Source organism: Pseudomonas sp. Larv2_ips (assembly GCF_963879675.1).
Lineage (GTDB): Bacteria > Pseudomonadota > Gammaproteobacteria > Pseudomonadales > Pseudomonadaceae > Aquipseudomonas.
Genome location: NZ_CAWOAW010000027.1, coordinates 605,947 through 716,213 on the forward strand (window position 1 = coordinate 605,947; position 110,267 = coordinate 716,213).

At 60.8% G+C, this 110,267-nt stretch carries 115 protein-coding genes and 2 pseudogenes (1 of these 117 running past the window's edge); 61 read left to right on the forward strand and 56 right to left on the reverse strand.

Annotated elements, in window-relative coordinates:
- Positions 1-74 precede the first annotated feature (74 nt).
- From AACV02_RS19805 to AACV02_RS19820, 4 genes are all read right to left on the reverse strand, one after another.
- On the reverse strand, positions 75-752 hold the full coding sequence (locus AACV02_RS19805; RefSeq protein WP_119741452.1) for a response regulator transcription factor: 678 nt from the start codon (positions 750-752) through the stop codon (positions 75-77).
- 7 nt (positions 753-759) lie between these two features.
- On the reverse strand, positions 760-1,167 hold the full coding sequence (locus AACV02_RS19810; RefSeq protein WP_119741454.1) for a translation initiation factor 2: 408 nt from the start codon (positions 1,165-1,167) through the stop codon (positions 760-762).
- Positions 1,168-1,286: 119 nt separating this feature from the next.
- Positions 1,287-1,586 carry a YciI family protein gene (locus AACV02_RS19815; RefSeq protein ID WP_015885584.1) on the reverse strand — a complete coding sequence of 100 codons (300 nt, stop codon included), beginning with the start codon at positions 1,584-1,586 and terminating at the stop codon, positions 1,287-1,289.
- A 1-nt stretch (position 1,587) separates the two neighbouring features.
- Positions 1,588-2,184, reverse strand: a complete 597-nt coding sequence (locus AACV02_RS19820; protein WP_106578415.1) for a septation protein A — start codon at positions 2,182-2,184, stop codon at positions 1,588-1,590.
- Between the two features lie 87 nt (positions 2,185-2,271).
- On the opposite strand from AACV02_RS19820, the gene AACV02_RS19825 reads away from it, so the two are divergent.
- From AACV02_RS19825 to rluB, 6 genes are all read left to right on the forward strand, one after another.
- On the forward strand, positions 2,272-3,135 hold the full coding sequence (locus AACV02_RS19825) for a PHP domain-containing protein (protein WP_119741456.1): 864 nt from the start codon (positions 2,272-2,274) through the stop codon (positions 3,133-3,135).
- A gap of 13 nt (positions 3,136-3,148) precedes the next feature.
- The gene (locus tag AACV02_RS19830; protein WP_017139161.1) at positions 3,149-3,778 is read left to right on the forward strand and encodes an L-threonylcarbamoyladenylate synthase; all 630 of its coding nucleotides are present in this window, start codon (positions 3,149-3,151) and stop codon (positions 3,776-3,778) included.
- Positions 3,779-3,898: 120 nt separating this feature from the next.
- Complete coding sequence (locus AACV02_RS19835) at positions 3,899-4,597, forward strand: segregation and condensation protein A (protein WP_177410104.1); 699 nt, start codon at positions 3,899-3,901, stop codon at positions 4,595-4,597.
- A gap of 12 nt (positions 4,598-4,609) precedes the next feature.
- Positions 4,610-5,590 carry an SMC-Scp complex subunit ScpB gene (gene scpB / locus AACV02_RS19840; RefSeq protein WP_119741458.1) on the forward strand — a complete coding sequence of 327 codons (981 nt, stop codon included), beginning with the start codon at positions 4,610-4,612 and terminating at the stop codon, positions 5,588-5,590.
- 135 nt (positions 5,591-5,725) lie between these two features.
- A complete protein-coding gene (locus tag AACV02_RS19845) occupies positions 5,726-5,917 on the forward strand; it encodes a DUF1289 domain-containing protein (RefSeq protein ID WP_005790815.1) in 192 nt (63 codons plus the stop codon).
- A 144-nt stretch (positions 5,918-6,061) separates the two neighbouring features.
- Positions 6,062-7,306 carry a 23S rRNA pseudouridine(2605) synthase RluB gene (gene rluB, locus AACV02_RS19850; protein WP_106578420.1) on the forward strand — a complete coding sequence of 415 codons (1,245 nt, stop codon included), beginning with the start codon at positions 6,062-6,064 and terminating at the stop codon, positions 7,304-7,306.
- A 192-nt stretch (positions 7,307-7,498) separates the two neighbouring features.
- Here the strand turns inward: rluB and AACV02_RS19855 are convergent, their stop codons facing one another.
- Together AACV02_RS19855 and AACV02_RS19860 are read right to left on the reverse strand one after the other, a co-directional pair.
- Entirely contained in the window at positions 7,499-8,458 is a 960-nt protein-coding gene (locus AACV02_RS19855) for a leucyl aminopeptidase (protein WP_106578421.1), read from the reverse strand.
- A 73-nt stretch (positions 8,459-8,531) separates the two neighbouring features.
- The gene (locus tag AACV02_RS19860) at positions 8,532-8,669 is read right to left on the reverse strand and encodes a hypothetical protein (RefSeq protein ID WP_003175756.1); all 138 of its coding nucleotides are present in this window, start codon (positions 8,667-8,669) and stop codon (positions 8,532-8,534) included.
- A gap of 647 nt (positions 8,670-9,316) precedes the next feature.
- On the opposite strand from AACV02_RS19860, the gene AACV02_RS19865 reads away from it, so the two are divergent.
- From AACV02_RS19865 to arfB, 3 genes are all read left to right on the forward strand, one after another.
- Positions 9,317-10,738, forward strand: coding sequence for an amino acid permease (locus AACV02_RS19865; RefSeq protein ID WP_106578423.1), 1,422 nt, complete (start codon positions 9,317-9,319; stop codon positions 10,736-10,738).
- A 105-nt stretch (positions 10,739-10,843) separates the two neighbouring features.
- A complete protein-coding gene (locus tag AACV02_RS19870; RefSeq protein WP_106578424.1) occupies positions 10,844-11,527 on the forward strand; it encodes a pentapeptide repeat-containing protein in 684 nt (227 codons plus the stop codon).
- 12 nt (positions 11,528-11,539) lie between these two features.
- Positions 11,540-11,953 carry an alternative ribosome rescue aminoacyl-tRNA hydrolase ArfB gene (gene arfB / locus AACV02_RS19875; protein ID WP_034109044.1) on the forward strand — a complete coding sequence of 138 codons (414 nt, stop codon included), beginning with the start codon at positions 11,540-11,542 and terminating at the stop codon, positions 11,951-11,953.
- On the opposite strand, the gene AACV02_RS19880 is transcribed toward arfB, so the two are convergent.
- The 3 genes from AACV02_RS19880 to AACV02_RS19890 form a co-directional block, all read right to left on the reverse strand.
- Positions 11,950-13,146 carry an MFS transporter gene (locus tag AACV02_RS19880; protein ID WP_106578425.1) on the reverse strand — a complete coding sequence of 399 codons (1,197 nt, stop codon included), beginning with the start codon at positions 13,144-13,146 and terminating at the stop codon, positions 11,950-11,952. The two genes, arfB and AACV02_RS19880, sit on opposite strands and share 4 nt — an antisense overlap.
- A gap of 103 nt (positions 13,147-13,249) precedes the next feature.
- On the reverse strand, positions 13,250-13,432 hold the full coding sequence (locus tag AACV02_RS19885) for a hypothetical protein (protein WP_119742787.1): 183 nt from the start codon (positions 13,430-13,432) through the stop codon (positions 13,250-13,252).
- A 391-nt stretch (positions 13,433-13,823) separates the two neighbouring features.
- The gene (locus tag AACV02_RS19890; RefSeq protein WP_106578427.1) at positions 13,824-14,135 is read right to left on the reverse strand and encodes a DUF962 domain-containing protein; all 312 of its coding nucleotides are present in this window, start codon (positions 14,133-14,135) and stop codon (positions 13,824-13,826) included.
- Positions 14,136-14,294: 159 nt separating this feature from the next.
- On the opposite strand from AACV02_RS19890, the gene AACV02_RS19895 reads away from it, so the two are divergent.
- Positions 14,295-15,353: an AraC family transcriptional regulator gene (locus AACV02_RS19895; protein WP_106578428.1), complete on the forward strand. Its 1,059-nt coding sequence runs from the start codon at positions 14,295-14,297 to the stop codon at positions 15,351-15,353.
- Here the strand turns inward: AACV02_RS19895 and AACV02_RS19900 are convergent.
- The 7 genes from AACV02_RS19900 to AACV02_RS19930 all read right to left on the reverse strand — a co-directional run bounded on the left by AACV02_RS19900 (position 15,310) and on the right by AACV02_RS19930 (position 22,833).
- Entirely contained in the window at positions 15,310-16,764 is a 1,455-nt protein-coding gene (locus AACV02_RS19900) for a TrkH family potassium uptake protein (RefSeq protein WP_106578429.1), read from the reverse strand. The two genes, AACV02_RS19895 and AACV02_RS19900, sit on opposite strands and share 44 nt — an antisense overlap.
- 175 nt (positions 16,765-16,939) lie before the next feature.
- Positions 16,940-18,283: an imelysin family protein gene (locus tag AACV02_RS19905; RefSeq protein ID WP_106578430.1), complete on the reverse strand. Its 1,344-nt coding sequence runs from the start codon at positions 18,281-18,283 to the stop codon at positions 16,940-16,942.
- 127 nt (positions 18,284-18,410) lie between these two features.
- Entirely contained in the window at positions 18,411-20,462 is a 2,052-nt protein-coding gene (locus tag AACV02_RS19910; protein WP_119741462.1) for a putative bifunctional diguanylate cyclase/phosphodiesterase, read from the reverse strand.
- A 200-nt stretch (positions 20,463-20,662) separates the two neighbouring features.
- Positions 20,663-20,902, reverse strand: a complete 240-nt coding sequence (locus AACV02_RS19915; RefSeq protein ID WP_124418340.1) for a hypothetical protein — start codon at positions 20,900-20,902, stop codon at positions 20,663-20,665.
- Between the two features lie 149 nt (positions 20,903-21,051).
- Positions 21,052-21,648 (reverse strand): superoxide dismutase, encoded by a 597-nt coding sequence (locus AACV02_RS19920; RefSeq protein WP_003212997.1) that lies wholly within the window; start codon positions 21,646-21,648, stop codon positions 21,052-21,054.
- A gap of 178 nt (positions 21,649-21,826) precedes the next feature.
- On the reverse strand, positions 21,827-22,426 hold the full coding sequence (locus AACV02_RS19925; RefSeq protein ID WP_119741464.1) for a LysE/ArgO family amino acid transporter: 600 nt from the start codon (positions 22,424-22,426) through the stop codon (positions 21,827-21,829).
- Between the two features lie 5 nt (positions 22,427-22,431).
- Complete coding sequence (locus tag AACV02_RS19930) at positions 22,432-22,833, reverse strand: ACT domain-containing protein (protein WP_119741466.1); 402 nt, start codon at positions 22,831-22,833, stop codon at positions 22,432-22,434.
- 98 nt (positions 22,834-22,931) lie between these two features.
- Between AACV02_RS19930 and AACV02_RS19935 the strand changes: the two genes are divergently transcribed.
- The 10 genes from AACV02_RS19935 (at position 22,932) to AACV02_RS19980 (ending at position 34,298) form a co-directional block, all read left to right on the forward strand.
- Positions 22,932-23,828, forward strand: a complete 897-nt coding sequence (locus AACV02_RS19935; RefSeq protein WP_119741468.1) for a LysR family transcriptional regulator ArgP — start codon at positions 22,932-22,934, stop codon at positions 23,826-23,828.
- Between the two features lie 98 nt (positions 23,829-23,926).
- On the forward strand, positions 23,927-24,925 hold the full coding sequence (locus AACV02_RS19940; protein ID WP_119741470.1) for an NAD-dependent epimerase/dehydratase family protein: 999 nt from the start codon (positions 23,927-23,929) through the stop codon (positions 24,923-24,925).
- A gap of 127 nt (positions 24,926-25,052) precedes the next feature.
- The gene (locus AACV02_RS19945; protein ID WP_106578437.1) at positions 25,053-25,880 is read left to right on the forward strand and encodes an ATPase; all 828 of its coding nucleotides are present in this window, start codon (positions 25,053-25,055) and stop codon (positions 25,878-25,880) included.
- 256 nt (positions 25,881-26,136) lie between these two features.
- Positions 26,137-27,396: a D-mannose isomerase gene (locus AACV02_RS19950; RefSeq protein ID WP_119741472.1), complete on the forward strand. Its 1,260-nt coding sequence runs from the start codon at positions 26,137-26,139 to the stop codon at positions 27,394-27,396.
- Positions 27,397-27,500: 104 nt separating this feature from the next.
- Positions 27,501-28,787 (forward strand): ABC transporter substrate-binding protein, encoded by a 1,287-nt coding sequence (locus tag AACV02_RS19955; protein ID WP_106578439.1) that lies wholly within the window; start codon positions 27,501-27,503, stop codon positions 28,785-28,787.
- Positions 28,788-28,879: 92 nt separating this feature from the next.
- Complete coding sequence (locus AACV02_RS19960) at positions 28,880-29,788, forward strand: carbohydrate ABC transporter permease (protein ID WP_017253695.1); 909 nt, start codon at positions 28,880-28,882, stop codon at positions 29,786-29,788.
- Complete coding sequence (locus AACV02_RS19965; RefSeq protein ID WP_106578440.1) at positions 29,781-30,626, forward strand: carbohydrate ABC transporter permease; 846 nt, start codon at positions 29,781-29,783, stop codon at positions 30,624-30,626. Before AACV02_RS19960 ends, AACV02_RS19965 begins: the two co-directional genes overlap by 8 nt.
- Positions 30,627-30,628: 2 nt before the next feature.
- The gene (locus AACV02_RS19970; protein WP_119741474.1) at positions 30,629-31,789 is read left to right on the forward strand and encodes an ABC transporter ATP-binding protein; all 1,161 of its coding nucleotides are present in this window, start codon (positions 30,629-30,631) and stop codon (positions 31,787-31,789) included.
- 97 nt (positions 31,790-31,886) lie between these two features.
- Positions 31,887-33,233 carry a carbohydrate porin gene (locus AACV02_RS19975; protein ID WP_106578442.1) on the forward strand — a complete coding sequence of 449 codons (1,347 nt, stop codon included), beginning with the start codon at positions 31,887-31,889 and terminating at the stop codon, positions 33,231-33,233.
- Between the two features lie 219 nt (positions 33,234-33,452).
- On the forward strand, positions 33,453-34,298 hold the full coding sequence (locus AACV02_RS19980; protein ID WP_119741476.1) for a D-hexose-6-phosphate mutarotase: 846 nt from the start codon (positions 33,453-33,455) through the stop codon (positions 34,296-34,298).
- A 130-nt stretch (positions 34,299-34,428) separates the two neighbouring features.
- Here the strand turns inward: AACV02_RS19980 and AACV02_RS19985 are convergent, their stop codons facing one another.
- Positions 34,429-35,289, reverse strand: a complete 861-nt coding sequence (locus AACV02_RS19985; RefSeq protein ID WP_170039859.1) for a MurR/RpiR family transcriptional regulator — start codon at positions 35,287-35,289, stop codon at positions 34,429-34,431.
- 219 nt (positions 35,290-35,508) lie between these two features.
- Between AACV02_RS19985 and zwf the strand changes: the two genes are divergently transcribed.
- Genes zwf through AACV02_RS20000 form a run of 3 tightly spaced genes read left to right on the forward strand, consistent with a single transcriptional unit; the run spans position 35,509 to position 38,358 of the window.
- The gene (gene zwf / locus AACV02_RS19990; RefSeq protein WP_106578444.1) at positions 35,509-36,975 is read left to right on the forward strand and encodes a glucose-6-phosphate dehydrogenase; all 1,467 of its coding nucleotides are present in this window, start codon (positions 35,509-35,511) and stop codon (positions 36,973-36,975) included.
- Positions 36,962-37,675, forward strand: coding sequence for a 6-phosphogluconolactonase (pgl, locus tag AACV02_RS19995; protein ID WP_119741478.1), 714 nt, complete (start codon positions 36,962-36,964; stop codon positions 37,673-37,675). Before zwf ends, pgl begins: the two co-directional genes overlap by 14 nt.
- 17 nt (positions 37,676-37,692) lie before the next feature.
- The gene (locus tag AACV02_RS20000; RefSeq protein WP_106578446.1) at positions 37,693-38,358 is read left to right on the forward strand and encodes a bifunctional 4-hydroxy-2-oxoglutarate aldolase/2-dehydro-3-deoxy-phosphogluconate aldolase; all 666 of its coding nucleotides are present in this window, start codon (positions 37,693-37,695) and stop codon (positions 38,356-38,358) included.
- 202 nt (positions 38,359-38,560) lie between these two features.
- Here the strand turns inward: AACV02_RS20000 and AACV02_RS20005 are convergent, their stop codons facing one another.
- Positions 38,561-39,736, reverse strand: coding sequence for an aminotransferase class V-fold PLP-dependent enzyme (locus tag AACV02_RS20005; protein WP_119741480.1), 1,176 nt, complete (start codon positions 39,734-39,736; stop codon positions 38,561-38,563).
- A 10-nt stretch (positions 39,737-39,746) separates the two neighbouring features.
- A complete protein-coding gene (locus tag AACV02_RS20010) occupies positions 39,747-39,983 on the reverse strand; it encodes a DUF3820 family protein (protein WP_017139191.1) in 237 nt (78 codons plus the stop codon).
- 204 nt (positions 39,984-40,187) lie between these two features.
- On the opposite strand from AACV02_RS20010, the gene AACV02_RS20015 reads away from it, so the two are divergent.
- On the forward strand, positions 40,188-40,655 hold the full coding sequence (locus AACV02_RS20015; protein WP_119741482.1) for a ferritin-like domain-containing protein: 468 nt from the start codon (positions 40,188-40,190) through the stop codon (positions 40,653-40,655).
- 69 nt (positions 40,656-40,724) lie between these two features.
- On the opposite strand, the gene AACV02_RS20020 is transcribed toward AACV02_RS20015, so the two are convergent.
- The gene (locus tag AACV02_RS20020; RefSeq protein ID WP_003175719.1) at positions 40,725-41,195 is read right to left on the reverse strand and encodes a MaoC family dehydratase; all 471 of its coding nucleotides are present in this window, start codon (positions 41,193-41,195) and stop codon (positions 40,725-40,727) included.
- Positions 41,196-41,266: 71 nt separating this feature from the next.
- Positions 41,267-42,211, reverse strand: coding sequence for an alpha/beta hydrolase (locus tag AACV02_RS20025; protein ID WP_119741484.1), 945 nt, complete (start codon positions 42,209-42,211; stop codon positions 41,267-41,269).
- A gap of 221 nt (positions 42,212-42,432) precedes the next feature.
- Between AACV02_RS20025 and fadD2 the strand changes: the two genes are divergently transcribed.
- Positions 42,433-44,121 (forward strand): long-chain-fatty-acid--CoA ligase FadD2, encoded by a 1,689-nt coding sequence (gene fadD2 / locus AACV02_RS20030; protein WP_119741486.1) that lies wholly within the window; start codon positions 42,433-42,435, stop codon positions 44,119-44,121.
- A gap of 389 nt (positions 44,122-44,510) precedes the next feature.
- Positions 44,511-46,202, forward strand: coding sequence for a long-chain-fatty-acid--CoA ligase FadD1 (gene fadD1, locus AACV02_RS20035; protein ID WP_106578451.1), 1,692 nt, complete (start codon positions 44,511-44,513; stop codon positions 46,200-46,202).
- A 166-nt stretch (positions 46,203-46,368) separates the two neighbouring features.
- Here fadD1 and AACV02_RS20040 read toward each other — a convergent pair whose 3' ends face one another.
- Positions 46,369-46,746: a hypothetical protein gene (locus tag AACV02_RS20040; protein WP_106578452.1), complete on the reverse strand. Its 378-nt coding sequence runs from the start codon at positions 46,744-46,746 to the stop codon at positions 46,369-46,371.
- 198 nt (positions 46,747-46,944) lie between these two features.
- Here AACV02_RS20040 and AACV02_RS20045 point away from each other — a divergent pair, with 198 nt between their 5' ends.
- The 3 genes from AACV02_RS20045 to def all read left to right on the forward strand — a co-directional run bounded on the left by AACV02_RS20045 (position 46,945) and on the right by def (position 48,816).
- Positions 46,945-47,130, forward strand: coding sequence for a CsbD family protein (locus AACV02_RS20045; RefSeq protein WP_076015848.1), 186 nt, complete (start codon positions 46,945-46,947; stop codon positions 47,128-47,130).
- 181 nt (positions 47,131-47,311) lie between these two features.
- Positions 47,312-48,280 carry a YihY/virulence factor BrkB family protein gene (locus tag AACV02_RS20050; protein ID WP_119741488.1) on the forward strand — a complete coding sequence of 323 codons (969 nt, stop codon included), beginning with the start codon at positions 47,312-47,314 and terminating at the stop codon, positions 48,278-48,280.
- On the forward strand, positions 48,277-48,816 hold the full coding sequence (gene def / locus AACV02_RS20055; protein ID WP_106578454.1) for a peptide deformylase: 540 nt from the start codon (positions 48,277-48,279) through the stop codon (positions 48,814-48,816). Before AACV02_RS20050 ends, def begins: the two co-directional genes overlap by 4 nt.
- 136 nt (positions 48,817-48,952) lie before the next feature.
- Here the strand turns inward: def and AACV02_RS20060 are convergent, their stop codons facing one another.
- Entirely contained in the window at positions 48,953-49,771 is an 819-nt protein-coding gene (locus tag AACV02_RS20060) for a class I SAM-dependent methyltransferase (protein WP_119741490.1), read from the reverse strand.
- 66 nt (positions 49,772-49,837) lie between these two features.
- Positions 49,838-50,269 (reverse strand): GNAT family N-acetyltransferase, encoded by a 432-nt coding sequence (locus AACV02_RS20065; protein WP_106578456.1) that lies wholly within the window; start codon positions 50,267-50,269, stop codon positions 49,838-49,840.
- Positions 50,270-50,570: 301 nt separating this feature from the next.
- Here AACV02_RS20065 and AACV02_RS20070 point away from each other — a divergent pair, with 301 nt between their 5' ends.
- From AACV02_RS20070 to AACV02_RS20110, 9 genes are all read left to right on the forward strand, one after another.
- On the forward strand, positions 50,571-51,500 hold the full coding sequence (locus AACV02_RS20070) for a fatty acid desaturase (RefSeq protein ID WP_106578457.1): 930 nt from the start codon (positions 50,571-50,573) through the stop codon (positions 51,498-51,500).
- Between the two features lie 9 nt (positions 51,501-51,509).
- Complete coding sequence (locus tag AACV02_RS20075) at positions 51,510-52,301, forward strand: phosphate/phosphite/phosphonate ABC transporter substrate-binding protein (RefSeq protein ID WP_119741492.1); 792 nt, start codon at positions 51,510-51,512, stop codon at positions 52,299-52,301.
- A 108-nt stretch (positions 52,302-52,409) separates the two neighbouring features.
- On the forward strand, positions 52,410-52,919 hold the full coding sequence (locus tag AACV02_RS20080) for a sigma-70 family RNA polymerase sigma factor (RefSeq protein ID WP_106578459.1): 510 nt from the start codon (positions 52,410-52,412) through the stop codon (positions 52,917-52,919).
- Complete coding sequence (locus AACV02_RS20085) at positions 52,916-53,854, forward strand: FecR domain-containing protein (protein WP_119741494.1); 939 nt, start codon at positions 52,916-52,918, stop codon at positions 53,852-53,854. The genes AACV02_RS20080 and AACV02_RS20085 overlap by 4 nt, the downstream gene beginning before the upstream one ends.
- A gap of 241 nt (positions 53,855-54,095) precedes the next feature.
- Positions 54,096-56,732 carry a TonB-dependent receptor plug domain-containing protein gene (locus tag AACV02_RS20090; protein ID WP_119741497.1) on the forward strand — a complete coding sequence of 879 codons (2,637 nt, stop codon included), beginning with the start codon at positions 54,096-54,098 and terminating at the stop codon, positions 56,730-56,732.
- A gap of 151 nt (positions 56,733-56,883) precedes the next feature.
- Positions 56,884-57,897, forward strand: coding sequence for an ABC transporter substrate-binding protein (locus AACV02_RS20095; RefSeq protein WP_119741499.1), 1,014 nt, complete (start codon positions 56,884-56,886; stop codon positions 57,895-57,897).
- Entirely contained in the window at positions 57,897-58,823 is a 927-nt protein-coding gene (locus AACV02_RS20100; RefSeq protein ID WP_119741501.1) for an aliphatic sulfonate ABC transporter substrate-binding protein, read from the forward strand. Before AACV02_RS20095 ends, AACV02_RS20100 begins: the two co-directional genes overlap by 1 nt.
- Positions 58,824-59,139: 316 nt before the next feature.
- On the forward strand, positions 59,140-60,144 hold the full coding sequence (locus AACV02_RS20105) for an ornithine cyclodeaminase family protein (RefSeq protein WP_119741505.1): 1,005 nt from the start codon (positions 59,140-59,142) through the stop codon (positions 60,142-60,144).
- Complete coding sequence (locus AACV02_RS20110; protein WP_119741507.1) at positions 60,141-61,535, forward strand: aromatic amino acid lyase; 1,395 nt, start codon at positions 60,141-60,143, stop codon at positions 61,533-61,535. Before AACV02_RS20105 ends, AACV02_RS20110 begins: the two co-directional genes overlap by 4 nt.
- Positions 61,536-61,660: 125 nt before the next feature.
- Here the strand turns inward: AACV02_RS20110 and gstA are convergent, their stop codons facing one another.
- Positions 61,661-62,263 (reverse strand): glutathione transferase GstA, encoded by a 603-nt coding sequence (gene gstA / locus AACV02_RS20115; protein WP_119741509.1) that lies wholly within the window; start codon positions 62,261-62,263, stop codon positions 61,661-61,663.
- 96 nt (positions 62,264-62,359) lie between these two features.
- Between gstA and AACV02_RS20120 the strand changes: the two genes are divergently transcribed.
- From AACV02_RS20120 to AACV02_RS30990, 3 genes and pseudogenes are all read left to right on the forward strand, one after another.
- Positions 62,360-63,229, forward strand: coding sequence for a LysR family transcriptional regulator (locus AACV02_RS20120; protein WP_106578468.1), 870 nt, complete (start codon positions 62,360-62,362; stop codon positions 63,227-63,229).
- Positions 63,230-63,502: 273 nt separating this feature from the next.
- Positions 63,503-64,126 (forward strand): annotated as a pseudogene (locus tag AACV02_RS30985) (PAS domain-containing protein); the annotation flags it as partial.
- Positions 64,127-64,303: 177 nt separating this feature from the next.
- A pseudogene (locus AACV02_RS30990) lies at positions 64,304-64,717 on the forward strand (methyl-accepting chemotaxis protein); the annotation flags it as partial.
- A 115-nt stretch (positions 64,718-64,832) separates the two neighbouring features.
- Here AACV02_RS30990 and AACV02_RS20130 read toward each other — a convergent pair.
- The 5 genes from AACV02_RS20130 to AACV02_RS20150 all read right to left on the reverse strand — a co-directional run bounded on the left by AACV02_RS20130 (position 64,833) and on the right by AACV02_RS20150 (position 68,938).
- Positions 64,833-65,369, reverse strand: coding sequence for a hypothetical protein (locus tag AACV02_RS20130; protein ID WP_119741514.1), 537 nt, complete (start codon positions 65,367-65,369; stop codon positions 64,833-64,835).
- A gap of 133 nt (positions 65,370-65,502) precedes the next feature.
- A complete protein-coding gene (locus tag AACV02_RS20135) occupies positions 65,503-66,918 on the reverse strand; it encodes an MFS transporter (RefSeq protein WP_119741516.1) in 1,416 nt (471 codons plus the stop codon).
- Positions 66,919-67,058: 140 nt separating this feature from the next.
- On the reverse strand, positions 67,059-67,796 hold the full coding sequence (locus AACV02_RS20140; RefSeq protein ID WP_119741518.1) for an NAD-dependent epimerase/dehydratase family protein: 738 nt from the start codon (positions 67,794-67,796) through the stop codon (positions 67,059-67,061).
- Between the two features lie 15 nt (positions 67,797-67,811).
- Complete coding sequence (locus tag AACV02_RS20145) at positions 67,812-68,444, reverse strand: glutathione S-transferase family protein (protein ID WP_119741520.1); 633 nt, start codon at positions 68,442-68,444, stop codon at positions 67,812-67,814.
- A 59-nt stretch (positions 68,445-68,503) separates the two neighbouring features.
- Entirely contained in the window at positions 68,504-68,938 is a 435-nt protein-coding gene (locus AACV02_RS20150; protein ID WP_119741522.1) for a PACE efflux transporter, read from the reverse strand.
- Positions 68,939-69,047: 109 nt separating this feature from the next.
- On the opposite strand from AACV02_RS20150, the gene AACV02_RS20155 reads away from it, so the two are divergent.
- On the forward strand, positions 69,048-69,923 hold the full coding sequence (locus AACV02_RS20155; RefSeq protein WP_119741524.1) for a LysR family transcriptional regulator: 876 nt from the start codon (positions 69,048-69,050) through the stop codon (positions 69,921-69,923).
- A 135-nt stretch (positions 69,924-70,058) separates the two neighbouring features.
- On the opposite strand, the gene AACV02_RS20160 is transcribed toward AACV02_RS20155, so the two are convergent.
- Together AACV02_RS20160 and AACV02_RS20165 are read right to left on the reverse strand one after the other, a co-directional pair.
- A complete protein-coding gene (locus AACV02_RS20160) occupies positions 70,059-70,298 on the reverse strand; it encodes a DUF6124 family protein (RefSeq protein WP_119741526.1) in 240 nt (79 codons plus the stop codon).
- Between the two features lie 460 nt (positions 70,299-70,758).
- Complete coding sequence (locus AACV02_RS20165; RefSeq protein ID WP_164487999.1) at positions 70,759-71,790, reverse strand: LacI family DNA-binding transcriptional regulator; 1,032 nt, start codon at positions 71,788-71,790, stop codon at positions 70,759-70,761.
- 212 nt (positions 71,791-72,002) lie between these two features.
- Here AACV02_RS20165 and AACV02_RS20170 point away from each other — a divergent pair, with 212 nt between their 5' ends.
- Both AACV02_RS20170 and AACV02_RS20175 read left to right on the forward strand, forming a co-directional pair.
- Entirely contained in the window at positions 72,003-72,536 is a 534-nt protein-coding gene (locus AACV02_RS20170) for a gluconokinase (protein WP_017139216.1), read from the forward strand.
- 84 nt (positions 72,537-72,620) lie between these two features.
- Positions 72,621-73,973 carry a GntP family permease gene (locus tag AACV02_RS20175; protein WP_106578477.1) on the forward strand — a complete coding sequence of 451 codons (1,353 nt, stop codon included), beginning with the start codon at positions 72,621-72,623 and terminating at the stop codon, positions 73,971-73,973.
- A gap of 122 nt (positions 73,974-74,095) precedes the next feature.
- On the opposite strand, the gene alaC is transcribed toward AACV02_RS20175, so the two are convergent.
- A complete protein-coding gene (gene alaC / locus AACV02_RS20180; protein ID WP_106578478.1) occupies positions 74,096-75,313 on the reverse strand; it encodes an alanine transaminase in 1,218 nt (405 codons plus the stop codon).
- A 197-nt stretch (positions 75,314-75,510) separates the two neighbouring features.
- Here alaC and AACV02_RS20185 point away from each other — a divergent pair, with 197 nt between their 5' ends.
- A complete protein-coding gene (locus tag AACV02_RS20185) occupies positions 75,511-75,993 on the forward strand; it encodes a GyrI-like domain-containing protein (RefSeq protein ID WP_106578479.1) in 483 nt (160 codons plus the stop codon).
- Positions 75,994-76,031: 38 nt separating this feature from the next.
- Here the strand turns inward: AACV02_RS20185 and AACV02_RS20190 are convergent, their stop codons facing one another.
- Both AACV02_RS20190 and AACV02_RS20195 read right to left on the reverse strand, forming a co-directional pair.
- Positions 76,032-76,637: a pyridoxamine 5'-phosphate oxidase family protein gene (locus AACV02_RS20190; protein ID WP_119741528.1), complete on the reverse strand. Its 606-nt coding sequence runs from the start codon at positions 76,635-76,637 to the stop codon at positions 76,032-76,034.
- Between the two features lie 21 nt (positions 76,638-76,658).
- Positions 76,659-77,147: a GNAT family N-acetyltransferase gene (locus AACV02_RS20195; protein WP_106578481.1), complete on the reverse strand. Its 489-nt coding sequence runs from the start codon at positions 77,145-77,147 to the stop codon at positions 76,659-76,661.
- Between the two features lie 147 nt (positions 77,148-77,294).
- Here AACV02_RS20195 and AACV02_RS20200 point away from each other — a divergent pair, with 147 nt between their 5' ends.
- Genes AACV02_RS20200 through AACV02_RS20215 form a run of 4 tightly spaced genes read left to right on the forward strand, consistent with a single transcriptional unit; the run spans position 77,295 to position 79,825 of the window.
- A complete protein-coding gene (locus AACV02_RS20200; protein WP_119741530.1) occupies positions 77,295-77,714 on the forward strand; it encodes a YybH family protein in 420 nt (139 codons plus the stop codon).
- A 42-nt stretch (positions 77,715-77,756) separates the two neighbouring features.
- Positions 77,757-78,101 (forward strand): YciI family protein, encoded by a 345-nt coding sequence (locus AACV02_RS20205; RefSeq protein ID WP_106578483.1) that lies wholly within the window; start codon positions 77,757-77,759, stop codon positions 78,099-78,101.
- A 27-nt stretch (positions 78,102-78,128) separates the two neighbouring features.
- Entirely contained in the window at positions 78,129-78,605 is a 477-nt protein-coding gene (locus tag AACV02_RS20210) for an SRPBCC family protein (protein WP_106578484.1), read from the forward strand.
- Entirely contained in the window at positions 78,602-79,825 is a 1,224-nt protein-coding gene (locus tag AACV02_RS20215; RefSeq protein ID WP_119741532.1) for an RNA polymerase sigma factor, read from the forward strand. Before AACV02_RS20210 ends, AACV02_RS20215 begins: the two co-directional genes overlap by 4 nt.
- A 129-nt stretch (positions 79,826-79,954) precedes the next feature.
- Here AACV02_RS20215 and AACV02_RS20220 read toward each other — a convergent pair whose 3' ends face one another.
- The gene (locus tag AACV02_RS20220) at positions 79,955-80,680 is read right to left on the reverse strand and encodes an SDR family oxidoreductase (protein ID WP_106578486.1); all 726 of its coding nucleotides are present in this window, start codon (positions 80,678-80,680) and stop codon (positions 79,955-79,957) included.
- 111 nt (positions 80,681-80,791) lie between these two features.
- Here AACV02_RS20220 and AACV02_RS20225 point away from each other — a divergent pair, with 111 nt between their 5' ends.
- A complete protein-coding gene (locus AACV02_RS20225; protein ID WP_119741534.1) occupies positions 80,792-81,634 on the forward strand; it encodes a LysR family transcriptional regulator in 843 nt (280 codons plus the stop codon).
- A 144-nt stretch (positions 81,635-81,778) separates the two neighbouring features.
- Here the strand turns inward: AACV02_RS20225 and AACV02_RS20230 are convergent, their stop codons facing one another.
- Positions 81,779-82,633, reverse strand: coding sequence for a LysR family transcriptional regulator (locus AACV02_RS20230; RefSeq protein WP_119741536.1), 855 nt, complete (start codon positions 82,631-82,633; stop codon positions 81,779-81,781).
- An 88-nt stretch (positions 82,634-82,721) separates the two neighbouring features.
- Between AACV02_RS20230 and AACV02_RS20235 the strand changes: the two genes are divergently transcribed.
- Positions 82,722-83,162: a multidrug/biocide efflux PACE transporter gene (locus tag AACV02_RS20235; protein WP_106578489.1), complete on the forward strand. Its 441-nt coding sequence runs from the start codon at positions 82,722-82,724 to the stop codon at positions 83,160-83,162.
- Here the strand turns inward: AACV02_RS20235 and AACV02_RS20240 are convergent.
- Both AACV02_RS20240 and AACV02_RS20245 read right to left on the reverse strand, forming a co-directional pair.
- Complete coding sequence (locus AACV02_RS20240) at positions 83,149-84,054, reverse strand: LysR family transcriptional regulator (protein ID WP_106578490.1); 906 nt, start codon at positions 84,052-84,054, stop codon at positions 83,149-83,151. The genes AACV02_RS20235 and AACV02_RS20240 overlap by 14 nt on opposite strands.
- Before the next feature lie 50 nt (positions 84,055-84,104).
- Positions 84,105-84,863, reverse strand: coding sequence for an SDR family NAD(P)-dependent oxidoreductase (locus AACV02_RS20245; protein ID WP_106578491.1), 759 nt, complete (start codon positions 84,861-84,863; stop codon positions 84,105-84,107).
- 106 nt (positions 84,864-84,969) lie between these two features.
- On the opposite strand from AACV02_RS20245, the gene AACV02_RS20250 reads away from it, so the two are divergent.
- Entirely contained in the window at positions 84,970-85,866 is an 897-nt protein-coding gene (locus AACV02_RS20250) for a LysR family transcriptional regulator (RefSeq protein WP_119741538.1), read from the forward strand.
- On the opposite strand, the gene AACV02_RS20255 is transcribed toward AACV02_RS20250, so the two are convergent.
- Positions 85,863-86,780, reverse strand: a complete 918-nt coding sequence (locus AACV02_RS20255; protein ID WP_119741540.1) for a LysR family transcriptional regulator — start codon at positions 86,778-86,780, stop codon at positions 85,863-85,865. The two genes, AACV02_RS20250 and AACV02_RS20255, sit on opposite strands and share 4 nt — an antisense overlap.
- A gap of 104 nt (positions 86,781-86,884) precedes the next feature.
- Between AACV02_RS20255 and AACV02_RS20260 the strand changes: the two genes are divergently transcribed.
- The 3 genes from AACV02_RS20260 to AACV02_RS20270 all read left to right on the forward strand — a co-directional run bounded on the left by AACV02_RS20260 (position 86,885) and on the right by AACV02_RS20270 (position 89,862).
- Complete coding sequence (locus AACV02_RS20260; RefSeq protein WP_119741542.1) at positions 86,885-87,688, forward strand: 5-oxoprolinase subunit PxpA; 804 nt, start codon at positions 86,885-86,887, stop codon at positions 87,686-87,688.
- A 324-nt stretch (positions 87,689-88,012) separates the two neighbouring features.
- Positions 88,013-88,891: a 5-oxoprolinase subunit B family protein gene (locus tag AACV02_RS20265; RefSeq protein ID WP_119741544.1), complete on the forward strand. Its 879-nt coding sequence runs from the start codon at positions 88,013-88,015 to the stop codon at positions 88,889-88,891.
- Complete coding sequence (locus AACV02_RS20270) at positions 88,888-89,862, forward strand: 5-oxoprolinase subunit C family protein (RefSeq protein ID WP_119741546.1); 975 nt, start codon at positions 88,888-88,890, stop codon at positions 89,860-89,862. Before AACV02_RS20265 ends, AACV02_RS20270 begins: the two co-directional genes overlap by 4 nt.
- 123 nt (positions 89,863-89,985) lie before the next feature.
- Here AACV02_RS20270 and AACV02_RS20275 read toward each other — a convergent pair whose 3' ends face one another.
- From AACV02_RS20275 to AACV02_RS20295, 5 genes are all read right to left on the reverse strand, one after another.
- Positions 89,986-91,602: an inorganic phosphate transporter gene (locus AACV02_RS20275; protein ID WP_119741548.1), complete on the reverse strand. Its 1,617-nt coding sequence runs from the start codon at positions 91,600-91,602 to the stop codon at positions 89,986-89,988.
- A 261-nt stretch (positions 91,603-91,863) separates the two neighbouring features.
- Positions 91,864-92,886, reverse strand: a complete 1,023-nt coding sequence (locus AACV02_RS20280) for a transporter (RefSeq protein ID WP_106576083.1) — start codon at positions 92,884-92,886, stop codon at positions 91,864-91,866.
- A 100-nt stretch (positions 92,887-92,986) separates the two neighbouring features.
- The gene (locus AACV02_RS20285) at positions 92,987-94,159 is read right to left on the reverse strand and encodes a GAF domain-containing sensor histidine kinase (RefSeq protein ID WP_106576084.1); all 1,173 of its coding nucleotides are present in this window, start codon (positions 94,157-94,159) and stop codon (positions 92,987-92,989) included.
- Between the two features lie 184 nt (positions 94,160-94,343).
- Positions 94,344-94,649 (reverse strand): PepSY domain-containing protein, encoded by a 306-nt coding sequence (locus AACV02_RS20290; RefSeq protein ID WP_106576085.1) that lies wholly within the window; start codon positions 94,647-94,649, stop codon positions 94,344-94,346.
- 99 nt (positions 94,650-94,748) lie between these two features.
- Positions 94,749-95,876, reverse strand: coding sequence for a glycerophosphodiester phosphodiesterase (locus tag AACV02_RS20295; RefSeq protein ID WP_106576086.1), 1,128 nt, complete (start codon positions 95,874-95,876; stop codon positions 94,749-94,751).
- A 232-nt stretch (positions 95,877-96,108) separates the two neighbouring features.
- Here AACV02_RS20295 and AACV02_RS20300 point away from each other — a divergent pair, with 232 nt between their 5' ends.
- Positions 96,109-96,432: a DUF2025 family protein gene (locus AACV02_RS20300; RefSeq protein WP_119741550.1), complete on the forward strand. Its 324-nt coding sequence runs from the start codon at positions 96,109-96,111 to the stop codon at positions 96,430-96,432.
- 132 nt (positions 96,433-96,564) lie between these two features.
- Here AACV02_RS20300 and AACV02_RS20305 read toward each other — a convergent pair whose 3' ends face one another.
- On the reverse strand, positions 96,565-96,885 hold the full coding sequence (locus AACV02_RS20305) for an antibiotic biosynthesis monooxygenase family protein (protein ID WP_119741552.1): 321 nt from the start codon (positions 96,883-96,885) through the stop codon (positions 96,565-96,567).
- Positions 96,882-97,589, reverse strand: coding sequence for a CTP synthase C-terminal region-related (seleno)protein (locus AACV02_RS20310; protein WP_119741554.1), 708 nt, complete (start codon positions 97,587-97,589; stop codon positions 96,882-96,884). Before AACV02_RS20310 ends, AACV02_RS20305 begins: the two co-directional genes overlap by 4 nt.
- A gap of 80 nt (positions 97,590-97,669) precedes the next feature.
- Here AACV02_RS20310 and AACV02_RS20315 point away from each other — a divergent pair, with 80 nt between their 5' ends.
- A complete protein-coding gene (locus AACV02_RS20315; protein ID WP_119741556.1) occupies positions 97,670-98,548 on the forward strand; it encodes a LysR family transcriptional regulator in 879 nt (292 codons plus the stop codon).
- Between the two features lie 279 nt (positions 98,549-98,827).
- Here the strand turns inward: AACV02_RS20315 and AACV02_RS20320 are convergent, their stop codons facing one another.
- The 4 genes from AACV02_RS20320 to AACV02_RS20335 all read right to left on the reverse strand — a co-directional run bounded on the left by AACV02_RS20320 (position 98,828) and on the right by AACV02_RS20335 (position 102,884).
- The gene (locus AACV02_RS20320; protein WP_119741558.1) at positions 98,828-99,346 is read right to left on the reverse strand and encodes a DUF1003 domain-containing protein; all 519 of its coding nucleotides are present in this window, start codon (positions 99,344-99,346) and stop codon (positions 98,828-98,830) included.
- A 76-nt stretch (positions 99,347-99,422) separates the two neighbouring features.
- Positions 99,423-100,742 carry a methyl-accepting chemotaxis protein gene (locus tag AACV02_RS20325; RefSeq protein WP_119741560.1) on the reverse strand — a complete coding sequence of 440 codons (1,320 nt, stop codon included), beginning with the start codon at positions 100,740-100,742 and terminating at the stop codon, positions 99,423-99,425.
- Positions 100,743-101,006: 264 nt separating this feature from the next.
- Entirely contained in the window at positions 101,007-102,065 is a 1,059-nt protein-coding gene (locus AACV02_RS20330; RefSeq protein ID WP_119741562.1) for a diguanylate cyclase, read from the reverse strand.
- 195 nt (positions 102,066-102,260) lie between these two features.
- The gene (locus AACV02_RS20335; protein ID WP_106576094.1) at positions 102,261-102,884 is read right to left on the reverse strand and encodes a TetR/AcrR family transcriptional regulator; all 624 of its coding nucleotides are present in this window, start codon (positions 102,882-102,884) and stop codon (positions 102,261-102,263) included.
- Positions 102,885-103,006: 122 nt separating this feature from the next.
- On the opposite strand from AACV02_RS20335, the gene AACV02_RS20340 reads away from it, so the two are divergent.
- A complete protein-coding gene (locus AACV02_RS20340; protein WP_119741564.1) occupies positions 103,007-104,065 on the forward strand; it encodes an MBL fold metallo-hydrolase in 1,059 nt (352 codons plus the stop codon).
- A gap of 107 nt (positions 104,066-104,172) precedes the next feature.
- The gene (locus AACV02_RS20345; RefSeq protein ID WP_177413705.1) at positions 104,173-104,907 is read left to right on the forward strand and encodes a hypothetical protein; all 735 of its coding nucleotides are present in this window, start codon (positions 104,173-104,175) and stop codon (positions 104,905-104,907) included.
- A 24-nt stretch (positions 104,908-104,931) separates the two neighbouring features.
- On the opposite strand, the gene AACV02_RS20350 is transcribed toward AACV02_RS20345, so the two are convergent.
- On the reverse strand, positions 104,932-105,723 hold the full coding sequence (locus AACV02_RS20350; protein ID WP_119741567.1) for an SDR family NAD(P)-dependent oxidoreductase: 792 nt from the start codon (positions 105,721-105,723) through the stop codon (positions 104,932-104,934).
- Positions 105,724-105,837: 114 nt separating this feature from the next.
- On the opposite strand from AACV02_RS20350, the gene AACV02_RS20355 reads away from it, so the two are divergent.
- Entirely contained in the window at positions 105,838-106,770 is a 933-nt protein-coding gene (locus AACV02_RS20355; RefSeq protein WP_119741569.1) for a GlxA family transcriptional regulator, read from the forward strand.
- 38 nt (positions 106,771-106,808) lie between these two features.
- Entirely contained in the window at positions 106,809-107,366 is a 558-nt protein-coding gene (locus tag AACV02_RS20360) for an AAA family ATPase (protein ID WP_119741571.1), read from the forward strand.
- On the opposite strand, the gene AACV02_RS20365 is transcribed toward AACV02_RS20360, so the two are convergent.
- From AACV02_RS20365 to AACV02_RS20380, 4 genes are all read right to left on the reverse strand, one after another.
- Positions 107,296-107,676: a helix-turn-helix domain-containing protein gene (locus AACV02_RS20365; protein ID WP_119741573.1), complete on the reverse strand. Its 381-nt coding sequence runs from the start codon at positions 107,674-107,676 to the stop codon at positions 107,296-107,298. The two genes, AACV02_RS20360 and AACV02_RS20365, sit on opposite strands and share 71 nt — an antisense overlap.
- A gap of 106 nt (positions 107,677-107,782) precedes the next feature.
- Positions 107,783-108,730, reverse strand: coding sequence for a hypothetical protein (locus tag AACV02_RS20370; RefSeq protein WP_119741575.1), 948 nt, complete (start codon positions 108,728-108,730; stop codon positions 107,783-107,785).
- Between the two features lie 173 nt (positions 108,731-108,903).
- Positions 108,904-110,079, reverse strand: a complete 1,176-nt coding sequence (locus AACV02_RS20375; protein ID WP_119741577.1) for an MFS transporter — start codon at positions 110,077-110,079, stop codon at positions 108,904-108,906.
- 147 nt (positions 110,080-110,226) lie between these two features.
- A protein-coding gene (locus AACV02_RS20380; RefSeq protein WP_106576101.1) for an ABC transporter substrate-binding protein crosses the window boundary here: on the reverse strand, positions 110,227-110,267 show its 3' end. 781 nt of this gene lie beyond the right edge of the window; the window shows 41 of its 822 coding nt (coding positions 782-822); the start codon falls outside the window, past its right edge — the gene reads right to left on this strand; the stop codon is at positions 110,227-110,229.

Genomic DNA, 110,267 nt, shown 5'->3' on the forward strand with positions numbered 1-110,267 from the left:
AAGCGGCCATCACCCAAATAACGGATATACCCCCACCCCAAAAGCTCGCCCCAAGGCCCAACCCCCCGCAATCCTCAGAGGCTGTAATAATACCCGCGACTACGCAACGCCACGATCCGTGGTCGGCCATCCGGGTGTGGGCCGATCTTTTTACGCAGGTTGCTCACGTGCATATCCAAGCTGCGATCGTAGAGGGTCAACTTACGCCCCAGGGCAATCTGCGCCAGTTCCTGCTTATCCAGCGGTTCACCCGGCTGGCGCAGCAAGGCTTCAAGCAGGCGACTCTCCGAAACGGTGAGGGCAAATTCCTGCTCATCGATGGTCACCACCCCACGCACCGGGCTGAAGCACAGGTCGCCCAGTTCCAGCTGAGTAGACACCGCCGCCGGATGACTGCGGCGCAATACGGCGCGCAAGCGGGCAGTCAGTTCGCGCGGGTCGCAGGGCTTGGCCAGGTAATCGTCGGCGCCCAGCTCCAGGCCGAGGATGCGATCCAGCGGCTCGCCCCGTGCCGAAAGCATCAGCACCGGCAATTCCGGATGGTCGTTGCGCAATTGCTTGAGCAGCTCCAGGCCGCTGCCGTCGGGCAGCATCACATCAAGCACCACTGCTGCAGGGGCGCTGTCGGCCAGGGCTTTGCGCGCGCTCAAGCCGTCGTGGCAGGCGCGCACCTGGAAACCTTCCTGGCTCAGCCAACTGGTCAGCAGCTCACAGAGCTCCTGGTCATCATCTATCAGTAACAGCTCGCTCATGACTCACTCAATTTAGCCATTGTCGACGGCGACGGTGCCCACCGCTGGCGAAGATACCGCACAGCAGGGCGATCAGGGCGACGGCCCCTCCGGTGACAAACCACTGTTGTTGCTCGGTCAGCCAGCGGGTCAAGGCGCCGCCTTGTGATGCTTTGAGTTGCTGGGCCAGGCGTTGGTTCTCTTGGCGCAAGCGACTCAGTTGGGCACTTTCGCGGGCAGTGTCTGCGCTTTGCAATTGCTTGCTCAGCTCTTCACGCAGCCGTTCACTTTCTTTCAAACGTTGCTGCAACTCGGTGATCTGGCTGCCGGCACTCAGGGACAGGGGCGTGGAAATGCCGGTGTTCGAGGTTTCTTCAGCGTGGGCGGTAGCCCCGATCGTTAACACGGCCAACAGACACAACTGACGTAAGCGCATCGGAACTCCTGATTCCACACGAATATTCAGAACGTTGTCGGCAGGTTACCGAGAATAATGAGCAATTAGGAGCGCGCCGAACCGAATAGGTTCGGCCCGGCTTTATTAAAGAAAGCGGTTCAAGGCAGGACTTGCTTGAACGGCTTGATCACCACATCAGCGTAGACGCCTGCTGCTACATACGGGTCGGCCTTGGCCCAGGCTTGGGCGTCGGCCAACGACGCAAACTCGGCGACGATCAGGCTGCCGGTGAAGCCGGCGTCGCCCGGGTCGTTGCTGTCCACGGCCGGGTGTGGGCCGGCCAGCACGATGCGGCCTTCGGCTTGCAGCTGTTTGAGGCGTTCAACGTGGGCCGGGCGCACGGACAGGCGTTTTTCCAGCGAGTTGGCAACGTCGGTAGCAATGATGGCGTAGAGCATGTCAGTCCTCGGTTTTCGGCGTGGTAGGGGCGGTGTCATGCAGATGGCGCGACAGGTAGATACCCTGGCCGATCAGGAACAATACGGTCATGCCCAGGCTGCCGAAGACCTTGAAGTCGACCCAGTAGGCCTGGAAGGTAAAGGCCACGAACAGGTTGGCGGCGCCGCAGAACAGGAAAAACACGATCCAGGCGACGTTCAAGCGTGTCCACACCGGGTCCGGCAGGGTCAGTGCATGGCCCATGATGCGCTTGATCAGCAAGCGATCACCGATGAAGTGGCTGCCGATGAAGACCAGGGCGAACAGCCAGTTCACCACGGGGGCTTTCCATTTAAGGAAGGTTTCGCTGTGGAAGGCCAGGGTCAGGCCACCGAATACCAGGCAGGCAATCAGGGTCAGCCATTGGCTTTTTTCCAGCTTGCGCTGGGAGATGAAGATGGCGCCGTAGACCACGATCGAGCTGATGATCAGCACGGCGGTGGCGCTGTAGATGCCCCCGAATGTCAGCTCGTGACCGGCGATATCAATGACCCTGGGGTCGAGTTTGGTAACGATGAAAAACAGCAACAGCGGGATGAAGTCGATGAATTGTTTCACAGTAAGAGCCAGAAGCTGGATGTGGCGGCATAATAACAAACATCCTTGGTTGCGATAGCGCCAGCTGACTTGAGGTTACACACCCCCGTGAATGTTGATTTGCACTGCCACAGCACGGCCTCCGACGGCGCCCTGGCGCCCGCAGTACTGGTTGCGCGTGCGTTTGAAAAAGGCGTGCGAGTCCTGTCTTTGACCGACCACGACACCCTCGAAGGCCTCGATGAAGCCCGTACGGCCGCGCATGCGTTGGGCATGCAGCTGGTCAACGGCGTGGAATTGTCCTGTACCTGGGGCGGCGCCACCATTCATGTGCTCGGTTACGGTTTTGATCAGAACGCCGCGCCGTTGGTCGAGGCCACTGCCCAATTGCACGATGGTCGCTGGCTGCGGTCCGAAGAAATAAGCCGCAAGCTCAGCCTTAAAGGCATGCCCAATGCCCTGGAGGGCGCCCGCGCCATCCAGCAGGAACTGGGCGACAGCGGCAACGCCCCAGCCCGTCCGCACTTTGCCGACTGGATGGTGCGTGAAGGTTTTGTAAAGGATCGCGCCGAGGCCTTTCGCAAATGGCTGGGCGCCGGCAAGTTAGGTGACGTCAAGCAACACTGGCCGACCCTGGAAGACACCGTCGCCACTCTGCGGGCCGCTGGGGCCTGGGTCAGCCTGGCGCATCCGTGGCATTACGATTTCACCCGCAGCAAGCGCCGCAAGCTGATTGCCGACTATATTGGAGCGGGCGGCCACGCTATCGAAGTGGTCAACGGGCACCAACCCGCCGATCAGGTGGGTAGCCTGGCGATACTTGCTCGCGAATTTGGTCTGCTGGTCAGCGCCGGCAGTGACTTTCATGGCCCAGGCGGCTGGTCCGAGATTGGCGAGTATCGCCAGGTACCGGAAGATCTGCCGCTGTTGTGGGGGCGATTCAAGCATGACCCCATTATTGCCACCGTCTGAACAGGTAGAACACGTGAGTCAATTCTTCCAGATTCATCCGGAAAACCCTCAAGCGCGCCTGATTAAACAGGCCGTGGAGATCATCCGCGCCGGCGGCGTGGTGATCTACCCAACCGACTCGTCCTACGCCATTGGTTGCCAGATCGGCGACAAGAGCGCGGTTGAACGGGTCAGACGCCTGCGTGACCTGGACAAGAATCACAACTTCGCACTGATTTGCAGCGACCTGTCCCAACTTGGGCTCTTTGCGAAGGTCGACACCGGCACCTTCCGCCTGCTCAAGGCCCATACGCCGGGGCCCTACACCTTTATCCTCAACGCCACCCGCGAAGTACCGCGTTTGTTGCTGCACCCCAAAAAGCGCACCATCGGCCTGCGTGTGCCGGAGCATCCGATTGCCCTGGCGTTGCTGGCTGAACTGGGCGAGCCGCTGATGAGTGTGTCGTTGATCCTGCCCGGTGAAGAAGAGCCGCTGTACGACCCGTACGAAATGCGCCGCCTGCTGGAAAAACACGTCGACTTGATCATCGACGGCGGCTACGGCGGCAACAAGGCCTCCACCGTGATCAACCTGGCCGACGGCGAGCCGGAAGTGGTGCGTGTGGGTTGCGGCGATCCGACGCCGTTCATGGTCGAGGCCTGAATGTCGGTCGTCGAAACCGTCGACAGCCAGGCCGGCGCCCAGCAGGAACTGCCGTTTGCCATGGTCTATGGCCAGGCGGTCCTGGAAATGCCGCTGGACCTGTACATCCCGCCGGACGCCCTGGAAGTGTTCCTTGAAGCCTTCGAAGGCCCGCTGGACTTGCTGCTGTACCTGATCCGCAAGCAGAACATCAATATCCTCGACATCCCGGTGGCGGAAATCACCCGCCAGTACATGGGGTATGTCGAGCTGATGCAGACCGTGCGCCTGGAGCTGGCCGCCGAGTACCTGGTGATGGCCGCGATGCTCGCCGAGATCAAGTCACGCATGCTGTTGCCGCGCTCGGAGACCATCGAAGCCGAAGAGGACGACCCGCGCGCCGAACTGATCCGTCGCCTGCAAGAGTACGAACGTTTCAAGGCCGCCGCCGAAGGCATCGACGGTCTGAGCCGCGTTGGCCGTGACGTGGTGGTGCCCAAGCTCGACGCCCCGGAAGCCCGGGCGCGCAAGCTGTTGCCGGATGTGAGCCTGGAAGAATTGCTGATGTCCATGGCCGAAGTGCTGCGCCGGGGCGACATGTTTGAAAGCCACCAGGTCAGTCGCGAGGCGCTGTCGACCCGCGAGCGCATGAGCGATGTGCTCGAACGCCTCAAGGGCGGCGGGTTTGTACCCTTTGTCGAGTTGTTCACCAAAGAAGAAGGGCGCCTGGGGGTGGTGGTGACCTTTATGGCGATCCTTGAGCTGGTCAAGGAATCCTTGGTCGAGCTGGTCCAGAATGAGCCTTTTGCGGCTATCCACGTGCGGGCGCGAGCCGAATAACGAGCTGAATCGATGAATTTGACTGAACCCCGCGAACTGGCGCCGCTGCTGGAAGCCTTTCTCCTGGCCTCGGGTAAACCGCAATCCCTTGAGCGCCTGTTCGAACTCTTTGAAGAGGCCGAGCGCCCTGAGCCACCGGTGTTCAAGAAGGCATTGGAGATCCTGCGCAAGTCCTGCGATGGTCGCGCCTTTGAGCTGCGCGAAGTGGCGTCGGGTTATCGCCTGCAGATCCGTGAGAAGTTTTCCCCCTGGGTCGGCCGTCTGTGGGAAGAGCGCCCACAGCGTTATTCGCGGGCGATGCTGGAGACCATGGCGCTGATCGCCTATCGCCAGCCAATCACCCGGGGCGAAATCGAGGACGTGCGCGGTGTGGCGGTCAACAGCCATATCGTCAAGACATTGCTGGAGCGTGAGTGGATCCGCATCGTCGGCTACCGCGATGTGCCCGGCAAACCGGCGATGTTTGCCACCACCAAGGTGTTCCTCGACCACTTCAACCTGAAAAACCTGGATGACCTGCCGCCGCTCGCCGAACTGCGCGAGATGGAGGCCGAACCGGTATTGGATTTCGACGACGCACCGGTTCCTGCCAGCCTGCAGGAACTCGCCGACGCCACGGCCGAGCCGGAGGAGCCGAAGGACGAGACCAGCTTCCATACCTTGTTGCTCGAATTGGACGACATGGAGCAGGGGATCAAGACCGACTTCGACGACTTGCTGCGTGACGGTGCGAGTGAACCGCAAACTCAGGTGAACGGTGAAACCGCGCCCGAGGTCGAAGTTGAACCGGAACCGGAACCGGAACCGGAACCGGAACCGGAAGCCGAGCCAGAACCGGAGCCCGAGGAAGACATCCTTGGCGTGGCTGAGGCCCGCGAGAAACTCCTGGCTGCCGTCGCCGCCCTCGAACAACCGCCGTTGAGCGACGAGGAAGACGAAGCCCGGGCGCTGGCCGAGGCCATCGAAAACGAACGCCGCCAACTCGAAGACTGACGCACTTCGATGTGGGAGGGGGCTTGCCCCCGATAGCAGTGCCCCAGTGACAAAAATGCAGGCTCACACACTGCATCGGGTGCAAGCCCCCTTGCCACATTGGATCTCCATTGTCTGGATTGTCTGGGAGAAAACATGAGTTCCACCAAAGACCCGTGCATCAGCATCTGCAAATTCAGCGACGATATCTGCGTCGGCTGTGGCCGCAGCAAGCGCGAAATCCGCGCCTGGAAGAAGCTCGACAAGGTCGACAAGCGCACGGTATTGGCCGAAGCCGAGCTGCGCCTGTTGGCGTTGGGCGCCACCGGTCGGCGGAAAAGCAAATGACTGCGCCTTAATCGACTAGTCTGTGATGCGCAACGCGCGCCATGCGCGTATGATTCGCGACCCTTTGGCGACGTATTCGCCCAAAGCCCCGCTTTCAACACTCCTCAGGCCACGCCTGAATCGACCCACCGGGAGGTGCTTAAGATGAACGACCAAGACCAGAACGACAGCCAGGAAATCGGCCCAGCAGGCGAAAAACTGCAAAAGGTGCTGGCGCGTATCGGCGTGGGCTCGCGCCGCGACGTCGAAGCCTGGATCACCCAGAAGCGCATCAAGGTCAACGGCGTTGAAGCCACCCTTGGCCAGCGCGTCGACCTGCACGATGCAATCACCATTGATGGCAAGGTCATCAAGCGTGAAGAGGCCGCCGAATCGGTGCGCCGCGTCATCATGTACAACAAGCCTGACGGCGAGATCTGCACCCGTGACGACCCGGAAGGCCGTCCGACCGTGTTCGACAAAATGCCCAAGCCGAAAGAAGGCCGCTGGATCAACATCGGCCGTCTGGACATCAACACCACCGGTTTGCTGATGTTCACCACCGACGGCGAGCTGGCCAACCGCCTGATGCACCCGTCCTACGAGATGGACCGTGAATACGCCGTGCGTGTACGCGGTGAAGTCGATGACGAGATGATCGAGCGCTTGAAAGCGGGCGTCGTCCTTGAAGACGGCCCGGCCAAGTTCACCGACATCAAGCAGGCGCCAGGCGGCGAAGGTTTCAACCATTGGTACCACTGCGTGGTGATGGAAGGCCGTAACCGTGAAGTGCGTCGCCTGTGGGAATCCCAGGGCCTGGTGGTCAGCCGCCTGAAACGCGTGCGTTTCGGCCCGGTGTTCTTGAACTCCGACCTGCCGATGGGCCGCTGGCGCGAAATGAGCCAGTACGAGGTCGATATCCTCAGCGCTGAAGTCGGCCTGACGCCGGTTGCCATGCCGCAGATGAACGCCAAGAGCAAAGACAAGCTTGAGCGTATGCAGCGTAAATCGTCGCGTCCTGTGGCCCGTACCGAACGTGTTGCCCGCACCCTGCGCCCTGCGCTGAACGCGCCGGCCACCGGCGGTCGCATCTCGCGTGAGCCGCACATCGAAGGCGAGCGTCGCCCAACCGCTCCGTCCCGCCAGGAAGGCGAGCGTGGCCCTCGCACCCCGCGTCCTGCGCGTGGCGGCGAAGCACCAAGCGGCGGCCGCGGCAACCGTGGTGAAGGCCGTGGTGCTCCGGCATCCGACCGCCCAGCCGACAGCGCCAGCACCAAGCGTCCAGCCAAGCCGGCAGCGAACAAGCGTCCTGGGCCGAAACTGGTCGCGGACGAGCCGTCGGGCAAGCGCCGTGGCGCCCCGGCCGGTTCCGGCCAGCGTCCTGGTTTTGGTCGCAAGAAGCCGCAGTGATGTAAGTGCTGCACAAAAAAACGCCAACCTTCGGGTTGGCGTTTTTTTTTGCCATGAAATACGGTCAAAAATGTGGGAGCGGGCTTGCTCGCGAATGCGGTGGATCAGTCAGTACATTGGGTGACTGACACTGCGCATTCGCGAGCAAGCCCGCTCCCACATTTGTATCTCCGGTGTTTCTGAATTTTGTGCTCAGAACGCAAACGTTCCATCAAACACCGGCTTGTCATCCAGCGCCAACACGCCGCTGGCAAAGATCAAATCCAGGTGATGACTGCCTTTCTGCCCGCCGCCCAAGCCCAGGTGCAAGCCGCAATGGCGCTCCTCGAACCCGGCATTGCGCGCGTACAAATCCTTGACCCCTTCATTGGTGCCAATCCCCAGCTCTTCTACGCGACGGTTGGACGGGTTGGCATTCAAGTACTTGTTGAAATCGTCCGCCAAGCCCGGCACATCGCTGGCCACGCTGCAAATCGTCGAGTTCTCGATCCACAGCTCCAGCGGTGATTGCAGTACGCCGTATTTGCGCGCAAACGGGATGGTGCTCAGAAACGTGCCGACAAACCGCACCTGGCCGTTGATGGCCTCGCTGTGCGTGGCGATCTCGCCCGGCGCCAGGTCATGGTTGCCGACGCCATTGATATTGGTCCACTTCTTGATGCTGCTCATCGGCGCTTCCAGGCGCGAGCCGTGTTTGTCGGTAAAGCTCAGCACGTTGGCCTGGGACATGCGTCGGATCAGCGTGGCGTTGAGGTCGGCAATGCGTTGCGGCTCGACGCTGAAAGTGTCGTAGAAATAGTCGCCGTAATCCTTGAACAGCAGGGATTTCTTCCAGTGCTCGGCCATCACCTCCTGCAGGGCGCGGATAAAGTCCGGGCCTTCGGCGCGTGGGTTGGGCAGGGTCGATGAATCGTAGAGAAACAGGTACAGGTCACAGGTTTCGATGGCCTGGGCCAGGGTGTCGCTGGCGGCCAGGTCCAGGCGCTGCAACTGGAAATTGAATCGGGCGGCGCTGCCGTGGGTGATCGCCTGGGCAATGGCGTCATAGCGCTCGGTGTGGCCCAGCAGCACGGTTGGGCGGCTCAGGCCATTGAGGGCCGGGTGATGCGCAAGGTAGTAGAGAAAGTGTTCGACGGCGCGGGCCTTGTCCATGACGTGTGTCCTTCTGTGCCTGGGGTAAGGGGGCAGGTGCCGTGCACAACACCTGCCGGTTGCCTGCCGGGTGTTAGAAAGGCCACATCGCGGTGCCAAAGGGCACAACGGCATCAGCTTGCATCATTTCAACGGCGGCCTCATGGGTCGGCGCTTCAAACCAATCGTCGAGTTGCAGTTCGGTTTCCAGGTCGTTTTCCAGTGCTTGCATGGTGTATCTCCTAGAGGACGTTGTTTGAGAACGGCTTGCCAACGGGCTTCGCTGGCAAGTGAAAGAACCTAGGAGAGTGTGTTTCAGAATGCAAAATATTTATTGACACGGTCTCATTTGGATTTTTTCTTCTGTTTTTTAGCGGCGGTTTTTTATTCAGAAAAAACAACGCACTGGCGAAGCTAATTTGTAGGATTTTTCATACTGACATTTTTCCGTTTTCTGACGGATCAAGCGCGGCTGTAACGCTTATTTTCCGGGCTGTAACGATTAATTTACGATAAACACGCGCGCTCATTGAGCACCCCGGCGCTGTAAGGAATGCCTGACAGATTGTCACAGGCACGCCCCGAGGGCGGCCCGAAGCTGTCGAGCGGTGTACAATGCGCCGCGTTTTACTGTGACTCCCTTGCGTACCTACGCAAAAGGCCAAGACCTCAGGGTTTATCCACCCTGATCACTCCGCCTGGCCACGAGCCGGACGGGTTCGATTTCGTCACAGATAAAAACAAACAGGTGACGCATGACCGTTAGAAAGACGCTGTACTCCTGGTGCCTGCGCTGGGGTTTGAGCGGCGCTGCTTGAGTCGAGATTCAAGGCAGCAACGTGCATTCAACATCATCAAACCTTGCGTGAGACCCTTTTCATGAGTGGACCCCATTCCTCTTCAGGCGAGCTGAAACGCGGCCTGAAAAATCGGCATATCCAGTTGATCGCCCTCGGTGGCGCCATCGGCACCGGCCTGTTCCTGGGCTCGGCCGGGGTGCTTAAATCAGCCGGGCCGTCGATGATCCTGGGCTACGCCATCTGCGGCTTTATCGCCTTCATGATCATGCGCCAGCTCGGCGAGATGATCGTCGAAGAGCCGGTCGCCGGTTCCTTCAGCCACTTTGCCCATAAGTACTGGGGCGGTTTCGCCGGCTTCCTGTCGGGCTGGAACTGCTGGATTCTGTACATTCTGGTGGGCATGTCGGAGCTGACGGCGGTCGGCAAATACGTGCACTACTGGTGGCCGGAGATCCCGACCTGGGTCTCGGCGGCAGCGTTCTTCGTGCTGATCAATATGATCAACCTGGCCAACGTCAAAGTCTTCGGCGAGGCCGAGTTCTGGTTTGCCATCATCAAGGTAGTGGCCATCGTCGGCATGATCGCCCTGGGCAGCTACTTGCTGGTCAGCGGCAGTGGCGGGCCGCAAGCCTCGGTGAGCAACCTGTGGGACCACGGCGGTTTCTTCCCGCATGGCGTCAGCGGTTTGGTGATGGCCATGGCGATCATCATGTTCTCGTTCGGCGGTCTGGAGATGCTCGGTTTTACCGCAGCCGAAGCTGACCAGCCGCGAACCGTGATCCCAAAAGCGATCAATCAGGTGATCTACCGCATCCTGATTTTCTACATCGGCGCGCTGGTGGTGCTGTTATCGCTGACACCGTGGGACAGCCTGCTGGCAACCCTCAATGCGTCCGGCGATGCCTACAGCGGCAGCCCGTTCGTGCAGGTGTTTTCGATGCTGGGCAGCAACACTGCCGCGCACATCCTCAACTTTGTGGTGCTGACCGCAGCGCTGTCGGTGTACAACAGCGGCACCTACTGCAACAGCCGCATGCTGCTGGGCATGGCCGAGCAGGGCGATGCGCCCAAAGCCCTGGCGAAGATCGACAAGCGTGGCGTACCGGTGCGTTCGATCCTCGCGTCGGCGGCGGTCACCCTGGTGGCGGTGCTGATGAATTACCTGATCCCGCAACACGCGCTCGAGCTGCTGATGTCGCTGGTCGTGGCCACGCTGGTGATCAACTGGGCGATGATCAGCTTCTCGCACGTAAAATTCCGCCAGCACATGGACCGCACCGGCCAGGTGCCGCTGTTCAAAGCGCTGTGGTACCCGTACGGCAACTACGTTTGCCTGGCGTTCGTGGCGTTTATCCTGGTGATCATGCTGATGATTCCGGGCATTCAGGTCTCGGTGTACGCGATTCCGGTATGGGTGGCGTTCATGGGGCTGTGCTACTGGATCAAGAACAAGCGCAGCGCTGAAGCGGCGTTGACCACGGCGAGTGCGGCGTTGAAGTAAGCCGTGTTGCCTCAACAGAAAACCCGGCGCCGTGCCGGGTTTTTTGTCGGCGCCGACAGGGTAGACTCGCGCCTTCTTTTTCATCGACCCTTGCCCGGAGGCTTCATGCAGCACATCGATATCGACGGCGGCAGCTTGCAGCGCGATGAGGTGCAAGACCTGATCGACCAGCACCGCGGGCCGTTGCGCTTGATGGGCGTCGATTTGAGCGGGGCAGACCTGTCGCGGATGGTGCTGGAGCATTGGGTGTTCGAGCGCTGCACACTGGCGCAAACCTCCTTTCTCGGTGCGCGCCTGGAAGGCACGCAGTGGAAAAGTTGCCGGGCCGGGCACGCCGTGTTCGAGGCGGCCAACCTGCTCGAGGCGCAATTGATCAGCTGCGACCTGAACAACACCCGTTGGCAGCGCAGCAAGTTGTCCCAAGCCAATTTCACGCAGTGCAAACTGACGGGCGCCAACTTCACCCATTGCGCGTCCCTGGGCCTGAGCTTCAGCGAAACCTTGCTCAACAGCGCGTTCTTGTCCGGCCTGTCGTTTGCCCGAACCGTGCTCAATAATCTGGATTTTTCCGACAGCGACTTGTCGGATGCAGACTTTCGCAAGGCCGAACTGATCGACTGCAGCCTCGCCCACGCCCGCATCAACGGTGCCAATTTTGCCGGCGCTGATTTGCGGGGCGCGGATTTGAGCGGCTTTCGCCTCAATGATGCCAAACTGTTCAAAGGCGCCGTGATTTCCAAAGCCCAGGCGTCGATGTTGTTATCCGAATTGGGCTTGTCCGTTGCCTAAGGTTTGTGAGTGATGCTGGTAATTTCCAACAACGTGCACCTGCCCGATGCCGAGATCGAGCTGACCGCCATTCGCGCCCAGGGCGCCGGTGGGCAGAACGTCAACAAGGTATCGAGCGCGGTGCACCTGCGGTTTGATATTCCGGCGTCGTCGTTGCCGGACTTTTACAAGGAACGGCTGCTGGCGCTGCGCGACAGCCGTATCACCAGTGAAGGCGTGCTGGTGCTCAAGGCCCAGCAATACCGGACCCAGGAACAGAATCGCGCGGATGCGCTGGAGCGCCTGGTGGAGTTGATCCTCAGCGCCACCAAGGTCGAGAAGAAGCGCCGCCCGACCAAGCCCACCCTGGGCTCTAAAAAGCGCCGCCTGGAATCCAAGACCAAGCGCGGTAGCATCAAGGCCGGGCGCGGCAAGGTCGACTTTTAAGCGTCGCGCGCTTCGCGGGCCTTGGGCGCTTGTCGGTACAGGTACAGGCTCAGCAGCAAGCCACCTGCGGCGGCGAGCGCGGCGAACAGGAAGATTGAGGCAAAGCCGAAACCCGCCGCCACCGCACCCGCCAACGGGCCGGTGATGCCCAACGACAAGTCGATAAACAGCGAATAAGCCCCCACCGCCGAGCCCCGGCTGGAGGCTGGCACCAGGTTGACCGCCTCCACCCCCAACGCCGGAAACACCAGGGAAAAGCCGAACCCGCTCAACGCCGCACCGGCCAGGGCGAGGTGGGCGTCAGGCGCCAGCCACAGTAACAGCAACCCGAGGATTTCCACGGACAGGCAAGCAATCGCCACGCGAAAGCCGCCGATCCGGTTGATCAAATTGCCGAACAGCAGGCGCGCGCCGATGAAGCTGGCGCCGAACAGGCTCAGTGCCCACACGGCGTTGTCCCAGTGCTGGGTGGTGTAATACAGGGTGATAAAGGTGGCGATGGTGCCAAAGCCGATCGAGCCCAGGGCCAACGCGCAGCCGTGGGGCAGCACGCGGCCCAGCACGTTCATGAACGGCAGCCGCACACCGGCCACAATCGGCGCTGCGACTTTATTCCAGGCCAGAAACACGCCGAGCACCGCCAGCAGAATGATGCTGACGCCCATGCTCCACAATCCGAAATGGCTGACCAGCACCACCCCAAGCGGTGCGCCGACGGCCAGTGCGCCGTAACTGGCGATGCCGTTCCATGAAATGACTTTGGCGGTATTGGCCGCGCCGACCCGGCCAATGCCCCAGCCGATGGCGCCCGAACCCACCAGGCTTTCGGCGCTGCCGAGCACCAGTCGGCCGATGAGCAGGCTGATCAGGCTGACAGCCGGCAGGCTCGAAAACCACGCGGCAAGCAACATGAACACGCCACTCAGGCCGCAGCCCACCAGGCCGATCAACACCGCGCGCTTGCTGCCCAGGTTGTCGATGATTTTGCCGGCATACGGGCGGCTCAGCAGCGTGGCCAGGTACTGCACGCTGATCACCAGGCCGGCAATCACCGCGCCGTAGCCCAGTTCACTGTGGACATAGCCCGGCAACACGGCCAGGGGAATGCCGATATTGAGGTAACCGATAAAGGTAAACAGCACGATGGAAACGACTTGCAGCGTGACCGCCATGGGGCGCTGGGTATCTGGCATGGGAGAGGTCCACTGTCGCAGCAGGTAAAGATAGGCTGCTAATGATACCGGCGCTTACGCCTCGCGGGGCGGCAAAACGCAAAAACTTCAGATTACCGACAGATCAGGGTTTGGCAGGCGTCAGCATTTGCGTGGTCACCAGGGCGGCCAGGGCGTTTTCCTGGGTGCCGAAGCGCTCGAGCAGTAGCGCCTGTTTTTCAGGGCTGAGGCGGTGCCACACGTCGATCATTTGCAGCGCTGCGTCGAGTACAGCGGTGTCGGGGGCGTCGGGGAGGGTATCAGTCATGGCGGGCATCTCGGGTGATTCAGGCAGTGTGGAAAGCGCTCAAAGGTGCGCTTTCCACACGGTCTGGTACGGCGTCAGTCCTGGCTTTTGCTGTCGACTGGTTGTGCTTCTTTGGTCTCAGGCTGTTTGTCGCTGGCCTGCTGCGGTGTTGGCTGCTCTGTTGGGTGCAGGCTTGGGAAGGGGAGATTAGGTATCTCGTGCATCGTCGTCGCTCCTCGCAAGGTCTGTTTAATCAATCGCAGTGTGATTGCGCGCTCTCAAAAAGCCTTGGCAGGATACAGCACTGAAAATGACAAAAAGAATTTTATGTCGACGTATGTACGAATTTTCATTTTTTAGGCAAGTGACAAGAGGTCACACCTCTAAGGACGCCCCTTAAAAGGCGCGCTGTTCAAAAAGGGACTTTGCCCAAGATCATGTCGCGGTACATCACAAAGTCGCCCAAGAGGCTGTAGAGCGGGTGTTGGAAGGTCGCCGGGCGGTTCTTTTCGAAGAAGAAGTGGCCGATCCAGGCGAAGCTGTAACCGGCGATGGGCAACGCCAGCAGCAGCCCCATCGAACCTTTGCCGATGGCGTACGCCAGGATGCCAATCACCAGCGTGGTGCCGATGAAGTGCAAGCGCCGGCATGTGCTGTTGCCGTGTTCACTCAGGTAGTACGGATAGAACTCGGCGAAGCTATTGAATTGTTTGACGTTTTCCACGTTGGCCGGCCCTTGGGTGGTTGTACCGCCTTACAGATGTTCGGCGGGGAGCTTATTTGAGTCTAGAGTGATCAGTGGTAACAGCCAGTGACAATAGATGCCACTTTAGTATCCTTGGCTTCCTGGCTGCCGTTAAGCCTGCTTTTTTAAGAAGACGCCATGAGCGAACGAACAACTTCTGCAAGCTGGGCGATGGGGATAGTCAAGGCGTTGGAAATGGACGGCCTGGACTGCCGTGTGCTGTTCAAGCAATTGGGCCTGGACTACGCCGCCCTCAGTGACCCTGACGCGCGCTTCCCCCAGGATTCGATGACGCGGCTGTGGCAGCGGGCAGTTGAGCTGTCGGGCAACCCGGCGATCGGCCTGAACATGGGCAAGGTTGTTCGCCCGGCGTCGTTTCATGTGGCCGGTTATGCGCTGATGTCCAGCAACACGTTGGCCGAGGGCTTTATGCGCCTGGTGCGCTATCAGCGCATCATCGCCGAAAGTGCCGACTTGAGCTTCCGACTCTTACCTGAAGGCTATGCGCTGATTCTGACGGTGCACGGCGACCACTTGCCACCGACTCGCCAGAGCGCCGAAGCCTCGCTGGCCAGTGCTTTGGCATTGTGCGGCTGGCTGACCGGCCGCACCTTGCAACCGCGCAAAGTGCTGCTGCAAGGCGATCAGCCGGCGGACCTGACGCCTTACAAACAAGCCTTCCATGCACCCCTGGAATTCAACGCACCCTATGACGCGCTGATTTTTGAGCAGGCCGACATGGATGCGCCGTTGCCCACGGCGAACGAAGCCATGGCGTTGCTGCATGATCGGTTTGCCGGTGAATACCTCGCGCGTTTTTCCGAGAGCCGCGTGACCCACAAGGCGCGGCAAGTGCTGTGCCGTCTGCTGCCCCAGGGCGAACCCAAACGCGAAGTGGTCGCCCAGACCTTGCACCTGTCCCAGCGTACCTTGCAGCGGCGCTTGCAGGAGGAGGGCACCAGTTTCCAGACATTGCTCGACGACACCCGCCGCGAACTCGCCGAGCAGTACCTGGCGCAGCCCAGCATGACCCTGCTGGAAATTGCCTACCTGTTGGGGTTTGCCGACCCGAGCAATTTTTTCCGCGCGTTCCGCCGTTGGTTCGATGCCACGCCCGGCGAATACCGGGCGCGGTTGCTCGAGGCGTCGACGGTCAGTGCCGCCAAAACGCCGGAATGCACAGAACAAAGACTGTAATGATCTCCAGTCGGCCCAGCAGCATGCCGAACGACAGGATCCACTTGGCCGCATCCGGCAGGCTGGCGAAGTTACCGGCCGGGCCGATGGTTTCGCCCAGGCCTGGGCCCACGCCGGAAACGGTGCTGGCCGCGCCAGTCAATGCGGTCATCCAGTCCAGCCCCAGCAGCGACAATGCCAGGGCAATGGCGCAGATGGTGATGGCGAAGAAGAACGAAAAGGTCAGAATCGAACGCACGATCTCTTCGTCGAGGCGGTGGCCGTTGTACTTCTGCTTTATCACCGCGCGCGGGTGAATCAGCTGGTTCAAGTTGGCCTTGAGCAGGATATAGGCAACCTGGAAGCGGAAGATCTTGATCCCGCCCGCCGTGGAGCCCGAGCAGCCGCCAACAAAGCCCAGGTAGAAGAACAGCATCAGTGAGAAGTTGCCCCAGATGCTGTAGTCCCCGAGTGCAAAACCGGTCGTCGTCACCACCGACGTGACGTTCACCGCCACGTGGCGCAGCGCATCGAACCACGGCAGGTCGGTGGTCCACCAGTACCAGGTGCCCAGTACCAGCCAGGTCACCAGCAGCAACCCGAGCAAGCCTTGCACCTGTTGATCCTTGATCAGCGCCCGACGGTTGCCGCGCAAGGTGGCGACATACAGGGTGAAGGGCAAGCTGCCGAGGATCATCACCACCACGGCGACCCAGTGCACCGCCGGTTGTTTCCAGTGGGCCAGGGACTCATCGGAGGTGGAAAACCCGCCGGTGGAAATAGCCGACATCGCGTGGTTGATCGCATCGAACAAGCCCATCCCGGCCCACCAGAACGCCAGGCTGCCGAGGATGGTGATGCCCACATACGCGGCCACAATCAGGCGCGCCACCATGTGCGAGCGCGGCATGACTTTTTCCGAGCGATCCGAGGATTCCGTCTGGAACAGGCGCATGCCACCAATGCGCAGCAGTGGCAGGATCGCCACCGCCATGCCGATAAAGCCGATGCCGCCGAGCCAGTGCAGCAGCGAGCGCCACATCAGGATGCCCGGTGACATGCTGTCCAGCCCGCTCAAGACGGTGGAGCCGGTGGCGGTAATGCCCGACATGCTTTCGAAAAAGGAGTCGGTGTAGCTGATGTGCTGGGTCAGTAAAAACGGCAGCGCGGCGAACACGCAGACCACCAGCCAACTGCTGACGGTCAGCAGGTACATGTCTCGGGGGCGCAGGTGTACGTGTTCGGGGCGGCCAGGAATGACCAGCGCCAGACCTGCGAGAAAGGTGATCAGGCTGGCCCACAGGAACGAGGGCAGGTCGCTGGTGCGTTCGAAAATCACCAGGGTGGCCATCGGAATGACCATGGCGATCGCGAGGGTGATCAGGAAGATGCCGATGATGAAACCGATGATGCGTAGGGTCGGCAACGCCATGAAGAAAGCTCGGGTGTTGGGATAGTGGCGCCATTCTACCCGCGGTGCAGGGCTTGTAAACCGGGGCTTGGGGGCGACGTCGATCAAATGTGGGGTTTGTGGTGGTCATCGGGCTCCATATAGGCGGGCATAAAAAAAGGCGACCCGAAGGTCGCCTCATTCAACGCGGCACGGATCAGAACTCGTGGTCAGCGTTATCCGGGTTCAAGTCGCTGATACCCAGCTTGCCCGCAGCCGCTTCAATCGAACCGGTCTGCTTGACCAGCGCGGCGATGGCGTCACGCACGATCTGGTTGCCTGCGTCGTTACCCGCGGCGATCAGTTGGTCGTAGTGCTCGCCCTTGTTGGCGTGGTCAACCATGACCTGGATCTTCGCTTCGGTCGACGCCAGGTCAGCCTTCAGCGTGGTGTCGGCGGCCGGATCAGCTTTGGCCACCAGGGACGACAAGCTCGGCCCCGTCATCTTGGTGCCGTCAGTGCGGGTGTACTCGCCCAGGTAAACGTTACGAATACCCTTGGCATCGTAGAAGTGCGAGTTGTGGGTGTTGTCGCTGAAGCAGTCCTGCTCGTCTTCCGGCGAGTTGGCTTCCAGAGACACCTTCATGCGCTCACCGGCCAGCTCGCCGAGGGACAGGCTGCCCATGCCGAACAACATTTTGCGCAGGCCGTCGGTGGCCGGTTCGGCCTCCAGGGTGGCGCGGTAGTTGTCTTCGACGTTGGGTTTCCAGTTGCCGACCATTTCTTCCAGGTCGCTGACCAGCAGCTGAGTCACCGCGCGCAGGTAGGTGCGACGACGCTCGTTGTTGCCGCCGGTGGCACCGTCACCGGTCATGTAGTCCGACGCAGGGCGGTTGCCCGCGCCTGGGCCGGTGCCGTTGAGGTCCTGGCCCCACAGCAGGAACTCGATGGCGTGGTAGCCGGTGGCGACGTTGGCCTCGGAACCGCCCAGCTCATTGAGGCTGGCGAGTTTTTCCGGGGTGATTTCTTTCACGTCGACCTTGTCTTCGCCCACTTGGATCTCGGTGTTGGCGATGATGTTGGCGTTGGCGCCTGGGTTACCCAGGGCGTGTTCGTAGGATTTGTCGACATAGTCGATCAGGCCTTCGTCCAGCGGCCAGGCGTTAACTTGGCCTTCCCAGTCGTCGATGATGGTGTTGCCGAAGCGGAACACTTCGCTCTGCAGGTACGGCACGCGCGAGGCGATCCAGGCGGTACGGGCCGCTTTGAGGGTGTCGTCGTTCGGGTTGGCGAGGAAGGTGTCGATTGCGGTTTGCAGGGTTTTTGCGGTGGATTCGGCATCGCTGTACACCGCGAACACCATGTCAGCGTAATGCGCGACCACGGCCTTGGCGGCCGCTTCGTCGACCTGGCCTGCTGGGGTGGCAGCCGCTGGAGCGGTGGTGCTGGCAGCCGGGGTCGGCGCTTGGGGCGCGGCGGCCTTGTCTTTACCTTCGCCGCAACCGGCGAGAGAAATGGCAATGGCCAGCAGACTGGCGGTGGCCAGGGGCATACGAATCATGGCGAACATCCTGCTTCGGTTGTTGATAGGGCGCGCGGGGGAGCGCAAAAACTGCGACATAATGCGAAAGATTTGCATTTTGTGTAAAGGTTTATACGAGGGAAATATTTAGTATTGTTTTGAGCGATCAGAGAATCGCCGCGTTGTTGCGCTCGGACTGTTTCAGATACGCCGCCAACTCCCGCGCTGGCAGCGGTTTGCTGTAGTGATAGCCCTGGCCCTCGTGGCAGCCCTCGGAAATGATGTAGGCCTCTTGCTCGGCGGTTTCCACGCCTTCGGCGATCACCTGCATGCCCAGGCTTTTGCCCAGTTGGATAATGGCGCGCACGATGGTTGCGTCGTCGTCGTCATCGAGCAGGTCCTGGACGAAGCTCTTGTCGATCTTGATCTTGTCCAGCGGCAGGCTTTTCAGGTAGCTGAGGGACGAATAGCCGGTGCCGAAGTCATCAATCGCAATCAGCGCCCCGGAACGGCGCAGGCTCAGCAAGTGCTGGGCGGCGGTGCTGATGTCTTCCATCAGGCCGGTCTCGGTCACTTCCAGTTCAAGGCTGCGCGGCGGCAGGCGGTAAATCTGCATCAGGTTGTTGACCACCCGCGGCAGCTCGGTGTGGTGCAACTGCACGGTGGACAGGTTGACCGCCATGCGCAGGGCGGTGAAGCCCAGGTCATGCCATTCGCGCAATTGCCGGCAAGCCTGGTCGAGTACCCATTCGCCAATCGGAATAATGGTGCCGTTCTGTTCGGCCAACGGGATGAACAAATCGGGCGGCACCAGGCCGTGTTCCGGATGCTGCCAGCGGATCAAGGCTTCCACGCCCACCACGCGGTGGTCGCGGTAGCTGATCTGCGGTTGGTAGACCAGGTGAAACTGGTCGCGGCTGAGGGCGTCGCGCAGGTCTTTTTCCAGCTCGCGGCGTCGGCGCATTTCACTGTCGACGCTGGCGATATAGAACTGATAGCGGTTGCGCGAGCGGCTCTTGGCCAGGGTCATGGTCTGTTCGGCTTTTTGCAGCAGCTTCTCGGTGCTGTCGCCGTCTTCCGGGAACAACGTGATGCCGATGGTCGCACGCAGGCGAATCTGCTCATGCTCGAGGGCAAATTCGGCTTCCAGGTCATCCAGGATGCTTTGTGCCAGTTCCGCGGCTTCGTAAGGTTGGTCGATATCGGCCTGCACCAGCGCGAACTGATCGCCGCCCAGCCGGGCCAGGGCGCCGAGGCGGCCGCTGTGGGCGCGCAAGCGATCGGCCAGGGCCAGCAGCAGTTTGTCGCCGGCCTGATAAGTGAACTGTTCGTTGACGCTTTTGAAGTCATCCAGGCCTACGCACAACACCGCAACGCGGCGCTGTCGGCGGCCGGCGTCGATCAGGATTTTGTCCAGTTGCTCCTGCAATTTCTGGCGATTGGGCAGGCCGGTGAGGAAGTCGTACTGGGCCATGCGCAGCAGGCTCGATTCTGCCTCGTGCCGCAGGTGGGTATTGCGTTCGATGGATTCGAGCAACTGGTTGGCGGTGTTGATCCACAGCCCCAGTTCGTTGCGTTCATGGCCTTTGATTTGGGGGATCTTGTGTTCGCTGGGCCGGTCCGGGTTGATCGACGTCAGGTGCTCGATAATCCGTGACAACGGCTTGGTCAGCAGCCAGTGATAGACCAGGTACAGCACCAGCCCCATGGCGAGGGCGCGCAGTACGCCGGAAATAAAGATGATCACCGAGCTGACCAGAAAACCTTTGCCATAGGTGGCCGTGTCCAGGGTGATGCTCAGGTCACCGTAATACTCGCTGTAGGGGCCTTTGCCGACCAATGATGTGGTAAAGGTGCGCTCCTGGCCAAGAATCAGGTCGGTCAGCCAGCGGGTGGGCGATTGCTGTAATGCGCGGCTTTTTTCGGCGAGCATGGTTTCGTTGGGATGACCGATGGAGGCCATGCGCACGGCATCGTCCTGAAACAGGCCTTCGATCACCTGCATGCCCATCTCGCGGTCCAGGCTGTAGACCGCCTGCGTCGAGGGGTCGCGAAACATGTCGAGGATGCGCTGAGCATCGCCGGCCACGGCCTGGCGCGTCTTGTAGGCATCGAAAACGATCTGCGCCACGCTCAGCGCAACGCCCACGATCAATGCCGACAGCAGCACCACCCGTAGCAACTTCACCGACAAGCTGTTTTTGAGTTCCAGCTTCAAAGGGGCATTCCTTGTTCCATGCGGGTGGCCTCAATATGCCATGAGTATTGGCAATCTCGTGATGGCAGTCAAAGGAACATTAGGGCATCGGCAGGTTTGACAAGGAACTTGAGAGGGGCGCTGGGGCGAGGCGGACATGGATCCGCCTGCCTTGAGCAATTCCCGTGGGCGCAGCGGATGCGCTGGGAACTGACGCTTTTTTACGCGACGTTGATGTTGACGGTGCTGTTGGTGGATTCGCTGTTCGAAAAATTCACACGTTCCTTGTTATGCATGGCTTCATGCGCAATCTTGTTTTGATCACCTTCACCTTGCTTGTTGCCAGATTGCGACTGAGCCATTTGACCGGCCGCTTTAGCGAGCTCGGTCACAGCCTTGAGACCCTCTTGGGCCAAACCGGCAACCATAGGGAGCATGGATGTTATTGCGCCGATGGTCATAGTAATTTCTCCGACAGGTACGAGAGGCGAATTCCTCACACTGTCTACGTGGCAAGATCCGCGCACCGAGTTCCAGCCACCAGAGCACAATTCGCTGCCCATAAAAAAGCCCGGCACTATGGCCGGGCTCTCTTTACCGCAAGCGTTGCTTAGGCAGTGAAGGTCTTGCCTTCGAACTGCTCAGCCACGAACTTCCAGTTGACCAGGTTCCAGAACGCTTCCACATACTTTGGACGCACGTTGCGGTAGTCGATGTAGTAAGCGTGTTCCCAGACGTCGCAGGTCAGCAGCGGGGTGTCGCCGCTGGTCAGCGGGTTGCCGGCGCCGATGGTGCTGGCCAGAGCCAGGGAACCGTCAGCCTTTTTCACCAGCCAGCCCCAACCGGAACCGAAGGTGCCGACGGACGTCTTGGTGAACTCTTCTTTGAACTTGTCGAACGAACCGAAAGCGGCGTTGATAGCCTCAGCCAGTGCGCCGGTAGGTTGGCCGCCGGCGTTTGGCGCCAGGCAGTTCCAGTAGAAAGTGTGGTTCCAGACCTGAGCGGCGTTGTTGAAGATGCCGCCCGAAGAAGACTTGACGATTTCTTCCAGAGTCTTGCCTTCGAACTCGGTGCCTGGCACCAGGTTGTTCAGGTTCACGACATAGGTGTTGTGGTGCTTGTCGTGGTGGTATTCCAAGGTTTCCTTGGAAATGTGCGGCTGCAGGGCATCGTGTGCGTAGGGCAGCGGCGGCAATTCGAAAGCCATGATGATTCTCCTAATCAGGTCAGTTGCGGTGAGCGCAAGGCCGATCACGGGCGGCCAAACAAGCGCCGGGGAGTTTGTACTCTTTGCGGCGCAGGGTCCGGATCATAGCACCGGGGGTGCGGCAAAACCACGCAACAACTGTGTGGGATAGAGGTTCCAGAGCGTTTTGGAATATTCATCAAGCACTGATCAGTTGATACGCCACGCTGAACATCATCGCTGCCACCAGAAAGTCCAACAGCCGCCACGTAGCGGGGCGCGCGAGCCAGGGTGCCAGCCACGCAGCGCCCAATGCCAGTGTGGCAAACCACAGGAATGACGCGCTCGCGGCACCGGCTACGTAGGCGCCGGGTTCAGTTTGTTGAGCGCCCAATGAGCCAATCAACAGCACGGTGTCCAGGTACACATGCGGGTTGAGCAGGGTCACCGCCAGGGCGCTGAGCAACACCGCGCGCAGCGAACGCACCTTGAGGTTTTCGCCCTGTTGCAGGCTTTGCCTGGAACAGGCCCGACGCAACGCCAGGGTGCCGTACCACAGCAGGAACGCTGCACCACCCCAGCGGGCGATTGCCAGCAGCAGCGGGTTCTGCGCCAGCACCGTGGCCAGGCCGAATACCCCGGCAGCTACAAGTATCGCGTCGCACACGATGCACAGCGCGGCTACTGGCAAGTGGTGTTCACGGCGCAGGCTTTGCGCCAGCACAAACGCATTCTGGGTGCCGATCGCCATGATCAGGCCGAGGGCCACAAGCAGCCCGTTCACATAGCTTTGCCACATAAGGGTTACTCCGCGTTTGCTGCCAAGTGGCGCAATACATCCATGGCCCGCTCAGCATCGCTGCGGCCGACAAACAGGTGGTCGTGGTAGTAACCGGCGATCACGTTGCAACTGATGCCGGCTTTGCCCAGCGCGCTGGCGAAGGCTGCGGTTAAACCCACGGCTTCCAGGGCGGAGTGCACGTTCAAGGTGATCCACGCAGCGACATAGTCAAACGCCAACCCGGCGTGCTCTGCCTGTTGGCGCTCCAGGATCAGTGTCAGGCCTTCCTGTTCGCGAAAGCTGCCGATCACGTCGCATCCTTGAGGCACGCGCTGATCGGGCAGGGTGCAGAGCACATAATCGCCGTCATTGAGGTGCGGGCTCATGCTGCGCAGCAGGGTTGCCAGGGCGGTTTCACCAGCCATGTGAGAATTCCTTGATAGAGAGAAGCAATGCTGGTCATTCTCGCGGGCTACGCTGTATAAGAAAAACCAATATTGCTGATCGCTCATTAGAGAAACTGATGTTCGACTATAAATTGCTGTCTGCATTGGCCGCGGTGGTGGAACAGGCCGGCTTTGAACGTGGCGCCCAGGTGTTGGGGTTGTCGCAGTCGGCGATCTCTCAACGCATCAAGTTGCTTGAGGCGCGTATCGGTCAGCCGGTGTTGGTGCGGGCCTCGCCGCCGACGCCCACCGACATCGGCCGGCGCCTGCTCAACCACGTGCAACAGGTGCGCTTGCTGGAGCGTGACCTGCAAAGCCAGGTGCCGGCGCTGGACGAGGAGGGCATGCCCGAGCGTTTGCGCATCGCGCTGAATGCCGACAGCCTCGCCACCTGGTGGGCCGAGGCGGTCAGCGACTTTTGCGCCGAGCAGCATTTGCTGCTGGACCTGGTGGTAGAAGACCAGACTGTTGGCCTCAAGCGCATGCGCGCCGGTGAAGTGGCGGCCTGTATTTGCGCCAGCGAGCGCCCCGTGGCTGGGGCGCGCAGCCTGTTGCTCGGCGCCATGCGTTATCGCGCGTTGGCCAGCCCTGCGTTTATTGCGCGGCATTTCCCTGAAGGCGTGCGTGCCGACCAGTTGGCGCGAACACCGGCGCTGGTGTTCGGCCCGGATGATTTCCTGCAGCACCGTTACCTGGCTTCTCTGGGAGTCGATGGCGGTTTCGAGCACCATTTATGCCCTTCGTCCGAAGGCTTTATCCGTTTGACCGAAGCCGGCCTGGGCTGGGGGCTGGTGCCCGAATTACAGGTGCGCGACCAGCTGCAAACCGGCGTATTGGTCGAGTTGTTGCCAGATAAGCCCATCGACGTGCCGTTGTACTGGCATCATTGGCGCAGTGGCGGGCAACTGTTGGGCTTGTTGACCGACCATTTGGCCCAGGCATGTGGCCAATGGTTGGTGCCCTATCAGCAGTAACAAGCGTCAAGCTGCAAGCTGCAAGAGAAAAGCTTGCGGATCGTTTTTAACTTGTGGCTTGAAGCTTGACGCTGGCAGCTGCATCCGTAGGAGGCTACATGAAGATTCTGGTCACCGGCGCAAGCGGCTTCATCGGCGGGCGCTTCGCGCGGTTCGCTCTGGAGCAAGGCCTGGACGTACGGGTCAACGGGCGGCGCGCCGAAGGTGTGGAACACCTGGTACGGCGCGGTGCCGAGTTTATCCAGGGTGATTTGAATGATGCCGACCTGGTGCGCGATCTGTGCCGAGACGTCGAAGCCGTGGTGCATTGCGCCGGCGCCGTCGGGCTGTGGGGCAAGTATCAGGACTTCCATCAAGGCAATGTGCTGGTCACTGAAAACGTCGTCGAAGCCTGTCTCAAGCAGCGCGTCGGCCGGCTGGTGCACCTGTCGTCGCCGTCGATCTACTTTGACGGGCGTGATCACCTGGGACTGACCGAAGAGCAAGTGCCGAAGCGCTTCAAGCACCCGTATGCCGCTACCAAATACCTGGCGGAACAGAAGGTGTTCGGTGCCCAGGAGTTCGGCCTGGAAGTGCTGGCCTTGCGCCCGCGCTTTGTCACGGGCGCCGGTGACATGAGCATTTTTCCGCGCCTGTTGAACATGCAGCGCAAGAACCGCCTGGCCATCGTCGGCGATGGCCTGAACAAGGTCGATTTCACCAGCGTGCACAACCTCAACGAAGCGTTGCTCAGCAGTTTGCTGGCGACCGGCTCGGCGCTGGGCAAGGCCTACAACATCAGCAATGGCGCGCCCGTGCCGGTGTGGGACGTGGTCAACTACGTGATGCGCCAGATGGACATGCCCCAGGTCACGCGTTATCGGTCTTACGGCTTGTCCTACAGCGTGGCCGCGTTGAACGAGGCATTCTGCGCGATGTGGCCGGGGCGTCCGGAGCCAGCGTTGTCGCGCTTGGGCATGCAGGTGATGAACAAAGATTTCACCCTCGACATCAGCCGCGCGAGGCATTATCTCGACTACGAGCCCAAGGTCAGCCTGTGGACCGCCCTCGACGAATTCTGCAGCTGGTGGAAAGCTCAAGATCCGGGGCTCAGGTAAGTTCACAACCGGCAATACATCGGGAACCGAATGTGCGGTTCCGAGTCGATCAGTGCGGCGCGAACGCGGTTTATACTGCCGTCGCTCGGCTTTTCAGGTAGCCATCTCACCGATTCAGGGTTGATTCATGCGTAACGATGCTAAAGACGATTTCGACAACGTTCCCAGCCTGCGGGCTGACATCGGGGACGATGATGATTTCGAGCCGACACCCGCTACCTCCGTGCGCTCGCGCAATACGCCGGTGGTCAAGGTCAAGAGCGCCACGACCGGCCCGTTGTGGGCACTGGTGGGCGCGCTGCTGATCGCCTTTGCGGGCCTTGCCTGGTGGAGCTTTCAGCAGATCTCCCTGATGGGCCAGCAATTGGTTGCCACGCAAGAAAGCTTTGCGCGCATCAGTGAAGAAGCGGCGGGGCGTTTGCAGGACATTTCCGGCAAGGTGGTCGCCAGCGAAGCCAACGTGAACAACGGCAGCGAAGCGCTCAAGTTGCAAATCAAGCAGTTGGAAGCGCAGTTGCAGGAGCAAGGCAAGCAACAGGTCGGCGTTGCCGGCCAGGCGAGCGAGCTGGACCAGCGCCTGGCGCAAATGACCGCCAGCACGACCGACCTGGCTAACGCGAATGCCAAATTGCAGGGCCAGGTGCAGGCGTTGACCGACGCGGTGGCAACGCTCAAGGCGGCGCAAGGCGAAATCAAAGACCTGTCTGCCGACGTGGCCGCCCTGAAGAAACAGGGCAACCCAAGCGCGGCGATTGCGCGCCTGGAGCAGGACCTGGTGGTACTCAAAAGCGCTCAGGACAACCAGCCCGCCAACAGCGATGCACCGACCAATAAAGAGTTCGACGTGTTCCGTATCCAGACCACGCGCAACATCACCACGTTGCAGAGCCAGGTGCAGAACCTGCAGCAGCAGCTCAACGAACCGGCGAAAGTCAGGCCTCTAGGGGGGCAGTGATAGTCGGTGTGAGCCGGTTTCAAACGGTGGGGGCTGGCTTGCCTGCGATAGCGGTCTGTCAGCTCATGCTTTTGTAACGGGCTCAGTGTTCTCGCAGGCAAGCCATCCCCCACGATTAAAGGGGGTTCAGCGCTAGATCAAGGCGCTCGTCTGAATTGTCACCGCTTGGTGACACTTCCAATCCCCTTCGTTACTTGCCCTCATGGCACCCTTGTTTAGACTCCAGTCATCCCATAAAAAATAATAAGGGCTACCCATGACCATGCAACCACTGCCTGCCAGTAGTTGGCTGAACGCACCTGCCCATCACAGCTGGCTCGCCACCGAAGGGCAGCGCCTGCTGGCATTCGCCAAAGCCTCGCGCCTGCCTGACGGTTTTGGCAACCTCGACGATCAAGGCCAATTGCCGGCCGATGCCCGCGCCGAAACCATGAACACCGCCCGCATGACCCACAGCTTTGCCATGGCCCACGCCATGGGCCTGCCCGGTTATGCCGAGCTGGTGGCGCACGGCGTCGCGGCCCTGAGTGGCCCATTGCGTGATAGCGAGCACGGCGGTTGGTTCGCCGCGCCCCAGGCCGTCGATGGCAACCGTGGCAAGGCCGCTTACCTGCATGCTTTCGTTGCCCTCGCGGCGAGTTCGGCGGTGGCAGTGGGCGCCCCCGGTGCGCAGAATCTGTTGAACGACGCCGTGCACATCATCGACCAGTTCTTCTGGAGCGAGGAGGAGGGCGCCATGCTCGAATCCTTTGCTCAGGACTGGACCGGTGTGGAGGCTTATCGCGGCGCGAACAGCAACATGCACGCTACCGAAGCGTTTCTGGCGCTGGCCGATGTCACCGCAGACACGCGCTGGCTGGACCGCGCACTGCGCATTGTCGAGCGCGTTATTCACACCTGCGCCGCCGGCAACCAGTTCATGGTCATCGAGCATTTCGATGCCCAGTGGAAACCGCTGCTGGGCTATAACGAAGACAATCCCGCCGACGGCTTCCGCCCTTATGGCATCACCCCCGGCCACGGTTTTGAGTGGGCGCGGCTGGTGCTGCACCTAGAGGCCGCCCGCCTGCAAGCCGGGCTGACGACCCCGGACTGGCTGGTCGGCGATGCCAAGGGCTTGTTCGCCAGTGCCTGCGAATACGCCTGGGCCGTGGACGGTGCTCCCGGCATTGTCTACACGCTCGATTGGAACCACCGCCCGGTGGTGCGCGAGCGCCTGCACTGGACCCATGCCGAAGCCAGCGCCGCGGCCCAAGCGCTGCTCAAACGCACCGCAGAGCTGCATTACGAAACCTGGTATCGGCGGTTCTGGGAGTTTTGCGAAAACCACTTTATCGACCGTGTCCAGGGCAGTTGGCACCACGAGCTGAACCCGCACAACCAGCCCAGCAGCAAAATCTGGGGCGGCAAGCCGGATCTTTATCACGCCTGGCAAGCGGTGGTGCTGCCTGCGCTACCCTTGTCACCCAGCATGACCAGCGCTTTGGCACAGGGTTGCTATGTCACCAAGTGGTGACATTTGTACGTCCCTTTGTTACCTGCGCCTTGAAAATCCCTGTTTAAACTCCGTGCAGCGCAAGCTCTAGACTTGCATGCATAACAACAAGAAAAGGTACTCAGATGAACGCGATTAATCGCCTCGCCGTAGCTATTTCCATTGCCTCGTTGTTTCCCCTCAGTGCATTTGCCGCCGACTCGAAAGGGACGGTTGAAGTTGTGCATTGGTGGACCTCGGGCGGTGAAAAAGCGGCTGTAGATGTCCTGAAGGCCCAAGTTGAGAAAGACGGCTTCACCTGGAAAGACGGTGCTGTCGCAGGCGGCGGCGGTGCCACGGCCATGACCGTGCTGAAAAGCCGCGCAGTTGCCGGCAACCCGCCTGGCGTTGCCCAGATCAAAGGCCCTGACATCCAGGAATGGGCGTCCACTGGCTTGCTCGACACCGACGTGCTCAAAGACGTCGCCAAAGAAGAAAAGTGGGACTCCCTGCTCGACAAGAAAGTCTCCGATACCGTGAAGTACGAAGGTAACTACGTTGCCGTGCCGGTCAACATCCATCGCGTCAACTGGCTGTGGATCAACCCGGAAGTCTTCAAGAAAGCCGGTATCACCAAGAACCCGACCACCCTCGAAGAGTTCTACGCAGCCGGCGACAAGCTCAAAGCCGCGGGCTTCATTCCGCTTGCTCACGGTGGCCAGCCTTGGCAGGACAGCACCGTGTTCGAAGCGGTCGTACTGTCGGTGATGGGTGCCGATGGTTACAAAAAAGCCCTGGTCGACCTGGACAACGGCGCGCTCACCGGTCCTGAAATGGTCAAGGCCCTGACTGAGCTGAAGAAAGTCGCGACCTACATGGACGTCGACGGCAAAGGCCAGGACTGGAACCTGGAAGCAGGCAAGGTCATCAACGGCAAGGCCGGCATGCAGATCATGGGTGACTGGGCCAAGTCCGAGTGGACCGCCGCCAAGAAAGTCGCCGGCAAGGACTACGAGTGCGTAGCCTTCCCGGGCACCGACAAAGCCTTCACCTACAACATCGACTCCCTGGCGGTGTTCAAGCAGAAAGACAAGGGCACTGCTGCCGGTCAGCAGGACATTGCCAAAGTCGTGCTGGGTGAAAACTTCCAGAAAGTCTTCAGCATCAACAAAGGCTCGATCCCTGTGCGGACCGACATGCTCAACGAAATGGACAAGCTCGGTTTCGATTCCTGCGCCCAGACCGCTGCCAAGGACTTCCTGGCTGACGCCAAGACCGGTGGCCTGCAGCCAAGCATGGCGCACAACATGGCCACCACCCTGGCCGTGCAAGGTGCGTTCTTTGATGTCGTGACCAACTACATCAACGACCCGAAAGCCGACCCGGCCGACACCGCCAAAAAACTCGGCGCTGCGATCAAGTCTGCCAAGTAACGGTTAGCAAGGCTGATCCTTGTGAGGGGAAACCCCCTGACCCCTCACAAGGCTTGTTCCTGTAGTCCTTTTTCCCTGTACTGGATTTTCCCATGAGTTCTGTTGCTGTGTTCAGCAAGGCCTCGCCGTTCGATGCACTGCAGCGCTGGCTCCCTAAACTGGTGCTGGCGCCCAGCATGTTCATCGTGCTGGTGGGCTTTTATGGCTACATCCTGTGGACGTTCGTGCTGTCGTTCACCAATTCCACGTTCCTGCCAAGCTACAAATGGGCGGGTCTTGCGCAATACGCGCGGTTGTTCGACAACGACCGCTGGTGGGTAGCGAGCAAGAACCTGGCGGTTTTTGGCGGGATGTTTATCGGCATCACCCTGGTGATTGGCGTGACCCTGGCGATCTTCCTCGACCAGAAAATCCGCCGCGAAGGCTTTATCCGCACCATTTACCTGTACCCGATGGCGCTCTCGATGATCGTCACCGGTACCGCCTGGAAATGGCTGCTCAACCCGGGCATGGGCCTGGACAAACTTCTGCGTGACTGGGGCTGGGAAGGCTTCCGTCTCGACTGGCTGATCGACCCCGACCGCGTCGTGTACTGCCTGGTGATTGCCGCCGTGTGGCAAGCCTCGGGTTTCATCATGGCGATGTTCCTCGCCGGCCTGCGTGGGGTTGATCAGTCGATCATCCGTGCCGCCCAGATCGACGGCGCCAGCCTGCCGCGCATCTACTGGAGCGTGGTGCTGCCCAGCCTGCGTCCGGTGTTCTTCAGTGCGGTGATGATCCTGGCGCACATCGCGATCAAGAGCTTCGACCTGGTCGCAGCCATGACCGCCGGCGGCCCGGGCTATTCGTCCGACTTGCCTGCGATGTTCATGTACTCGTTTACCTTCAGTCGTGGCCAGATGGGCATGGGCTCGGCCAGTGCAATCCTGATGCTCGGCGCGATCCTCGCGATCATCGTGCCTTACCTGTACTCCGAGCTGAGGACCAAGCGTAATGACTAGTCTTGCTTCCAAACCGACCATCAGCCTGAGTCGCGTCGCGATCTACGCGGTGCTGATCCTCGCCGTGCTGCTGTACCTGGTGCCGCTGGTGGTGATGTTGCTGACCAGCTTTAAAACCCCGGAAGACATCAGCACCGGCAACCTGCTGAGCTGGCCGACCGTGGTCACCGGCATCGGCTGGGTCAAGGCCTGGGCCACTGTGGATGGCTACTTCTGGAACTCGATCAAGATCACCGTTCCGGCCGTACTCATCTCCACCGCCATCGGCGCGTTGAACGGCTACGTGCTGTCGTTCTGGCGCTTCAAAGGCTCGCAGTTGTTCTTCGGCCTGCTGTTGTTCGGCTGCTTCCTGCCGTTCCAGACCGTGCTGCTGCCGGCCTCGTTCACCCTCGGCAAAATGGGCCTGGCCAGCACCACCACCGGCCTGGTGTTTGTGCACGTGGTCTACGGGTTGGCGTTTACTACACTGTTCTTCCGTAACTACTACGTGAGCATTCCGGATGCGCTGATCAAGGCGGCACGACTGGACGGTGCGGGTTTTTTCACCATCTTCCGTCAGATCATTCTGCCAATGTCGACCCCGATCATCATGGTCTGCCTGATCTGGCAGTTCACCCAGATCTGGAACGACTTCCTGTTCGGTGTGGTGTTCTCCAGCGGCGACTCGCAGCCCATCACGGTGGCGCTGAACAACCTGGTCAACACCAGCACCGGGGCCAAGGAATATAACGTGGATATGGCGGCGGCGATGATCGCCGGGCTGCCGACCCTGCTGGTCTATGTGATCGCAGGCAAGTATTTCGTGCGCGGCCTCACGGCCGGCGCGGTCAAGGGGTAATCATGGCTACGCTTGAACTTCGCAATGTAAACAAGACTTATGGCGCCGGCCTGCCCGACACCTTGAAGAACATCGAACTGTCGATCAAGGAAGGCGAGTTCCTGATCCTGGTCGGCCCTTCGGGTTGCGGCAAATCCACGCTGATGAACTGCATCGCCGGTCTGGAGACCATCACCGGCGGCGCGATCATGATCGGTGATAAAGACGTCAGCGGCATGAGCCCCAAGGATCGCGACATCGCCATGGTGTTCCAGTCCTACGCGCTGTACCCGACCATGAGCGTGCGCGAGAACATCGAGTTCGGCCTGAAGATTCGCAAAATGAGCCAGGCTGACATCGACACCGAAGTGGCGCGCGTGGCCAAGCTGCTGCAGATCGAACACTTGCTCAACCGTAAACCGGGACAACTCTCCGGTGGCCAGCAACAGCGTGTGGCCATGGGCCGTGCGTTGGCGCGTCGACCAAAGATTTACCTGTTCGATGAACCGCTGTCGAACCTCGACGCCAAGTTGCGCGTCGAGATGCGCACCGAAATGAAACTGATGCACCAGCGTCTGAAAACCACCACCGTCTACGTCACCCACGATCAGATCGAAGCGATGACCCTGGGCGACAAAGTCGCGGTGATGAAGGACGGCATCATCCAGCAGTTCGGCACGCCAAAAGAGATCTACAACAACCCCGCCAACCAATTTGTGGCGAGCTTCATCGGTTCGCCACCCATGAACTTCGTGCCGCTGCGCCTGCAACGCAAGGACGGTCGTCTGGTGGCGCTGCTCGACAGCGGCCAGGCGCGCTGCGAGCTGGCGCTTAACATGACGGACGCCGGCCTCGAAGACCGTGACGTGATCCTGGGCCTGCGCCCGGAGCAGATCATGCTGGCGGCAGGCGAGGGCGACAGTGCATCGAGCATTCGTGCCGAAGTCCAGGTCACCGAGCCGACCGGCCCGGACACTCTGGTGTTCGTGCAACTGAACGACACCAAGGTCTGCTGCCGCCTGGCGCCCGACGTGGCGCCGCAGGTGGGCGAGACCCTGACCCTGCAATTCGATCCTGCCAAGGTGCTGCTGTTTGACGCCAACACCGGCGAGCGCCTGGGCACTGCCGCTTCATTGCCAGCACAGGACCGTGCGGACAATGTGGCCCAATTCAAGGGACGCTGAGTGTTGCGCCTGAATGGATAACTTGTTGTTTTGGTTAAAAAAAGTAACCCGCGTTAGATAAAAACAGTTTAATAACAATAAAGACGAGGATGTAGGGATGAAAAAGCAACACAACAACACCCGGCTGATCTGCCAATTGTCAGCGGCAGCAGCCCTGGTATTGTCCGCCAATGCGATGGCGGACGATGCTTTCAGTGCCGATTCCAAGTGGATGACCGGCGATTGGGGCGGCGAGCGTACCAAGCTGATCGAGCAAGGTATCGACATCAAGGCTGACTACGTTGGGGAAGTTGGCGCCAACCTGAGCGGTGGCTACAACAACGACAAAACTGCCCGTTACGCTGACCAGTTCGGTCTCGGCGTAGCATTGGATCTGCAAAAGCTGTGGGGCTGGGATAACACCCAGGCCAAGATCCAACTGACCAACCGTAATGGTGCGAACATCTCCAATGACCGTATTGGTGACCCGCGTGCCGGCACCTTGAGTTCGTCTCAAGAAGTTGATGGCCGTGGCCACATGGTGCGTCTGACCCAATTCTGGATTCAGCACCAGATGTTCGACAACAAGCTGGACGTGAAACTCGGTTACTTCGGTGAAGGCGAAGACTTCAACACCTTCCCGTGCGACTTCCAGAACCTGTCGTTCTGCGGCTCGCAAGTGGGTAACTATGTAAACACCTGGTACAACTGGCCTGTCAGCCAAGCGGCGATCCGCGTGAAGTACAACATCACGCCTGAGCTGTATGCGCAAATCGGTGCGTACAACCAGAACCCATCGCAGCTGGAGCACGGCAACGGCTTCAAACTCAGCGGCAGCGGCACCAAGGGCACCGTATTGCCGGTGGAATTGGTCTGGTCGCCGAAGGTCAATGGCCTGCCGGGCGAATACCGTGTGGGTTACTACAAGAGCACCGCCGATGCCACCGACGTACGTGAAGACGTCAACGGCGGTGATGCTGGCAGCTCCGGCGCGGCTTTCCGCGTTCGTAGCAGCAAAAGCGGCTACTGGGGCGTTCTGCAGCAACAACTCACCACGCACAATGGCGACGCTTCCCGTGGTCTGAACATCGCGGCCAACGTGACCTTTCACGACAAAGACACCAACCTGGTCGACAACTACCAGTCGTTGATGCTTGTGTACAAAGGGCCATTTGACGCGCGTACCAAGGATGACGTCGGTATCGGTGTGTCGCGTATCCACGCTAACAGTGACGTGAAGAAAACCGCTGAGTTGCTCAATGCGGCCGGCGGCTTCACTGATTACGATCAAGCGGGCTACGCACCGCTGCGTAACACTGAGTACAACGTCGAACTCAACTACGGCATCCACGTCACCAACTGGCTGACCGTGCGTCCTAACCTGCAGTACATCGCCAACCCAGGTGGTGTGAAACAAGTCGACAACGCGGTAGTTGCGGGCCTGAAAATTCAGACTACGTTCTAACGCTGTTGCGATAAGCTCCTTCTCTCTGTGCGCATTTTGCGGATAGCCATGGCTATCCGCTTTTTTTTGGGCAGCCGTGCACACCTCATGTGGGCGCTGGCTTGCCAGCGATGCAGGCGCCTCGGTTTGTCTGAATGACCGAGGCGGTGCTATCGCAGGCAGCCAGCGCCCCAGGGTTACCCAAGGTTTGAGCAACAATGAATTTCAGGACCGTGGCACATGCATGAGCATCCGCTGCAACGCTTTTTCAAATCCCTGCGCGAGCGTCCGGTATTCGCCTGGGAACGCTTTCAGATGCGCGACGTGTTGGTCATCGACCATCCGTTGTGCCAGGCAGTGTTCAGCCGTCAGGGCGCGCAATTGCTGCACTTTCAACCACGTGGCCAGAAACCCTGGCTGTGGTGCGCGGCCAAGTGGCCGCAAGTCGGCGCCATCCGGGGCGGCGTGCCGGTGTGCTGGCCGTGGTATGGGCGCCATCCGAGCGAAAACGCCTGGCCTTCCCATGGGTGGGCGCGGCTGATCGACTGGAAACTGCTCGACAGCAGCACCGACGACGACGGCGTGCGCCTGCACTGGCAATTGCAGCTGTGCGATTGGCAGGTCGACCTGCATGCCCACTTGGGCGAAACCCTGGAGCTGCGCCTGTGCACTGAGCATCAGGACGAGTTGCCGTGCCAATTGAGCCATGCTTTGCACGCCTATTGGCGTATTGGTCACGTGGATGAGATAGCGCTGTCTGGGCTGGATGGCGCGCAAGGTTATGACCAGCTCAATCGCCAGGCTTGCCAGCAGGAAGGTGAGCTTCGCGTGGATGGCGGGTGCCAACGGGTGTTCCAGCACGAGGGCGAATTGCACCTCAAGGACCACGCCTGGCAGCGCGAATTGTGCATCGACACCGGCGACAGCTCCGACACCGTGGTGTGGCATCCGGGCAGCCGGCCGTTGTTGGGCGTGAGCTTTAACGAGGCGTCAGGGTTTGTGTGCGTGGAGTCGGCGATGGCCGGTGCGAGTCTGGCGCCAGGGGAGAGGGCGCATTTGAGTTTGCAGGCCAGGGCTGGGGCTTAGCGGTGGAGCTTATGCTGCCATCGCAGGCAAGCCAGCTCCCACCGGGGAATGCATTCCAAATGTGCAACTCGGCCCAATGTGGGAGCTGGCTTGCCTGTGATAGGGCCGGTACTGCTGGGGGAGATTGCTGCTAGTTAAACTCATCCCCCACCGGATACCGGCTGTCATTCAGGCTCTCTTTGATCTTGCGCAAATGCGGCTGGAAATCCACCCCGCGGCGCAAGGTCATGCCGGTCGCCAGCACATCCAGCACGGTGAGCTGGATGATCCGCGAGGTCATCGGCATGTAGATGTCCGTGTCTTCGGGCAGCGGAATGTTCAGGCTCACCGTACTGGCCTTGGCCAGTGGGGAGTTCTCGGCGGTCACGCCCAGTACTGACGCACCGTTTTCCCGTGCGATGCGCGCCACTTCCACCAACTCGCGGGTACGCCCGGTGTAGGAAATAATCACGAACAGCTCGCCTGTATGCGCCACCGAGGCGATCATGCGTTGCATCAGCACGTCGGCATGCGCGGTCACGGCCAGGTTGAAGCGGAAAAACTTGTGCAGCGCATCCATGGCCACCGGGGCCGAAGCGCCCAGGCCAAAGAAGTGGATCTGCCGCGCCTGGATCAACAGGTCCACGGCCTTGCTGATCAGGGCCGGGTCCAGGGCCTGGCAGGCGCTGTCCAGAGATGCGATGGCGCTGCCAAAGATCTTCTGCGTGTAGGCCTCAGGGTTATCATCGGCTTCCACGGCGCGGCTGACATACGCTGCGCCACTGGCCAAACTTTGCGCCAGCTGCAATTTAAGTTCAGGGTAACCGCTGACGCCGAACGAACGGCAGAAACGGTTGACCGTCGGTTCGCTGACCGAGGCGGCTTGGGCGAGGGCGGCGATAGAGAAGCGGGTCGCCTGCTGCGGGTTGAGCAGGATGACCTCGGCGACTTTTTTCTCGGCCTTGTTCAATTCTTCGAGGCGGTTCCGGATCTGTTCCAGAAGATTTCGCACGCGGTCCATTCAGTCTTTCCTTCGGGCGACGATGCAAATTAAGGGCGATAACCAATCGACGAGTGGTTCTTTGCGGTGGCCTATCCTACTGAGGGTAGCTGAACACCACCACTCGGAATGCGTATTTCGGGAAAATGTTGTGGTTATTACTACATTTTTCCTTGAGTGATGCCTTGAAAAAAGGTATTTGTAGCTTAACTTGATAAAAGAACAAACATCATGCCTTCGATAACCGTGGAACCCTGCACCTTTGCCCTGTTTGGCGCGTTGGGTGATCTGGCGCTGCGCAAGTTATTTCCTGCTCTCTATCAACTCGATGGCGCAGGCCTCCTGCACGACGACACGCGCATTCTGGCCCTGGCCCGTGAGGCCGGCTCCGAACAGCAGCACATGGCCCACATCGAGAAAGAACTGCGTAAGTACGTCGGCAAGGAACTCGATGAAGCCGTGGCCACACGCTTCCTCGCGCGCCTGGCCTATGTGCATGTCGATTTCATGAAAGCCGACGATTACGTCGGCCTGGCCGAGAAGGTCGGCAGTGACCAACGCCTGATCGCCTATTTCGCTACTCCGGCGGCTGTTTACGGGGCGATCTGCGAGAACCTGGCCAAGGTCGGCCTGGCGGAAAACACCCGCGTCGTGCTGGAAAAACCCATCGGTTCGGACCTGGAGTCCTCGCGCAAGGTCAACGACGCCGTGGCGCAGTTTTTTCCGGAAAACCGCACCTACCGTATCGACCACTACTTGGGCAAAGAGACGGTCCAGAACCTGATCGCGTTGCGTTTTGCCAACAGCCTGTTCGAAACCCAGTGGAACCAGCACTACATTTCCCACGTGGAAATCACCGTTGCCGAGCAGGTCGGTATCGAAGGCCGCTGGGGTTACTTCGACAAGGCCGGCCAGCTGCGCGACATGATCCAGAACCACCTGCTGCAACTGCTTTGCCTGATCGCCATGGACCCGCCGGCCGACCTGTCCGCCGACAGCATCCGTGACGAGAAGGTCAAGGTGCTCAAGGCGCTGGCGCCGATCAGTCCGGAAGGCCTGACCACCCAAGTGGTGCGCGGCCAGTACATCGCCGGCTATAGTGCCGGCAAGCCAGTGCCGGGTTATCTGGAAGAAGAGAATTCCAACACCCAGAGCGACACCGAAACCTTCGTCGCCCTGCGTGCCGATATTCGTAACTGGCGTTGGGCCGGGGTGCCGTTCTACCTGCGTACCGGCAAGCGCATGCCGCAAAAGCTGTCGCAGATCGTCATCCACTTCAAGGAACCGTCCCACTACATCTTCGCCCCCGAGCAGCGCCTGCAGATCAGCAACAAACTGATCATCCGCCTGCAGCCGGATGAAGGTATTTCCTTGCGTGTGATGACCAAGGAGCAAGGCCTGGACAAGGGCATGCAACTGCGCAGTGGCCCGCTGCAACTGAATTTTTCCGACACCTATCGCAGCACCCGTATTCCGGATGCCTACGAGCGGTTGTTGCTGGAAGTGATGCGCGGCAATCAGAACCTGTTTGTTCGCAAAGATGAAATCGAAGCCGCGTGGAAGTGGTGTGACCAGTTGATCGCCGGGTGGAAAAAATCCGGTGATGCGCCCAAGCCGTACGCGGCGGGTTCCTGGGGGCCGATGAGCTCAATTGCACTGATCACGCGGGATGGGAGGTCATGGTATGGCGATATCTGAATTGAAACTGCCTCAGGGCGTAAATGCTCATGAGTACCGCACGCCCGTATTGCTGGCCGATGGCCTGGCCAATGACGTGGCCGAGCAACTGCGCGCGGCCATCAGTGCCCGTGGCGAGGCGACCCTGGTGGTGTCCGGTGGCCGCAGTCCCGTGGCGTTTTTCCAGAACCTGGCCAAACAGGGCCTCGACTGGTCCAAGGTCACCATCACGTTGGCCGACGAACGTTGGGTGCCGGTGGAACACGCCGACAGCAACGCCGGCCTGCTGAAGAAATACTTGCTGCAAGGTCCGGCGGCCAAGGCCAAGTTCCTCAGCCTGTATCACGTTGCGGCCACGCTTGAAGACGCCGCCGAACTGGCCGATCGCCAGTTGGCAGAGTTGCCCGCCATCGATGTGCTGGTACTCGGCATGGGCGACGACGGCCACACCGCGTCGCTGTTCCCCAACAGCCCGAACCTGGCTGAAGCACTGAAGCCCGACGGTACCCGCCGTTGCTGGCCGATGCTCGCGCCGACCGTGCCGCACCAGCGCCTGACCATGAGTCGCGCGTTGCTGGCCACGGCCCACTGCACCGTGCTGTCGATTTCCGGCAGCGCGAAATTGACCACCTTGAGCGCCGCGCTGGCCAGTGACGACGTTGCTGCCATGCCGATTCGCGCGTTTTTGCAACCTACTTTAGAGATTTACTGGTGCCCATGAGCCAAGGATCAGCCGCTATGAAAAGCCCTCAACCGACCGTGTCCATGGCGGATAAAGTTGCCTTGATCGACAGCCTCTGCGCCAAGGCGCGGATCCTGCCGGTGATCACCATCGCCCGCGAACAGGACATCCTGCCGCTGGCCGATGCCCTGGCAGCCGGCGGTTTGACCGCATTGGAAGTGACCTTGCGTTCCGAGTTCGGCCTCAAGGCAATTCAAGTGCTGCGCGAGCAACGCCCTGAATTGTGCACCGGTGCCGGCACCGTGCTCGACCGCCACATGCTTGAAGCCGCCGAAGTGGCGGGCTCGCAGTTTATCGTCACGCCAGGCATTACGCGTGACCTGCTGGAAGCCTCGGTGCACAGCCCGATCCCGTTGCTGCCAGGCATCAGCAACGCCTCCGGCATCATGGAAGGCTATGGCCTGGGTTACCGTCGCTTCAAACTGTTCCCGGCTGAAGTGAGCGGCGGCGTTGCTGCGATCAAGGCGCTGGGTGGGCCGTTCGGCGAAGTGAAGTTCTGCCCTACCGGCGGCGTTGGCCCGGCCAACATCAAAAACTACATGGCGTTGAAAAACGTGATGTGCGTGGGCGGTAGCTGGATGCTTGATCCGGAATGGATCAAGAACGGCGACTGGGCCCGCATCCAGGAAGTCACCGCACAGGCGCTGGCGCTGCTGGATTGAGCTGATTTACCGAATCGTTGTTGCTGTGCTTAACGGCATTTTTGCGGCGCACTTGGTCGGTGTGCCGCTTTTTTTTGCCTGTAGAAAACCTCAAATTCAACGCCGATCAATGTGAGAGCGGGCTTGCGCGCGAATGCGCTGGTTCAGTTGGCCTATTCGTCGACTGACACAGCATATTCGCGCGCAAGCCCGCTCCCACATTTCAGTCCGCGCTCAGCTCGGTTATTGCTTTGACCAAGACATCGATGTCCGCCGCCGAGGTCACCAACCCCGGCGTCACCCGAATGCAGCTACCAAAGGCCGCGCCGACACGGGTGGTGGTAAACAGGTCGTAGTCCTTGAGCAACCGATCCGCCATCACCTGCTGATCACGCCCGGTGAACTTGAACGCCGTGATCCCGCAATACAGCCGTGGGTCATCCGGCGTCAGCACCTCGATGCCCGGCAACTGACGCACCTGGTTCACCCACAGATTCCGCAGATAATTGACCCGTGCGCCCTTGGCTGCCGAGCCACCCAATGCACGGTGCTCTTCCAGCACCAGCGGCAAGGTCATCAGTGCCGGGAAATTCGGTGTGCTGTAGGGCGTACGCGCGCGAACATCGGTGGCCGGGTAATGAAACTCGCCCATGTCCGGGTCGATAGCGGCCAGGCGCTCCGGGGCGATGTACAGAAAACCCAGGGTCAGCGGCGCGCCGATCCATTTGTGCAGATTGAAGCCCGCAAACTGGATGCCCAGTTGGGCGAGGTTGAATTCGATCTGGCCCAGGGCATGGGCGCCATCAAGGATCACATCCACGCCGTGCTCACGTGCGGCGTTGGCAATCGCCTCGACGGGCATTACCAGGCCGGTGCGGTGGGTCACATGGGTCAGGGCCATCAACTTGAGGCGCGGGTGCTGCACAAACGCGGTGCGATAAGTCTGTACCAGGCTGTCGAAACTAGCCGGGTGGGCGTGGGATAACTCGATCACCTCCACACCGCGATAGCCCGCCAGCCAGCGCATCGCGCCTTTGACCGTGTCGTACTCCAGGTCGCTGATCAGCACTTGGTCGCCCGGTTGCAGGTTGTTGTAGTTGCGGATCAGTGACTGCAACGCCTCTGTGGCATTGCGGGTGAAGGCAATCGACTCCGGGTCGGCGTCGATCAGCCCGGCCAGTTGGCGGCGCACCTCGACGTTTTCACCCTGCTCAAAGCGCTGGCGCACATACAGCGAGTTGCTGCGGTTGATAAACGCGACGTGCTCCAGGTACTGCGCTCGTACCGCGCGGCTCATACGCCCGAAGTAGCCGTTTTCCAGATTGATCGGGCCAGGTTCCAGCTCATAGCGCTGGGCGATGGCCTGCCAATGACGTTCGTTATCTGCATTCCTTGGCATGGCGAGACTCTCAGTGGCGGGGGGCAGGTTTGCCGTGCTTTACGCGCAGCGGTTCCAATAGTTCGGACAGGCCGTTGTGGTCAATTTCCTGCATCAATGCCAGCAAGCCGCCCAACTCGCCGTGAGGAAATCCCTCGCGGGCAAACCAGTTCAGGTAGGGGCCGGGCAAGTCGGCGATGATCCGCCCCTTGTATTTGCCGAAGGGCATTTCGCGGGTGATCAGCAATTCAAGTTTTTCGGGGTTCATGGCATCAGGCGTTTAAGTCGAGACCTTGGAAAATACAGGCATTCTGCATGAAGGCCAAATGACAGATCATGCAAATAACTCGCATACAGATGGTTCAATAATTTTTATCTCGTTGAAAAATAAGGGAAAAGTTGTTTTTAAAAACTTGGCACGGGCGCTGCAATCATTAATACACGTTTCTTAACCCGCACAAGGAATTGAAAAATGACTGACATCAACAAAGAATCGATCTCTGTACTCAACGACCTGATCGAGACCAGCAAAGACGGCCAGAAAGGCTTCGCAACTTGTGCTGAAGACATCAAGCACCCAGAGCTCAAAGCGCTCTTCCAGAAGCGTGCCGCCGACTGCGCCAGCGCTGCCGCCGAGCTGCAAACCGCAGTGAAAGCCCTGGGTGGCGATCCCGAAAAATCCGGTTCGGTTGCTGGCGCACTGCACCGTGGTTGGGTCGACGTGAAATCGATGGTCACCGGCAAAGATGAAGAAGCCGTGTTGAACGAAGCCGAGCGCGGTGAAGACCATGCACTGAAGGCTTACAAAGAAGCGATCGAGAAGATCAACAAGCACAACCTGCTGGGTATTCGTGACCTGGTTGAGCGTCAGTTCCATGGCGCCCAACGTAACCACGACCAGGTGAAAGCCCTGCGTAACCAGGCTCGCGCTCAGTCTTGAGTCGCTCCTGATTAGAAAAAGCCCCGCTGATGCGGGGCTTTTTTTATGGGCGATTTTTACACCCAGGCATCAGCCGATGCTGATCGGCGGCAGTTCGGTCAACGTCACCACCTGCTGCTTGCGGGGCGCCAGGATTTCCGCCTCACCGTCCACTACCAGCTCATCGCGCTGGTTGAACACGCGAGTGGCGATGCGCACGCGAAACTTGGGCAGCTTCTCGAGGATTTCCAGACGCACGGTCAAGGTGTCGCCGATTTTCACTGGCTTCTGGAAGCTCATCTGCTGGCCGATGTAGATAGTGCCCGGCCCGGGCAGTTCGCAGGCAACGGCCGCGCTGATCAGGGCGCCGCTGAACATGCCGTGGGCGATACGCTCCTTGAACATGGTCGCCTTGGCGTACTCGGCATCCAGGTGCACCGGGTTGTGGTCGCCGGACATCGCGGCAAACAACTGGATATCGCGCTCTTCGACAGTCTTGCTGTAGCTGGCGGTCTGGCCGACTTCGAGGGCTTCGTACGGGGTGTTGGTAACCTGAGTCATCTCGGGGTGCATCCTGTGGCTAATCGGTAATTAAACAGTATGATTTTAAGCGTTTGATTTTAAACGAAAATTTATTCGCGGCGAGTCGGCCTGCGCAAGGTCAGAGCCTGTTGCAACCACGCCAGTACATCCGCTGTGACTTCATCACGGTTGGTTTCATTGAACACTTCATGACGCGCCTGCGGGTAGATATTCAATTGCAGGTGCTGGCAGCCGGCCTCACGCAACGCATGGGCCAGGCTTTTGAGACGCTTGCCTTCACTCACCGGATCACATTCGCCGCCCATCACCAGGATCGGCAGGCCCGGGTCGATCTGCGCGAGATTGGACGCTTTGCTGATTTGCTGCAAGCCGCCCAGCAGGTCGATCCACAACTGGTTGGTGCAGCGAAAACCGCACAGCGGGTCGGTGATGTACTGGTCGACCTCGACCGGGTCGCGACTGAGCCAATCAAACGCCGTTCGGTTGGGCTTGAAGGCTTTATTGAACGAGCCGAACGACAGGAACTCGATCAACGCACTGCGCCCGCGCAAGCCCTGGCGTGCCCGTTCGATACGAGCAATCACCGCCGCCGCGCGGTACAGCGCAATCGGTTGGAAATTCGACCCGCTGAGAATCGCGCCAGTCAGGCTGGCGCTGTGGTGCAGCAGGTAGGCCTGGGCGATGTAGCTGCCCATGCTGTGGCCCAGCAGGATAATGGGCAGCCCCGGCTGCTGCTGGCCGATGTGCTGGTTGAGGCTGGCCAGGTCGCCCACCACTTTGTTCCAGCCGTCCTTTTCGGCGTACAACCCCAGCGTGCCTTCATCGGCGGTGCGGCCATGACCGCGCTGGTCCAGCGCATACAGACCGTAACCGGCACCGCACAGGGCTTGGGCCAGGCGTGCATATCGACCACTGTGCTCGGCCATGCCGTGGGACAGCATGACGACTGCCCGGGTCTCGCCTTCCGGCAGCCATTGATTGACGTACAGGCGGCTGCGGTCATTCGCGGTCAGCCAGAAGGTGCTGTGGTTCATGGCGCTTCCTTTGCTCAGGGTCGTTGCAGTGTATAGCTCATCCTCGGGCTTGCGTCTGATCAGTGCAGGCCCTTGTAGGAAGATTCACGCAATTAATGACGCTCTTTCCTGTATTTGCCTGTTTGGCCATAGCTGCTAACGTCCCCAAAGCTCCGCTTTTTATAGCAGCACGTTTTTATCGCTGCAGCGGTCGGACACACTCAGGTAAGAGGACAAGAATAATGCAACCTGATTTCTGGAATGACAAACGCGCCGCGGGCGTTCCCAATGACATCGACCTCACCACGTACAAGTCGGTGATCGAAGTCTTCGAACGTTCCTGCAAGGCCTTTGCCGACCGTCCGGCGTTCAGCAACATGGGCATCACCCTGACCTACGCCGAGCTTGAGCGCCAGAGTGCTGCGTTCGCCGGTTACCTGCAGCAACACACCGACCTCAAGCCGGGCGAGCGTATCGCGGTGCAGTTGCCCAACGTGCTGCATTACCCGATTGCCGTATTCGGCGCACTGCGTGCCGGGCTGATCGTGGTCAACACCAACCCGTTGTACACCCCGCGCGAGATGCGTCACCAGTTCAAGGATGCCGGCGTGCGTGCGCTGGTGTACCTCAACCTGTTCGGTGCGAGGGTGCAGGAGGTGTGCGCCGACACCGAGATCGACTACCTGATCGAAGCCAAAATGGGCGACTTCATGCCCGCCGCCAAGGGCTGGTTGATCAATACCGTGGTCGACAAAGTCAAGAAAATGGTCCCGGCCTACCACCTGCCTCGGGCGGTGTCGTTCAAACGCGCGTTGCGCATGGGCGCGGGGCAGGGGTTGATCCGGCATCCGGTCACGCTGGACGACATCGCCGTGCTGCAATACACCGGCGGCACCACTGGCCTGGCCAAGGGCGCGATGCTCACCCACGGCAACCTGGTGGCGAATATGCAGCAGGCCCGGGCGTGCATGTCCCAGGTCACCGACGATGGCCAGCCGCTGGTAAAGGAAGGGCAGGAGGTGATGATCGCGCCGCTGCCGCTGTACCACATCTATGCCTTCACGGCGAACTGCATGTGCATGATGGTGACCGGCAACCACAACGTGCTGATCACCAACCCGCGCGACATCGGCGGGTTCATCAAGGAGCTGAAAAAGTGGCGGTTCTCCTGCCTGCTGGGGCTCAACACCCTGTTTGTGGCACTGATGGACCACCCCGACTTCAAGACCCTGGATTTCTCCCACCTCAAGATCACCAACTCCGGCGGCACCGCCCTGATCAAGGCCACGGCCGAGCGCTGGAAGGCGGTCACCGGGTGTTCCATCGGCGAAGGCTACGGCCTGACTGAAACCTCACCCGTGGCCAGCACCAACCCGTACGGCAGCCAATCGCGCCTGGGCACAGTGGGGATTCCGGTGCCGGGTACGGCGATGAAGGTGATCGACGATGACGGGCACGAGCTGCCATTGGGTGAGCGCGGCGAGCTGTGCATCAAGGGCCCGCAGGTGATGAAGGGGTACTGGCAGCAGCCGGCCGCTACCGCCGAGGCGCTGGACGCCGACGGTTGGCTCAAGACGGGTGACATTGCGGTGATCGACAACGATGGCTTCGTAAGCATTGTTGATCGCAAGAAAGACCTGATCATCGTTTCGGGCTTCAACGTTTACCCCAACGAGATCGAAGACGTGGTGATGGCCCACCCGGCGGTGGCCAACTGCGCGGTCATCGGCGTGCCGGATGACCGCACCGGGGAGGCGGTGAAGCTGTTTGTGGTGGCGCGTACCCAAGGCGTAAGCCTTGAAGAGCTGAAGGCGTACTGCAAGACCAATTTCACCGGGTACAAAGTGCCCAAGCATATTGTGTTGCGCGACTCGCTGCCGATGACGCCGGTGGGCAAAATTTTGCGCAGGGAGCTTCGCGACATCGCCTGACCATCATTGAAAGCCACTCAAAATGTGGGAGGGGGCTTGCCCCCGATGGCGGTGTATCAGTCAGCAGATGTGTTGGCTGAAACACCGCTGTCGGGGGCAAGCCCCCTTACACATAGATTCTTTATTGCCCTGAAAACCCTATTCCAGAGCCTTTTGCTGGGATATTTGATCGCTGCTTAAAGTGTGACCAAATATTGTAGGACAGTCATGTTTATGACCGTAGGGGCCCCTTTTGGCTCTAGGCGGCCCTTGGCAAAGCTGCTACTCTCGGCGCGCTTTGTGACTTCTCGGCCTGCTTGAAAGCGCCAGACTCACCTTAAAAAAACATACACCAATAATAATCGCATCAAATGCGATGATGAATTCGCGTCGCTGAGGAGTGGGCTTCCATGAACGAAGACTTTTGGAAGGATAAGTACCCCGCCGGGATTGCTGCAGACATCAATCCAGACGAGTATCCAAATATTCAGGCGGTACTGAAGCAGTCCTGCCAGCGCTTCGCCGACAAGCCGGCTTTCAGCAACCTGGGCAAAACAATCACCTACGGTGAACTGTACGAATTGTCCGGTGCTTTCGCCGCTTACCTGCAACAACATACCGACTTGAAGCCTGGCGATCGCATCGCCGTGCAACTGCCCAACGTCCTGCAATACCCGGTTGCCGTGTTCGGCGCCATCCGTGCCGGCCTGATCGTGGTCAACACCAACCCGCTGTATACCGCGCGGGAAATGGAACACCAATTTAATGACTCCGGGGCCAAGGCCCTGGTCTGCCTGGCGAACATGGCGCACCTGGCTGAAAAAGTCGTGCCCAAGACCGCCGTCAAACACGTGATCGTCACTGAAGTCGCCGACCTGTTGTCGCCGTTCAAGCGCCTGCTGATCAACAGCGTCATCAAGTACGTGAAGAAAATGGTCCCGGCCTATCACTTGCCCAAGGCGATCAAGTTCAACGACGTGCTGGCCAAGGGGCACGGCCAGGCGGTCAATGATGCCAGCCCGGCTAGCAGCGATGTTGCCGTGCTGCAATACACCGGCGGCACCACCGGCGTGGCCAAGGGCGCGATGCTCAGCCACCGCAACCTGGTCGCCAACATGCTGCAGTGCAAGGCGCTGATGGGCTCCAACCTCAATGAAGGTTGCGAAATCCTGATCACGCCGCTGCCGCTGTACCACATCTATGCCTTCACCTTTCATTGCATGGCGATGATGCTGATCGGCAACCACAACATCCTGATCAGCAACCCGCGCGACTTGCCGGCGATGGTCAAGGAACTGTCGAAGTGGAAGTTCAGCGGCTTTGTCGGCCTCAACACGTTGTTCGTGGCGCTGTGCAACAACGAAGGCTTTCGCAAGCTGGACTTCTCTGCGCTGAAAGTCACCCTGTCCGGCGGCATGGCCCTGCAACTGGCCGCGGCCGAGCGTTGGAAAGACGTGACCGGTTGCAACATCTGCGAAGGCTACGGCATGACCGAAACCAGCCCGGTGGCCACGGTCAATCCGATCCAGAACATCCAGATCGGCACCATCGGCATTCCGGTGCCTTCGACTGTGTGCAAAGTCATCACCGATGACGGCGTCGAGCTGGCCCTCGGTGAAATCGGCGAACTGTGCGTCAAGGGCCCGCAAGTGATGAAGGGCTACTGGCAGCGCGAAGATGCCACCGCCGAAATCCTCGACAGCGAAGGCTGGTTGAAGACCGGTGACATCGCGATCATCCAGCCTGACGGCTACATGCGCATCGTCGACCGCAAGAAAGACATGATTCTGGTCTCCGGCTTCAACGTCTACCCCAACGAATTGGAAGACGTGCTGGCAACCCTGCCCGGCGTGCTGCAGTGCGCGGCCATCGGCGTGCCGGATGAAAAATCCGGGGAGCACATCAAGATCTTCATCGTGGTCAAGCCCGGTGCCACCCTGACCAAAGATCAGGTGATGGAGCACATGCGCGCCAACGTCACCGGCTACAAGGTGCCCAAGGCCGTTGAGTTCCGTGATGCGTTGCCGACCACCAACGTGGGCAAAATCCTGCGGCGTGAATTGCGTGATGAAGAACTGAAGAAGCTGGGCCTGAAAAAGTAACCCAATAAAAAACCCCGCAATTGCGGGGTTTTTTTATGCCTGGATTGGAATGCAATCCAGATGCGGGAGCGGGCTTGCTCGCGAACGTGGCGGGTCAGTAACACATCCGGCGACTGACACACCGTGTTCGCGAGCAAGCCCGCTGCCACATGTTTGATCTGCGTCTTTACACCGCAAACTGCGCGAAGCTCACACCCGCACCTGCCGGGCGCACATCGGTGAGGAACGAATCCTTGTCCGCGCTCAGCTCCAGCGTGATCTCCGGGCTGCGCTTGCCTGCATTGCGCACTACCAGCCCTTCAAGTTTTTCACGCAAAAATGCTGTCGGCACCTTCAGGTGCAGCAACTGGTCGGACTCGGCGTTGTGCATCAACAAGTGAATCCACTCGTACTGGCCCACGGCAATACGGCCCACCGGCAGGTCGAACCACCAGATGTTGCGTTTGCGGTCCAGGTCGGTGAAGTGGCAGTTGTTGAGGCCGAGTACGGCACCGCCCAGTTCCTGGTTTCTGCGGGCGATAGCCTGTGCTTTATTGAGTTTCATAACCTTCCTACGGGATCTGTTATTCAGCGTTATAGCCTGAATGTGCGGGGCATTCTCGTGGGTTGGCTGCAAAACATAAAGCCAAACCTGCAAGCGGCGATGAAATGCCCGTCGAAAAATAATTGAAACTCTGCCGAACAGCCTCGGGTCAATCTCTACGTAATGACCAAAAACCTCGATTGTTCCAGGAGAAATACCATGAGCAGCACATCGGATAAGGCAAAAGGTTTGGCTAACGAAGCCGTCGGCAACGTCAAGCAAGGTGTTGGCAAAGTGACTGGCAACGACAAGCTGCGCGCCGAAGGCGTGGTTCAGGAAAAGAAAGGCGAAGTGCAGAAAGCGGTGGGCGATACCAAAGACGCGGTAAAAAAAGCTACCAAGTAAGTCTGAATCGTTGGCTGTATGCGTGCAGCCCGACGGCCATCCACGGATGGCCGTTTTTATGTCAGATGCTGCAACTAAAATCTGGTAATTGTTTCAAAGTCGCCAAGTAGGCTACTTTTGATGTAGAAAACGGCCCCTGAGTCGCCCACGACCTCACCCTTTTGCGGCGAAAGGAGACGCTATGATTTTTCCGGTATTACAAGGTTTACCCCTGCATAAGGTGCTGGTGCGCACCGTCAAGGAATTCGTCGATGACGAAATGCCCACCTATGCCTCGGCACTGGCCTACCAGATGCTGTTCTCATTGTTTCCCTTCCTGCTGTTCCTCATCGCCCTGATTGGTTTCCTGCACCTGCCGGACTTCTTCACCTGGCTGCGCATGCAATCGGAACTGGTGCTGCCGCCCCAGGCGCTGGAGCAGGTCAACCCGGTGATCGACCAGTTGCAGCAGTCCAAAGGTGGCTTGCTCTCCGTTGGTATCGTGATCGCCCTGTGGACTGCCTCCGCCGGTGTACGGCTGATGATGAGCGCGATGAACGCTGCCTACGATGTGGTCGAAGGCCGTCCGATCTGGAAGCGCTTCCCGCTCTCGGTGTTCTACACCGTCGGCATCGCCGGCATGCTGCTTGCCGCCGCCGCCTTGATGGTGCTTGGCCCGCAGGTGATGGAGTGGCTCGCCGGGCAGATCGGCATGCAGGAATTCGTGGTGACTTTGTGGACTATCCTGCGCTGGCCGCTGATCGTGATTCTGCTGATGTTTGCCGTGGCCCTCATGTATTACGTGATGCCCGATGTGGAGCAGAAATTCCGCTTCATCACGCCCGGCTCGGTGCTCGCCGTAGTGGTGTGGATCGTTGCTTCCCTGGGCTTTGGCTATTACGTCAAAACCTTCGCCGACTACAACGCCATGTATGGCAGTATCGGTGCGATCATCGTCCTGCTTCTGTACTTCTATATTTCCGCCGCGGTGCTGCTGCTGGGCGCGGAGATGAATGCCGTGATCGAACACATGTCGGCTGAAGGCAAGGACCCGGGAGAAAAGGAGTTCGATGAACCCGCCGAAGAAGTTTCTGACACGGATGAAAAACAGCACGTCTCAGGCCTAGGCCGGGACCACTCCAAGCCCACACCCATTGAGCCTGATCGATGATCCGTGAAATCCTGAAAATGGGCGATGAGCGCCTGCTGCGTATTGCACCGCCGGTTCCGCCGGAAATGTTCGACAGCCCCGAGCTTTGGCAGTTGATTGACGACATGTTCCAGACCATGGAACACGTCGGCGGCGTTGGCCTGGCCGCACCGCAGATCGGCGTCGATCTGCAACTGGTGATCTTTGGTTTTGAAGCCAGCGAGCGATACCCGGATGCGCCGCCGGTGCCGCAGACCATCCTGATCAACCCGTTGATCACACCGCTCAGCCCGGTGGTGGAAGAGGGCTATGAAGGTTGCCTGTCCGTGCCCGGCCTGCGTGGCGCGGTAGACCGTTATCAGCAGATTCGCTACGAGGGTTTCGACCCCAAAGGCGAGCCGATCACGCGCATCGCCGAGGGTTTCCATGCGCGCGTGGTGCAGCATGAATGCGATCACCTGATCGGCCGGTTGTACCCCTCGCGGATTACCGACTTCAGCAAGTTCGGGTTTATCGAAGTGATGTTTCCAGACATGGATCCGAACGCTGACGAATAGCTTTCAGGCCCAATGAGATCCAAATGTGGGAGCGGGCTTGCTCGCGAAAGCGGTGTATCAGTGACTTGTCCTGTGACTGATACTCCACATTCGCGAGCAAGCCCGCTCCCACATGTGCATTGCATTTCAAAGCGGGTTATTTGGCCAGTTTCACAAACCGCAACGTCATCCGATCCGACTCACCAATCGCCACATACCTGGCCTTGTCCTGCTCACCCAACTTCAATGCCGGCGGCAAGGTCCATACGCCACCGGGGTAATCCTTGGTGTCCTTCGGGTTGGCATTCACCTCACTCTGTCCCGCCAGCTTGAACCCGGCGTCCGTTGCCAGCTTCACCACCTGCGCGGTGGTCAGGTAACCACTGTCCTTGATCGCTTCCAGATCCGCCCCATCCTTGGCCCGATGATCTTCCACGCCCAGCACCCCACCGGGCTTGAGCACCGTGTAGAACGCGCTGAAGGTGGCCGGCGCGGTGCCCGCGTCAACCCAGTTATGCACATTGCGAAAGGTCAGTACGGCATCGGCCGACGCAGGCTTGCCGAACACCGGCGCCTTGGGGTCGAATTCGACAACCTCGGCCTTGGCATAACGCGCAGGGTCGGCGGCGAATTTCTTTTTCAGGTTCTGTTCGGACGTCGCGGCGTAAGCACTGCTGCTCGCAGCCTGCACGGCGGCGACGTAATGCCCATGGTCCTTGAGCAACGGTGCCAGCACCTCGCTGTACCAGCCGCCGCCCGGGGTGATTTCGATCACCGTCTGCTTGGCGCCCAGGCCGAAGAATTCCAACGTTTGCTGCGGATGGCGATAAACATCGCGCGCGCTGTTGGCCGGGTCGCGCCAGCTGCCGGCAAGCACGCTGGCGTACTGCGCGGCGGTAATCGGTGCGTCGGCTGCCTGGCTGAGCGTTGGAACGAGGAGGGCGGTGAGGGACAGAGCTGCAAGCGTCGTTTTCATGATCATCCTGTAAGGGGCCACTGTGCCGTCGAGGCTAGCATGGGCCCTCTACCGGGCGATCACACATTATCCGAGGTGCACCTCACCCTTGGTTATAAGCCCCATGGCGATCATTGGTTTATTGCGTTTGTAGCGCACCAGACGCTCGCTGAGCGATTGTGGCAGCACCGTGTCCTGAGTGAAGCCCATACGCCGGTACAGACCTTCCAGATCCGGATGGCACAGCAGCCACACTGTGCCTTCCACTTCGGCCACAGCCTGCAGAATCAGCCGCGCCGCCAACCCGTTGCCGCGATACGCGGGGTCCACAAACACCCCCGTCAGCCACTGCCCACCCAGCACCGGGCTCAGGCACAACCCGGCCACGATCTCGCTGTCGCGCGCCACCCATAAACGCCCGCCTTTGATGGCTTTCATCGACGAGTCGTGGCTACGGTAAAACTTGTTGAGCAGCGGCCACAGCGGCGCTGCCAGCGGTTCGAGGTGCAGTTCGGGCATGGTCTTCAAGCGAGCAATATCAAGGGTCGGGGATTATAAGCGCCTTCTGCCCGGCAATAGGTGGTATACCCACTGTTACATCCCCTTCAGTTGAGCATGCATCATGGCCAAAGGTATGGATTCAAAGAAAGCCGCGAAGAAGAAACCGGCAAAAACCGCCGATGAAAAACGCGCCGACAAGAAAGCCAAGAAGTCCGACACAGGCCTGTTCGGTCACTGAGTTACAAGCTTAGAACCAAACGGTCTGCAAGATTTTCAAGCCTCAATGCACAGAGCAGGAAACACCTGCTCTGAGCTGCCGATGGCCAACTACCTTGATCTGACCCAGCGCCGGGAAATCGAAGCCCTGGTGCACCGTTTTACCGCCCGAACCGAATGGCCGACCTGGCTGTTGCTGATCGGCGTGTACACCGGCTGGTTCGCCGTGATGCTCGCCAGTCAATGGCTGGGCCTGTGGCTGAGCACCTTGCTGCTGATTCCGTTGGTGACGCTGTGGCTGTCGGTGCAGCACGAATTGCTCCACGGCCATCCCACCCGCTCGCTTCTTGTGAACAAACTGCTCGGCTATGCGCCTTTTGCCGTGTGGTATCCCTATACGCTGTACCGCGAAAGCCATTTGTTGCACCACAACGATGAAGACCTGACGCTGCCGGGCATCGACCCGGAAAGCCGCTACCTCAACCAATCCCAATGGGACAACAGCTCGTTGTTCAAACGCAGCGTGCATTGGCTGACCAAAACCGTGCTCGGCCGTTTCCTGCTCGCGGCGCCGTTGGCAATTGGCCGACTGGCGCGTCATGAGTTTCAACGCTTGCCCCACGTGTGGCCGATGTGGCTGGCCCACGGCGCCGTGACCCTATTGATGCTGAGCTTCATTGCCCACTGCAGCGCACTGCCGGTGTGGCACTACCTGCTGCTGGTCAGCGTGCCGGCCTTGTCCCTGGCGTCGATCCGTTCCTACTATGAGCACCGTCCACACCTGCAGCCGGAACAGCGCACCGTCCTCAACGAAGCGGCCTGGCCCTGGACCTGGCTGTTCCTCAACAACAACCTGCACCTGGTGCACCATGACTTGCCGAAACTGCCCTGGTACTTGCTGCCCACCGTCTACCACGCCCGCCGCGAACAATGGGTGGCGCGCAGCGGCGGGTTTGTGGTGCAGGGCTACGGCCAATTGATCAGCCGCCACGGCCTCAAGGCCATCGACAGCCCCCGGCACCCTTTTGCCTGAGAGACGCCCATGAGTGATCACTACGCCGAACTGCTGATGTACGTCGCCCCCGAAGCGGTGCAGCGCGCCAACCAGCAGTGGTTGGCGCGGATAGTCGAGCGTCTGAACCTGAGCCGCCGCAACGCCGACCACCTCGACCTGCACGGCCTGTGGCTGGCGCCCGAACTGCTCGTCACGCAAACCTGCGGCTATCCGCTGATGACCCAACTGCGCGGCCAGGTGCGCGTGATCGGTCGCCCACGCTACGAGTTGGCCCACAGCAGCCAGGGCGAACATTGCAGCCTGCTGCTGGCCCGCGACGACGACACGCGCACCGCACTGGCGGACTTCTACCTCAGCCGTGGCGTGATCAATGGCCATGACTCCAACAGCGGCATGAACCTGCTGCGCGAACGCCTCGCGCCGTTGCAGCGCGGCGGTCGTTTCTTTGCCAGCGTCGGCATCAGCGGCGCCCACCGTGAAAGCCTGCGCTGGCTGCGCGAAAACCTTGCCGACCTCGCCGCCATCGACAGCGTCACCTACGACTACCTGGCGCGTTTCGCCCCGCAGGAAGTGGCGGGGCTGCGCATCGTCACCCACAGCGCGCCGAGCCCGACCTTGCCTTACATCGGGCCGCTTAGGCTGAGCGATGAGCACGTGGCGCAGATCCGCGAGGCAATGAACCTGGCGTTGCAGGATTTGCCGCAGGTGGTCGACACGCTGGGTATCCAGCAAGTGCTGCCCGCGCGCGAAGACGACTACCGCGTGCTGTTGGATTACCAGCAACAGGCGGTCAACGCGGGTTATGCGAAGCTTCAATAAGGTTATATAAAAATACCTTTTAAATATTATTAAAGAATAAGCCGCCTTGCTAGGATCGCTCCACCGGAACACCGGACATAACGCGCAACCTACTCAGATGGAGCCACTATGTCCGGCGCCGACACTTCTCACAGCGATTACGTGGGCGGATTGTTCCGCAGTCATTACGACTGGCTGTGCAGCCGTTTGCACCGCCATCTCGACTCGCGTGCCCACGCCGAAGACATCGCCGCCGACACCTTCGTCCAACTGCTGAGTTCGCCAGGCGTGGTGCCGATACGCCAGCCCCGCGCCTTGCTCACCACCATTGCCCAGCGCCTGATGTACCAGCTGTGGCGCCGGCGGGATCTGGAGCGCGCTTATCTCGATGCCCTGGACAACGACGAAACCTGCACCGCACCTTCTCCCGAAGACCTGGCGCACATGCTCGAAGCCTTGCAGGCCATCGACCAGTTGCTCGACGGCTTGCCGGCCAAGGTCAAGGCGACCTTCCTGCTGTCGCAACTCAATGGCCTGACCTACCCCGAGATTGCCGCTGAACTGGGGATTTCCCAACGCTCGGTCAGCGACTACATGGCCCGCGCGCTCAACCGTTGCCTGCGGCTGTGCCTGGAATGAACGACGCCTTGATCGACAGCGCCACGCGCTGGTACGTGCTGCTGCGTTCGGGCGAGGCCACGGCGGCGGACTGGCAACGCTATCACCACTGGCGCGCAGCCGACCCGCGGCATGACGCGTTGTGCCGGCAACTGGAAACGCGCCTTGGCGTGTTTCAGGTTGCGCAAGCGCAGGGCGTAAGCGGCAAGGTTCTGCAGCAAGCGCTGGATGCGCCTTCCAGCCGCCGCCATGTCTTGCAGGTCGCATTGGCGGGTGCAGGCGTGGCCATGGGCGCTGCGCTGTTGAGCAAACCCATGGGGTTAGCGGACCTGACTGCGGACATCCGCACCGGCACCGGTGAACGTCGCACCGTCACCCTGGCCGATGGCAGCGAGTTGTTGCTCAACGCGCAAAGCGCGGCGGATATCCAGTTCGACCCGCAGCGGCGCCTGGTGCGCCTGCGCGAAGGCGAGTTGCTGGCCAGGGTCGCCAGCGACCGCAACCGCCCGTTTCTGATTCAGACCGAGCAGGCGCAGGTGCGCGCCTACGGCAATCGCTTTGTGTTGCGCGAGCGGCAAGGGCAGGGCCAGGTCGTGGCGCTCGATGGCGCGCTGGAAATCGACCGCCAGAGCGGCGAACGCCTGCAACTCGCCGCCGGCCATGAAGTGCATTTCGACCGCGCCGGCTTCGGCCCGGTGCAGGTCAGTTCGGCCGGCGCCACGGCGTGGATCGACGGCTTCCTGCAAGTGCGTGACCGTCCGCTGGCCGAAGTCATCGACGCGTTGCGGCCCTACCACACTGGCGTGTTGCGCCTGGACCCGTCAGTCGCCGGCTTGCGCGTCAGTGGCCTTTATCGGCTGGACAACCCGCAGCAAATCCTCGACACCCTGGCGCGCACCTTGCCGATCCACATCACCCGCCGCACCGGGTTGTGGGTGACCGTCAATGCGGCCTGACGGACTTGCTCGGCCAATGTGGGAGCTGGCTTGCCAGCGATGGCATCACCTGGTTGTGGCTGATGGACCCAGTCGCCTGCATCGCAGGCAAGCCAGCTCCCACAGGGGTGAGGTTTTCACTTCGCGGGTGGGTTCTATCGACATAACCAAACGATCTGCAAGTTTTGCCCCCGCCATCCCACATCACTCCCGTAAGCGCTGCGGAGAGCAGCGTTCTCGAGTTTCCTTGGGGGGAGCCAAAGTGAGTCAGTTCAACCGTGTGCCGCTTCGAACCTTTGCCCTGGTGCCGTTGGCCAGCCTGTTTCTGTCATTTGCCGCCAGTGCCGAAGAGGCGCGTCAGGTCTACCACATCGCCCCCGGCCCGCTGGATGAAGTGCTGTTGAACATCAGTCGCCAGAGCGGCCAGGTGATTTCCTTCACGCCACAACTGGGCAATTATTCCTCGGCCACGGTCGACGGTTCGCTGTCAGCGCACCAGGCGGTGGACGCCGCGCTCAAGGGCACCGGCCTGCAAGTGCAGGTGAGCCCGGACGGTGCGTTCATCATCAAGGAAGGCGCAGCCAAAAACGCGACCAGCAGCGTCAAGGCGCAGACCAGCGCCGCGCAGGCGCCGACCCTCGACCGCGTGGTCGCCATCGGCACGCGGCGCAGCAATGCCACCGCCCTGACCAGCAGCGCGCCGGTGGATGTGATCAACGCCGAAGAACTCAAGCAGACCGGCGCCACCAGCCTTAACCAAGCGCTGTTCCAACTGCTGCCGTCGTTCAACTTTCCGCAGAACAACAGCGCCACCCGCGGGCAAGACCCCAAGGGCGCTTCCTTGCGTGGCCTGTCGCCTGACCAGACCTTGGTGCTGATCAACGGCAAGCGCCGGCACACCTCGGCAGTGGTGAATATTTCCGGCGGCGTGCCGTTCATTGGCGCCCAGCCGGTGGACCTGGACATGATCCCCATCAGCGCCATCGACCACGTCGAAGTGCTGCGTGATGGCGCTTCGGCGCAGTACGGTTCCGACGCGGTGGCCGGGGTGGTCAACATCGTGCTCAAGGAGCGCGACAGCGGTGGCGGCATCAACACGCAACTGGGCAAATACGCCCAGGGCGATGGCTTCAGCAAAACCACCGACGGCTGGTACGGCATCGGCCTGCCGGGCGATGGCTTCCTGACCCTGAGCTTCAACACGCTGAACAACAAGCCCGACGACATTGGCGACAAGTACATCGCCGACGGTCAGGTGCAAGACCCACGCTGGGGCGGCGCCGGGCGTGACAAATACAACCTGGCGGCCAACGCCGAGATCGGCCTGAACGACCAATGGCGCGTCTACAGCTTCGCCACCTTCGGCCAGGACACCTCGGTGAACAACACGCCGCCGCTGTTGGCCAGCAGCCCGAACAACGTTGCCTCGATCTACCCCGGCGGCACGATTCCCAAGTACCGCTATCGCTACGAAGACGGCGCCATCACCGTGGGCACGCGTTATGAAGACGACAGCATCGGCCGCTTCGACCTGAGCGCCACCTATGGCCGCGACGAGCACGACGAGTTGGCCTTCAACACGGTCAACCCGAGCTACGGCGCCAACAGCCCGACCAAGTTCAACGTCGCCACGCTGGTCAACGACCAGACCAACATCACCCTGGACTACGCCAAGGACCTGGACGTGAACTGGTCCAGCCACCCGCTGACTGTCTCCGGCGGAGTGGCGTATCGGCATGAGCAATATCGCCTCGAAGCCGGCGACTACGATTCCTATTCCTACGGCGGCATCGATGGCGTACAGGTTGGCGCGGTACAAGCCTCGGGCCTGACCCCGGAAGACGCCGGCACGTTTAAACGGGACGTAGGCGGCGTGTATTTCGGCCTCGAAAACCAGGTTACCGACAAGCTGCAAGTCGGTGTCGCCGGGCGCACCGAGCACTACTCAGACTTCGGCTCGGCCACCACCGGCAAGCTCTCGGCGCGTTATGACTTCACCCCGCAAGTGGGCGTGCGCGCCACGGTCAACAATGCTTACCACGCGCCGAGCCTGGGGCAGATCGGCACCTCGTGGACCACCACCACCAACCTGGACGCCAACGGCAACCCGGTGCTGACGCGCATGCTGCCGGCCGACAACCCGGCGGCCCGTGCCCTTGGCGCGCAACCGCTCAAACCTGAGAAATCGACCAACTACTCGTTGGGCCTGGTGCTGCGACCGGCAGAAAATGCCTCGCTCACCATCGACGCCTATCAAATCTCGATTCGCGACCGCTTGCTGTTCAGCGGCGGCATCTCCGGGCCACTGGCCGAGCAGATCCTCACCAATGCCGGTTACGGCCAGTACTCTTGGGCGCAGTTCATGACCAACGCTGCCGACACCCGCACGCGCGGCGTCGACATCGTCGGCAAGTACAACCTGGACCTCGCGCAGTTCGGCAACCTGGCCCTGTCCGCCGGCTACACCAAGGCGCGCACCACCATCGAGAAAGTCCACGAAAACCCCAACGGCTTTGAAGTGCTGACCCGCGAAGCCCGTGGCTTTATCGAACACGGCTACCCCGAAGACAAACTGGTGTTCGGCGCGGTGCACACGCTCAACCAATGGACCATCGCCCTCAACCAAACCCGCTACGGCAAATACCGCAAATACGCGGCCAGCGAGACCAACGCGCAGTACGACCAGGTTTTCAGTGCGCAATGGAGCACCGACCTCGACGTCAACTACGCGTTCACCAAGCAACTGCGCGTGTCGGTGGGCGTGAACAACCTGTTCGACAGCAAGCCCGATGACTTCAACAGCCGCCTGCGCCAGACGCCGGGCCAGCAATACAGCTACCTGTCACCGACCGCGCCGGAAGGAGCGTTTTACTACACCCGGCTCAGTTATGACTTTTAACCCACTGCACTAGCACACCGATCAAGTGTGGGAGCTGGCTTGCCCGCGATAGCGATGTTGAAGCCACCACCGCCTTCGCAGGCAAGCCAGCTCCCACATTGACCATGCCCACTGTGAATACGTTGTGAATCGAATCTCCAAGAGGCTACTCATGAGAACACTAAAAAACCTGCTCGGTGGCTCGCTATTGGCACTGACCGTCCTGGCCCAGCCGGCCCACGCTGCCGATGCCGTCAAACCGATTCACTTCGGTGACATCACCTGGGAAAGCGGCAGCCTGATCACCGAAGTGCTGCGCCTGATCGTCGAGAAAGGCTACGGCCTGCCGACCGACACCTTGCCCGGCAGCACCGTGAGCCTGGAAGCCGCGCTGGCCAAGGACGACATCCAAGTGATCGGCGAAGAATGGGCAGGGCGCAGTCCGGCGTGGGTCAAGGCTGAAGGCGAAGGCAAAGTGTTCGGCCTGGGCGACACGGTCAAAGGCGCCACCGAAGGCTGGTGGGTGCCGGAATACGTGATCAAGGGTGACGCCGAGCGCGGCATCAAACCCCTGGCCCCGGACCTCAAGTCGGTGGCCGACCTGTCGCGCTACAAGGACGTGTTCCGCGACCCCGAAGACCCCAGCAAAGGCCGCTTTCTCAACAGCCCCACCGGCTGGACCTCGGAAATCGTCAACAGCCAGAAGCTCAAGGCGTATGGCCTGACCGACACCTTCGTCAACTTCCGTACCGGCTCCGGCGCGGCGCTGGATGCCGAAGTGGCGTCGTCGATCCGCCGTGGCAAACCGGTGTTGTTCTACTACTGGTCGCCAACCCCGCTGCTCGGCCGCTTCAAGCTGATCAAACTGGAAGAACCGCCGTTCAACGCCGAGGCCTGGAAAACCCTGGCCGACGCCAACAACCCGCACCCCATTGGCACCCGTTCAATGCCGGCGCATCTGGCGATTGGCGTGTCGGCGCCGTTCAAGGCGCAGTACCCGCAACTGGTCACGTTCTTTGAAAAAGTCGACCTGCCGATTGACCTGCTCAACGGCATTCTTGCGCAGATGAGCGAGAAACGTGAACAGCCACGCCAGGTCGCGCTGGCATTCCTCAAAGCGCAGCCGAACGTCTGGCAGCAATGGGTGCCGGCGGATGTCGCGGCCAAGGTCAAGGGAGCCCTCTGATGCTCAAAGCCCTCGCTGTTGTTGTGCTTTCGCTGGTGGCCAGCCATGTGCTCGCCGCCGAACCTTCCACATTGCGCATCGGCTACCAGAAAAGCTCGGTGAGCATGGTGCTGGCCCGCGAGCACAAGTTGTTTGAAGACGCGCTGCCCGGCACCCAGGTGCAATGGATCGAATTCCTTGGCGGCCCGCCGCTGATCGAGGCACTGAACGGCGGCAGCCTGGACATCGGCAACATCGGCGACATCCCGCCGATCTTCGCCCAGGCCGCCGGCATTGATCTGCAGTACTTCGCCGTCGAGCCGAATGAGGGCAAGACCGAAGCAGTGTTGGTGCCCAAAGCCAGCCCGATCCAGCACGTGGCCGAACTCAAGGGCAAGCGCGTGGCGCTGCTCAAGGGTTCCAGCGCACACAACCTGTTCCTCAAGAGCCTGCTGCGCGCCGGTTTGCAGTGGAAGGATGTAGACGTGGTGTACCTGTCGCCGTCCGATGGCCGTGCCGCGTTTGAACAAGGCAAGGTCGACGCCTGGGTAGTGTGGGACCCGTACTACTCCGCGGCCGTGGTCGACGGCTCCGCGCGCGTGCTCGGCGATGGCCAAGGCCTCAACCCGGCGGGCAGTTTCTTTGTGGTCAGCAGCCCGTTTGCCAAACAGCACCCGCAAGCGGTCGGCACGATTATCAACACCCTGGCCAAGGCCCAGCGCCTGTCCCTGGACCAACCCGAGCAAAGCATTGCGCTGATGGCCAAGACCCTGGGCCTGCCACCGGCGGTGGTTAAAAGCTACTTCGAACACCGCTCACCCGCGCCGATTCGTCCGCTGGAAGCCGTCGACATCGCCAACCAGCAACGCACTGCCGACCTGTTCTTTGCCAACGGCCTGATCCCGAAGAAGGTCGATGTGCAGCAGATCGTGTTCAAGGCGCCTTGAATCCTGCGGCCAGCAAGGCTCCTGTGGTGAGCGGGCTTGGTGTGGGGGGCGGGCTTGGTATGGCGAGCAGGCTTGTTGTGGCGAGCGGGCTTGCCCCGCGTTGGGCTGCGCAGCAGCCCCAAAACCATTCACCGCAGTGTGTCAGGGGACGCGCGCAGGTTTGAAATGGGGCCGCTTCGCAGCCCAACGCGGGGCAAGCCCGCCCGCCACGAGAAGCCCACTTGCTACAACAAGCCCACTTGCCACAGGAATCCCCTCGGCACACCAAGCCCGTACGCCACAACAAGTTCTAAAACCTCCCATCAGTGAGCAGACCATGCAACCGATCTACATCGACTTTCTCAACGGCCTGGACATCGACGCGCTCAACCTTTCCAACGAGGAAATCCTCACCGCCATCCAAGCCAGCCTGGCGATTCAGGGCCGTGGCGAGGCGGTGATCGAGCCGCGCACTCACCTGATTCCTGGCGGCGGCATCAACGGCCACTTCAACGTGTTGCGCGGCGTGCTCGGCGGCGACATCGGTTACGCCGGGGTCAAGGTAGTGGGCGACTTTGTCGATAATTACCGCAAGGGCCTGCCGTCGGAGTTGGCGATCCTCAACCTGCTGGACCCGGCCACCGGCATTCCCAGGGCCATCCTCGACGCCTCGGCAATCACCGACATGCGCACCGGCGCCGTCACCGCCATCGGCGCCAAATACCTCGCCCGGCCCGACAGCAAAGTGCTGGCGCATATCGGCGCGCGCGGCACCGCGTATTGGAATGTGCGCCTGCTGGACCATCTGTTCGACTTTGAGGAAATCCGCGTGCATTCGCGCCGCAGCGAAAGCCGCGAAGCCTTCGCCCAACGCCTGCGCCAGGACTTGGGCAAGCCGGTGATTGTCACCGACGACTGGGAGTCCGCCGTGCGTGGCGCCGACATCGTGGTCGAGGCCTCGCGGCTGGATCAGCCCGAGCCGTTGTTGCACACCGACTGGATCAAACCCGGCGCCTTCGTTGTGCCCTACGGCACCATGAGCGCGGTGCAATTGTCGCTGACCGACATCATGAGCAAATTGGTGGTGGACGATTGGGGCCAGTGCAAAGGCGGGATGTTTGGCGCACTGCGCGCGCATGTCGATGCCGGCAAGCTCAGTGCCGACACCCTGCACGCCGAGCTTGGGCAGATTGTCGCCGGCTTGAAAACCGGCCGCGAAAACCCGGAAGAAACCATTCTGTTCTGGCACCGTGGCCTGAGCCTCAGCGACATCGCCCTGGGCCATGCACTGCTGGAAAAAGCCCAGCGATTGGGCATCGGCCAGCGGCTGCGCTGGGCATGATCAGCTTCGATCCCCAAGGTTTGGCGTTGGCAGATCTGCTCGCCATTGCCCGGCACGACACACCGGCGCAGTTCAGCGCGCAAGCGCGCCAACGGATCGACGAAGGCCACCGCCTGCTGCTGAAACGGGCGGCCGAAGGCACGCCGATTTATGGCGTGACCACCGGGCTCGGTGCCGCGGTGGACACGCCGGTGGCACCGTTGCAGGCCACTATTCCTCTGGGCCGAGCGGTGGGCGTGGGGCGTCTGGCCAATCGCCAGGAATTACGCGCAATCACCGCCGCCCGTTTGGCCGGGTTGGCCCAGGGCCGTTCGGGCATTTCACCGGCGGCGGCCGAGGCGCTGTTGGCGTTGCTTAATTCCGGTGCCGAGCCCGAGGTGCCGTTGCTCGGCTCGCTGGGCGAGAGTGACCTGGCGCCGTTGGCTCACTTGAGCTTGGCGCTTACGGTGCCGTTGACCGGCAAGGATGGCCTGGCGCTGGTGTCGGCGAATGCGGCAAGTGTCGGGCTGGGGGCGTTACTGGTGGCCGAGGCGCAGCAGGTGTTACAGGCCGTGTTGGCGGCGCTGGCGTTGTCGTGTGAAGGCTACCGGGCCAACCTCAGCCCGTTCCAGCCGTGGGCCTCACGCTTGCGCCCGGCGCCTGGGCAAACCGAGCAGTCGGCGGCGTTGTTGCACCTGCTTGAAGGCGGCGATTTGGCGTACAGCCCGCGCCGCTTGCAAGATCCGTTGAGCTTTCGTTGTGCCACGGTTGTGCAAGGCGCTGCGCAACAGGCGTTACAGCAACTGCATGAACTGATCGAGTTGGAACTGCGCAGCGGCGCGGATAATCCGGCGCTGATCAGCGAGGAATCTTTGGTGTTGGCCACGGCCAATTTCGACAGCACGCACCTGGCCCTCGCCGCTGAAGGTTTGGGCCTGGCGCTGAGTCGAGTCGCCGCGTGCAGCGCCGAGCGCATTGCCAAGTTGCTGTCGCCCGCGTCCAGTGATTTGCCGCGCTTTCTGATCACGCAGCCGGGGCATGTCGGCATGGCGGCCTTGCAGCGCACCAGCGCGGCGCTGGTCGCAGAGATCGGGCACCTGGCCAACCCGCTGCCCGCCGTCAGCGTGCCGGTGGCCGATCGGGTGGAAGACTACGCCGGGCAGGCGCTGGCGGTGGTCGACAAGACCCGCCGGTTGACCGAGCGGGTGGTGTGGTTGGCCAGCATTGAACTGATCGTCGCGGCGCAGGCGGTAGACCTGCGGGGTGTATCGCGATTGGGGCAGGGCACGCGGCGGGTCCATGATGCGGTGCGCAGCCAAGTGGCGCATCTGGATCAGGACCGGGCGGGTTCGGTGGATGTACTGGCGTTGAGTGCGTTCATCACCGATGGCAGCTTGAAACCCTTTCTTTGAAACGAAGCAGATCAACGGTGGGAGCGGGCTTGCTCGCGACTGCGGTGTATCAGTGAATGCATGTGCTGACTGACCCACCGCATTGGCGAGCAAGCGCGCTCCCACATTTTTAGTTGCATTTCAGGTCATGCGGCCTCGGCGGCCAATGCGGCGATAGCAGCGGGCCGTGATCCTACGCGTAGTTGAAACGCCGCCAACGCCGGCCACTGTTGCAAATCAATAGCGTGGACACCCGCCCAGCGCAGCACCACAAACAAATACGCGTCCGCCACCGAATACTGCTCGCCCAGCAGGTAATCCTGACGCTCCAGTGTCTGCACCAGAATCGCAAAGCGCTTGAACAGCGTGGCCAAAAACATCGCCCGCACTTCGCCTTGAATGGCCGGGTTGAAGAAAATCGCCAAGCCGCCATGAATCTCGCTGGCGATAAAGTTCAGCCATTCCTGCAACCGCACGCGCTGCCAACTGCCATTGGCCGGGACGAGCAGGGCGGCGGGTTTGAGGTCGGCCAGGTATTGCAGGATGGCGCTGGCTTCGGTCAGCACAGCGCCGTTGTCCAGTTGCAGCGCCGCCAAGTAGCCCTTGGGGTTGATCTGCAGGAAATCTTCGCCGTTGCCGAAGGTTTTAGCCTGGTTGTTCACCTGCACCAGCTCGAACGGCAGCGCCAATTCACGCAGCACGATATGCGGGGCGAGCGAACAGGCGTTGGGGAAAAAATACAGTTTCATCAAAGGCGACTCCGTTGGGTTTGCGCCAGTCTCGCGGGCGTGGCACCGTGCGTAAAATTAAACCTGCAGACCCCATCCATAAGGACAGCTACTGCCATGATGAACCTGATGCACTGGCGCCTGCTGGTGGCCGTCGCCGACCACGGCAGCATCACGGCGGCTGCCGAGCAGGTGGGCATGACGCAGTCCGCCGCCAGCCAGGCCATGGCGTCCATGGAGGCGACGCTGGGCGCGCAACTGTTTACCCGTGAACCGCGCAAGACGTTGCCCACAGCGCTTGGGCTCGACGTGATCGCGCAGGCGCGGGTGATGATGGGCGCGCTGCAGGCCATTCGTACCACGGTGGATGAAGCGCGCCCGCTGCTGCGTGGGAACATTCGCATCGCCAGTTTTCCGAAAGTGTTGGCGACTTTTCTCACGCCGTTGCTGCAGCGTTTCCGTCAGTTGAACCCGGGTATCGAGGTCACCACCCTGGAAGTGACTGACAGCGAAGTGCACACCTTGCTCGACGCGGGCCTGATCGATTTGGGCGTGGTGCTCAACCCCAAACCCGAGCGCAACGCCACGGTATTGGGTCGCGACCTGTGGATGGCAGTGCTGCCGGCCCACCATCCATTGGCGCAGTGCCCGCAGGATGCCAGCGTGGCGCTCGAAGCCTTACTCGAACAACCCTTCGTACTGGCCACCGGCGGCTGTACCGCGAATGCCCGCAGCCTGGCGGCCGACGCCGGCCTGCGCCTGCACGATATCCGCGTGGAAGTGCGTGAATGGAGCAGCGCCTACAGCCTGGTGCGCGAGGGCGTCGGTGTCACGCTGGTGCCGGAAATGGCCTTGCCGGCCCAGCGCAATGGCCTGCGCGTGATGCCGTTGACGGTGCCGTTGTACCGTGAGTTTGCCTTGGTCGGTTCGCAGACCCTTCCACCCTCGGCGGCGGCCGGTGCATTGTTAAAAATGCTGGCTGACTAGTGGCCTTGCATAGCGCCATGCCCTGTCTATGCTCACCCAGAACCGTTGATGACGCTTGGCATGTAAAGCGATTCGGATGGTTTTTTCCCCATGAAGGTGTGCCAGCAATAGCCAACTGAAGAATGGAATGCGCCGTTTCAGGCGCCGGGAATCTAGGGTGATCTGACCATGTTCAACCGCCATCACAAATCCGACCTGCAAGAAATCGAACGTTTTTCCTGTGCTCTCACCGAAGCCAACGCCAAGCTTGCTGCCATCAGCCGCTCCATGGCGATGATCGAGTTCGACCGCAACGGCGTGATCCTCGACGCCAATCCCAACTTCTGTAAAACCATGGGCTACAGCGTGGAGGAGATTCGCGGCAAACATCACCGCATCTTTTGCGAAGAGGCGTACACCCACACCGAGACCTACGCCAAGCTGTGGCGCGACCTGGCGCGGGGTGAAGCGCTCAGTGGCACGTTCATGCGCCTGAACAAGCGCGGTGAGGAAGTGTGGCTCGAAGCCAGCTACATGCCGGTGCTGGACAGCAGCAATCAGGTGCAGAGCGTGATCAAAGTGGCGTCGGACATTTCTGCGCGGGTCCACCATGAACACGAGAACCAAAGCCTGATCGATGCGATCAGCCGGTCCATGGCCGTGATCGAGTTCACGCCACAAGGCCAGATCATCAATGCCAACGACAACTTTTTGCGCACCGTGCAGTATGCCCGCGAAGAAATCATTGGCCAGCACCACAGCATGTTTTGCCACCGCGGTGAAGTGGAATCCCCGGCGTACAAGGCCTTTTGGGCCTCGCTCAACCGCGGCGAATACCATTCCCACCGCTTTGAACGCAAAAACAAATACGGCAAAACCCTGTTTCTGGAGGCGTCCTACAACCCGATCTTCGATGCCAATGGGCGCCTGTACAAAGTGGTGAAGTTCGCCAGTGACATCACCGATCAGGTCACCACCCTGCGTACCGCCGCCGATTCGGCCCATGCCACCTCAGTACAAAACGACGCGTGCGCACGCAAGGGCTCGGAGGTGGTGCAGCAAACCGTGCAGATCATCGAAGAGATTTCCCACGACTTGAACCAGGCGGCCCAGAGCATCGATGCGGTGAGCAAGCAGTCGGACATCATCGGTTCCATCGTGCAGACCATTCGCAGCATCGCCGAGCAGACCAATATGCTCGCGCTCAACGCGGCCATAGAAGCTGCGCGGGCCGGCGAGCATGGGCGCGGGTTTGCGGTGGTGGCCGACGAAGTGCGCAGCCTTGCGGCGCGTACCAGCCAGGCGACGGTGGAGATTGTGGATGTGGTGCGCAAGAACCACGACCTGTCGCTGAGCGCGGTTTCGAGCATGCAGTCGAGCCTGAGCCGCACCGGGCTTGGGGTGGAGCTGGCGAATGAAGCGGGGCAGGTGATCCTGGAGATTCAGGAAGGGTCACGGCATGTGGTGGATGCGATCAGCCAGTTCAACTCGACCCTGCAGCTGCAGTAGGCACGGTGTCTGTGGGAGCAGGCTTGCCCGCGATAGCGTCACCTGGGTGTACTTGATACACCGGGTGTCTGCATCGCAGGCACGCCAACTCCCACATTTTGATTGGCCGTGTCGGTTAAATCGCAGCCAGGGTCTCTTTCACCGACTGCGCCGGGTCCGTGGCTTTCGCCGCTACTTGCTGTTCTTGCTGCTGTTTCACACGATCAGCCACTTGCTTGGCAATCGCGTCCTGTTTTTCCTGCGGCATGGCCTGCACCTGCGCTTCGGTCAAACCCTGCTCCTTGAGCAGCTGCTCGCGAATGCGTTCGGCCGGGGATTTGTTCATGTAGTCGGTGAAGTCGGCCCGCGCGCTGCTGGTGGTCGAGCCGGCGGCAGGCACATCGGTGCTTGTTGCCGTCGTGGTGGAGGCCGTCGTGGCGGTCGTTGCCGCCGTGGTGGCTTGCAACTGCACACGGGTCTTGGCAAAGGCTTCGTCGATACGGTCGTTGGCCTTGTCCAGGTCCTTCTGCGCGGCCGGCACGGTCACGCTTTGCTGCGCCGCTTGCAGGGCACCGCTGTACAGCGTGCTGGCGGCGGCATTGGCCGGGTCCATGTCGGGTCGCTTGAGCTGTTGGACGGTCGACACCGCTTGGGCGTTGTTGTTAACCAGCATGATCGGTCACCTGAGGATGTGTTCGGTGTTTGGGGTGGAGCAAATAGCATGCCGAGGGCGATGTGCCTGGTTTTATTGGGGATGACACCGCCGCCGCGGCAACCTTTGGCCCGCCGGCGGCCAAGGCTTGCCGTCAGTGCGCAATATTTTCCAGTGCCAGGTTACGCGTACGCGGCCCGAACCAGCTGATGGTGATCATCACGATCAACATGCTGCTGGCGATAAACGCCAGCACGCCCGGCGTGCCCAGGTGTTCGAGGATAAAACCGATCAACAGGCTGCTGAACACCGTGGACAAACGGCTGAACGAATAGCAGAAGCCCACCGCCCGCGCGCGGATATTGGTGGGGAACAGTTCGCTTTGGTACGAGTGATAACTGAAGCTCAGCCAGGCGTTGCAAAAGGTGATCATCACCCCGCAGATCACCAGCCCCACGGCCGTGGTTTGCAGGGCGAACAGGCTGCCGAAGATCATCGCGCCCATGGCCGAGCCGACGATCTGCCATTTGTTTTCGAAGCGGTTGGCCACCTTCACAAACAGCAACGGGCCCAGCGGGTAGGCGAGGGTGATGATAAAGGCGTACAGCAAGCTGTGGGTCACGCTCACGCCCTGGCCCGAGAGCAACGCCGGCAGCCAATTGCCGAAGCCGAAAAAGCCGATGGCCTGGAACACATGAAACACAATCAGCATCAACGCGCGGCGGCGGTAAGGCGGTTGCCAGATATCGGCAAAACGGCCGTTGCCCTGCACGCTGACGGCTTCGGGTTCGGGTTCATCCAGCGCTTTGCCGTGGTCTTTCTGGCAGCGTGCTTCCAGGCTGTCCATGATCTGACCGGCCTGGTCGAAACGGCCTTTCTGCGCCAGCCAGCGCGGTGACTCCGGCAGACGCTTGCGCAGTTGCCAGATAAACAGCGCAAACACTGCACTGCTGAGCACCACCCAGCGCCAGCCCGACACCCCGAACGGCGCCTGGGGCACCAGCCACCATGACATCAACGCCACCGCCGGCACTGACAAAAACTGGATGAAAAACGCAAAGGCAAAGGCCGAACTGCGCATGCGCTTGGGCACCAGTTCCGAAAGGTAGGCGTCAATGGTCACCAGTTCGATGCCCAGGCCAATGCCCACCAGAAAGCGCATGCAGATGATGCCCAGGGCGGAGGTCTGGATGCCCATCAACACCGTCGCGACGGTGTACCAGATCAACGCGAAGGTGAAGATCGCCCGACGCCCGAAGCGGTCGGCAATGGGACTGAGCAGGCTGGCGCCGAGGAACAGGCCGAGGAAGGTTGCCGAGGCGAAAGCGGCCTGGTCGGAGAACCCGAACACGCCCTCGCTGCCAGTGTGGAAAATCCCGTCACTGATCAGGCCGGGGCTGATATAGGCGGTCTGGAACAAGTCATACAGCTCGAAAAAACCGCCGATCGACAGCAACGCCACCAGGCGCCAGAGCGTGGCGACGGCGGGCAAGCGGTCAATGCGCGCGCTGATGTGGGCGGCACGGATCGGGTCAATGCCGTCCGTGGCTGAGGCGGTGAGTGTCGACATGGGCGGATTCCAGGGGCAGTGACCTGGAATCTTAGCGGGCTAACGTAAACCGGCGCTTGTGAAATTGCGTGCGCCACGGCACGCAATTGCCGATTTATTGCGCCAAGCCTTCCGGTTTGAAGGTTTTATGGCGCAGGGGGTCAGTAGGTGATGGGCATCTCGAAGGTCTGGAATGCATCATCCACCGGCTGATAGCCCAGCACCCGTGTGGTTTCGCTCAAGTCCAGGCGCTTGAAGCGGTTATTGGAAATGCCGTGGGCGATCAGGTGTTTGACCCCTTCGACGTCAACCGAACGTTGCAGCAATTGCACGGCGTCACGCGGGCTGAGCCAGGCGCTGAGGTCGCGGGCGTTGTTCAGGTCGGGGGCTTGGCGCGATTCGAAGGCGCCGATGCGCAGGGCAATGGTCGACAGCGCGGTTTTTGCCGCGTAGTAGCTGCACAGCGCCTCGCCGTAGCATTTGCTCACGCCGTAGAGGTTGCCGGGCATGACCTGCATGCCGGGCGTGATCTGCCGGTCAACCGGATAGCCCTCGATGGCTTGCGCGCTGCTGGCGTACACCAGGCGTGTTACGCCCGCGGCCACGGCGGCTTCGAACAGGTAGGTGGTGGCGAGGATGTTGTTGGGCAGCAGGTCCTCGAACGCGGCGCTGGCGTCGGGGATACCTGACAGGTGCACGATCACGTCGATGCCGCTGAGCAGGCCGGCCAGGCTGGCTTTGTCGCTGAGGTCGGCTTTTATGTAACGGTGCTCGCCCAGGTCGAAGTCCGGTGCGATGCGGTCAGTAAGGGTGAAGCGGTAGCGGTCTTTCGAGGCTTCGAAAAACACCTTGCCGATTCTGCCGCAGGCGCCGGTGAGCAATACGTTGAGTCCTTTCACGGTGGTGTCCTTGTTTCAGTTATGACCGCCGAGGGCGAAGGTCTGAAAGCCCGGGCGTTGGCTGAGGCGCTGGTAGTAGGCCGCCACTGCGGGGTAGGGCGGGCGCTCCATGGGGGTGTTCTGCCAGCGATGCACCGAGAGGCCGATGAGGATATCGGCGAGGGTGAATTCGTCGCCAGCCACGTAGGCGCCGGTCTTGGCCAGCTGTTGCTCCAGCAGGCCCATCTTGTCGTTCCATACCCGCACGGCGGCGACAATCTGCGCCGAGTCGAGACCGTCCGGGTTGTTGCGCACCAGGGCGGTGAACGCATCGCCCCAGGCGCGGTTGAGTTCGGTGGCTTGCCAGTCCATCCACTGCTCGACCCGAGCGCGTGGCGCCGGTTCGGCGGGCAACAGGTCGTGGCGTTGGTAAAGGCCTATCAGGTAGCGGCAGATGGTGTTGGATTCCCACAGCACGCCGTGGTCGTCGATCAGCACCGGCACCTGGGCGTTGGGGTTCAGGGCGAGGAATTCGGCCGACTGGGTGGGTTTGAAACCGATGCCCCAGTCTTCGCGCACGTAGTCGATGCCCAGTTCCTGGCAGGTCCAGAGCACTTTGCGCACGTTGATGGAGGACGTGCGGCCGAGGATTTTCAGTGAGTGTCCCATGGTACTTCCCTGACGATGGAGATGACCCATGGGAATCTATCAGGGGTAAACCTTCGACGCTACGCGGTTGTGGCCGGCAACGCCGACGCGGGCAAACCGAAGGTGCGGTCGAACAGCCAGTTAAAGGCAAACGTGTAGCAGGGAATGAACAGGATCAACGCCAGGTCCAGCACAAACGCCTGGACCAGGCTGACCTTCATCCACCAGGCGATCAGCGGAATCAGGAAGACGATCAGCGTCAGTTGAAACCCGACCGCGTGGGCAATCCGCCGTTTGACGGTGCGCGTGCGGTCGGCTTGACGGCTTTCCCAGCGCTCGAACAGCGAGGTGTAGATGAAATTCCAGGTGACCGCGATGGTCGTGATGACCACAGCCAACGGCCCTGTGCTGGACGGGTGAGTGCCCGACAGCAGCGCCAGCCCGAGCGCCGAGAAGGTCATGCCGATCAGCTCATAGAGCGACACATACACCAGTTTGCGTTTCACGCCTTGCATAGCACTTCCTCTTTTTTACGTGACAGGAACGTCAGAGGGCGCAGACGATAGCGTCAGTTTGGCTGATACTAAAAGTCAGAAGATTTCAGTTTTATTGATAGGTGGCGCGATGAGTTTTACCAGTGACAGTGTCCAGTTGTTCTTGGCAGTGGTGGAGCGTGGCTCGTTTTCGGCGGCGGCGCGGGCGTTGGGCAAGGTGCCTTCAGCCGTGAGCATGGGCATTGCCAACCTTGAAGCCGAGCTGGGCTACCCGTTGTTCGATCGCAGCCACCGCGAGCCGGTGCCCACCGACCTGGCGCTGGCGTTGATTCCCCATGCACGGCTGATGGCCGAGCAACTTAAGCAATTGCAGGTGCATGCGTTGCAGCTGTCCCAAGGGCTGGAGAGCAAGCTGTCGATTGGCGTGGGCGCCGACATCAATACGCGCCGCCTGCTGGCCGCCATTGGCGAGCTCAGTGAGCAATTCCCGTTGCTTGATATCGAAGTGCTGACCGCCCCGCAAGATGACGCTTTGCAGCTGCTGCACAGCGGCCGGGTACAGCTGTGCCTGGCGTATGCGGGCTTGAGCGTGAATGTGCTGGAGCGGTTTCAGTTTGTCGGCAGCGAGCAACTGATGGCCTGTATCAGCCCGCGCCACCCCCAGGCGGGCGGTGAGCCGTTTTTGGAAGACTTGGTGCGGGTGCGACAGATTCTGGTGGCCGGCCGGGACTTGCCTCTCAGCGATTGTCGACCACTGGTGGGGCAATCCTATTGGCGGACCGACACCCTGGGCATGGCGCTGGAAATGGTGGAAGCCGGGCTGGGTTGGGGCAACTTCCCGCAGTCGGTGGTGGCGCCGTTGTTGGCGGCGGGGCGCTTGCGGCGCTTGAACTTCAAGAACATCGAGAACGGGCTGGCCATGGTGGTGAATGCGGTGTGGTTGAAAAATCAGCCGTTGCATAAGGGGGCGTCGGCATTGGTGAACATGCTGGCTTCAGCGGATTAACCCCGCCCTCAAGTGGGCACGGTAAAGGTGGGAGCGGGCTTGCCCGCGAAGGCGGCGGGTCAGTCAGCCCATTTGTAGCTGACCCGCCGCCATCGCAGGCAAGCCAGCTCCCACATTTTTAAACCGAGCGGGGCGTTAGGTGCGCGGTGTGTGCTGGTCCATGGCTTTGCCTACCATGAGCACTGATAGCTCGCTCAATTGGTGAATGGCGAGGGCTATGTCGCGGTGCTTGCCAGTGAGGTCATCGGACAGGTCGAGCAACAAGGCGCTGACGGAACACACGGTTTCGTAGCTGTTGATCAGTAGGGACTCGATGGGTGTATCGGGTGTGATGGTGAAAAGAGTAGTTTCCGGTTTCTCAGTTTCTTTGATCATTTGAGCGTCCTGGAAACAGGCCGCCGCCGGATCGCTACTAAACGAGGGGTGGCAGCTGTACGCAGGTTAGTAGACCGGTGGACACTCAAAGCCGGCGCACCCGAAGATGCCCTACGCACAGCCGCCATCAAACTCAGATGAGGCTCATGCACTAAGAGTGTCCAAAAGTAGGGCTACTAAACCCGATCACCGAGAAATTCAGCGACCGGCAAACCTTAAAGACCACCACCCAAGCGCACAAGCCGGCGGATTCTGACGTAAGCGTAGGCAGCCGGGCAAGGCGCTGACCGCAATGTCAGCCGCGTCCTACAGGCGTCCTACATCTCAAGCGGGCACGGTAAAAAAGGTGGGAGCTGGCTTGCCTGCGATAGCGGTGAGTCCGTCAACACATCGTTGCCTGACACTCCACCATCGCCGGCAAGCCAGCTCCCACACGTTGAGTGTGTCTGGCCTTCAACAATCAGGTGCTCTCGCGCACTTGCAACTCAAAGCCCATGTCCACCACCGGCTTGGCGATCTTGTTGCCGGCCATGATCGTCAACAGATGCTCCGCCGAACGCCGGCCAATCGCTTCACGCGGTGTGCTGATGCTGCTCAAGCGCGGCACCATGAAAGAAGAGGCGGGCAAGTCGTTGAAACCCAGCACGGCCACGCGCTCCGGTACGTTGATGCCGTGGCGCAGGGCTTCGAGCAGTGCGCCCTGGGCCAGGTCGTCGTTGCCGAAGAAAATCGCATCCACCTCCGGATGCGCCGCCAGCAACTGCAGAAACAACTCGCCACCCAAACCCACGGAGGAGGGGCGCGGCGTCAGCAATTCCAGCGCCGGGTCATACATGCCGGCCTGTTGCAGCGCGCGGCGGAAACCTTCGCCGCGCAGCAACGTGCGCTGGTCCAATTGCGCGCCGATGTAGGCCAGGCGCTTGCGCCCACGTGAGATCAGATGCGCCGCCGCCGTTTCACCCGCGGCCAATTGCGAGAAGCCCACACAGTTCACGCCGGCATTCGGGTCCAGGTCCATCATGTACACACACGGCACATTGCTCGCCTCGACCATCCGGCGCGCGCTTTCGGTGCGGTCAAAGCCGGTCAGCAGCAACCCGCGTGGCTGGTAGGCCATGTAGTTGCGCAACAGGTTTTCTTCTTCGTCGCGCGAATAGTGAGAGTTGCCGATCAGCACTTCAAAGCCCTTGGGCCGCAGCACTTGGTGGATGGCTTCCAGGGTTTCGATAAACAGCAGGTTGGACAGCGACGGCACGATGACCACCACCGAATGGCTTTGCGCCGAGGCCAGGGCGCGGGCGGCGGGGTTGACCACGTAGTTGAGTTCGGCGGCGGCCAATTGCACTTTTTCCACCAGCTCGGTGGCCACGGTGCTGATGCCACGCAGGGCGCGGGAGGCGGTGATCGGGCTGACGCCGGCCAGGCGGGCTACTTCATTGAGGGTCGGGCGACCGGTGGTGCGGGTATTTTTATCGTTCTTGGAGGTCATCAGGCGGTTGCCAAACAAAAATCGAGGCACTAAGGTAGCGCTGTCTCCAAAAGGCTGCAAATTCTTGAACGCAGGGTTGCCTGATCCGGTTCAACGGTGTTGGAGAGGATGCACGCGTCACTCCATAAAAATGACAAGTCGGCGCGGGAAAAGCCTGTTTTTGCACTAGCCTTACAGCGTGCGAAGGTAGCGCTATCTGCGTCCTGAGGTGTTTCATGAGTCAACCTGTTACCGCCCTGGTCATCATGGGTGTTTCTGGCTGTGGCAAGTCCAGCGTCAGCGAAGCCCTGTGCCGCCTGAACGGCGCCACCGCCATCGAAGGCGACAGCTTTCACCCCGCCGCGAACATCGAAAAGATGAGCGCCGGCCATCCCCTCAACGACGACGACCGCGCCGGCTGGCTCGACATCCTGTGCGATGAACTGCGTCGCTCGCTCAAAGCCGGCGAGCATCCGGTGCTGACCTGTTCGGCGCTGAAGAAAAAATACCGCGACCACCTGCGCGAAGCCGCGCCGGGCCTGGGCTTTGTATTCCTGGAGCTGACCCGCGCCGTGGCCGCCGACCGCGTGTCCCATCGCCCCGGCCATTTCATGCCGGCCAGCCTGATCGACAGCCAGTTCGCCACCCTTGAATCGCCCGTGGGCGAGCCGCTGACCCTGGCGCTCAACGCCAGCGAAGACAGCGTCGAGGACCTGGCCGAGCAAACCAATGCCTGGTGGCTGCAACACGGCTTTGAACCAACCCATTAATTTTTTGCCGGAAAAGATAGCGCTATCCCCGGCAGGAAATTCAACACCCGCTTTAATAACAACAACAAACAGGAGAGACCCCCCATGTTTGGCATGTCCCACGAGTCTTACCTGCTGCTAGATGCAGTGGTCACTATCATCGGGCTGATCTTTTTGATCACCAAGTTCAAGGTGCACCCGTTCATTGCACTGATCATCGCGGCCGGCTTCCTCGGCCTGACCTCGGGCATGCCCGTGGACAAGATCATCAAGGCGTTCCAGGACGGCTTTGGCGGCGTGCTCGGCTTTGTCGGCATCATCCTCGCGCTGGGCACGATGCTCGGCAAAATGATGGCCGAGTCCGGCGGCGCCGATCAGATCGCGCAGACCTTGATCCGCGCCTTCGGCAAAGAGAAAGTGCAGTGGGCGATGATGTTCGCCGCGTTCCTGGTGGGCATCCCGCTGTTTTTCGAGATCGGTTTTGTGTTGCTGATCCCGCTGGTGTTTATCGTTGCGCGCCGCACCGGCGTGTCGCTGATCAAAATCGGCATCCCGCTGCTCGCCGGCCTGTCGGCCGTTCACGGCCTGGTGCCACCGCACCCGGGCCCGCTGTTGGCCATCGGCGTGTTTGGCGCGGACATCGGCAAGACCATCCTGTACGGCCTGATCGTCGCACTGCCGACCGCCATCATTGCCGGGCCGATTTTCGGTACGTTTATCGCCAAGTACATTCCGGGCAACCCGTCCCAGGAACTGGTTGATCAACTGGCCCGCGAGCCGGAGTCCAAAGACCTGCCGAGCTTCAGCATTACCCTGATCACCGTGCTGCTGCCGGTGTTCCTGATGCTGCTCAAAACCTTCGCTGACGTCGCGCTGCCGGACGGCCACGCCATTCGTAACTGGATGGACATGATCGGTCACCCGATCACCGCGTTGCTGCTGGCGTTGCTGTTGTCGCTGTACACCTTTGGCCATCGCCAGGGCATTCATTCCAAGCAGATCCTCAAGCTGCTCGACGCCAGCCTGGCGCCGACCGCTGCGATCATTTTGATCATCGGGGCCGGCGGCGGTTTCAAGCAGATGCTGGTGACCAGCGGCGTGGGTGATGTGATCGGCCACATGGCCGTGAACGCGCAGATCAACCCGATTTTGCTGGCGTGGCTGGTGGCGGCAGTGATTCGCGTGGCGACTGGCTCCGCGACCGTGGCGACCATTACCGGCGCAGGCATCGTGGTGCCGGTGGTGGGCATGATTCCAGGGGTTAACCGTGAGCTGCTGGTGTTGGCGACGGGCGCAGGCTCGCTGGTGTTGTCTCACGTCAACGATGCGGGTTTCTGGCTGGTGAAGCAGTACTTCAACATGACCGTGGTCGAGACGTTCAAGACCTGGACAGCGATGGAGACCATCCTGTCGGTGGTGGCGCTGATCTTTATCATGTTGCTGTCGATGGTGGTGTAACAGGTTCACCGCAAAACAAATGTGGGAGGGGGCTTGCCCCCGATGGCAGTGGACCAGTCACCCAATGCAGTGACTGACACTCCGCTATCGGGGGCAAGCCCCCTCCCACAGTGTTGACCGAGTTATGACCCGGTTTTGGCAACCAGCCCATCCGCGCGGAACATCCCGCGAATCCCGCGCACCGCCTGGCGAATGCGGTCCTGGTTTTCGATCAGCGCAAAGCGCACATGATCGTCCCCATACTCACCAAAGCCGATGCCCGGCGACACACACACCTTGGCTTCCAGCAGCAGTTTCTTGGCAAATTCCAGCGAGCCCATGGCGGCATACGCGTCGGGAATCTTGGCCCAGACGTACATCGACGCCTTCGGGTTCTCAACCATCCAGCCCAGTTCATGCAGGCCCTTGACCAGCACATTGCGGCGCTGACGGTACTGCTCGGCGATGTCTTTGACGCACTGCTGATCGCCTTCGAGCGCCGCAATCGCCGCCACCTGCAGCGGGGTGAAGGTGCCGTAGTCGTGGTAGCTCTTGATGCGCGCCAGCGCGTTGACCAGCTCCGGATTGCCGACCATGAAGCCGATGCGCCAGCCGGCCATGTTGTAGCTCTTGGACAGGGTGAAAAACTCCACCGCAATGTCCTTGGCGCCCGGCACCTGCATGATCGACGGGGCTTTCCAGCCGTCGTAGACGATGTCGGCGTAGGCCAGGTCGTGCACCACCAGTACGTCGTACTGCTTGGCCAGGGCGATCACCCGTTCGAAGAAGTCCAGCTCCACGCACTGCGCGGTGGGGTTGGACGGGAAGCCGAGGATCATCATCTTCGGCTTGGGGATCGAGCCACGAATGGCGCGTTCCAGTTCAGCGAAAAAATCCACCCCCGGAATCAGCGGCACCGAGCGCACCTGGGCACCGGCAATCACGGCACCGTAGATGTGAATCGGGTAGCTCGGGTTGGGCACCAGCACGGTGTCGCCCTGGTCGAGGGTGGCGAGCATCAAGTGCGCCAGGCCTTCTTTGGAGCCGATGGTGACGATGGCTTCCGTTTCCGGATCGATGTCCACTTCATAGCGGTCCTTGTACCAGCGCGAGATCGCCCGGCGCAGACGCGGAATGCCTTTGGAGGTGGAGTAGCCGTGGGTGTCTTCACGCTGGGCGACGGTGACCATTTTTTCCACGATGTGTGCAGGCGTGGCGCCGTCAGGGTTACCCATGCTCAAGTCGATGATGTCTTCGCCGCGCCGACGCGCAGCCATCTTTAGCTCGGCAGTGATATTGAAAACGTAAGGGGGGAGTCGATCTATGCGCGCAAAGCGGCGCGGCGAACCTTGGTCTGCCATTGTTGCCTCAAGAGTACGTAAGCGCCCGGAACCGTCCGAGCGACGTCGGCCACTGCGGTGGCCTGCGGGGCAGACAATACGGTCGATGATGGCCAGTTGTCCAGATGGCGCAGGAAAAATTTCTGATTGGGGTGAGGCGTCAATAAGCCCCTATACTCGATGCGGGTTTGTGCCCTCACAAGAAGGAGACTGTTCAGATGGATCAGCAGACAAAATTACCGTTGCAGCCACGCCTGGAAGAGGGCAAAGCCCTGGTGATTGCCGGGCTCAAGGGCCATTACGACAAAGCCACCGTGGGGGACATTCCCAAGTTGTGGGAAGTGCTCGACAACAACATCAAAGACATCAGCAAGCGCGTTGACCGCCAGACATACGGCGTGTGCTACAACGCCAAGCAAGGCGAGTTCGACTATCTGGCCGGCGTTGAAGTGCCGGCCAAAAGCGATGTACCCAGCAATTTCCAGTCGGTTGAATTGCCTGCCCGCCATTACGCGGTATTCGCGCACCACGGCCCGGTGCAAGCGCTTGAGCAGACCTACGAGCGCATCATGTTCGAGTGGTTGCCACACTCGGGCTACAAGGTGGCCGGGGCGGATTTCGAGCGCTACAGCGCGGATTTTGATGCACGCAAAGGCACGGGTTCCGTCGAGATCTGGATGCCGGTCGAAAAGAAAGCCTGATGAATCACAGGGGCCGGCGCTCCGGCCCCACAGATCCTTCAATACAGCGTGGCCTTGACCCGCTCCGGCATCTCCCGGTCATACGCCTCGGCGTCAAACTGCCCATCATTGAGCCGCTTGTGAAACGCCCCGGCCGACGGCAATGCCGAACGGTCCAGGTGCTTCTCGGGGTTCCAGCAGTCCGAGCGCACAAACGCTTTTGAGCAATGGAAATACGCGGCTTGCACCTGCACCAGAATCACCGAGCGCGCAGGCTTGCCATTCACCGCAAAACTCTCCAGCAACTCGGGCTCGATGCAAATTTGCGCCCGGCCATTCACGCGCAAGGTCTCGCCAATGCCCGGGATGATGAACAGCAATGCGATGCGAGGGTCCTGCACCAGGTTGCGCAGGGTATCGAGGCGGTTATTGCCCGGCCGATCCGGGATCGCCAGGGTGCGCTCATCCACAATCCGCACAAACCCTGGCACATCGCCGCGCGGCGAGCCATCGATGCCCTCCGGCCCGGATGAACTGACCACCACCAGCGGCGACGCCCGCACCATGGCCTGGTAATCCTCGTTGAGAAACGGGATCTCCTTGCGCACTGCCCGCTCGTGGGGGAGGCCGTAGAGGGTTTCGAGTTGTTCCAGGGTTGTCAGCATGTTCACCACCTCCTTATCGTTTCAAAACACTAACGCCAGCCGGCGCTCATGGCCAATCCGGCCCTTATACGCCTCGCCGCTGTCGACCCAGCCCGCCGCCAGATACAGGCCCATCGCCGCCACATTCTGCGCGTCCACCGACAACTCCAACGCTTTGATCTGCGGCCACGCTTGCAGGGCCGCCGCCGGCAGCGCCTGCAAACAGGCTTTGCCGAACCCACGCCCCTGCTGATGCCGATCAACCTGCAACGCATGCAGTGTGGCGCTGTGTTCATCGGCCCAATGAGGCAGGCAGGGCGGGCGTTTAAGCAGCAGGAAAGCGACGGGAACGTCATCGGCGAGCAGGGCGAAGCCTTTGATGGCGTTGGGGCTGGGATTGACCAGCAGGCTGTTCAGTGCGCAGTAGATATCGCCTGAATACGCCAGTTGCTCGGGATGCACTTGCAGGGTGTCGAGTTGCTGTTTTTGCACAAGGCTCAGCGTCTCATAGGGCACGAGGCGAGTTTCCATCGAGGGCGCATACCAAATCCTACAAAGAGGCGTGGATTCTAGCGGGTTTGCGCGTGGCGAAATTATTTTTCAGCGCGTTGTCGATTTACCCAAAGCGCGTTCGACTAAGGGTGTCCCTCGTGATTTTCCACCCTCAGGAGTATCGCCATGAGCACTGCAATCACCCGTCTGATCGATGAATGGCAGCAGGCCGTGCTGGCCCGTGATATCGATAAAATTGTCAGCTTTTACGCCGACGATGTCGTCGCGTTCGACGCCGTCACTGCGTTGCAATTCAAGGGCCGGGCGGCCTACCGCACGCATTGGGAAGACTGCATGAAGCATTGCCCCGGCCCGGGTATTTTCGAGTTTCATGAGCTGCATATCGTCGAGGCCCCAGAGAGTGCGTTTGCCCATTGGCTGGCCCATTGCGGCGGCGCCGGGCCCGATGGCGTGGTGAAGGCGTGCTGGATGCGGGTGACCGCCGGTTACCAGCGCATCGAGGGTCAATGGCGCGTGGTGCATGAGCATTGGTCGGCGCCCTTCGATATGGGCAGCGGCAGCGCATTGTTCGACCTGAAACCCTGACCGCCACCAACTATAGTCAGTAGTCCGAAAACGGAGACGCCCATGAAATACCTCTGCCTGATCTATAGCGACGAGCAGGTGTTGCACACCTCGCCGGACAGCCCTGCGGACCCTGAGTGTTTTGCCTACGCCGAGGCAATCCAGGCCAGTGGGCGCATGCTCGCCGCCGAGCCACTGGAGTCGGTGAGCACCGCCACCACCGTGCGCATGCGCCATGGCAAGTTGTCGATCACCGACGGGCCGTTTGCCGAAACCAAGGAGCAGCTTGCCGGGTTTTACCTGATCGAGGCCAAGGACTTGAACGAAGCGATCCAGGTGGCCGGTGGCATACCGGCAGCCAGGGTCGGCAGTGTGGAAGTACGCCCCGTGCGTGAATTGAATCTCTGAAAACAACAACCACAAGAGGTTTATCCCATGACAACGCCAATTGCCGAATTTGAACTGTCCATCAGCCGCTTGATCGACGCCCCGCGTAACCGTGTGTTTCGCGCCTGGACCGAACCTGCCTTGTTGCAACAATGGTGGGGACCCCACGGCATGACCACGCCCGAGTGCGAAATGAACCTGTGGGTCGGTGGCCTGTTTCGTACCTTGATGCGCGCACCGGATGGCGCCGAGTACCCGACCCAAGGCGTTTTCCTGGAGATCCAGGCGCCGAGCCGGCTGGTGTTTACCGATGCTTACGCGCCAGGCTGGGTGCCGTCGGGCAAGCCGTTCATGACCGCCGAAGTGACCTTCGAAGAGGTCGAAGGCAAGACGCTGTACACCGCTCGCGCCATGCACTGGAGCGAAGCCGATAAACAGGCGCACGAAGCCATGGGGTTTCATGACGGCTGGGGCCAGAGCCTCGACCGCCTGGTGACGCTGGTGACCCAGGGCATGCCCGATTGACGCCTGAACTCGAGGCGATCTACCGCAGCGAGTCACGCCGCGTGCTCGCCACGCTGATCCGTTTGCTCGGTGATTTCGACCTCGCCGAAGAAGCCCTGCACGAGGCGTTCTTCGTCGCGGTCGAGCGCTGGCAGCGCGACGGTGTGCCGAGCAATCCACGCGCCTGGCTGGTCTCGACCGGTCGTTTCAAAGCCATTGACCGCCTGCGCCGCCAGGCCCGTTTTACCCCCTTGTTGCAGGAGCAGGCCGACGCGCTGGAGGCGGCCGAGTGGAATGAGGACGACGTGGAAGACGACCGCCTGCGCCTGATGTTCACCTGCTGCCACCCGGCGCTGGCGCCTGACGCCCAGGCGGCGCTGACCTTGCGTGAGATCTGCGCCCTCACCACCGAAGAAATCGCCCGCGCCTTTCTCGCCACGCCCACCACCATCGCCCAGCGCATCGTGCGCGCCAAGGCCAAGATTCGCGAAGCAGGGATTCCCTATCAGGTGCCGTCCCGCGACGAATTGCCCGAGCGCCTGGACAGCGTGTTACGCGTGGTTTACCTGGTGTTCAACGAGGGCTATTCGGCGTCCATGGGCGCGAACCTTACGCGGGAGGACCTGACCCGCGAAGCCATTCGGCTGGGACGCCTGCTGGTGGAACTGCTGCCAGAGCCGGAAGTCATCGGCCTGCTGGCGCTGATGCTATTGCACGAGTCACGCCGAGCGGCGCGCACCTCGGCCGACGGCGAGTTGGTGTTGCTGGATGAACAGGACCGTGGGTTGTGGGACGCGTCCTTGATTGCTGAAGGCTGCGCACTGGTGGAGCAGGCGTTGAGCACACGGCGTTTTGGCCCGTATTGCCTGCAAGCCGCCATTGCGGCGGTGCACGCCGAAGCGTCGAGCGCGGGGGAAACGGACTGGCCGCAGATTGTCGGGCTCTACGACGTGTTGCTCAGGGCTGTGCCGTCGCCGGTGATCGAGTTGAACCGCGCGGTGGCGCTGGCCATGCGCGATGGGCCGTGGGCAGGGCTGCAGGCAGTGGAAGCGATTTTTGCGCGAGGCGAGTTGCTGGATTACCACTGGGCACATTCGGCGCGCGGGGAGTTTTGTCGGCAGTTGGGGCGTACCGAGCAAGCCTGTGCTTCGTACGAAAAAGCCCTGTCACTGACTCAGCAAATCCCAGAAAAGCGCTTTTTAGAGCAGCGCCTGGCCGAACTCAAAACCATCAGACCATAAGGATCAACACTGTGGGCACTGGCACGCCTGCGATAACGGTGTATCAGCCAACAGATTGACAGCCTGACACCTCGCCATCGCCGGCAAGCCTGCGCCCACATTCAACAGGGGTGTTTGCAGTTTTTTCGGTTAAGGCTGCTGACGAGTAGCCGCCAACACAATCTCACGAATGCACACATGCTGCGGCTGCTGGTAGGCGTAGGCAATCGCCGAAGCCACATCATCGGCGCTCAACACGGTGCCGCCCATGTCCTGTTTCCAGGCTTGGTAGCCGGTCTTGATCGCCTCATCAGTGGTGTGGCTGAGCAGTTCAGTTTCCACCGCACCCGGCGCAATGGTGATTACCCGCACGTTGCTTGGCGACAATTCCTCGCGCAGGTTTTCCGAAATCCCATGTACCGCGAACTTGGTGCCGACATACGCGACATGGTTCGGGAAGGTCTTGCGCCCGGCCACCGAGCTGACGTTGATGATCGTGCCGCCCTTGCGCGCGACCATGCTGCCGGCCACCGCATGGATACCGTTGAGCAAGCCTTTCACGTTGACGTCGAGCATCTGCTCCCACTGCTGCGGGTCTTGCTCGCTGACGGCGCCCAGCAGCATGACCCCGGCGTTGTTGATCAGCGCGTCGGCCGGGCCGAATTGCGCCTCGGCTTCTTTAACGGCGGCAACCAGTGCGGCGCGGTCGGTGATGTCGACGCCGCGGTTCAAGGTGTTTGGCAGCGCCAGGTCGTTCAGGCGCTCTATGCGCCGCGCCAGCAACAGCAGTGGGTGGCCGGCGGCCGACAACAGGCGGGCGGTGGCTTCGCCAATACCGGAACTGGCACCGGTGATGATGATCAGTGGCTTGCTCATGAATGCACTCCTGGAATAAGAAATATCGATAACTGAACGGTCGGCGCAGTATATTTACCGCCGCCGAGGCTGAAAAATGCCTTATTCCTCTGTCTGCCATCGGATAAAGCTATGGATGTGCGTCACCTCAGGGCCTTTCTCGCGGTGTTCGAAGAACGCAACATCACCGCGGCCGCCCAGCGTTTGTTTATCAGCCAACCAACGCTGTCGGTGACCATCAAGCAGCTGGAAGACGAACTCGGTGTGGCGTTATTTGTGCGCCAACCGCGGGGTGTAGAAGTCAGTGCCGAGGCCCGGGTGCTGTACCCGCAGGCGCGGCGCATGGTCGCTGAAGCGGACGCCTTGAGCGGTTTGTTTCGCGGGCGCGAAAACCGCATCGCCCTGGAGCTGGGCGTGGAGGGCGATATTGCCGAGAGCCAGATCGAGACTTTCCTGCGTATGGCGCACCACGGCCTGCCGGGTTTGCTGCTGACCTTGCAGGAAGGTTGCGAAGGCGACGGGCGCTTGGCCGTGGAGGAAATGTGCTGCGAGGACGAGCTGTTCCTGCCGCTTTGGGAGGAGTCCTACGTGATGGCATTGCCCGAGGCACACCCGATGGCACACGCCGGTAAAGCGCAGGCCTGGGCGCCGATTGAGGACTGGATCACCTGCCCACAACACGATTCGCACCAACGCTTGATGGCGCTGTACGGCCGTTCGCCGCATGCAGTGGCCGGGCATGCCGGTTCGTTGACCCAGGCACTGCACATGGTCGCGGCCGGTGTGGGCGTGGCGATGTTGCCGCAGTCGATGGCGGCCGAACGGGCCGGCGTGGTGATTCGCGAATGGCACCTGCCGGCACCGACGCGGCGCGTGGGGTTGTGCTTTGCCGCGCAGGCGTTGGAGCTGCCTGCATTGCGCGCCCTGCATGAATATTTCCAGAACAATCGGCCGCCACAGCTCTCTGCGGCGTGACACAAATCTCCTGTTCGAAGCAGTTCCAATGTGGGAGCGGGCTTACTCGCGAAAGCGGTGTGCCAGTCAGCGCATTTTTTACTGACCCACCGCCTTCGCGAGCAAGCCCGCTCCCACATTTGGATCTCTATCGGCTGCAAGTAATCACTCCAACATCTGCCCCAACATCCAACTCCCCGCCGGCCCCGGCGGGTGCTGGCGTGACCACAGCGCATCCACCGCCACCGAACGTGGCCAACTGCGCACCTCAAGTTCCACCAGCCCGGCATTCCCAAATCGCTCCACCAGCCAGCGCGGCAGCGCCGCCCAGCCGAAACCGAGCTGGGCCATTTCCATCAGCATCAGAAAACTCGGCGCCGACCACACACGGCCGGTCGGGCGGGTTTCGTTGGGGTTGATGATGCTGGCCAGACGCAATTCGCGGTGTTGCTGCAAGGCCTGCGGGTCAAGGTTTTGCACGTTGGCCAAAGGATGAGTGGGGGCCACGAACACGGCGATTTCCGTACGCTCTGCCACGGGCGCGCGGGTCAGGTCGGGCGGGTAAACCTCCTGGGCTTCGATCAAGGCAATCTGCGCGCGGCCGCTTTGCACCAGGGCGATCAGGTCTTCGCATTCGGCGATCAGCCATTCCAGCTCCAGGTCCGGGTAGCGTTGTTCAAACGCTTTAAGCGCGAGCTCGAAACGCTCCGACTGATACGTATCGGACATGGCGATACTCAACTTCGGCTCCAAACCCATTGCCAACTGGCTCGCCGCCAGCTCCAGGCGGCTGCTGGCTTCCAACACCTGCTCGGCCCGTTGCAATAACACATGGCCGGCGGGCGTGAGCGTTGGCTTGCGGCTGCTGCGATCAAACAGCACCACGTCCAGGTCAATCTCCAGACTCGCGACCGCCGCGCTTACGGTGGACTGGCTCTTGCCTAACTTGCGCGCCGCGGCGGAAAACGAGCCTTGGGTGGCCGCCTGGACAAACGCCTGCAGCACTTCATGAGAGGCCATGACTATCGCCTTGATCGATGGTTATTAGTTATGAAGTATCGATTCAAAGGGTAATCATGGCAACCGTCGTCACTCACGGAGCCGGGTCATGAACCCTACCAAGTCGATTACTGAACGTGTTTGCCAGGCCATTGGTTTTGAAGGTTTGGCGTTGTTGATCTGTACCCCGTTGCTGGCATGGATCATGGACAAGCCCGCCCTGGAGATGGGCATGGTCACCCTGGCAATCAGCCTGATGGCGCTGACCTGGAACGTGATCTTCAACGGCCTGTTCGATCGCCTCAAGGCACGCTGCAAGCTCGCCAACAACGGCTGGACGCGTGTGCTGCACGCGCTGATGTTCGAGGGCGGCCTGATTCTGGTGTGCGTGCCGTTGATCGCCGCGTGGCTGAACATCAGCCTGATGCAGGCGTTTATTCTCGACATCGGCGTGCTGCTGTTCTTCCTGCCGTACACCTATGTGTATCACTGGGGCTATGACGTGCTGCGGGAAAAGTTCTTACAGCGGCGGCTGGTCAGCCAAGCTTGAGCGAGGCGACAAACTCCAGAAACGCCCGCACCTTGGCGGCGGGCAAATGCCGCGACGGGTAGTAGGCGTACAGCGGAAAACGCTCGTCCGGCCAGTCGGGAAACAACTCCACCAGGCTGCCGGCATCGAGCGCCGGCGTGAGGCCCAGGTCGAGCATTTGCGCCACCGCGTGCCCGTGTTCACACACGCTGTATAACGTGCTGGCGTCGTTGACCACCAAACGACCGTCGGTGCGCACGATCACCTGCTCGCCCTTGCGGTGGAACTCCCAGGCAAACGGGCGCCCGGTTTGCGAGTCGCGAAAGTCCAGGCACATATGCCCGGTTTCCAGGTCTTGTGGCGTGGCCGGTCGGCCGTATTGCTCAAGGTAAGCGGGAGAGGCCACGGTGAGCACGCGCACTTCCATCAGTTTGCGCGCGATCAGCGAGGAGGATTGTGGGATGCCGAAGCGAATTGCCACGTCAAAACCGTCGGCGACCAGGTCGCCGAGTTGGTCGCGGGTGTGCAAGTCCAACTGCAGTTGCGGGTAGCGCCGCATGAAATCGCCCAGCACCGGGCCCAATACCAGGCGCGAGAAGTACGGATCGATGTTCACCCGCAAGCGCCCGCGCACGGTCAATGCACTGTCGGCGGCGGAGCTGGCGGCTTCTTCAAGACCGGCCAGCAACGGCGCGATTTGCTGGTAAAAGCGTCGACCTTCGTCGGTCAGTTGCACCGAGCGCGTGGTGCGGTCGAACAGGCGAATCCCCAGGCGCTTTTCCAGGCGCGAAATCGCCCGGCTGACCCCTGAGGGCGTCATGTCCAGGCTGTCGGCGGCGCGGGCAAAACTGCCGCTGTCGACCACGGCTGCCAATACGCCCATGCCGCCGGCCAAACCTGGATCGAAACTCATCGGTGATTGCCTGTCTGTGACTTGAAGGCATTGATGCTAGCGCACAATGCCTACAGAAACATGCCGCCCGACGCTTCGATGCGCTGCCCGGTGATCCAGTTGCTGCCATCGGCCAGCAAGGTCGAGATCGCGCCGCCGATGTCGTCTGGCAAACCGGCACGGCCCAGCGCGGTGTTGTTGGCGACCATTGCGTTGACGTCCGGGTTGTCGCGCACTGCGCCGCCGCTGAAGTCGGTGGCAATGGCGCCCGGTGCCAGGGTGTTGACGGTAATGCCGCGCGGGCCCAACTCTTTGGCCTGGTAGCGCGACAGCACTTCAACCGCGCCCTTCATCGAGGCATACGCCGAATACCCTGGCAGGCTGAACCGCGCCAGGCCGCTGGAGATATTGATGATGCGCCCGCCATCGCTGATCAGCGGCAGCAACTTTTGCGTGAGAAAAAACGGCGCCTTGAAGTGGATGGCCACCAGGCGGTCAAACTGTTCTTCGGTGGTTTCGGCGAAGCTGGCGTGAGCGCCGATACCGGCGTTGTTGATCAGAAAATTGAAGTGATCCTGTGCGAAAACATCCTTGAGTACTGTGCTGACCTCGCCGACGAAGTCATTGAAGGTGCCGCTTTGGCTGACATCCAGTTGCAACATGGCAGCACGGCCACCCAGCGCTTGAATCTGTTCCACCACCGCTTGGGCTTCAGCTGCGGCGCTGTGGTAGGTGCCGATGATGTCGACGCCCTGTGCCGCCAGGTGCAGCGCTGCGCTTTTGCCCAGGCCGCGGCTGGCGCCAGTGATGAGTGCGATTTTACGAGTCATGGTGCAGTCCTCGTGTGTGATCAACGGGACAGAGTGTATTTGTCCGCTTGTAACGTGATAAACAGGGCGCTATCGGAATCACTGGCCGGATAAGGCGAACAATCCCATGAACAAGCTTGAGCTGTTGCGCACCTTCGTGCGGGTCACCGAACTGTCGAGTTTCACCCAGGCGGGCGAGAGCCTGGGGCTGCCGCGCTCCACGGTGTCCGAGCACGTGCAGGCACTCGAAGAATTACTCGGCGCGCGCCTGTTGCAGCGCACCACGCGCAAGGTCCAGGCCACTCAGGACGGGCGCGTGCTGTATGAGCGCAGCAAGGATTTGCTGTCGCACATGGAAGAACTTGAAGGCCTGTTTCGTCAGGATGAAGCGCAACTGACCGGGCGCATTCGCGTGGACATGCCCAACGTCATGGCGCGGGACCTGATCCTGCCGCGCCTGCCCGAATTCATGCACGCCCACCCCTTGATCGAGCTGGAAATCAGCACCACCGACCGTCAGGTAGACCTGCTCGCCGAAGGTTTCGACTGCGTGTTGCGCGTCGGCGCGCAGCCTGATCAGTCGGTGGTGGCGCGCCTGCTGTGCAGCATGCCGATGATCAACTGCGTCAGCGCCGAGTATGTTCGGCGCCATGGCAAGCCCGAGACCCTGGCCGACCTGGCGCATCACCAATTGGTGCATTACGTGCGGCCATTGGGTTCGCGTTCGCCGGGGTTCGAATACCAGCAGGGCAACAAAGTGCACCGCGTGCCGATGGCCGGGCGCGTCACGGTCAACAGCACCGATGCCTACAAGTCGGCGTGCCTGGGCGGTTTTGGCATCACGCAGGTGCCGGTCCTGGGAATTCGCGATTTACTCGAGCGCGGTGAACTGGTGGCCGTGTTGCCTGACTACCCCGCGCCGGCGTTGGACGTGTCGTTGCTCTATGCCGGGCAGCGGCATTTGCCACAGCGCGTGCGGGTGTTCATGGATTGGCTCGCCGCCACCGTGCAAGCCCAGATTTAACGCCGCGCCGACAACTGCTGCGGTGCCAGGAAAGCATCGTGGAAGTAATCCCGAAACGCCTGCATCGCCGGTGTGAACGCGCGCTCGCGGTGCCAGGCCAGGCCGACGCTCATGGGCGTCACCGGGTCGGTCACGGTCAGCGTCTCGATGCGCTTGCCTTCCAGGGACCAGGGCCGGTGCACCAGGTCCGACAGAATCGCCACGCCGCTGCCATTGGCAACCATGCTGCGCACCGCCTCCACCGAGCTGGTGCGCAGCCGCACCCTGGGCGTTTGTCCGGCCTGTTCCCAGTAGCGCATGGCGCTGTGTTCGGCCTCGTCGACGGTGAGCAGGATGTAAGGTTCCTGCGCCACATCGGCCAGGCTCACGGCGCCGCGTTCGCACAACGGGTGGTGGCTGGGCAGCCACAGGCGGCGTTCCGAATTGAACAGGATCTCGGAGACGATATCCGGGTGAGTGAGGTTGGCGGTGAGCACCACGGCCATGTCGAATTGACCGTCGAGCAGGCCGTGTTCGATGGCCTGGCGCTCCTGCTCGAACACCTCGATGGTCACGTCCGGGTGCCAGTGTTCCATGCGTTGCAAGTGATGCGGCAGGAAATAGCCGAGCACCGTGTAACTGGCCGCCACGCGCAGCACGCCGCTGGCGCGGTAATCCGGCAGCGGGCTGTTCAGCGCGTCGTCCACGCTGCGCACAATCACATAGGCACGGTTGAGAAAGTGCCGTCCGGCATCGGTCAGGTTCATGCCTTGGGCCGAACGCACAAACAGCTGCACGCCGAGCATGGCTTCCAGTTCCTTGATCGCCGTGGTCACCGCCGACTGGGAGATGTTCAAGTGAATGGCCGCCTGGGAAATCTGGCCGATCTCGGCAGTAGCGACGAAGTAGCGAACTTGGCGCAAGGTCAGGGACATGGTTTTATCTGATTTTCAGAAGATGGGCCATCTGATAATAGATCTTCCCAAGGGGTCAAGCGCCAGCCTACTTTCCTGGCATCACCTTTGGCGGAGCGACACCGATGCAGGCAGTGGATTTCAATTCAGACATGGGCGAAGGCTTCGGCCCCTGGACCATCGGCGATGGCGTGGATGCTGAACTGATGGCTTACATCAGCTCAGCCAACATCGCCACCGGCTTCCACGCCGGCGACCCCGGTACCATGCGCCGCACCGTTGCGCGCGCCAAGCAACTCGGCGTGGCCATCGGCGCGCACCCAGGCTTTCGTGACCTGGTGGGGTTTGGCCGTCGGCATATCAACGCACCGGCGCAGGAACTGGTGGACGACATGCTCTACCAGCTCGGCGCCCTGCGCGAAATCGCCCGCGCCCAAGGCGTGCCCCTGCAACACATCAAGCCCCACGGCGCGCTCTACATGCACCTGGCTCGCGACGAAGAGGCCGCGCGCTTGCTGGTGCAAAACCTGCAACTGATCGAACCGACATTGTTGCTGTACTGCATGCCCAACTCGGTGATCTGGCGCGTTGCCAAGGAACTCGGGCAGCCTGTGGTGCGCGAGTTTTACGCCGACCGTGAATACGACCTGACCGGCTCCATCGTGTTTACCCGCCATGTGCGGGCGCTTGACCCTGCAACGGTCGCGGCGCGGGTCTTGCGGGCTTGTCAGACGGGGTTGGTGCGCACGGTAGAGGGCGAAGACCTGCCTATCGCATTCGACTCCATCTGCCTGCACAGCGACACGCCCGGCGCGCTGGAGTTGGTCGAGGCCACCCGCGAAGCGTTGGACCGGGCGGGCATCGTAGTCACAGCGGCGAGTGGACGTGTCGGGGCGAGAGGACTCTCTGAGGGCGAGCGGGCTTGCTGAGACAACCGGGCTTACTGAGGTAGCCGGGCTTACTGTGGCGAGCGGGCTTGCCCCGCGTTGGGCGGCGAAGCCGGCCCAATAAACGCCGCGTCGTGTCAGGTAGCACCCGGTCGCCTGATTTAAGGGCTGCTGCGCAGCCCAACGCGGGGCAAGCCCGCTCGCCACAGTAAGCCCACTGACAACAGTAGGCCCACTGACCACAGTAAACCCACTGGCAACAGTAAGCCCGCTCGCCACAACAACATGCGCTCACCCCAACAAAAAGCATGCACACACACATTATTTTTTGCCTGCCTTTCTACAATGATTCCAAGAGGAACAGACATGGCTGAAACGTCCCCCATCCGCTACAGCTTCGGCGGTGATGAACACTTGTTTGCCGAGGTCAGCGACAGCATGTCCCTGCAGGCCTTTTTCAAAGGCATGGCCGTGACCCGCGCCGTGGAGCGTCTGGCGCTGGACGGCGTATTGGATGTGTGCCTGGCCAATGCGTCGTTTCAGATTCGCTTCGACCCCGACCGCATCGCGCCACACGTGCTGCTCGACGCCGTGCAAAGCGCCGAAGCCCAGGCCGTGGCCGAGCGCACGTTGCACACGCGCATCATTGAAATCCCGGTGCTCTACAACGACCCCTGGACCCACGAAACGCTGATGCGTTTTCGCGACCGTCACCAAGACCCCACGGGCACGGACCTGGAATACGCTGCGCGCATCAACGGCCTGGCCGATGTCGACGCGTTTATCGCCGCCCACAGTGGCGCGCCGTGGTTTGTGTCGATGGTGGGCTTCGTCGCCGGCCTGCCGTTCATGTTCCAGATGGTTGAGCGCGAACGGCAATTGCAGGTGCCCAAGTACCTGCGCCCGCGCACCGACACCCCCAAATTGACCCTCGGGCATGGCGGCTGCTTTGGCTGTATTTACTCGGTACGCGGCGCCGGGGGTTACCAGATGTTCGGCGTGACCCCGGCGCCGATCTACGACCCGGCGCAGCAGTTGGCGTACCTCAAGGAGCACATGGTGTTCTTCCGCCCCGGAGACATCGTGCAGTTCAAACCGCTGGACCGCGACGCCTATGACCTGGCGGTCGCCGAGGTGGACGCGGGGCGTTTCGACTTGCGCATCCGCCCGGTGGAATTTTCCCTCGACGCCTTTGTTGCCGACCCCGTTGGCTATCCGAAAACCCTGCAGGAGGCGCTGGCATGATCAAAGTCATCAAACCCGGCCTCGCCACCTCTGTGCAGGACCTTGGTCGTGAAGGCTATTACCACTTGGGCATCCCGCCCTCGGGTGCGCTGGACCAATACGCCTTGAGCGCGGCCAACCACCTGGTGGGCAACCCGGTGGGTGCGGCCGGCCTGGAATGCACCTTGATCGGGCCTGAGCTGCTGTTTCAACAGGACGCGTTGGTGGCGCTCAGCGGTGCGCTGATGGCGCCGCGCCTGGACGGTGACGTGGTGCATCAGGACACCGCGTTCCAGGTGCGCGCCGGGCAGGTGCTGCGCTTTGAATTTCCCAAGGCGGGCGCGCGCACCTACCTGGCGGTGGCGGGCGGCATTGATGTGCCATTGGTACTCGGCAGCCGCTCGACGTACACCCTCGGCGCGCTCGGTGGGTTTCAGGGACGGCGCTTGCAGGCGGGCGATGAACTGCCGATCGGCCAGGACTTTGGGCTGGGGCGTGCGGGCAACAGTTTGCCGATGGCGCTGCGTCGCTCAGTCGGCGGCGATGTGACCTTGCGTGTGGTGCCGGGGCTGTATTACGACCGGCTGACTGACGGCGCGAAAAGCAGCTTTTTTGCCGAACCGTGGACAGTGGGCTCCGAGGCGGATCGCATCGGCTATCGCTTCAAGGGCGGCAGCGCGTTGAGTTTTCAGCCGCGTGAGCAGCCGTTTGGCGCGGGCTCGGACCCGTCGAATATCGTCGACAGTTGCTACCCCATTGGCTCGATCCAGGTGCCGGCGGGGTTGGAGCCGATTGTGCTGCACAGGGATGCGGTCTCGGGCGGTGGCTACGCGATGATTGGCACGGTGATCAGTGCGGATCTGGATTTGATCGGGCAGATGCAGCCGAACCAGCGGGCGGGGTTTGTGGCGGTGACGCTTGAGGAGGCATTGGAGGCGCGGCGGGTGTACAAGAAGCGGCTGAAAATAATGGGCGGTTTATTCACTCCCTGAAAACACATAGGACCCATGTGGGAGCGGGCTTGCTCGCGAAGGCGGTGTGTCAGCCAGCCTATTCGGTACTGACACACCGCCTTCGCGAGCAAGCCCGCTCCCACAGTTTTTAACAGTGTTGTGTCAGAACAGTTGGGTGAACAGCCAGTACAAACTGCCCGACAACAGAATCGCCGCCGGCAACGTTAGCACCCAGGCCATCAGCAAATTGCGGATGGTCTTCATCTGCAACCCCCCGCCATTGGCCACCATGGTCCCGGCCACACCGGACGACAGCACATGAGTGGTCGACACCGGCAACCCGAACATGTCCGCTGCGCCAATCGTCAGCATCGCCACTGTCTCGGCCGAGGCGCCTTGGGCATAGGTCAGGTGGGTCTTGCCAATTTTCTCGCCCACCGTCACCACGATGCGCTTCCAGCCAACCATGGTGCCCAGGCCGAGAGCGATGGCCACGGCGATCTTCACCCACAGCGGAATAAAGCGCGTGGAATTGTCGATCTGTTCCTTGAACAGCTTCAGCTTGCCTTGGGTGTCGGCGTCGAAGCTGCCGACCTTGTCCTTGTCCATCAGGCGAATGGTTTCGCTGGTCAAGTACATGTCGTTGCGCACGTTGCCTACCGCTTCGGCAGGGACTTTGGCCAGGGAGCCGTAGCCTTTGACTTCGTCACCTATCTGGCCTGCCAGGGCGGCGAGGGCGGGTATCAGTTGCGGGGTGGCTTCCTTGGTGCGCACGTAGGTCGACAGGATCGGCCGTGGGTCGCCCGGCAGTGCTTGCGGTGCGCTTTTCATCAAGGCGACCTGGGTCACCTCGGCCACTGCCGCAAACTGCAACGACTGCTCGGCCGGCATGGTGCGGTTCAGCGCGTAGGCCATTGGCAGGGTGCCGACCAGGATCAGCATGATCAGGCCCATGCCTTTCTGGCCGTCGTTAGAACCGTGAGCGAAGGACACGCCGGTGCAGGTGGCGATCAGCATGCCGCGAATCCACCACGGCGGCGGGGTGTCGCCCTTGGGCGCCTTGTACAGCGAGCGATTTTTTACAAAGGCGCGCAGGGCCAGCAACAGCAAGGCGGCAAACGCGAAGCCGATCAGCGGTGACAGCAGCAGCGCATAACCAATCTTGATCGCCTGGCTCCAATCGACGCCGCTGGTGCCGTCACGCCCGTGCATCAAGGCGTTCGCCACGCCGACGCCGATGATCGAGCCGATCAGGGTGTGCGAAGACGAGGCCGGCAGGCCCAGCCACCAGGTGCCGAGGTTCCACAGGATCGCGGCGATCAGCAAGGCGAAGATCATCGCGAAACCGGCCGAGGAGCCCACTTGCAAAATCAGCTCGACCGGCAGCAGGGCAATGATGCCGAACGCCACGGCGCCGCTGGACAGCAGTACGCCGAGGAAGTTGAAAAAGCCCGACCACACCACTGCAAAGTGCGGCGGCAGCGAGTTGGTGTAGATCACCGTCGCCACTGCGTTGGCGGTGTCGTGGAAGCCGTTGACGAACTCGAAGCCCAGGGCGATCAACAGCGCCACGCCGAGCAGCAGGAACGGTGTCCAGGTGGTGACCACCGTGCCCAGCTCGTGCATGTCGTGCATCAGGCTGTAGGCGGTAAACAGCAGGCCCATGGCGAGCACGGCGAAGAAGATGATCACCGTCACCAGGCCGGGTTTCTTGTCCAGCCGTGGTTTGGGGTCTGCGTGTGAAGCGGTGGTGGAGGCAGTCAGGGAAGGGGTGGCCATGCCGGAGCATCCAGTGTGGGGAGGATGTCGTTGATGATCATTGCAGAATGTTACAGAGATGCTGCGGTAAGTCAGTGTTTAGGGAATTGGACGTGCCACTGGTCTACAAACGTCCACAAAAGTAATGTCAGAGTGCAATCAATGTGGGCGCTGGCTTGTGTGGGAGCCGGGCTTGCCCGCGATGCAGGCACCTCGGTATTTCACAGACACCGGGGTGATGCTATCGCAGGCAAGCCCCCACCGTTTTGTAGCATTCCACGGTCAGTAGTCTTTGCGCTTTCTAAAGGCCCAGCGCCCGGCTATCAAGGTGAACGTGGCCACCAACGCCACCAGAATCCAGAAGCCTTCCGGGTCAGTGGAGAGCGGCACGCCGCCCACGTTCATGCCGAAAAAACCGGCAATGATGTTGATCGGCAACGCCAGCACTGTCACCACCGTAAGGGTGAACAGCGTGCGGTTGCTTTGTTCATTGAGGTTGGCGGCGATCTCTTCCTGCAACAATTTGATCCGCTCACCCAGGGCCATCAGGTCGTTGATGATCAGCGCAAACTCCTCGGTGGATTTGCGCAATTCCTTCACGTCCTCCTTTTGCAGCCACTGCGGCGGGCGATTGAGCAGGCGCAGCAACGAGCCCGGTTCCAGCGCCAGCAGGCGTTGCAGGCGCACCAGCACCCGGCGTGCGGCACCCAGTTCGGCGCGGTTGGTAGACAGGCGCGAAGACAGCAATTGGTCTTCGATGTGGTCGACGCTGAGGCTGGTCTTGCGCACGATCTGGGTCAGCACCTCGCCCTGGTCGCGCAACAAATGCACCAGCAGCTCCAGCGGCGAGCGAAAGCGTTCACCGGCTTTTACCGACGAGCGCAATTTGTCCACCGAATGCAACGGTTGCAGGCGCGCACTCACCAGCAAGTGGCTGCGGGCGCACACCCACAGCGTGGAAATATCCGAGGAAACCATGCTGCTGAAGTTGAACACCACGTCGTTGACCACCGCCAGCAAGGCCGAGTCAACGTGTTCGATGCGCGTAGAACGTGAACCTTCGTGCAAGGCTTCGAAAAACTCTTCCGGCAGCGCCAGATGCGTCTGCATCCAGCGCTCGCACGCGGCGTGCGCCAGGTTCAGGTGCAGCCAGAGAAATTCATCCGGGTTGTGCGGCGCCTGCAAGGCTGCGAGCGCCGTGGCCGAATCAATCTGCTCGCCCTTTTCGCCGGGTCGAAAACGAAAACCGTAAAGCAGGCCAAACAGATCGGGATCCTGATGGCCGTGGTCGATGCTGTGGTTCATGGAGGCTCGCAGAGAAAGCGCCTGTAGGACGTTTCACAGGTTCGCGTGGGCGAATCATTGCAAGGCCGGATGACGATTTTGTGACGGTATGAAAACGAGTTCAGCGAGTTTTCAGTGTGAAGGTGAAGCGCGTGCCATTTTCTGCGCAGGACGATACCTGCAGCTGTCCGCCGTGGGCATCGGCAATCTGCTTGACGATATACAAACCCAGGCCGAGGCCGGCTTGTGGCGTGTCCCTGAGCGGCCGCGAGTAGGGCTGAAAGAGCCGAGGCAACGCCAGTTCGTCGATCTGGCCGGGGTTCTTCACGGTCAGCGTGAAGTGGTCATGCTCAATCCGCGCCGTGACCTCCACCGGGCCGTCGTGGCTACCATGATGGATGGCGTTGGCCACCAGGTTGGAGAGCAATTGCGCCAGCCGATCGCGGTCGCCGTAGACGCCACGCAGGTCGCCGATATCGGCCTTGATCAAGCGTTGCGGGTGCACGCTTTGCACTTCGAAGACCACGTGTCGAAAAGCGTCCTGCAAATCCAGGCAATCATTGAGGTGCAGCGGAATGCCGCTGCCCATGCGCCCGCGAGCGAAATCCAGTACATCTTCGACCAGTTGCGACGCGCGCCGGCCACTGGCGAGGATGTGCCGTACGAGCGGGTCGGTCGCCGCGTTGGGGTGTTTGCGCAGTAGCCGCTCGGCACCGAAGTTGATGGCGAACAGCGGGTTGCGCAGGTCATGGCCGAGCACGGCGATGAATTGCTCGCGCAGTTCGGCCGTGCCGCGTTCTTCCTGCAATTGCGCCTGGGTATCCTGCAAATCCTCCTCGGCTTCGATCTGCAAGGACAGCACCCGGGCGAACGACTCCATGGTCGATTGGATCGTGCTGCTGCGCAGCTGCGCCGGGTTGGGGTCCAACGCGCAAATAGTGCCGAAAAAGCGCCCGTCAGTGCGGAACACCGGCACCGAGATGTAGCTTTCAAACTGGTACATGCGCGGGGTGTGGTGGTCGTGGTAGCGCGGGTCTTCGCTGGCCTTGTCGATCACCACGGAGACGTGGGAACCCCGGATTTCGTGACAGATAGTCGTGGAAAGGTCCAGCTCGCCACCCACACCGAGGCCGAACTCCAATTGATCGAGCACAGCGCAGGCGGTCCAGGTGTCCTCGGTCACGCGCGCCACGGCGGCAAAACGCAGGCCGGTCATGTCGCTGATGACTTTGAGCATCGCAGGTACGGCACTGATACGGCCAATAGTGGCGATGTCGGCGGCTTTCTGCCCCATTCAGCGGTCTCTATAGGGAGGAGGGTGGGCGTTGTGCCCACGTTAATGGTGGGATTCTAGCGACCTTGCGCGTTGTAGGTGTAATTTCATTAACTATGTGGGTACTTTTCCTGCCTCTGGCTTTCCAGCGCGCATAAAAAAACCGCGCCACTTAAAAAGTGGCGCGGTTTTTTTGGCGGTTGACTCAAGTGTCTTGCTTGTTTTCCAGCACCGCGCCGGTCTTGGCGTCGAGCTTGACTTCAAAGCGCTTGCCAGCGGTGTCGGTCACGTCAACTTCGTAAACCAGTACACCGTTTTTGTGGTCCAGCTCGGTGTCGGTGATGCTGGCGCCGGGATGAGTGGCCACGGCGGCGGCGTTGAGTTTCTCGAACGGCATGACTGCACCGGATTTGAGCAGGCCTTCAATGTGGTCCGGACGAACGTCCGCCTGGGCCAGGCCGGCAGTCAGGGTCAGGGCGGTAGCGGCAAACAGGGCGGTCAGGGTTTTCATGGTGTGTCCTTCTGGGTGAGCTGTTTAAGTGGCGCCAGATTAACCAGCGCAACTTAATTCATCCTTAATGGCGAACCGACACCTATTGCGGCCTGACGCTTAGTACCCGTTGTCCTTAAGCAGGTCTTGCACACTCGACGACGGCCAGCGCTTGTAGAACTTCAGCAGTTCGGCGGCGCGGTTGGTGAAGATGCCATCGACGCCAGCGGCCATCACTTTCTCGAAGTCCACCGGTTCATCGACGGTATAGACGTGCACCAGCAAGCCTTTGTCGTGGGTCAGCTTGTTCATTTGTGGCTTCACCAGGTCGGTGTAGCTCTGGTCGCCATGGTTGGTCAGTTCGGCCGATGGGCCGGTGCCGATGGCGCCGAGGCTCTTGGCTTCGTCGACCCACTTTTCAAACTCGGCAGCGTCTTTCGGCTCTTGCTTGGCGTAGTAGGCCGCTTTGGTGGTCTCGCCGGATTCGGCGAATGTCTGCGCGGACTTCGGCTCGATGCTGCCTGGGCCGACCCACAGCAGCAGGATTTTCGGGGTGTTGGGCATTTCTTTCTGCAGCTCTTTCAAGCTGTCTTTTTCAAACGTTTGCAGCACGACGCGGCCCTTGCCCTGGCCGACGCCCGTGTTGCTCTTGCCCAGCTTGGAGCCGGCAGAGCTCAACCAGCCCTTGTCCAGCAGCTTGTTTTTCAGGTCGGCTTCGATGCCCGGAAATTGCTTGGGCTCTTTGGTTTCGATGTACAGGCCGGGTTTGTGCTGCGGGTTGCCTTCGGCGATCTTGATGATTTCGTCCAGGCTCTGGATTTTCAGGCCGACGAACGCTGGGCGCGCACGATCCGGGTAGGCGGCGTTGAACCAGCTGCCAGCGTCCAGGGTGCGCAGTTCGGCCCAGGTGAACTCGTTGGCCGGGGCGTCTTTGCGCTCGGGGAACTTGGTGGCCACGTCGGTGGTGCGCTGCAGGTTGTTGTCGTGCAGGGCGAACAGCACGCCATCTTTACTGCGCTGCAGGTCCATTTCCAGGTAGTCGGCGCCCAGGTCGCGAGCGAGCTTGTAGGAAGCCGCGGTGGATTCGGGAGCGTCGTAGGAAGCGCCACGGTGCGCAATGACGGCCGGGTACGGAATGCCTTCGTTTGTTGCCAATTCAGCCGGGCTGATCGGGTCGGCAGCCTGTGCCTGGCCAAGGCCGAGCATCAGAGCGAGCAGCAAGGCGCTCTTGGTAAACGTGACAGGCATATGCGAAGTCCTTTCGTGGAGGTAACTTTGAGAAGGCGTCCTTTTTAACAATTGATTGCGAAAGGCGCTATCACCAAACCGACATTAAGGTGCTCAGGCGCCATTTTTCTGGGTTTTTTTGTGCTGTGTTGCAGTATTCTTGGCCGCAGCTGCCCCGTCAGAGGGCCGTAATTTCTGCCACGCGTGTAAACCATCTTTCCAGTCCCAGTGGGACTTTTCAGTGAGGTTTACCATGCGCATCACTTCAGAACTCATCTGCCAGGCCGCCGACCAACTCCACGGTTTTGTCGGCCTGAACCGCAAAACCGGCCAGTACATTGTGCGTTTCAGCGAAGATGCCTTCGGCATGGACGTGGCCGATGACGGCATCATTCCTACTGCTGAATTTGTCTGGCTGCCGGCCGCCGACCACGCCATGACCCTGTCGCGCGAACGCCTGCAGTTGCTGCTGGACCAGAACATCGACGACCGCATCAACATCTCCGAGCCGTTGCGCGTGTACATGCGCCGGGTCGAAATCCCGCAAATCAGTGCGTTGCGCAGTTTGGTCAGCTAAGCACCTGTTGTTTTGCAGGCAATCAAGATCAGAGGTGGGAGCTGGCTTGCCTGCGATGCAGACGACGCGGTCTTTGGGTGGAACCGAGTTGATGCCATCGCAGGCAAGCCAGCTCCCACCGGGGCACGCATGTCACTTCTGGAAGGTGTAGGCCCGCTCCACCTTGCACACCCGCGTGTGAAACGCCGAGTACCAGATGGCGCGGCCTTGCTCACGCACTTCGCGGTGCTCGGCCTGCTGTTTCCAGGCCAGGATCGCCGCCTCGCTTTCCCAGTAGGACACGGTGATCCCCAAGCCGTCCTCGCGCGCCGATTCCACCCCGAGAAACCCCGGTTGTTCACGCGCCAGTTCCAGCATGCGGGCGGCGGCCTGGCCGTAGCCTTGATCGCCCTCGGTGCGCACTGAGCTGAAAATCACTGCGTAGTAGGGCGTGGCGGGAGTGATGGCGATCATCGTGACAACTCCAGACAGGCCTTGAGCAGAGCGATCGCCAAGGGTGGCGTGACGTGTTTGAGCGCGGCACGTTCCGGTTGGAACAGCGTGGCGACGAAAAACGGATGGTCGAGCAATTCGATGGCGCGCAGATCGCCGGCCGAGTCGTGGCCGCTGGGGATCAGGTCGCTTTCCAACAGTGCGTTGGCGAACTCGGGGTTGATGCCGTAGCGGCAGCGATAACTCTCGTGGATATCCAGCGTGCCATAGGCCTCGGCGATGCGGGTGTAGGGCGCCAGACGCACGGTGTCCGTGGCCTCTACCCGCGCGCAACTGAGCGGTGTGATCACCGCACGCTTGGCGTGCGGGGCCAGCTCGCCATGTTCGGCATCCGCCCAACCCAGCACGTTGCGGGCATATTCCAGCACCGCATGCTGAAAACCGCCGCACGTGCCGAGGAAAGGGCGCTTATGTTCGCGGGCAAACCGGATCGCCCGCAATGCGCCGTCGGTGTCGCGGTAGGGGCTGGCGGGCACACACCAGAAACCGTCGAACGCATGCAATTGAGGGGTGGGCGTGATCGAGTCCGTGTCGAGCCATTGCACGTGAACGTTCAGGTTCAAGGCGTCGGCCGCCTGTTGCAGCGCCACGGGGATGGCCTGGTGCGCGGTGACGTCGGGGTTGTAGTCGCCGATCAGGGCAAGGTGCAAGGTGCTGGCTTTCATCGGGTACGCCTCATGGCTTGTTGTGTCCTGGTGCCCACTATAGATTGGCGCTCACGCAATCAAAATTGGCGTTCGCCCACATGCTCAATGCAGCCACGCACTATCAAATCGACTATCCCGACCTCTCGCTGATCCTCGCCCTGGTACGCGGCGGCACCCTGGCGCGCGCGGCGGCGCTGTTGCGGGTGGATGTGTCCACGGTGTTCCGCGCGGTGCGCCGGCTGGAAGCCGCCTTGGGCCAGACCCTGTTTGAAAAAAGCCGCGCCGGTTACCTGCCCACCAGCCTGGCCAGCAACCTGGCGCAGCAGGCCGAGCACGCCGAACAAGCGTTGGAGGCGGCGCGCATTGGCGTGGAGCAGGGCGGCGAAGTGATCAGCGGCACTGTGCGCCTGACCTGTACCGACTCGGTGCTGCAAGGTTTGCTGCTGCCGGCGCTGGCGCGGTTCATGCCCGACTACCCGGCGTTGACCCTGGAGTTGAGCACATCGAATGATTTCGCCAACCTCAGCCGCCGCGATGCCGACATTGCCCTGCGCCTGACCAAGACGCCGCCGGAGCACCTTGTCGGTCGTTGCCTGGGCACGGTCGCATATCAAGTGTGTGCCAGTGCCGATTTTGCTCGCCAGCACGCAGGCCGCGAGTTGGCCGACCTGCCGTGGATCGCCCCGGACGACTTCCTGCCCGATCACCCCACCGTCGCCTGGCGCCGCGAGCATTTGCCGGGTGTGCGTCCCAGCTATCGCTGCAACAGCATGTTGTCGGTCACCGAGTTGGTACGTGCAGGCCTGGGCGTGGCGGCGCTGCCGGATTTTCTCTTGGGCGATGGTGTGCAACCACTGGGGCCGGCGTTGGCCGCACGGAACACCGCACTGTGGCTGCTGACGCGTCCGGATTGCCGGGCGTTGCGTTCGGTGGTCACGTTGTTTGATGAGCTGGGGCGGCATGTGCGGTTGCCGTGAACGGCATCTTTTGTGACTGGCGGGATAGTTGTGGCGCGCGCGGCTTGTTGTAGCGAGCGGGCTGCTGTGGCGGTCTTGTTGTGGCGAGCGGGCTTGCCCCGCGTTGGGGCGCGAAGCGGCCCCAGATAGGCCAACGCGATGCTTCAGGTAAACCGCGGTGTCAGGTTTTGGGGCTGCTTTGCAGCCCAACGCGGGGCAAGCCCGCTCGCCACAGCAGCTCGCTCGCTACAACAAGCCCGCTCGCCATAACAGGCTTTCCTTAAGGCAACTGCGTTGCCCTCAGGGTTTACGCATGAACTGCTCATGCATCTCGCAGGTCAGGGTCTCGATACGCTCGGTCAGTTGCTTGGTCATTTCTGTCAGGCGGGTGTTCTGCTCCAGCAGTTCCAGCAACTGCTTGGTGGTTTGTTCGGCTTGGGCCTGGCGCTCGGTGTTGGCGATGGCCAGCGCTTCGCGGTGCTGCGCATCGGCGTCGGACTGGGCTTTGTCGCGGGCGGCCTGGCGTGTCTGGGCCAGCAGGATCAGCGGCGCGGCATAGGCCGATTGCAGGCTGAAGGCCAGGTTGAGCAGGATGAACGGGTACACGTCGAAGTGGGTGATGCCGGTCATGTTCAGCACCACCCACAAGATCACGATCGCGGTTTGCGCGCCGAGAAAGGTGGGCGTACCAAAGAAGCGCGCGAACGCTTCGGCCTTGAGCGCAAAGGTGTCGTTGCCGAAGGTCGGCGCCAGGTGGGCGTGGCCTCGGTGGAAACGCAGGTGATCGACGGGGGCTGCTTCTGGCTTGTCTGGGGTCATGGCGGGCTCGAATCCTTGGCGTAAAGACTAGTCAGCACTATAGACCGAGCCCCTGGGCAGACACATGAAGATCAGGTCAGTTGTTGCCCCGCTCATTGGCAAACGCGCTCACCGCCTGCACAGCCTCGCCCGTGCCTTCGCGAATCTGCAGGATCACCGTGCCGGCCTGGTTGGCCAACTCCACACCTTGAGCGGCGCGGTCGCGAGTCCCTTCCATGCTGTCGATGGCTTGGCGGGTTTCCTCCTGGATCATCGCGATCATGCCGGAGATTTCCGCCGTCGAGCCGCTGGTGCGTGCCGCCAGTTGCCGCACTTCGTCGGCCACCACGGCAAAGCCCCGGCCTTGTTCGCCAGCGCGCGCCGCTTCGATGGCGGCGTTGAGGGCCAGCAGGTTGGTCTGGTCGGCGATGCCGCGGATGGTGTTGACGATGGCCGTGATCTGCTGCGAACGCTCGCCCAGCTTGGCGATCAGTTGCGAGGAGCCATCGATGTCGGCAGCAATCTCGCGCATGCCGCTGGCGGTTTGCTGGATCACATCGGCGCCCTTTTCGGCGATATCCCGAGTGTTCAGCGAGATGTGATAAGCCTGGGCAGCGCTGGCGGCGTCGGCGGCATGCTGCTGCACTCTGGCGGTGATGTCGGAGGCAAACTTCACCACTTTGCACAGGCGCCCGCTGGCGTCGTACACCGGGTTGTAGTTGGCCTCCAGCCACACCGTCTGGCCGTTTTTGTCGATGCGTTCAAACTGGCCGTTGAACAGTTCGCCCTGGTTCAAGCGCTTCCAGAACTCACTGTAGGTCGAGCTGTTGGCCAGGTCCGGCTTGCAGAACAGGCGGTGATGCTTGCCCTGGATCTGCGCCAGGCTGTAGCCCATGCGCTGCAGGAAATTTGCATTGGCGGTAATGATGGTGCCGTCGAGGTTGAATTCGATCACCGCCATGGCCCGGTCGATGGCACCCAACTTGGCGTTGGCTTCGCTTTCGGCCTGCAGGCGCGGGGTGACGTCCATGGCGTATTTCACCACTTTGATGACCTGGCCGGTGTGATCGCGCACCGGGTTGTAGCTGGCTTCCAGCCATACCGATTGGCCGTCGCCGCCGACGCGTTCAAAGGTGCCCGACTGAAATTGGCCATTACGCAGCTGCGTCCACAACTGGTTGTACTCGGCACTGCGCGTGAACGCGGGGGTGCAGAACATCCGGTGGGGCTGGCCCTCGATCTGTTCGGCGCGGTAGCTCATGGTCTTGAGGAAATTCTCATTGGCCCGCAGGACGGTGCCTTGCAGATCGAATTCGATCACCGCCATGGAGCGCTCGATGGCATCCAGCAAGCTGGCTTGTTGGGCGTTGGTGTGTTGCAGGGTGTTGATAGTTTTTTTGTGGGCGTTGAATAGCATGTTCGAGAGCTCGGGGAAGCACGCGTCAGAGGTATCCATGAATATGCGCCTGCCCCCGTAGGGCACCAGGCCTTACGGTTGACTTGCTCATTGTCAGCTTCCTTGTGCTGACAGAGGGGGGTTGAACAACGGGTTCAGAGTGATCGGCCGGCCAAGAAGTTCGCCTTCAGGGCGGTGGCATCAATGAGTAGGCGACCAATGGTGGCATTATGCTTCTGCAGCAGTGCGGCGGAAGAGAAATCAGACGAGGTGTTGTAGGACGACTTAGGCGGAGTGGGCGACGACACAGTGGCTGACATTCACCCGGTTGCGGCCGGTGTCCTTGGCGGCATAGAGCGCGCGATCCGCGGCGTTGAGCCACATTGCCGCATCGCTGAAGACGGGTTGGAAGTCTGCCAGACCAATGCTCAGGCTCACGCGCAACGCTGGGATCTGCGAATTGCGATAGTTACTAAAGGTTTCTCGCATGTGTTCCATGACCAGCGCGGCTTCTTCCAGTGGCATTTGCGGAAGAATCACGCAGAACTCATCGCCGCCGTAACGGCCGGCCAAGTCATTTTCCCTCAGGTGTTGACGCAACTCCTTACTCAGCTGGCGCAACACCTGATCACCGACAATATGGCCGTAGGTGTCGTTGATCTGTTTGAAATGGTCGATATCGATCAAGGCAATGGTGGCGTGGCCTTGTTGCTGCTGGCATTTGTGGAACTTGAGATTGAGCAGGTCTTTCCACGAGCCATGATTGAGCAGGCCGGTAAGGCTGTCGACGCGGCTGAGGGCGCTGAGGGCGCGTTTGTGTTCCGAGAGTTTGATTGCCAACTGATAGCAGACCATGCCGATCGCCATCGGGTACAGCGTCAGCATCGGCAGGCAGGTATACACCTGGGCAAGGCTGACGTTGGGATTGAACTTGATCCCCAGCAGCGCCCACGCCACGCCGATACCGCCCGCCTGTGCCACCAGCCCGCGCAGAAACAGGCGCTTGCCCCCGGCCGCGACGTTGTTCATGGTCATCATCGACAGGATGGTCACGGTCGTCAGCGGTGTGAATTGCGTGGCCGCCGCCCAGAAACCGCCGAGCAGCGAGTCATAGAGCAAGTTGCGTTGTTCGGCCTGGTAGGGAAATTGCGAGCGCGTGGAGAGCTGGTACGCCACATGGGCCCAGGCATAACCGTTGAATATCAGTAGCGCCCATACCCAGCCCGGCATGGCCAACGGGTAAAGGGCGCCGATGACGCTGATACAGCCGATTCCCAGGCCGATAATCCTTGGCTTGTAGATACGTCTGGCAAATGACAGCCCTTTGCCTCGTCTGTTTTCCATAGTGTTCCGGGTCAGCTCTTTTTTTTGCAGATACGACAGCGTGCGTCAGCGGCTTGAACCGTTGATCGGATATTAGGTGGGAATATTGTCAGTTATTCACGTGGGAATAATCAGTGTCCTTCCAAGCCATTTGCGCAGCACACCGGGTGAATGCGCTAAAAACGACCTGGAATGTCGCTCATGCAACAGGCTTTATTAGGAACGGGCAGGGCTGACTTCGTAGCCGGCCAGGAACAGGTCGATGGCCGATTCGATCACGCTGGCCTGTGTGGCAGCGTCGAGGGTAGGTTGGCCCAGCGTAATTTGCGGCCAAAAGGCGAACGCCTTGAGCAGGCTCTGGATCTGATGGGCCGCAAAGGCCGGGTCGGTGCAGGCCAGGCGGCCATCTTCCTGGGCCGCGCGTACCCACTGGGTGAAGCCTTCCTCGCGTTTGCTCAAGCGGTTGACCATGTCTTGCGCGCGCTCGGGCGAATGAATGGTGGCGGCGATCGCGACACGGGCCAGGTCGAGGAAGTTGGCGTCCGACATCATCTGCATCTTCGCCTGCAGCAAACCGCGCAATTGCTCGCGCAGGGGTCGGTCACTGGCGTAGCTGGCGTCCAGTTGGGCAACGCTGCTGGCCCACAACTGGTGCAGAATTTCTGCAAACAACTCTTCCTTGCTGGGAAAGTGGTTGTACACCGTGCGCTTGGAGACTCCGGCGGTGGCCGCAATTTTGTCCATGCTGGTGACCTCGAACCCGTTAGCCCGAAACTCGGTGATGGCCGCTGCCACGATGGCTTCGCGTTTGCGGTCGGTGAGGCGTTGGGGAGCAGTCATGGAGGGCGTTCGGCTCTTGGATGAAATTACACTCGGTAGTTTACTTGCTCCGGGTTTTGTTGCAATCTAGAAACTACACTGTGCAGTGTAATTTATGAGCGGACCCCAGGAGTCACTCTGTAATGGCCACGATTTCAAGCCGTCTTGACCCTTCGCCTGAAGCACTCAAGCCTGCCGAGCAGGAGCAAGGGCATTTCACCAACGATGCCCCAGTGCAACATGGCGGCTTTGGCAAGACGTTGCGGATTTTCTGGAACATGCTTTTCAACAAGCCGCGCAGCACGCGCCCTGTGGGCAAGATCCCGGTGCAACCGCTGACACGCGAGCAACTGCTGGCCGCTCCCGATCACAGCGTGTTCCGTCTGGGGCATTCCACCGTGTTGCTGAAAATGCGCGGTAAGTTCTGGCTAACCGACCCGGTGTTTGCCGAGCGCGCCTCACCGTTCAGTTGGGCCGGGCCCAAGCGCTTCCATCAGCCACCCATTAGCCTTGAAGACTTGCCGCCGCTGGAAGCGGTGATTCTTTCGCACAATCACTATGACCACCTGGACCATAAGGCCGTGGTCCAGCTGGCCGACAAAACCCGCTACTTTCTCGCCCCGCTGGGTGTGGGCGACACCCTGGTGAAATGGGGTGTGGACGCCAGCAAAGTCAGGCAACTGGATTGGTGGCAAGGCACCGAGGTCGATGGCATTCGCTTTATCGCCACGCCGGCCCAGCACTTTTCCGGGCGCGGTCTGTTTGACGGCAACCAGACCCTGTGGTGTTCCTGGGTGATGATCGACGGTGCGCGGCGGGTCTTTTTCAGTGGCGACACGGGTTATTTCGACGGTTTCAAACGCATCGGCGAACAATACGGCCCGTTTGATCTGACGCTGATGGAAACAGGTGCTTACAACGTCGACTGGCCCCATGTGCACATGCAGCCGGAGCAAACCTTGCAGGCGCATATCGACCTTAAAGGCCGTTGGCTGCTGCCGATTCACAACGGCACGTTCGACCTGGCGTTCCATGCCTGGCACGAGCCGTTTGACCGCATCATGGCCCTGGCCTGGGAGCGAAACGTTTCGATTACCACGCCGGCGATGGGGCAAGCGTTCAATCTGAACCAGCCTGAGCGTGGGCATGCGTGGTGGTTGGACGTGGAAACTCAAGGTGCGAAAGAGCACGCGGCGGGCTGAAGTTTGGGGCCGTAGGAAAATGAGTTTTCAGGGTATTTCAGCCCTGCGACAACCATCAGGTCCGAGTGCGATGATCCCGCACGGTCATTGTCGGGGTGCGGGTTCTGATGGAAAAAAACTGTAGGGAGCATTGGCGATTGGGCTTGCCTTGTCGACTTGGGCCTTCCTTGCCGGAAGCGGGTGAAGCGGGCGGCTCAAACGCTGCGCCGGCCCAGGCCCAACCCGATAAAGCCAACCCGGGCGGTATCGTCTTCGGCGCTGATTATCCAAAGGGTGTCGCACTCATTCCCGGTTACAACGCCGTGGCTGCGCCGATAAAACCCGTGCGGGATCCTGCGCTGTCACTCGTCGCTTTGAGTGGTATCGAGCCCACTGGGCCTGTGATGGTTGAAGTGCCTCTGGTACGCAATAACAGCACTTTTACCGCTTCCAAGGTGCTCGCAGGGTGGCGCATCGGGTTCGCTGACCGGTATGTGCACGGGGCTCATTACGAACCCGTTGAACACAGTGCAGCCTTGCGCCGAGCGTTCGACATCCTGCAACTGGCCGGTGCGCAATTGGTACCGGTAGATGCACGACGTGAAGACCACAGCCTTCAATTCTCTTTGCAAACGCGTGAAATCGACGATCTGGTGACCCGGCATCGGCTTGATGCCTTGGTGTCTGATGATCAATCTGCGGCGTTTCATGGTGCGTGCATAAGCGGGTATCCCGCCGTTTGCGAGCCGTTGGCAGAGGGCGCGAAACTCTGGTTTTATGGCGCTCGGTGGTCTCGCGATGCTTTGCACGCGTTGCTCTACGCCTATCGGCAAAACAACGCCGGCGGCCCAGGCGGCCACTGACCTGGGCTTCAGTCTATTAGCTGACTACACGCCGTAACGTGGGGCCGGGCTGCTGTGTGACAGGTTTGGCCCCAAGGCCAGGCGCGCGGTTTCGTAAGCGTCCCAATCCAGGCTGTCGGGCAGTGACGGGATGGTGACTTTTTCACCTTGTGCGAGCCCTGCCAGCGCGGCATCCACCAGGTTTTGCGTGGTCATGACCATTGTCTCGGGCAGGTTGCTCACCGGCAGGCCGGCAACGTCCCAGAACTCGGTGGCGATGGCACCGGGCAACACCACTTGAACCCGTACTCCCTTGTCGCTCAGCTCATGCTCGAGTGATTCGGTAAAGGCCTGCACAAACGCCTTGGTGCCTCCGTAAACGCCATTCAGCAGCTTGGGTGCGACCGCCACGATCGAACCGATGTTGATCAGGGTGCCGCGACCCTGGGCGACAAAGTTGGTTGCTGCGGCTTTGGCCAGGCGGGTGAGGGCCAGCACATTGAGCAGGATCATCGCCTCCATCTTGTCCGCATCGCTGTCCAGCAAGGACGCGGTGGCACCGATGCCGGCGTTGTTCACCAACAGGCTGATGCGGCTGTCGTCGTGCAGGATCTGTTCAACACGGGCCAGATCGGCCGGCAGGTTCAGGTCGGCCACCACCACGTGAATATCCCGTTGGGTGTTGGCGTTGAGCTGAGTCGCCAGTCGCTCCAGCCGGTGCTGGTTACGTGCCACCAATATCAGGTCGTAACCCTGGCGAGCCAGGCGATCGGCGTAGGTGGCGCCAATACCCGAAGAAGCGCCGGTGATCAGCGCATAACCTTTGGATTGAGTCATTGCAGTTGCTCCAGGAGGGCCGAGGAAGGAGGGCCTTGTTGCAACCAAGATTATGGGTGTAATGTCATGGCTGCAATGTCGTATATCCCTCCTTTAGAGACATGAGGTTTGACCATGGTGTCTGTCGGTATTTTGCTGTTTCCGGGTTTTCAGATGCTCAGCCTGAGCACCAGTACGGTGTTTGAATTCGCCAACCTGGAGGTGCAACGGCCGTTCTATCGGGTAGACCTGGTATCCGAGGAAGGCGGGCCGATCAAAAGCTCCATGGGTTTTGCCATTGATACCGTGCCTTTTGGTCCATACGACACGGTGTTGGTGGTGGGCGATAACGAAGTGCTCGACGCCACGCCTGGCCTGCTCAGCTACTTGCAGCAGGCAGTGGTGACGTCGCGTCGTGTGACGTCTGCCTGCACCGGCTCTTTCCACCTGGCGGCCGCCGGACTGCTGGAAGACCGCAAGGCAACCACTCACTGGTACCACGCCCGTGCCTTTCGTCAGGCTTATCCCACTGTGAGGCTTGAACAAGACCGCATCTTCACTGTCGACGGCCCACTCTGGACTTCTGCCGGCATGACTGCCTGCCTTGACCTGGCCCTGGCCCTTGTCGAAAACGACCTGGGTGTAGAGGTGGCCCGCGAGGTCGCGCGCAAGTTGGTGATCTACCATCGCCGCGCGGGCGGCCAGTCGCAATTTTCCGCGCTGCTGGACATCGACCCCAAGTCCGACCGCGTGCAAACCGCCCTGGTCTACGCCCGCCAGCATTTACAGGAAGAGCTCTCGGTTGAACGGCTGGCCGACGTCGCGCACCTTAGTCCGCGCCAGTTCAGCCGTCTGTTTCGCAGCGAAACCGGCCACACCCCGGCCAAGGCGATCGAACGCCTGCGCATTGAAGCGGCGCGCCTGATGCTTGAATCCGGCGACCACCCTATCGACATCATTGCCCGCGACACCGGCTTCGGTGACCCGGAGCGCATGCGTCGCGCCTTCCTGCGTGCCTTCGGCCAGCCGCCACAAATGATGCGCCGTGCGCTGCAATTGCAGGCCTGATGCCCCAGCGGCTTACACTCAAGTTAAGGGGGAAAGTTATGCGCCATAAAATTCACATCCTCGGCGCTGCGGGCGCAGGCACCACGACACTGGGCAAAGCCTTGGCCGAACGCTTGAATGTGGTTTATTTCGACTCCGACGACTTCTTCTGGCAGCAAACTCCGGAACCGTTCACCGTTGCTCGGTTACGGGATGAACGCACGCGTCTGTTACAGGAACAGAGTGCCGGCCTCGAAGGCTGGGTGCTGTCCGGCTCGGTGTGCGGATGGGGCGATGCCATGATCCCGCAGTTCACCCAAGTGGTGTTTCTGCGCGTAGACCCGCCAGTTCGCCTGCACCGGCTGCAACTGCGCGAAGAGCAGCGCTATGGTGACCGGATTCTGGAGGGCGGCAGCCGCCATGAAAACAGCGTCGCGTTTCTCGCCTGGGCTGCTCGTTACGATGATGGTAACCACAGCCTACGCAGCCTGCGTCGGCATGAAAGCTGGCTGAAACCACTGAGCTGCCCGGTGATCCGGCTGGACGCTACGCACCATTCGGTTGAGGCGTTGGTGAATCAATTGATGCCGCTGTTGAGCCCATCAGCCGCGAAATGATGCCTTGTGCAGCGGGCTCGGCCGGGGCCTTGTCGAACTTGCGCGCACTCATGCCCCAACCCGGCGCAAACCCCGGGAAAAACACCAGCCCCTCAGCTTCCAGCCGAAAGGCCAATACCAGGCGAGTTTCATCGTCTACATCGCCCTGGTTTTCAAAGCGTTGCACCGTTTCGACCGCCAGCCCGGCTTGGCGGGCGAGTTCTTCCCGGCTCCAGCCAAGCATCGCGCGGGCCTGCACACTGTGCTTGGCGGTGAATTGGTGCAGGACGATCTGCTGTTCTACAAAAGAGCTCATTGCCAGAGAGGACATGGGGGGTTCTCCAGGTTCGACGGGGGAAGGCAAACTATACTGTGTTTTTGTACAGTTGTTTTGACCGCTCATCAACTGGATTTTTTTAAGGCGTTTGGGCCGCGCGTTATTCCACGCCCGGCGCTTCTCGAATGATCAGGTGATCCAGGTTCTCGATATTCGCGCTGAAGACCCCGAATGTCTGCTCGGGGTTTTTCTTGCTCGGCACCTGTTTCAATTGAGGCGTGACCCCATAAAAGAAGCAATATAGCGCCTTTTTACTGTCTGCTGCCGCCTTGATCTGTTCCAGGAACGCCGTGCGCTTGCGGTAGTTTTCGATGAGTTTTTTGCTCAGGTAGACGTTGACCGAGTAGGGCTTCTTGTCGAGCCACACCTTCTTTTCGAAATCGATGCGAAAGCTGGCGGTGTAATCCTTGATCTCCTTGATTTTCCCCCAGTAGATCAGGCCGTTGTTGTCCTGCAGGTACTCGATCTTCTTGAAAAACGGCCAATAGGTTGCCGTGTGATCGCCGATCTTCAGCGGCATGCTCTTGAGCTTGTCTTTATCGTCGATATTCGACACATAGCATTCCACCGGGTGGGCGAACACGCTGGTTTTGTCTGGGGTAGAGTCGCTGGCGCTGGGGGACGAACCGGTACGAGTAGACGCAACCTTCGTGGGATCGCGTGGGACGCCGGCTTCAGTGCCGGTCACGGCCGGCTTGCGCTCGTACTGGCGCCGCCTCAGTACCCATTCCGATGGGAAACTGTCCTCGCGCTCATCATCAGTTTCGCCGGTCGCAGTCTTGTGCGTGCTGGCGTAGCGGCAGCCGTCAATGTGCTGGGTACTGGCCTTGTTCTTAAAATGCGGCGTGCGCTGATAGTTGACGTTTTTTGCGTTGAAGGTGCTGAGCGCATTGCCCGCATCGAACGCTGCGCGGCACTCATCGTTGGGGCACAGGAAGCTGTCCTTGTCGGAGTCGAAAGGGCTGGTTTCGTCGAAATTCAGGTCTCGTACGTCGTAGATCGACAGCTTGTCATCGAGACTCAGGCTGTAGGCCGTGTCGAATTTCATGGGGCTCGGGTCCGTGAGATGAATGACTGGATATTACGCAAAACTTCGCCGTTACGGAGATCAAAAAATCTGGGAGGGGGATTGAGTGGGAGCGGGCTTGCTCGCTAAGGCGGTGTGGCAGTTCCGAGTGCATTGATTGATCCACCGCGTTCGCGAGCAAGCCCGCTCCCACATTAGATAGGCGGTGTTCCGGCCACCCGCCGTCCACTCAGGAAACACAAGGTGCCACCCACGGCGGTCAACGCGCCGAGTGCGTAGAACATGCTGACCGGCGCCGCATTGATCAGCAGGTACCCGCAAATGACCGGGCTCATCGCCCCGCCAAACGCCGCCAGGTTTTGCGCGCCGTAATAACTGCCGCGCAGTGCATCCGGGGCGATGGTGTCGATGAACAGGAATTCCGAGGGGTAAATGATCATCTCGCCCAAGGTGAACACGAACATCGCCAGGCACCAGGTCACCAGACTGTCCGCCAGACTGAAACCGATCAGCCCGACAATGAACAGCAACGTGCCCAGCACAATCCAGTAGCGCAATTGCTCGCGTTTCAGAAATCGCCCGATCTGGTACTGCATCAAAATCACGGTGATAGCGTTGCAGGCCAGCACCGCCGACAGAATCTTCAGCGCCTCGGCGGGTTTGTAGGCCACCAGCAGAAACTGTGACAGATAAAGCGTATAGCGCCCGTGGACAATGGTGCTCAACAGGCTGCCGCTGGTGAACAGGATCAGTGTGCGGTCGCTGCGCAGTGTGCGCAGGGTCGTGAGAAAACTCAGGGGTTTATTGCTGTTGTCGCGTTGGGTCGGCGCAATACCGATCATCAGGAACACACTGCCCAAGGCGATGGCGCTGGCGATCAGGAACGGCGCCCAGGGGATCTGCCCGGCAATCACCACACCCACCATCGGGCCGGTGGCATAGCCGACGTTGGTCAGGGTGTAGCGCAGGGAAAATACTTTGGCGCGGTCGCCCACCGGCAGGTTTTCGCTGATGATGGCCTTGGAGCCGATCAGGAACAGTGCCGACGCGGCTTCGGTAATCACCAAGGTCAGGGTGGTGAGGTAGAGGTTGCTGGCAAAGGTCAGCAACAGAAATCCGATGGCGCTTGAAAGCATGGCCAGGATCAGCAGCTTGCGCTTTTCCAGGCGGTCGATGACGTAGCCGCCATAGAGGCCGAGCAGCGTTGCGATGAACACGGCGATGCCCATCAGCAAGCCGATGTCCTGCTGGTTGAGGCCCAGGCGCGTGCTCAGCCAAAGGGCCAGCAGCGGACTGGTCATCGCGCGGCTGACGACGATGGTCACCGAGCAGATCATCAGGCGGCGGATTACCAGGGAGTAGGTGGCCACGGTGGGGCGGATGTCCTTATTATTTTTCCAATACAACACAATTCAAATGTGGGGGCGGGCTTGCTCGCGAATGCGGTGGATCGGTCGGTAAATTTGTCACTGACACATCGCATTCGCGAGCCAGCCCGCTCCCACATTCAGATCAAGTTACTGCCCGGCATTGATGCTGATTTTTTCCACCGCACCCT

Excerpts from the sequence above, each read along its gene's own strand:
- AACV02_RS19805 (WP_119741452.1), bottom strand. The coding sequence starts at position 752 with ATGAGCGAGCTGTTACTGATAGATGATGACCAGGAGCTCTGTGAGCTG.
- AACV02_RS19810 (WP_119741454.1), bottom strand. The coding sequence starts at position 1,167 with ATGCGCTTACGTCAGTTGTGTCTGTTGGCCGTGTTAACGATCGGGGCT.
- AACV02_RS19815 (WP_015885584.1), bottom strand. The coding sequence starts at position 1,586 with ATGCTCTACGCCATCATTGCTACCGACGTTGCCAACTCGCTGGAAAAA.
- scpB (WP_119741458.1), top strand. The coding sequence starts at position 4,610 with ATGAATTTGACTGAACCCCGCGAACTGGCGCCGCTGCTGGAAGCCTTT.
- AACV02_RS19845 (WP_005790815.1), top strand. The coding sequence starts at position 5,726 with ATGAGTTCCACCAAAGACCCGTGCATCAGCATCTGCAAATTCAGCGAC.
- rluB (WP_106578420.1), top strand. The coding sequence starts at position 6,062 with ATGAACGACCAAGACCAGAACGACAGCCAGGAAATCGGCCCAGCAGGC.
- AACV02_RS19855 (WP_106578421.1), bottom strand. The coding sequence starts at position 8,458 with ATGGACAAGGCCCGCGCCGTCGAACACTTTCTCTACTACCTTGCGCAT.
- AACV02_RS19860 (WP_003175756.1), bottom strand. The coding sequence starts at position 8,669 with ATGCAAGCACTGGAAAACGACCTGGAAACCGAACTGCAACTCGACGAT.
- AACV02_RS19865 (WP_106578423.1), top strand. The coding sequence starts at position 9,317 with ATGAGTGGACCCCATTCCTCTTCAGGCGAGCTGAAACGCGGCCTGAAA.
- AACV02_RS19870 (WP_106578424.1), top strand. The coding sequence starts at position 10,844 with ATGCAGCACATCGATATCGACGGCGGCAGCTTGCAGCGCGATGAGGTG.
- arfB (WP_034109044.1), top strand. The coding sequence starts at position 11,540 with ATGCTGGTAATTTCCAACAACGTGCACCTGCCCGATGCCGAGATCGAG.
- AACV02_RS19880 (WP_106578425.1), bottom strand. The coding sequence starts at position 13,146 with ATGCCAGATACCCAGCGCCCCATGGCGGTCACGCTGCAAGTCGTTTCC.
- AACV02_RS19885 (WP_119742787.1), bottom strand. The coding sequence starts at position 13,432 with ATGACTGATACCCTCCCCGACGCCCCCGACACCGCTGTACTCGACGCA.
- AACV02_RS19895 (WP_106578428.1), top strand. The coding sequence starts at position 14,295 with ATGAGCGAACGAACAACTTCTGCAAGCTGGGCGATGGGGATAGTCAAG.
- AACV02_RS19900 (WP_106578429.1), bottom strand. The coding sequence starts at position 16,764 with ATGGCGTTGCCGACCCTACGCATCATCGGTTTCATCATCGGCATCTTC.
- AACV02_RS19905 (WP_106578430.1), bottom strand. The coding sequence starts at position 18,283 with ATGATTCGTATGCCCCTGGCCACCGCCAGTCTGCTGGCCATTGCCATT.
- AACV02_RS19915 (WP_124418340.1), bottom strand. The coding sequence starts at position 20,902 with ATGACCATCGGCGCAATAACATCCATGCTCCCTATGGTTGCCGGTTTG.
- AACV02_RS19920 (WP_003212997.1), bottom strand. The coding sequence starts at position 21,648 with ATGGCTTTCGAATTGCCGCCGCTGCCCTACGCACACGATGCCCTGCAG.
- AACV02_RS19925 (WP_119741464.1), bottom strand. The coding sequence starts at position 22,426 with ATGTGGCAAAGCTATGTGAACGGGCTGCTTGTGGCCCTCGGCCTGATC.
- AACV02_RS19930 (WP_119741466.1), bottom strand. The coding sequence starts at position 22,833 with ATGGCTGGTGAAACCGCCCTGGCAACCCTGCTGCGCAGCATGAGCCCG.
- AACV02_RS19935 (WP_119741468.1), top strand. The coding sequence starts at position 22,932 with ATGTTCGACTATAAATTGCTGTCTGCATTGGCCGCGGTGGTGGAACAG.
- AACV02_RS19940 (WP_119741470.1), top strand. The coding sequence starts at position 23,927 with ATGAAGATTCTGGTCACCGGCGCAAGCGGCTTCATCGGCGGGCGCTTC.
- AACV02_RS19945 (WP_106578437.1), top strand. The coding sequence starts at position 25,053 with ATGCGTAACGATGCTAAAGACGATTTCGACAACGTTCCCAGCCTGCGG.
- AACV02_RS19950 (WP_119741472.1), top strand. The coding sequence starts at position 26,137 with ATGACCATGCAACCACTGCCTGCCAGTAGTTGGCTGAACGCACCTGCC.
- AACV02_RS19955 (WP_106578439.1), top strand. The coding sequence starts at position 27,501 with ATGAACGCGATTAATCGCCTCGCCGTAGCTATTTCCATTGCCTCGTTG.
- AACV02_RS19960 (WP_017253695.1), top strand. The coding sequence starts at position 28,880 with ATGAGTTCTGTTGCTGTGTTCAGCAAGGCCTCGCCGTTCGATGCACTG.
- AACV02_RS19965 (WP_106578440.1), top strand. The coding sequence starts at position 29,781 with ATGACTAGTCTTGCTTCCAAACCGACCATCAGCCTGAGTCGCGTCGCG.
- AACV02_RS19970 (WP_119741474.1), top strand. The coding sequence starts at position 30,629 with ATGGCTACGCTTGAACTTCGCAATGTAAACAAGACTTATGGCGCCGGC.
- AACV02_RS19975 (WP_106578442.1), top strand. The coding sequence starts at position 31,887 with ATGAAAAAGCAACACAACAACACCCGGCTGATCTGCCAATTGTCAGCG.
- AACV02_RS19980 (WP_119741476.1), top strand. The coding sequence starts at position 33,453 with ATGCATGAGCATCCGCTGCAACGCTTTTTCAAATCCCTGCGCGAGCGT.
- zwf (WP_106578444.1), top strand. The coding sequence starts at position 35,509 with ATGCCTTCGATAACCGTGGAACCCTGCACCTTTGCCCTGTTTGGCGCG.
- pgl (WP_119741478.1), top strand. The coding sequence starts at position 36,962 with ATGGCGATATCTGAATTGAAACTGCCTCAGGGCGTAAATGCTCATGAG.
- AACV02_RS20000 (WP_106578446.1), top strand. The coding sequence starts at position 37,693 with ATGAAAAGCCCTCAACCGACCGTGTCCATGGCGGATAAAGTTGCCTTG.
- AACV02_RS20005 (WP_119741480.1), bottom strand. The coding sequence starts at position 39,736 with ATGCCAAGGAATGCAGATAACGAACGTCATTGGCAGGCCATCGCCCAG.
- AACV02_RS20010 (WP_017139191.1), bottom strand. The coding sequence starts at position 39,983 with ATGAACCCCGAAAAACTTGAATTGCTGATCACCCGCGAAATGCCCTTC.
- AACV02_RS20015 (WP_119741482.1), top strand. The coding sequence starts at position 40,188 with ATGACTGACATCAACAAAGAATCGATCTCTGTACTCAACGACCTGATC.
- AACV02_RS20020 (WP_003175719.1), bottom strand. The coding sequence starts at position 41,195 with ATGACTCAGGTTACCAACACCCCGTACGAAGCCCTCGAAGTCGGCCAG.
- AACV02_RS20025 (WP_119741484.1), bottom strand. The coding sequence starts at position 42,211 with ATGAACCACAGCACCTTCTGGCTGACCGCGAATGACCGCAGCCGCCTG.
- fadD2 (WP_119741486.1), top strand. The coding sequence starts at position 42,433 with ATGCAACCTGATTTCTGGAATGACAAACGCGCCGCGGGCGTTCCCAAT.
- fadD1 (WP_106578451.1), top strand. The coding sequence starts at position 44,511 with ATGAACGAAGACTTTTGGAAGGATAAGTACCCCGCCGGGATTGCTGCA.
- AACV02_RS20040 (WP_106578452.1), bottom strand. The coding sequence starts at position 46,746 with ATGAAACTCAATAAAGCACAGGCTATCGCCCGCAGAAACCAGGAACTG.
- AACV02_RS20045 (WP_076015848.1), top strand. The coding sequence starts at position 46,945 with ATGAGCAGCACATCGGATAAGGCAAAAGGTTTGGCTAACGAAGCCGTC.
- AACV02_RS20050 (WP_119741488.1), top strand. The coding sequence starts at position 47,312 with ATGATTTTTCCGGTATTACAAGGTTTACCCCTGCATAAGGTGCTGGTG.
- def (WP_106578454.1), top strand. The coding sequence starts at position 48,277 with ATGATCCGTGAAATCCTGAAAATGGGCGATGAGCGCCTGCTGCGTATT.
- AACV02_RS20060 (WP_119741490.1), bottom strand. The coding sequence starts at position 49,771 with ATGAAAACGACGCTTGCAGCTCTGTCCCTCACCGCCCTCCTCGTTCCA.
- AACV02_RS20065 (WP_106578456.1), bottom strand. The coding sequence starts at position 50,269 with ATGCCCGAACTGCACCTCGAACCGCTGGCAGCGCCGCTGTGGCCGCTG.
- AACV02_RS20070 (WP_106578457.1), top strand. The coding sequence starts at position 50,571 with ATGGCCAACTACCTTGATCTGACCCAGCGCCGGGAAATCGAAGCCCTG.
- AACV02_RS20075 (WP_119741492.1), top strand. The coding sequence starts at position 51,510 with ATGAGTGATCACTACGCCGAACTGCTGATGTACGTCGCCCCCGAAGCG.
- AACV02_RS20080 (WP_106578459.1), top strand. The coding sequence starts at position 52,410 with ATGTCCGGCGCCGACACTTCTCACAGCGATTACGTGGGCGGATTGTTC.
- AACV02_RS20085 (WP_119741494.1), top strand. The coding sequence starts at position 52,916 with ATGAACGACGCCTTGATCGACAGCGCCACGCGCTGGTACGTGCTGCTG.
- AACV02_RS20095 (WP_119741499.1), top strand. The coding sequence starts at position 56,884 with ATGAGAACACTAAAAAACCTGCTCGGTGGCTCGCTATTGGCACTGACC.
- AACV02_RS20100 (WP_119741501.1), top strand. The coding sequence starts at position 57,897 with ATGCTCAAAGCCCTCGCTGTTGTTGTGCTTTCGCTGGTGGCCAGCCAT.
- AACV02_RS20105 (WP_119741505.1), top strand. The coding sequence starts at position 59,140 with ATGCAACCGATCTACATCGACTTTCTCAACGGCCTGGACATCGACGCG.
- AACV02_RS20110 (WP_119741507.1), top strand. The coding sequence starts at position 60,141 with ATGATCAGCTTCGATCCCCAAGGTTTGGCGTTGGCAGATCTGCTCGCC.
- gstA (WP_119741509.1), bottom strand. The coding sequence starts at position 62,263 with ATGAAACTGTATTTTTTCCCCAACGCCTGTTCGCTCGCCCCGCATATC.
- AACV02_RS20120 (WP_106578468.1), top strand. The coding sequence starts at position 62,360 with ATGATGAACCTGATGCACTGGCGCCTGCTGGTGGCCGTCGCCGACCAC.
- AACV02_RS20130 (WP_119741514.1), bottom strand. The coding sequence starts at position 65,369 with ATGCTGGTTAACAACAACGCCCAAGCGGTGTCGACCGTCCAACAGCTC.
- AACV02_RS20135 (WP_119741516.1), bottom strand. The coding sequence starts at position 66,918 with ATGTCGACACTCACCGCCTCAGCCACGGACGGCATTGACCCGATCCGT.
- AACV02_RS20145 (WP_119741520.1), bottom strand. The coding sequence starts at position 68,444 with ATGGGACACTCACTGAAAATCCTCGGCCGCACGTCCTCCATCAACGTG.
- AACV02_RS20150 (WP_119741522.1), bottom strand. The coding sequence starts at position 68,938 with ATGCAAGGCGTGAAACGCAAACTGGTGTATGTGTCGCTCTATGAGCTG.
- AACV02_RS20155 (WP_119741524.1), top strand. The coding sequence starts at position 69,048 with ATGAGTTTTACCAGTGACAGTGTCCAGTTGTTCTTGGCAGTGGTGGAG.
- AACV02_RS20160 (WP_119741526.1), bottom strand. The coding sequence starts at position 70,298 with ATGATCAAAGAAACTGAGAAACCGGAAACTACTCTTTTCACCATCACA.
- AACV02_RS20170 (WP_017139216.1), top strand. The coding sequence starts at position 72,003 with ATGAGTCAACCTGTTACCGCCCTGGTCATCATGGGTGTTTCTGGCTGT.
- AACV02_RS20175 (WP_106578477.1), top strand. The coding sequence starts at position 72,621 with ATGTTTGGCATGTCCCACGAGTCTTACCTGCTGCTAGATGCAGTGGTC.
- alaC (WP_106578478.1), bottom strand. The coding sequence starts at position 75,313 with ATGGCAGACCAAGGTTCGCCGCGCCGCTTTGCGCGCATAGATCGACTC.
- AACV02_RS20185 (WP_106578479.1), top strand. The coding sequence starts at position 75,511 with ATGGATCAGCAGACAAAATTACCGTTGCAGCCACGCCTGGAAGAGGGC.
- AACV02_RS20190 (WP_119741528.1), bottom strand. The coding sequence starts at position 76,637 with ATGCTGACAACCCTGGAACAACTCGAAACCCTCTACGGCCTCCCCCAC.
- AACV02_RS20195 (WP_106578481.1), bottom strand. The coding sequence starts at position 77,147 with ATGGAAACTCGCCTCGTGCCCTATGAGACGCTGAGCCTTGTGCAAAAA.
- AACV02_RS20200 (WP_119741530.1), top strand. The coding sequence starts at position 77,295 with ATGAGCACTGCAATCACCCGTCTGATCGATGAATGGCAGCAGGCCGTG.
- AACV02_RS20205 (WP_106578483.1), top strand. The coding sequence starts at position 77,757 with ATGAAATACCTCTGCCTGATCTATAGCGACGAGCAGGTGTTGCACACC.
- AACV02_RS20210 (WP_106578484.1), top strand. The coding sequence starts at position 78,129 with ATGACAACGCCAATTGCCGAATTTGAACTGTCCATCAGCCGCTTGATC.
- AACV02_RS20220 (WP_106578486.1), bottom strand. The coding sequence starts at position 80,680 with ATGAGCAAGCCACTGATCATCATCACCGGTGCCAGTTCCGGTATTGGC.
- AACV02_RS20225 (WP_119741534.1), top strand. The coding sequence starts at position 80,792 with ATGGATGTGCGTCACCTCAGGGCCTTTCTCGCGGTGTTCGAAGAACGC.
- AACV02_RS20230 (WP_119741536.1), bottom strand. The coding sequence starts at position 82,633 with ATGGCCTCTCATGAAGTGCTGCAGGCGTTTGTCCAGGCGGCCACCCAA.
- AACV02_RS20235 (WP_106578489.1), top strand. The coding sequence starts at position 82,722 with ATGAACCCTACCAAGTCGATTACTGAACGTGTTTGCCAGGCCATTGGT.
- AACV02_RS20240 (WP_106578490.1), bottom strand. The coding sequence starts at position 84,054 with ATGAGTTTCGATCCAGGTTTGGCCGGCGGCATGGGCGTATTGGCAGCC.
- AACV02_RS20245 (WP_106578491.1), bottom strand. The coding sequence starts at position 84,863 with ATGACTCGTAAAATCGCACTCATCACTGGCGCCAGCCGCGGCCTGGGC.
- AACV02_RS20250 (WP_119741538.1), top strand. The coding sequence starts at position 84,970 with ATGAACAAGCTTGAGCTGTTGCGCACCTTCGTGCGGGTCACCGAACTG.
- AACV02_RS20255 (WP_119741540.1), bottom strand. The coding sequence starts at position 86,780 with ATGTCCCTGACCTTGCGCCAAGTTCGCTACTTCGTCGCTACTGCCGAG.
- AACV02_RS20260 (WP_119741542.1), top strand. The coding sequence starts at position 86,885 with ATGCAGGCAGTGGATTTCAATTCAGACATGGGCGAAGGCTTCGGCCCC.
- AACV02_RS20265 (WP_119741544.1), top strand. The coding sequence starts at position 88,013 with ATGGCTGAAACGTCCCCCATCCGCTACAGCTTCGGCGGTGATGAACAC.
- AACV02_RS20270 (WP_119741546.1), top strand. The coding sequence starts at position 88,888 with ATGATCAAAGTCATCAAACCCGGCCTCGCCACCTCTGTGCAGGACCTT.
- AACV02_RS20275 (WP_119741548.1), bottom strand. The coding sequence starts at position 91,602 with ATGGCCACCCCTTCCCTGACTGCCTCCACCACCGCTTCACACGCAGAC.
- AACV02_RS20280 (WP_106576083.1), bottom strand. The coding sequence starts at position 92,886 with ATGAACCACAGCATCGACCACGGCCATCAGGATCCCGATCTGTTTGGC.
- AACV02_RS20285 (WP_106576084.1), bottom strand. The coding sequence starts at position 94,159 with ATGGGGCAGAAAGCCGCCGACATCGCCACTATTGGCCGTATCAGTGCC.
- AACV02_RS20290 (WP_106576085.1), bottom strand. The coding sequence starts at position 94,649 with ATGAAAACCCTGACCGCCCTGTTTGCCGCTACCGCCCTGACCCTGACT.
- AACV02_RS20295 (WP_106576086.1), bottom strand. The coding sequence starts at position 95,876 with ATGCCTGTCACGTTTACCAAGAGCGCCTTGCTGCTCGCTCTGATGCTC.
- AACV02_RS20300 (WP_119741550.1), top strand. The coding sequence starts at position 96,109 with ATGCGCATCACTTCAGAACTCATCTGCCAGGCCGCCGACCAACTCCAC.
- AACV02_RS20305 (WP_119741552.1), bottom strand. The coding sequence starts at position 96,885 with ATGATCGCCATCACTCCCGCCACGCCCTACTACGCAGTGATTTTCAGC.
- AACV02_RS20310 (WP_119741554.1), bottom strand. The coding sequence starts at position 97,589 with ATGAAAGCCAGCACCTTGCACCTTGCCCTGATCGGCGACTACAACCCC.
- AACV02_RS20315 (WP_119741556.1), top strand. The coding sequence starts at position 97,670 with ATGCTCAATGCAGCCACGCACTATCAAATCGACTATCCCGACCTCTCG.
- AACV02_RS20320 (WP_119741558.1), bottom strand. The coding sequence starts at position 99,346 with ATGACCCCAGACAAGCCAGAAGCAGCCCCCGTCGATCACCTGCGTTTC.
- AACV02_RS20325 (WP_119741560.1), bottom strand. The coding sequence starts at position 100,742 with ATGCTATTCAACGCCCACAAAAAAACTATCAACACCCTGCAACACACC.
- AACV02_RS20330 (WP_119741562.1), bottom strand. The coding sequence starts at position 102,065 with ATGGAAAACAGACGAGGCAAAGGGCTGTCATTTGCCAGACGTATCTAC.
- AACV02_RS20335 (WP_106576094.1), bottom strand. The coding sequence starts at position 102,884 with ATGACTGCTCCCCAACGCCTCACCGACCGCAAACGCGAAGCCATCGTG.
- AACV02_RS20340 (WP_119741564.1), top strand. The coding sequence starts at position 103,007 with ATGGCCACGATTTCAAGCCGTCTTGACCCTTCGCCTGAAGCACTCAAG.
- AACV02_RS20345 (WP_177413705.1), top strand. The coding sequence starts at position 104,173 with ATGGAAAAAAACTGTAGGGAGCATTGGCGATTGGGCTTGCCTTGTCGA.
- AACV02_RS20350 (WP_119741567.1), bottom strand. The coding sequence starts at position 105,723 with ATGACTCAATCCAAAGGTTATGCGCTGATCACCGGCGCTTCTTCGGGT.
- AACV02_RS20355 (WP_119741569.1), top strand. The coding sequence starts at position 105,838 with ATGGTGTCTGTCGGTATTTTGCTGTTTCCGGGTTTTCAGATGCTCAGC.
- AACV02_RS20360 (WP_119741571.1), top strand. The coding sequence starts at position 106,809 with ATGCGCCATAAAATTCACATCCTCGGCGCTGCGGGCGCAGGCACCACG.
- AACV02_RS20365 (WP_119741573.1), bottom strand. The coding sequence starts at position 107,676 with ATGTCCTCTCTGGCAATGAGCTCTTTTGTAGAACAGCAGATCGTCCTG.
- AACV02_RS20370 (WP_119741575.1), bottom strand. The coding sequence starts at position 108,730 with ATGAAATTCGACACGGCCTACAGCCTGAGTCTCGATGACAAGCTGTCG.